This window comes from Streptomyces antioxidans (assembly GCF_000968685.2).
In the GTDB taxonomy this organism is placed as follows: Bacteria; Actinomycetota; Actinomycetes; order Streptomycetales; family Streptomycetaceae; genus Streptomyces; species Streptomyces antioxidans.
This window is the reverse complement of the sequence record NZ_LAKD02000043.1, coordinates 1-115,343: the sequence shown is the minus strand read 5'-3', so window position 1 is coordinate 115,343 and position 115,343 is coordinate 1. Positions and strand designations below refer to the sequence as shown.

Annotated in this window: 91 protein-coding genes and 1 pseudogene (1 of these 92 running past the window's edge); 53 read left to right on the top strand and 39 right to left on the bottom strand. The window is 72.4% G+C overall.

Translation table 11 applies throughout. The features are described from left to right. The 6 genes from VT50_RS17955 to VT50_RS17930 form a co-directional block, all read left to right on the top strand. Positions 1-582, top strand: partial view of an enoyl-CoA hydratase family protein gene (locus tag VT50_RS17955; RefSeq protein ID WP_046084833.1) — the 3' portion only. It extends 174 nt beyond the left edge of the window; only the last 582 of its 756 coding nucleotides appear in the window; its start codon lies off the left edge, out of view; its stop codon occupies positions 580-582. 6 nt (positions 583-588) lie between these two features. Further along, a complete protein-coding gene (locus VT50_RS17950; RefSeq protein ID WP_338058329.1) occupies positions 589-1,452 on the top strand; it encodes a CoA transferase subunit A in 864 nt (287 codons plus the stop codon). Beyond that, the gene (locus tag VT50_RS17945; RefSeq protein WP_046084834.1) at positions 1,449-2,189 is read left to right on the top strand and encodes a CoA-transferase subunit beta; all 741 of its coding nucleotides are present in this window, start codon (positions 1,449-1,451) and stop codon (positions 2,187-2,189) included. The genes VT50_RS17950 and VT50_RS17945 overlap by 4 nt, the downstream gene beginning before the upstream one ends. Then, complete coding sequence (locus VT50_RS17940; RefSeq protein WP_046084835.1) at positions 2,189-3,247, top strand: NAD(P)H-dependent flavin oxidoreductase; 1,059 nt, start codon at positions 2,189-2,191, stop codon at positions 3,245-3,247. Before VT50_RS17945 ends, VT50_RS17940 begins: the two co-directional genes overlap by 1 nt. 38 nt (positions 3,248-3,285) lie before the next feature. After that, complete coding sequence (locus VT50_RS17935; RefSeq protein WP_046084836.1) at positions 3,286-4,788, top strand: glutamate synthase subunit beta; 1,503 nt, start codon at positions 3,286-3,288, stop codon at positions 4,786-4,788. Positions 4,789-4,915: 127 nt separating this feature from the next. Beyond that, positions 4,916-5,914, top strand: a complete 999-nt coding sequence (locus VT50_RS17930; RefSeq protein ID WP_046084837.1) for an MBL fold metallo-hydrolase — start codon at positions 4,916-4,918, stop codon at positions 5,912-5,914. A gap of 8 nt (positions 5,915-5,922) precedes the next feature. On the opposite strand, the gene VT50_RS17925 is transcribed toward VT50_RS17930, so the two are convergent. After that, a complete protein-coding gene (locus VT50_RS17925; protein WP_338058328.1) occupies positions 5,923-8,580 on the bottom strand; it encodes a SpoIIE family protein phosphatase in 2,658 nt (885 codons plus the stop codon). Between the two features lie 66 nt (positions 8,581-8,646). After that, a complete protein-coding gene (gene lpdA, locus VT50_RS17920; protein WP_046084838.1) occupies positions 8,647-10,047 on the bottom strand; it encodes a dihydrolipoyl dehydrogenase in 1,401 nt (466 codons plus the stop codon). A gap of 30 nt (positions 10,048-10,077) precedes the next feature. Between lpdA and VT50_RS17915 the strand changes: the two genes are divergently transcribed. Then, positions 10,078-10,467, top strand: a complete 390-nt coding sequence (locus VT50_RS17915; protein WP_046084839.1) for an RNA-binding S4 domain-containing protein — start codon at positions 10,078-10,080, stop codon at positions 10,465-10,467. A 27-nt stretch (positions 10,468-10,494) separates the two neighbouring features. On the opposite strand, the gene VT50_RS17910 is transcribed toward VT50_RS17915, so the two are convergent. From VT50_RS17910 to VT50_RS17900, 3 genes are read right to left on the bottom strand one after another with little or no spacing between them, the layout of a single operon-like run. Beyond that, positions 10,495-11,748 carry an NAD(P)/FAD-dependent oxidoreductase gene (locus VT50_RS17910; protein ID WP_046084840.1) on the bottom strand — a complete coding sequence of 418 codons (1,254 nt, stop codon included), beginning with the start codon at positions 11,746-11,748 and terminating at the stop codon, positions 10,495-10,497. Further along, the gene (locus VT50_RS17905) at positions 11,745-13,217 is read right to left on the bottom strand and encodes an NAD(P)/FAD-dependent oxidoreductase (RefSeq protein ID WP_046084841.1); all 1,473 of its coding nucleotides are present in this window, start codon (positions 13,215-13,217) and stop codon (positions 11,745-11,747) included. The genes VT50_RS17910 and VT50_RS17905 overlap by 4 nt, the downstream gene beginning before the upstream one ends. Before the next feature lie 53 nt (positions 13,218-13,270). Further along, the gene (locus VT50_RS17900) at positions 13,271-14,767 is read right to left on the bottom strand and encodes an FGGY family carbohydrate kinase (protein WP_046084842.1); all 1,497 of its coding nucleotides are present in this window, start codon (positions 14,765-14,767) and stop codon (positions 13,271-13,273) included. A gap of 279 nt (positions 14,768-15,046) precedes the next feature. Between VT50_RS17900 and VT50_RS17895 the strand changes: the two genes are divergently transcribed. Together VT50_RS17895 and VT50_RS17890 are read left to right on the top strand one after the other, a co-directional pair. Further along, the gene (locus tag VT50_RS17895) at positions 15,047-16,054 is read left to right on the top strand and encodes a hypothetical protein (protein ID WP_046084843.1); all 1,008 of its coding nucleotides are present in this window, start codon (positions 15,047-15,049) and stop codon (positions 16,052-16,054) included. A 90-nt stretch (positions 16,055-16,144) separates the two neighbouring features. Beyond that, positions 16,145-17,665 carry an amino acid permease gene (locus tag VT50_RS17890; RefSeq protein WP_046084844.1) on the top strand — a complete coding sequence of 507 codons (1,521 nt, stop codon included), beginning with the start codon at positions 16,145-16,147 and terminating at the stop codon, positions 17,663-17,665. An 80-nt stretch (positions 17,666-17,745) separates the two neighbouring features. On the opposite strand, the gene VT50_RS17885 is transcribed toward VT50_RS17890, so the two are convergent. Then, positions 17,746-18,999 carry an FAD-dependent oxidoreductase gene (locus VT50_RS17885; protein ID WP_046084845.1) on the bottom strand — a complete coding sequence of 418 codons (1,254 nt, stop codon included), beginning with the start codon at positions 18,997-18,999 and terminating at the stop codon, positions 17,746-17,748. A 204-nt stretch (positions 19,000-19,203) separates the two neighbouring features. Here VT50_RS17885 and VT50_RS41000 point away from each other — a divergent pair, with 204 nt between their 5' ends. After that, entirely contained in the window at positions 19,204-19,947 is a 744-nt protein-coding gene (locus tag VT50_RS41000; RefSeq protein WP_276207312.1) for a peptidoglycan-binding domain-containing protein, read from the top strand. 35 nt (positions 19,948-19,982) lie between these two features. Here VT50_RS41000 and VT50_RS17875 read toward each other — a convergent pair whose 3' ends face one another. The 3 genes from VT50_RS17875 to VT50_RS17865 form a co-directional block, all read right to left on the bottom strand. Then, positions 19,983-21,290, bottom strand: a complete 1,308-nt coding sequence (locus VT50_RS17875) for a CAP domain-containing protein (RefSeq protein ID WP_046084846.1) — start codon at positions 21,288-21,290, stop codon at positions 19,983-19,985. A 100-nt stretch (positions 21,291-21,390) separates the two neighbouring features. Continuing rightward, positions 21,391-22,863, bottom strand: coding sequence for an NAD-dependent succinate-semialdehyde dehydrogenase (locus VT50_RS17870; protein ID WP_046084847.1), 1,473 nt, complete (start codon positions 22,861-22,863; stop codon positions 21,391-21,393). A 91-nt stretch (positions 22,864-22,954) separates the two neighbouring features. After that, complete coding sequence (locus VT50_RS17865) at positions 22,955-24,214, bottom strand: aspartate aminotransferase family protein (RefSeq protein WP_046084848.1); 1,260 nt, start codon at positions 24,212-24,214, stop codon at positions 22,955-22,957. Positions 24,215-24,416: 202 nt separating this feature from the next. On the opposite strand from VT50_RS17865, the gene VT50_RS17860 reads away from it, so the two are divergent. Further along, positions 24,417-26,102, top strand: coding sequence for a PucR family transcriptional regulator (locus VT50_RS17860; protein ID WP_078840586.1), 1,686 nt, complete (start codon positions 24,417-24,419; stop codon positions 26,100-26,102). A 78-nt stretch (positions 26,103-26,180) separates the two neighbouring features. On the opposite strand, the gene VT50_RS17855 is transcribed toward VT50_RS17860, so the two are convergent. The 6 genes from VT50_RS17855 to VT50_RS40460 form a co-directional block, all read right to left on the bottom strand. After that, complete coding sequence (locus VT50_RS17855) at positions 26,181-26,786, bottom strand: helix-turn-helix transcriptional regulator (RefSeq protein ID WP_046089136.1); 606 nt, start codon at positions 26,784-26,786, stop codon at positions 26,181-26,183. Positions 26,787-27,117: 331 nt separating this feature from the next. Next, entirely contained in the window at positions 27,118-29,928 is a 2,811-nt protein-coding gene (locus VT50_RS17850; protein WP_046089135.1) for an ATP-binding protein, read from the bottom strand. Beyond that, complete coding sequence (locus tag VT50_RS17845) at positions 29,918-32,674, bottom strand: AAA family ATPase (RefSeq protein WP_046089134.1); 2,757 nt, start codon at positions 32,672-32,674, stop codon at positions 29,918-29,920. The genes VT50_RS17850 and VT50_RS17845 overlap by 11 nt, the downstream gene beginning before the upstream one ends. A gap of 58 nt (positions 32,675-32,732) precedes the next feature. Further along, the gene (locus VT50_RS17840) at positions 32,733-35,633 is read right to left on the bottom strand and encodes a helix-turn-helix transcriptional regulator (protein WP_046089133.1); all 2,901 of its coding nucleotides are present in this window, start codon (positions 35,631-35,633) and stop codon (positions 32,733-32,735) included. Positions 35,634-35,927: 294 nt separating this feature from the next. Continuing rightward, positions 35,928-36,464, bottom strand: coding sequence for an ATP-binding protein (locus VT50_RS17835; protein WP_046089132.1), 537 nt, complete (start codon positions 36,462-36,464; stop codon positions 35,928-35,930). Continuing rightward, positions 36,461-36,655 carry a DUF5999 family protein gene (locus tag VT50_RS40460; protein WP_075200488.1) on the bottom strand — a complete coding sequence of 65 codons (195 nt, stop codon included), beginning with the start codon at positions 36,653-36,655 and terminating at the stop codon, positions 36,461-36,463. The genes VT50_RS17835 and VT50_RS40460 overlap by 4 nt, the downstream gene beginning before the upstream one ends. Positions 36,656-37,011: 356 nt before the next feature. Between VT50_RS40460 and VT50_RS17825 the strand changes: the two genes are divergently transcribed. Both VT50_RS17825 and VT50_RS17820 read left to right on the top strand, forming a co-directional pair. Next, on the top strand, positions 37,012-39,315 hold the full coding sequence (locus VT50_RS17825; RefSeq protein WP_240529198.1) for an ATP-binding protein: 2,304 nt from the start codon (positions 37,012-37,014) through the stop codon (positions 39,313-39,315). A 198-nt stretch (positions 39,316-39,513) separates the two neighbouring features. After that, positions 39,514-41,256, top strand: a complete 1,743-nt coding sequence (locus VT50_RS17820) for a pyridoxal phosphate-dependent aminotransferase (RefSeq protein ID WP_046089130.1) — start codon at positions 39,514-39,516, stop codon at positions 41,254-41,256. A gap of 19 nt (positions 41,257-41,275) precedes the next feature. Here the strand turns inward: VT50_RS17820 and VT50_RS17815 are convergent, their stop codons facing one another. After that, the gene (locus VT50_RS17815) at positions 41,276-41,746 is read right to left on the bottom strand and encodes a hypothetical protein (RefSeq protein WP_053048751.1); all 471 of its coding nucleotides are present in this window, start codon (positions 41,744-41,746) and stop codon (positions 41,276-41,278) included. Positions 41,747-41,958: 212 nt separating this feature from the next. Between VT50_RS17815 and VT50_RS17810 the strand changes: the two genes are divergently transcribed. Together VT50_RS17810 and VT50_RS17805 are read left to right on the top strand one after the other, a co-directional pair. After that, on the top strand, positions 41,959-42,819 hold the full coding sequence (locus tag VT50_RS17810) for a helix-turn-helix domain-containing protein (protein ID WP_046089129.1): 861 nt from the start codon (positions 41,959-41,961) through the stop codon (positions 42,817-42,819). Positions 42,820-42,824: 5 nt separating this feature from the next. Further along, positions 42,825-43,061, top strand: a complete 237-nt coding sequence (locus tag VT50_RS17805) for a DUF397 domain-containing protein (protein ID WP_046089128.1) — start codon at positions 42,825-42,827, stop codon at positions 43,059-43,061. Positions 43,062-43,167: 106 nt separating this feature from the next. Here the strand turns inward: VT50_RS17805 and VT50_RS17800 are convergent, their stop codons facing one another. Continuing rightward, complete coding sequence (locus tag VT50_RS17800) at positions 43,168-44,322, bottom strand: M20 family metallopeptidase (protein ID WP_046089127.1); 1,155 nt, start codon at positions 44,320-44,322, stop codon at positions 43,168-43,170. A 50-nt stretch (positions 44,323-44,372) separates the two neighbouring features. Beyond that, a complete protein-coding gene (locus VT50_RS17795; protein ID WP_206269426.1) occupies positions 44,373-46,034 on the bottom strand; it encodes an AbgT family transporter in 1,662 nt (553 codons plus the stop codon). A gap of 93 nt (positions 46,035-46,127) precedes the next feature. Here VT50_RS17795 and VT50_RS17790 point away from each other — a divergent pair, with 93 nt between their 5' ends. Beyond that, complete coding sequence (locus VT50_RS17790; RefSeq protein ID WP_046089126.1) at positions 46,128-47,141, top strand: Lrp/AsnC family transcriptional regulator; 1,014 nt, start codon at positions 46,128-46,130, stop codon at positions 47,139-47,141. A 24-nt stretch (positions 47,142-47,165) separates the two neighbouring features. Beyond that, positions 47,166-47,450 (top strand): annotated as a pseudogene (locus VT50_RS17785) (SRPBCC domain-containing protein); the annotation flags it as partial. 7 nt (positions 47,451-47,457) lie between these two features. Here VT50_RS17785 and VT50_RS17780 read toward each other — a convergent pair. Further along, complete coding sequence (locus VT50_RS17780; RefSeq protein WP_046089125.1) at positions 47,458-48,291, bottom strand: MOSC domain-containing protein; 834 nt, start codon at positions 48,289-48,291, stop codon at positions 47,458-47,460. Positions 48,292-49,848: 1,557 nt separating this feature from the next. Here VT50_RS17780 and VT50_RS17770 point away from each other — a divergent pair. Further along, the gene (locus VT50_RS17770; protein WP_046089124.1) at positions 49,849-51,021 is read left to right on the top strand and encodes a transglycosylase family protein; all 1,173 of its coding nucleotides are present in this window, start codon (positions 49,849-49,851) and stop codon (positions 51,019-51,021) included. 113 nt (positions 51,022-51,134) lie between these two features. On the opposite strand, the gene VT50_RS17765 is transcribed toward VT50_RS17770, so the two are convergent. Continuing rightward, a complete protein-coding gene (locus VT50_RS17765) occupies positions 51,135-51,869 on the bottom strand; it encodes a DUF429 domain-containing protein (protein WP_046089123.1) in 735 nt (244 codons plus the stop codon). 61 nt (positions 51,870-51,930) lie between these two features. On the opposite strand from VT50_RS17765, the gene fdh reads away from it, so the two are divergent. From fdh to nrfD, 3 genes are read left to right on the top strand one after another with little or no spacing between them, the layout of a single operon-like run. Further along, positions 51,931-55,191 carry a formate dehydrogenase gene (gene fdh, locus VT50_RS17760; RefSeq protein WP_046089122.1) on the top strand — a complete coding sequence of 1,087 codons (3,261 nt, stop codon included), beginning with the start codon at positions 51,931-51,933 and terminating at the stop codon, positions 55,189-55,191. Next, a complete protein-coding gene (locus VT50_RS17755) occupies positions 55,188-56,210 on the top strand; it encodes a 4Fe-4S dicluster domain-containing protein (protein WP_046089121.1) in 1,023 nt (340 codons plus the stop codon). Before fdh ends, VT50_RS17755 begins: the two co-directional genes overlap by 4 nt. Then, positions 56,207-57,256, top strand: a complete 1,050-nt coding sequence (nrfD, locus tag VT50_RS17750; RefSeq protein WP_046089120.1) for an NrfD/PsrC family molybdoenzyme membrane anchor subunit — start codon at positions 56,207-56,209, stop codon at positions 57,254-57,256. The genes VT50_RS17755 and nrfD overlap by 4 nt, the downstream gene beginning before the upstream one ends. Before the next feature lie 39 nt (positions 57,257-57,295). Here nrfD and VT50_RS17745 read toward each other — a convergent pair whose 3' ends face one another. Beyond that, positions 57,296-59,239, bottom strand: coding sequence for a sulfatase-like hydrolase/transferase (locus VT50_RS17745; protein WP_046089119.1), 1,944 nt, complete (start codon positions 59,237-59,239; stop codon positions 57,296-57,298). Between the two features lie 203 nt (positions 59,240-59,442). On the opposite strand from VT50_RS17745, the gene VT50_RS17740 reads away from it, so the two are divergent. The 6 genes from VT50_RS17740 (at position 59,443) to VT50_RS17715 (ending at position 66,675) form a co-directional block, all read left to right on the top strand. Next, positions 59,443-59,814, top strand: a complete 372-nt coding sequence (locus VT50_RS17740; RefSeq protein ID WP_046089118.1) for a MerR family transcriptional regulator — start codon at positions 59,443-59,445, stop codon at positions 59,812-59,814. An 18-nt stretch (positions 59,815-59,832) separates the two neighbouring features. Further along, positions 59,833-60,204, top strand: coding sequence for a VOC family protein (locus tag VT50_RS17735; RefSeq protein WP_046089117.1), 372 nt, complete (start codon positions 59,833-59,835; stop codon positions 60,202-60,204). Then, positions 60,201-60,962, top strand: a complete 762-nt coding sequence (locus tag VT50_RS17730; protein WP_046089116.1) for an aminotransferase class IV family protein — start codon at positions 60,201-60,203, stop codon at positions 60,960-60,962. Before VT50_RS17735 ends, VT50_RS17730 begins: the two co-directional genes overlap by 4 nt. 141 nt (positions 60,963-61,103) lie before the next feature. After that, on the top strand, positions 61,104-62,534 hold the full coding sequence (locus VT50_RS17725) for a mannitol dehydrogenase family protein (RefSeq protein ID WP_046089115.1): 1,431 nt from the start codon (positions 61,104-61,106) through the stop codon (positions 62,532-62,534). A gap of 55 nt (positions 62,535-62,589) precedes the next feature. Beyond that, positions 62,590-63,015, top strand: a complete 426-nt coding sequence (locus tag VT50_RS17720) for a YchJ family protein (protein ID WP_046089114.1) — start codon at positions 62,590-62,592, stop codon at positions 63,013-63,015. A gap of 153 nt (positions 63,016-63,168) precedes the next feature. Next, positions 63,169-66,675 (top strand): phosphodiester glycosidase family protein, encoded by a 3,507-nt coding sequence (locus VT50_RS17715; RefSeq protein ID WP_046089113.1) that lies wholly within the window; start codon positions 63,169-63,171, stop codon positions 66,673-66,675. 55 nt (positions 66,676-66,730) lie between these two features. On the opposite strand, the gene VT50_RS17710 is transcribed toward VT50_RS17715, so the two are convergent. After that, the gene (locus VT50_RS17710) at positions 66,731-67,285 is read right to left on the bottom strand and encodes a tyrosine-type recombinase/integrase (RefSeq protein ID WP_046089112.1); all 555 of its coding nucleotides are present in this window, start codon (positions 67,283-67,285) and stop codon (positions 66,731-66,733) included. A gap of 96 nt (positions 67,286-67,381) precedes the next feature. Here VT50_RS17710 and VT50_RS17705 point away from each other — a divergent pair, with 96 nt between their 5' ends. From VT50_RS17705 to VT50_RS17690, 4 genes are all read left to right on the top strand, one after another. Continuing rightward, positions 67,382-67,885, top strand: a complete 504-nt coding sequence (locus VT50_RS17705; protein WP_046089143.1) for a metallophosphoesterase family protein — start codon at positions 67,382-67,384, stop codon at positions 67,883-67,885. A 123-nt stretch (positions 67,886-68,008) separates the two neighbouring features. Further along, on the top strand, positions 68,009-69,421 hold the full coding sequence (locus tag VT50_RS17700; protein ID WP_046089111.1) for an MFS transporter: 1,413 nt from the start codon (positions 68,009-68,011) through the stop codon (positions 69,419-69,421). Positions 69,422-69,512: 91 nt separating this feature from the next. After that, on the top strand, positions 69,513-70,088 hold the full coding sequence (locus VT50_RS17695) for a DoxX family protein (RefSeq protein ID WP_078840908.1): 576 nt from the start codon (positions 69,513-69,515) through the stop codon (positions 70,086-70,088). Positions 70,089-70,235: 147 nt separating this feature from the next. Then, positions 70,236-70,727, top strand: coding sequence for a hypothetical protein (locus VT50_RS17690; RefSeq protein WP_046089110.1), 492 nt, complete (start codon positions 70,236-70,238; stop codon positions 70,725-70,727). Positions 70,728-70,887: 160 nt separating this feature from the next. Here the strand turns inward: VT50_RS17690 and VT50_RS17685 are convergent, their stop codons facing one another. Further along, positions 70,888-71,355, bottom strand: a complete 468-nt coding sequence (locus tag VT50_RS17685; RefSeq protein WP_046089109.1) for a winged helix-turn-helix transcriptional regulator — start codon at positions 71,353-71,355, stop codon at positions 70,888-70,890. 90 nt (positions 71,356-71,445) lie between these two features. Here VT50_RS17685 and VT50_RS17680 point away from each other — a divergent pair, with 90 nt between their 5' ends. Then, positions 71,446-71,955 carry a PaaI family thioesterase gene (locus VT50_RS17680; RefSeq protein WP_046089108.1) on the top strand — a complete coding sequence of 170 codons (510 nt, stop codon included), beginning with the start codon at positions 71,446-71,448 and terminating at the stop codon, positions 71,953-71,955. Between the two features lie 25 nt (positions 71,956-71,980). On the opposite strand, the gene VT50_RS17675 is transcribed toward VT50_RS17680, so the two are convergent. Then, a complete protein-coding gene (locus VT50_RS17675; RefSeq protein ID WP_053048750.1) occupies positions 71,981-72,364 on the bottom strand; it encodes a hypothetical protein in 384 nt (127 codons plus the stop codon). Positions 72,365-72,506: 142 nt separating this feature from the next. Between VT50_RS17675 and VT50_RS17670 the strand changes: the two genes are divergently transcribed. The 3 genes from VT50_RS17670 to VT50_RS17660 all read left to right on the top strand — a co-directional run bounded on the left by VT50_RS17670 (position 72,507) and on the right by VT50_RS17660 (position 74,542). Continuing rightward, complete coding sequence (locus VT50_RS17670; RefSeq protein WP_053048749.1) at positions 72,507-72,701, top strand: LmrA/YxaF family transcription factor; 195 nt, start codon at positions 72,507-72,509, stop codon at positions 72,699-72,701. Positions 72,702-72,803: 102 nt separating this feature from the next. Continuing rightward, entirely contained in the window at positions 72,804-73,709 is a 906-nt protein-coding gene (locus tag VT50_RS17665; protein ID WP_053048748.1) for an alpha/beta hydrolase, read from the top strand. A 23-nt stretch (positions 73,710-73,732) separates the two neighbouring features. Next, positions 73,733-74,542 (top strand): alpha/beta fold hydrolase, encoded by an 810-nt coding sequence (locus tag VT50_RS17660; RefSeq protein WP_046089107.1) that lies wholly within the window; start codon positions 73,733-73,735, stop codon positions 74,540-74,542. A gap of 102 nt (positions 74,543-74,644) precedes the next feature. Here VT50_RS17660 and VT50_RS17655 read toward each other — a convergent pair whose 3' ends face one another. Continuing rightward, positions 74,645-75,175 carry a winged helix-turn-helix transcriptional regulator gene (locus VT50_RS17655; protein ID WP_078840907.1) on the bottom strand — a complete coding sequence of 177 codons (531 nt, stop codon included), beginning with the start codon at positions 75,173-75,175 and terminating at the stop codon, positions 74,645-74,647. Positions 75,176-75,352: 177 nt separating this feature from the next. On the opposite strand from VT50_RS17655, the gene VT50_RS17650 reads away from it, so the two are divergent. From VT50_RS17650 to gndA, 4 genes are all read left to right on the top strand, one after another. Then, on the top strand, positions 75,353-76,501 hold the full coding sequence (locus VT50_RS17650) for an EstA family serine hydrolase (protein ID WP_046089106.1): 1,149 nt from the start codon (positions 75,353-75,355) through the stop codon (positions 76,499-76,501). 92 nt (positions 76,502-76,593) lie between these two features. Continuing rightward, entirely contained in the window at positions 76,594-77,589 is a 996-nt protein-coding gene (locus VT50_RS17645; protein WP_046089105.1) for a quinone oxidoreductase family protein, read from the top strand. Positions 77,590-77,736: 147 nt separating this feature from the next. Further along, a complete protein-coding gene (locus VT50_RS17640) occupies positions 77,737-78,582 on the top strand; it encodes an MBL fold metallo-hydrolase (RefSeq protein WP_046089104.1) in 846 nt (281 codons plus the stop codon). 255 nt (positions 78,583-78,837) lie between these two features. Next, complete coding sequence (gene gndA, locus VT50_RS17635) at positions 78,838-80,292, top strand: NADP-dependent phosphogluconate dehydrogenase (protein ID WP_046089103.1); 1,455 nt, start codon at positions 78,838-78,840, stop codon at positions 80,290-80,292. Positions 80,293-80,412: 120 nt separating this feature from the next. On the opposite strand, the gene VT50_RS17630 is transcribed toward gndA, so the two are convergent. Then, positions 80,413-81,756: an MFS transporter gene (locus VT50_RS17630; protein ID WP_046089102.1), complete on the bottom strand. Its 1,344-nt coding sequence runs from the start codon at positions 81,754-81,756 to the stop codon at positions 80,413-80,415. Between the two features lie 77 nt (positions 81,757-81,833). Further along, positions 81,834-82,985 (bottom strand): XdhC family protein, encoded by a 1,152-nt coding sequence (locus VT50_RS17625; RefSeq protein ID WP_046089138.1) that lies wholly within the window; start codon positions 82,983-82,985, stop codon positions 81,834-81,836. A 50-nt stretch (positions 82,986-83,035) separates the two neighbouring features. On the opposite strand from VT50_RS17625, the gene VT50_RS17620 reads away from it, so the two are divergent. The 5 genes from VT50_RS17620 (at position 83,036) to VT50_RS17600 (ending at position 88,455) form a co-directional block, all read left to right on the top strand. After that, positions 83,036-83,623 carry a (2Fe-2S)-binding protein gene (locus VT50_RS17620; RefSeq protein WP_046089101.1) on the top strand — a complete coding sequence of 196 codons (588 nt, stop codon included), beginning with the start codon at positions 83,036-83,038 and terminating at the stop codon, positions 83,621-83,623. Next, positions 83,620-84,621, top strand: coding sequence for an FAD binding domain-containing protein (locus VT50_RS17615; RefSeq protein ID WP_046089100.1), 1,002 nt, complete (start codon positions 83,620-83,622; stop codon positions 84,619-84,621). The genes VT50_RS17620 and VT50_RS17615 overlap by 4 nt, the downstream gene beginning before the upstream one ends. Next, positions 84,618-86,771, top strand: coding sequence for a xanthine dehydrogenase family protein molybdopterin-binding subunit (locus VT50_RS17610; protein WP_046089099.1), 2,154 nt, complete (start codon positions 84,618-84,620; stop codon positions 86,769-86,771). Before VT50_RS17615 ends, VT50_RS17610 begins: the two co-directional genes overlap by 4 nt. Positions 86,772-86,781: 10 nt before the next feature. After that, the gene (locus VT50_RS17605; RefSeq protein ID WP_046089098.1) at positions 86,782-87,429 is read left to right on the top strand and encodes a TetR/AcrR family transcriptional regulator; all 648 of its coding nucleotides are present in this window, start codon (positions 86,782-86,784) and stop codon (positions 87,427-87,429) included. A 105-nt stretch (positions 87,430-87,534) separates the two neighbouring features. Next, positions 87,535-88,455 (top strand): lysozyme, encoded by a 921-nt coding sequence (locus tag VT50_RS17600; RefSeq protein ID WP_046089097.1) that lies wholly within the window; start codon positions 87,535-87,537, stop codon positions 88,453-88,455. 8 nt (positions 88,456-88,463) lie between these two features. Here VT50_RS17600 and VT50_RS17595 read toward each other — a convergent pair whose 3' ends face one another. The 3 genes from VT50_RS17595 to VT50_RS17585 form a co-directional block, all read right to left on the bottom strand. After that, a complete protein-coding gene (locus VT50_RS17595) occupies positions 88,464-89,069 on the bottom strand; it encodes a hypothetical protein (RefSeq protein WP_046089096.1) in 606 nt (201 codons plus the stop codon). A 171-nt stretch (positions 89,070-89,240) separates the two neighbouring features. Beyond that, positions 89,241-90,491, bottom strand: coding sequence for an acyltransferase family protein (locus VT50_RS17590; RefSeq protein WP_046089095.1), 1,251 nt, complete (start codon positions 90,489-90,491; stop codon positions 89,241-89,243). After that, positions 90,488-92,761: a glycosyltransferase gene (locus VT50_RS17585; protein ID WP_240529196.1), complete on the bottom strand. Its 2,274-nt coding sequence runs from the start codon at positions 92,759-92,761 to the stop codon at positions 90,488-90,490. Before VT50_RS17585 ends, VT50_RS17590 begins: the two co-directional genes overlap by 4 nt. Before the next feature lie 846 nt (positions 92,762-93,607). On the opposite strand from VT50_RS17585, the gene VT50_RS17580 reads away from it, so the two are divergent. Further along, on the top strand, positions 93,608-94,789 hold the full coding sequence (locus VT50_RS17580; RefSeq protein WP_046089094.1) for an FAD-dependent monooxygenase: 1,182 nt from the start codon (positions 93,608-93,610) through the stop codon (positions 94,787-94,789). Between the two features lie 55 nt (positions 94,790-94,844). Here the strand turns inward: VT50_RS17580 and VT50_RS17575 are convergent, their stop codons facing one another. Then, positions 94,845-95,699, bottom strand: coding sequence for an ABC transporter permease (locus tag VT50_RS17575; protein ID WP_420822199.1), 855 nt, complete (start codon positions 95,697-95,699; stop codon positions 94,845-94,847). Between the two features lie 5 nt (positions 95,700-95,704). Then, the gene (locus VT50_RS17570; protein ID WP_079343846.1) at positions 95,705-98,509 is read right to left on the bottom strand and encodes an alpha/beta fold hydrolase; all 2,805 of its coding nucleotides are present in this window, start codon (positions 98,507-98,509) and stop codon (positions 95,705-95,707) included. 164 nt (positions 98,510-98,673) lie between these two features. Here VT50_RS17570 and VT50_RS17565 point away from each other — a divergent pair, with 164 nt between their 5' ends. Both VT50_RS17565 and VT50_RS17560 read left to right on the top strand, forming a co-directional pair. After that, a complete protein-coding gene (locus VT50_RS17565) occupies positions 98,674-99,942 on the top strand; it encodes a VWA domain-containing protein (RefSeq protein ID WP_075200516.1) in 1,269 nt (422 codons plus the stop codon). Continuing rightward, positions 99,942-100,796, top strand: a complete 855-nt coding sequence (locus tag VT50_RS17560) for a hypothetical protein (RefSeq protein WP_079343845.1) — start codon at positions 99,942-99,944, stop codon at positions 100,794-100,796. Before VT50_RS17565 ends, VT50_RS17560 begins: the two co-directional genes overlap by 1 nt. A gap of 147 nt (positions 100,797-100,943) precedes the next feature. Here VT50_RS17560 and VT50_RS17555 read toward each other — a convergent pair whose 3' ends face one another. Further along, positions 100,944-101,525, bottom strand: a complete 582-nt coding sequence (locus VT50_RS17555; protein WP_276207311.1) for a TerD family protein — start codon at positions 101,523-101,525, stop codon at positions 100,944-100,946. A 107-nt stretch (positions 101,526-101,632) separates the two neighbouring features. Between VT50_RS17555 and VT50_RS17550 the strand changes: the two genes are divergently transcribed. Together VT50_RS17550 and VT50_RS17545 are read left to right on the top strand one after the other, a co-directional pair. Further along, positions 101,633-102,001: a BlaI/MecI/CopY family transcriptional regulator gene (locus tag VT50_RS17550; protein WP_046089454.1), complete on the top strand. Its 369-nt coding sequence runs from the start codon at positions 101,633-101,635 to the stop codon at positions 101,999-102,001. Next, positions 101,998-102,915, top strand: coding sequence for a M56 family metallopeptidase (locus VT50_RS17545; protein ID WP_046089455.1), 918 nt, complete (start codon positions 101,998-102,000; stop codon positions 102,913-102,915). The genes VT50_RS17550 and VT50_RS17545 overlap by 4 nt, the downstream gene beginning before the upstream one ends. A gap of 119 nt (positions 102,916-103,034) precedes the next feature. Here VT50_RS17545 and VT50_RS17540 read toward each other — a convergent pair whose 3' ends face one another. The 4 genes from VT50_RS17540 to VT50_RS17525 form a co-directional block, all read right to left on the bottom strand. Next, entirely contained in the window at positions 103,035-103,709 is a 675-nt protein-coding gene (locus tag VT50_RS17540) for a DUF305 domain-containing protein (protein WP_046089456.1), read from the bottom strand. Between the two features lie 71 nt (positions 103,710-103,780). Further along, entirely contained in the window at positions 103,781-104,320 is a 540-nt protein-coding gene (locus VT50_RS17535) for a hypothetical protein (protein WP_053048768.1), read from the bottom strand. Positions 104,321-104,418: 98 nt separating this feature from the next. Then, positions 104,419-104,898, bottom strand: coding sequence for a YflT domain-containing protein (locus VT50_RS17530; RefSeq protein ID WP_046089457.1), 480 nt, complete (start codon positions 104,896-104,898; stop codon positions 104,419-104,421). A gap of 283 nt (positions 104,899-105,181) precedes the next feature. Then, positions 105,182-105,487, bottom strand: coding sequence for a hypothetical protein (locus VT50_RS17525; RefSeq protein ID WP_046089458.1), 306 nt, complete (start codon positions 105,485-105,487; stop codon positions 105,182-105,184). A 122-nt stretch (positions 105,488-105,609) separates the two neighbouring features. Here VT50_RS17525 and VT50_RS17520 point away from each other — a divergent pair, with 122 nt between their 5' ends. After that, complete coding sequence (locus tag VT50_RS17520) at positions 105,610-105,978, top strand: ArsC/Spx/MgsR family protein (RefSeq protein ID WP_046089459.1); 369 nt, start codon at positions 105,610-105,612, stop codon at positions 105,976-105,978. A gap of 154 nt (positions 105,979-106,132) precedes the next feature. On the opposite strand, the gene VT50_RS17515 is transcribed toward VT50_RS17520, so the two are convergent. Next, positions 106,133-107,767: an AMP-binding protein gene (locus VT50_RS17515; RefSeq protein WP_078840935.1), complete on the bottom strand. Its 1,635-nt coding sequence runs from the start codon at positions 107,765-107,767 to the stop codon at positions 106,133-106,135. 530 nt (positions 107,768-108,297) lie between these two features. Here VT50_RS17515 and VT50_RS17510 point away from each other — a divergent pair. After that, positions 108,298-110,334, top strand: coding sequence for a M6 family metalloprotease domain-containing protein (locus VT50_RS17510; protein WP_046089461.1), 2,037 nt, complete (start codon positions 108,298-108,300; stop codon positions 110,332-110,334). A gap of 57 nt (positions 110,335-110,391) precedes the next feature. On the opposite strand, the gene VT50_RS17505 is transcribed toward VT50_RS17510, so the two are convergent. Then, on the bottom strand, positions 110,392-111,774 hold the full coding sequence (locus VT50_RS17505; protein WP_046089462.1) for a M28 family metallopeptidase: 1,383 nt from the start codon (positions 111,772-111,774) through the stop codon (positions 110,392-110,394). Positions 111,775-112,171: 397 nt separating this feature from the next. On the opposite strand from VT50_RS17505, the gene VT50_RS17500 reads away from it, so the two are divergent. Beyond that, entirely contained in the window at positions 112,172-112,729 is a 558-nt protein-coding gene (locus VT50_RS17500) for a hypothetical protein (protein ID WP_240529195.1), read from the top strand. Between the two features lie 41 nt (positions 112,730-112,770). Next, positions 112,771-115,343 (top strand): type I polyketide synthase (locus VT50_RS17495; protein ID WP_143645234.1); only part of this gene is annotated, 2,573 nt, incomplete at its 3' end.

Genomic DNA, 115,343 nt, shown 5'->3' with positions numbered 1-115,343 from the left:
AACGCGGGGGTGGACATCAAGGAGATCCAGGCGGCCGAGGGCCATACGGCGCTCATCGGCGCCAACCGCGGATGTGCCGAGGCGTTCGCCGCCGTCTACGACTGCCCGGTCCCGGTCGTCGCCGCCGTCCACGGCTTCTGCCTGGGCGGTGGCATCGGTCTGGCCGGGAACGCCGACGCGATCGTGGCCAGCGAGGACGCCACGTTCGGCCTGCCCGAGCTGGACCGGGGCGCACTGGGCGCGGCCACCCATCTGGCGCGGCTGGTCCCGCTCCAGCTGATGCGCGCGCTGTACTTCACCGCGCGCACCGCGACCGCCGAGGAGCTGCACCGGCACGGTTCGGTGTGGCGGGTCGTGCCGCGCGCCGGGCTGCGGGCGGCGGCGCTGGAGCTGGCCGGGGAGATCGCCGCCAAGGACGGTGCGCTGCTGCGGCTGGCGAAGGCTGCCATCAACGGCATCGATCCGGTCGATGTGCGCCGGAGCTACCGCTTCGAGCAGGGCTTCACCTTCGAGGCCAATCTGGCGGGCCTGTCCGACGGGCACCGCGACGCGTTCGTCGCCAGGAGCACCGGGAAGGGGTGAGCGGCGTTGGCCGACAAGACGATGACGGCCGAGGAGGCCGTCGGCCGGATCCGCAGCGGTATGACGGTCGGGATCGGCGGCTGGGGGTCACGGCGCAAGCCCATGGCGCTGGTCCGCGCCCTGCTGCGGTCGGATGCCACCGATCTGACGGTGGTCTCCTTCGGCGGGCCCGATGTCGGGCTGCTGGCCGCCGCCGGGAAGATCCGCAAGCTGGTGACGGCGTTCGCCACGCTCGACTCGATCCCCCTGGAGCCGCACTTCAGGGCGGCGCGCGAGCGGGGGGACATCGAACTGACCGAGCTGGACGAGGCGATGATGATGTGGGGGCTGACCGCCGCGGTGCACCGGCTGCCGTTCCTGCCCGTCCGCGCGGCGCTCGGCTCGGACGTCATGACGGTCAACCCCGGGCTGCGGACGGTGACATCGCCGTACGAGGACGGTGAGGAGCTGGTGGCGGTGCCCGCGCTGCGGCTGGACGTGGCGCTGGTGCACCTCAACCGGGCGGACGCACAGGGCAACGGGCAGTACCTCGGGCCCGATCCGTACTTCGACGACCTGTTCTGCGAGGCGGCAGCCGAGGCGTATCTCTCCTGTGAACGCGTCGTCGCCACGGCCGGGTTCGCGGATGCGGGCGGTCCGCAGACGCTGCTGGTCAAGCGCCATGCGGTGACCGGTGTGATCGAGGCTCCGGGGGGCGCGCACTTCACCTCCTGCGCCCCCGACTACGGGCGGGACGAGGCGTTCCAGAGCGCGTACGCCAAGGCCGCCGCCGACCCGGCGGCATGGCGGGAGTTCGCGGGGCGGTTTCTGTCCGGGGACGAGGAACGGTACCGGGCCGCGGTGGCGGCGCTCGGGAGGGAGGGCATATGACCGGCGGGGTGACCCGGGCCGAGTGCTGCGTGGTGGCCTGCGCCGAGGCATGGCGGGGCGACGGGGAGATCCTGGCCGCCCCGATGGGCGCGGTGCCCAGGATCGGCGCCCGGCTTGCCAAGCTCACCTTCGCGCCCGGGCTGCTGCTGACGGACGGCGAGGCGATGATCGTGGACGGCGATCCGGAGGTGGTGGAGGGGTGGCTGCCGTACCGGGCGCATCTGGCGCTGGTCACCGGCGGACGGCGCCATGTGATGATGGGCGCGAGCCAGCTCGACCGCCACGGCAACCAGAACATCAGCTGTATCGGCGAGTGGAAGCGGCCCCGGCGGCAGTTGCTTGGCGTGCGCGGCGCACCGGTCAACACCCTGAACAACCCCACGAGTTACTGGGTTCCACGGCACTCGCGGCGGGTCTTCGTCGAAGAAGTCGACATGGTGTGCGGAGTGGGTTACGACCGGGTGGCGGCCGCGGGGCCGTCAGCGGCCCGCTTCCACCAGCTCCGGTGTGTGGTGACCGATCTGGCGGTCCTCGACTTCGGCACGCCCGACCGCACCCTGCGGGTGCGCTCCCTGCACCCGGGGGTGACCGCCGAGGCGGTGCGGGAGGCCACCGGCTTCCCCCTCGAGATCGCCGACGACGCCCCGTACACCCGGGAGCCGACCACCGCCGAGCTGCGGCTGATCCGGGAGGTCATCGACCCGGAGGGGGCCCGCGAGCGGGAGGTGCCGTCCTGATGGACACACCGCTGACCCGGCTCGTCGGGGTGCGCCATCCGCTCGTCCAGACCGGCATGGGGTGGGTGGCCGGGCCCCGGCTGGTGTCCGCCGTGGCGAACGCCGGGGCGCTGGGCATCCTGGGCTCCGCGACCATGTCGCCCGAGCGGCTGCGCTGGGCGGTGCGCGAGGTCGCCGCCCGCACCGACGCGCCCTTCGGCGTCAATCTGCGCGCCGACGCCGGGGACGCCGGGGAGCGGGTGCGGATCATCGTCGAGGAGGGGGTGCGGGTCGCCTCGTTCGCGCTGGCCCCCCGGCGTGAGCTGATCGACCGGCTGAAGGGCGCGGGCGTGGTGGTCATCCCGTCCGTGGGCGCCCGGCGCCACGCGGAGAAGGTGGCGGGCTGGGGCGCGGACGCGGTGGTGGTGCAGGGTGCCGAGGGTGGTGGCCACACCGGGCGGGTGGCCACCACCGTGCTGCTCCCCCAGGTCGTGGACGCGGTGGACATCCCGGTCGTGGCCGCGGGCGGCTTCCACGACGGCCGGGGTCTCGCGGCGGCGCTCGCCTACGGGGCGGCGGGGATCGCCATGGGCACCCGCTTCCTGCTCACCTCCGACAGCTCGGTCCCGGACGCGGTGAAGGCGCGCTATCTGGCGGCGGCGGTCACCGATGTCACCGTGACCACGGCGGTCGACGGGCTTCCGCACCGGATGCTCCGCAGCGAGCTGGTCGACTCCCTCGAGCGCTCCGGCCGCACCGCCGCGCTGCTGCGCGCCGTCCGCCACGCCGCCGCGTTCCGGCGGCTGGCCGGGCTGAGCTGGCCGCGGATGGTGCGCGACGGGCTGGCGATGCGGCACGGCAAGGACCTCAGCTGGAGCCAGGTGCTGCTGGCCGCCACCACCCCGATGCTGCTGAAGGCGTCGATGGTGGACGGCCGCACCGACACCGGGGTGATGGCCTCCGGCCAGGTGGCCGGGGTGATCGAGGACCTGCCCCGCTGCGCGGATCTGGTGGACCGGATCATGGCCGAGGCCGCGGCGACCCTGGACCGGCTGACCAGCGGTCGTACAGTGGGGTGAAAGCGGCCAGACCATGACACGGGTAATGGGAGGTGGTCATGGCCGACCCCAAGGGTTTCCTCACCACACCCCGTCGTCTTCCGCCCCGGCGTCCGGTGGACGAGCGGGTGCGGGACTGGGACGAGGTCCCCGCGCCCGGCGGACTGCTGCCGATCATCAACGCGCAGGCGGGCCGCTGCATGGACTGCGGCATCCCGTTCTGCCACGAGGGCTGCCCGCTGGGGAACCTCATCCCGGAGTGGAACGACCTGGTCTCCCGGGACGACTGGCTGCGCGCGAGCGAGCGGCTGCACGCCACCAACAACTTTCCCGAGTTCACCGGCCGGCTGTGTCCGGCCCCCTGTGAGAGCGCCTGTGTGCTGGCCATCAACCAGCCTGCGGTCACCATCAAGAACGTCGAGGTGGCCATCGCCGACCGGGCCTGGGAGAGCGGCCAGGTGACCCCCAAGCCACCGGACCGGCTCAGCGGCAGAACGGTCGCCGTCATCGGCTCGGGGCCCGCGGGCCTGGCCGCGGCCCAGCAGCTCACCCGCGCGGGGCACACCGTGGCGGTGTACGAGCGCGACGACCGGGCGGGCGGACTGCTCCGCTACGGCATCCCCGCGTTCAAGATGGAGAAGCACCATCTGGACCGGCGGCTGGAGCAGATGCGAGCGGAGGGCACCAAGTTCCGTACCGGCGTGGACGTCGGCACCGATATGGACGCCGCCGAGCTCCGGGCGCGCTACGACGCGGTCGTGATAGCCGTGGGCGCCCGGGCCTGGCGCGAACTCCCCGTTCCGGGAAGGGAGTTGGCGGGGATCCATCAGGCGATGGAGTACCTGCCGATGGCCAACCGGGTGCTGGAGGGCGACTACGCCCGGCCGCCGATCACCGCCGAGGGCAAGCATGTGGTCATCGTCGGGGGCGGGGACACCGGCGCGGACTGTCTGGGCACCGTGCTGCGGCAGGGCGCCGCCTCCGTGACCCAGCTGGACATCCATCCCCGACCCGGCGACGAGCGGACCGAGGGCGAGCCCTGGCCCACCTACCCCAAGACCTACCGGATGTCCGCCGCCCATGAGGAGGCGCGGGAGCTGGCGGCCTCTCCGGAGGCGGACGTGGACGCGCGGGTCTTCTCCGCGACCACGGTCCGCTTCGAGGGGACCGTACCGGACGCGGAACGGCCGCACGGCGGCGTCCGGGCGCTGCGCCTGGTCGGATCCCGTGCCGACGGAGAGTCCGGACCGGACACGGAGCGGGTGCTGCGGGCGGATCTGGTGCTGCTGGCCCTCGGCTTCCGCGGCCCGGAGCGGTACGGCGGGCCGATAGACCAACTCGGTCTGGAGCTCGACGAGCGCGGCACCGTCGCCCGAGACGCGTCCTTCGCCACCAGTGCGGACGGGGTGTTCGTGGCGGGCGACGCGGGCCGTGGCCAGTCGCTGATCGTCTGGGCGATCGCCGAGGGCCGCTCGGCCGCGGCCGCCGTGGACCACTATCTCGCGGGCTCCACGACGCTCCCGGCGCCGGTGGGGCCGACCGACCTGCCGATGACGGCCTGACGAACGGCCTGCCGATGACTGTCCGACGGCCTGACACGGCGGCGGCCCCGGGCCGAGTGGCCGGGAACCCCCAGTGATGGGGCGGGCCGCCCGCCACGGGTGTGCGGCGCGGGCATACTGTGCGTCCATGATCTCGCGAACCCCCCTCCTCACCGTGGCCGACGGTGTGCACATCTGGTCCCCGACCCCGAGCACCGGATGGGGTCTGGCCAACTGCGGTCTGATCGTCTCGCCCGACGGCCACGCCGCCTGGGTCGACAGCCCCTACGACCGCCGGATGGCAGATGAGTTCCTGGAACACAGCCGCGCCCTGCTGCCCGGCGGGGGCCGGATCGAGCGGGTGATCGTCACCCATGCCAACGGCGACCACCTGTGGGGCGCGGAGGTCGTACCGGACGCGGAGATCGTCGCCACCCGTGAGGCGCTCGGCCACATCGAGTACGAGCCCTCGCCGCGGCAGATGCACGCCCTGGTGCACGGCAGCGATCCGGCGACCCCGCTCGGCTGGTACCTGCGGCGGCACTTCGGACGGTTCGACTGGTCCGCCACCGAGGTGGTCGAGCCGACGCTCACCTTCGTGGGCGAACTCGACCTGCGCGTGGGCCAGGTGCCGGTGCGGCTGTTCAGCCTGGAGTCCGCGCACACCGAGGGCGATCTGATGGCGTATCTGCCGCGGCAGAAGGTGGCGTTCGCCGGCGATGTCATCTTCGCGTCCAGCCCGCGGGACCCCGGCGACCACGCGGTGCACTGGGCGGGCCCGCTGGACCATGTGATCGCCGCGTGCGAGGGGGTGCTCGCGACCGGGGCCGAGGTGATCGTCCCCGGACATGGCCCGGTCCTCGACCGGGCGGGGGTCCGCGGCCACATCGGCTATCTGGAGCAGCTGCGGGACCGCACCCGGGAACTGCACGCGGCCGGGGTACCGGCCCTGGAGGCCGCTCGCACCCTGATCGCCGAGAACGCCCATCCATCGCTGGGCCTGCCCGAGCGGCTGGTGATCACGGTGGGCTCGGAGTACCGGCATCTGAACGGTACGGAGGAGGCGGCGGACCTCATGGCCGCCATGGCCGATCTGGCCCAGGTGGCATGGGAGCGGCGCGAGGGCGCGCCAACCGCCTCGGCCTGACCGCCCGGTCACCGCGGGGCGCGCCCCGCGGCCGGGATGTCCTGCTCGGTCCAGATGATCTTGCCCTGGCTGGTGTAGCGGGTGCCCCAGCGCTGGACCATCTGGGCGACGAGGAACAGCCCGCGTCCCCCCTCGTCGGTGGTGGCCGCCCGGCGCAGATGGGGCGCGGTGGTGCTGCCGTCGGCGACCTCACAGATCAGCGCCCGGTTGCGCAGCAGCCGCAGCCGTACGGGGCCCACGGCGTGCCGGATGGCGTTGCCGAGCAGCTCGCTGACCACGAGCTCGGTGGTGAAGGCGGCCTCCTCCAGGTTCCACGCGGCCAGGGTGCGGGCGACGGCCGCCCGCATCCGGGCCACCACCTCGGGGTCCGCCGGGAGGTCCCACGAGGCCACCCGGCGCGCGTCCAGTGCGGTGGTGCGGGCGATGAGCAGGCAGACGTCGTCCGTGCGGCGCGGTGAGAGCAGGGCGGCCATCACGGTGTCGCAGGCCCGCTCCGGGTCGGGGTCGGCGTCGGTGAGGGCGTCCCGCAGCTGGTCGAGCCCGGTCTCGATGTCCCGTTCGCGGTCCTGGACCAGCCCATCGGTGTAGAGGACGAGGCGGCTGCCCTCGGGCAGCTCCGTCTCGACCGCCTCGTAGAGCCGTCCGCCGAGTCCCAGCGGCGGTCCTGCGGGCAGGTCGAGGAAGGTCACCGAGCCGTCGGGACGGACCAGGGCCGGGGGCGGATGACCGGCCCTGGCCAGGGTGCAGTGCCGGGAGACCGGGTCGTAGACCGCATACAGACAGGTGGCCCCGACGGCCCCGGCGCCGCCGTCCGTGGCGGTCACCTCCCGGTCGAGCTGGTCGACCACGTCGTCGAGCCGGGCCAGCAGCTCATCGGGGGGCAAGTCCACGACGGAGAAGTTGCGCACGGCGGTGCGCAGTCGGCCCATGGTCGCGGCGGCGTGCAGTCCGTGGCCGACGACATCGCCGACGACGAGGGCGACCCTGGCCCCGGACAGCGGGATGACGTCGAACCAGTCCCCCCGCACCCCGCCGGGGGCGGGCAGATAGCGCTGGGCGGCCACGACGGCCTGCTGCTCTGGGCGGCCGCGCGGCAGCAGGCTCTCCTGGAGGGCCAGGGTGGTGGCGTGCTCCCGCGCGTAGCGGCGGGCGTTGTCGATGGCGACGGCCGCCTGACCGGCCAGCTCCTCGGCGAAGGTCCGGTCCTCCTCGTCGAACGGCGGGGTGTCCCCCGAGCGCCAGAACGCCGCCTGGCCGAGCCGGACGCCGCGTCCGCTGAGCGGCACGGTCAGCAGCCAGTGGATGCCGTAGTCCCGCACCCACCCCAGCCGCTCCGGGTCCTGGGGCGTCCAGTCGGGGTAGGAGGGCAGCTCCCCGACGGCGAACACGCGCGCCTGACCGGTGCCGCCGGCCCGCTGGGTGACGGGGAAGGACGAGACGCGCTCGCCGATCCGGCGCAGCGGGGGGTCCTGCCGGACGCCGCTGAAGGCGGTCCGGCGCAGCGGTGAGTCCCGGTCGCCCGGCTCCTCGCCGCGCAGCACGGCCTCGTGCAGATCGACGGTGGCGTAGTCGGCGAAGCGCGGCACGGCGACCCGGGTCAGCTCCTGGGCGGTGCCTTCCATATCGAGGCTGCTGCCCACCCGGACACCGGCCTCGTACAGCAGCTGGAGGCGTGCGTACGCCCGGTCGGCCTTGTCCGTCAGGGCGCGCAGCTCGGTGGTGTCCCGCAGGGTGGCGACGCTGCCCCAGGGCTGTCCGCGCCGTTTCGCGGGGCGCTGGTTGACCGCCAGCAGCCGGTTCCCGACCTCGTACACCTCGTCGGTGGCCTCGCGGCCGGAGGCGAGCAGCCCGGCGATCCCCGGGGGCAGGCCGACGTCGGTGATCTGCCGTCCGTGGGCGTCGCGTACGAGGCCCAGCAGGAGCAGCGCCTCGTCGTTGGCGAGCAGCAGCCGCCCCCCGTGGTCGACGATCAGCACCCCCTCCCGGACCGAGCGCAGCACGGCGTCGTGGTGTTCGTACATCCTGGTGATCTCGGCGGGGCCGAGCCGGTGGGTCTGGCGACGCAGCCGCCGGGCCACGAGCGCCGCACCGCCCCCGCCCAGCAGGAGGGCGAAGGCCGTGGAGCCGTAGATCACCGGCAGTTGACGGCTGACCATGCGGGCCACGGAGGGGATGGAGACCCCGGCGTTGACGACGCCGATCACCTGGCCCCGGGCGTTCTTGACCGGGACGGCGGCTCGGATCGAGGGGGCCGGGCGGGTGACGCCCGGGGTCTTGTCGGTGAAGGACCGGCCCACCGTGGCCGGGTAGATGCGGTGGTCGACGCGCTTGCCGATCAGCTTCGGGTTCGGATGGCTGCAGCGGATGCCCTGGGCGGTGGTCACCACGATGTAGTCGACATCGGTCCGCTGCCGTACCTTCTCGGCGTAGGGCTGGAGGGTCCTGGCGGGGTCGCGGGACTCCAGCGCCTGCCGGACGCCGGGGGCGACGGCGACGGTCCGTGCGACGGTCAGCGCATGGACCCGGGCCTGGTTGTCCCGGCTGCCGCGTGCCTGGAGGGAGAGCGTGGCCCCCGCGGCGAGGACCAGGAGCGTCACGATGATCAGCATCAGGGCGAACACCTGCCCGCCGACACTGCGCGACCTCAGCGCCGAGCGCACCTTCACATGCTCTGTCTAACGCAGATCCGCGGGTCGCACACCCGGTGGCGGCCGGGGTGGCGGCATCCGCGGTCAGAAATTGATCATGTGTCCGGCGAGCCCGTGGACGGCCTCCTTCACCGCCTCGCTGAGGGTCGGATGGGCGTGCACGTTGCGGGCCACCTCGTGCACGGTGAGATCCCACTGCTGGGCGAGGGTGAGCTCGGGCAGCAGCTCGGTGACCTCGGGGCCGATGAGATGGCCACCCAGCAGCTCGCCGTGGCGGCCGTCGCCGATGAGCTTCACGAAGCCGACGGGGTCGCCGAGCCCCTGGGCCTTCCCGTTGGCGGTGAACGGGAACTTCGCCACCCGGACGTCGAAGCCGCGCTCGCGCGCCTGGGCCTCGGTCCAGCCGAAGCTGGCGATCTGCGGCTGGCAGAAGGTGGCGCGCGGGATCATCACATAGTCCAGCTCCATGCTCTCCGCCCCGGCGATGGTCTCCGCCGCGACGATGCCCATGGACTCGGCGGCGTGGGCCAGCATCAGCTTGGCGGTGACGTCGCCGATGGCGAAGATGTGCGGCACATTGGTGCGGCACCGGCCGTCGATGCCGATGGCGCCCCGCTCGGTCAGCCGCACACCGGTGTGCTCCAGCCCGTATCCCTCCACCCGCGGCCGGAACCCGATGGCCTGGAGCACCCTGGCGGCCTGCAGGGTCTGCCGCTGGCCGCCGGTGGTCACCATGACCTTGACCGCGGCTCCCCCGTCGTTGATCGCCTCCACCCGGGTGGAGGTCAGGATGTTCATGCCGAGCCTGCGGAAGCGCCGGGTGAGCTCGGCGGAGACCTCCTCGTCCTCCAGGGGCACGATCCGGTCCATGAACTCCACCAGCGTCACCTGCACCCCGTAGCTGTGCATGATGTACGCGAACTCCACGCCGATGGCTCCCGCGCCCGCGATCAGGACGCTGCCGGGCAGGGTGGGCGAGAGGATCTGCTCCTCGTAGGTCACCACCCGCTCGCTGAGGGAGGTGCCGGGCAGCAGATTGGTGAGCGAGCCCGTGGCGATGACGCAGTGGTCGAAGGTGAGCGTCTCCGTGCCGCCTCCGGAGCGGGTGACCAGCAGCTCGTGGGGTCCGGTGAAGCTGCCCCGCCCGTCGAACTGGGTGATCTTGTTCTTCTTCATCAGATAGTGGACGCCCTTGACCCGTCCGTCGGCCACCTTGCGGCTGCGCTCGAACGCGTCCCGGTAGTCCACGGTGACATCGCCGTTCACCCGGATGCCGAAGGCCGTGGCCTCGTGGATGAACAGATGGGCCAGCTCGGCGTTGCGCAGCAGGGCCTTGGACGGGATGCAGCCCACGTTCAGGCAGACGCCGCCCCAGTAGCGTTCCTCCACCACGGCCGTGGTCAGGCCCAGCTGGGCGGCGCGGATCGCGGCGACATAGCCGCCAGGACCGGCTCCCAGGACCACCACGTCGAAATGTGCGCTCATGCGTCGCACCTTAGACATTAGAGTCGGGGTATGGCTTCAGACGAGGGGTCCGTACGGGTGGACAGCTGGATCTGGTCCGTGCGGCTGACCAAGACGCGCTCCATGGCGTCCTCGGCCTGCCGCGCGGGGCACGTCCGGGTCAACGGGGAGCGCGTCAAGCCCGCACACACGGTGCGGCCCGGGGACGAGGTGCGGCTGCGCCACGCGGGGCGCGACCGGATCGTGGTCGTCTCGCGCATCGTGCGCAAGCGGGTCGGGGCGCCGGTGGCCGTCGAGTGCTACGTCGACAACAGCCCGCCTCCACCGCCGCGCGAGCACACCGTGCCGATCGGGCTGCGGGACCGCGGCACGGGCCGCCCCACCAAGCGCGACCGGCGCGAGATGGAGCGGCTGCGCGGTACGCCCGGGGGTCTCGGCTGAGGCCAGGTCAGTCCGCGGCGAGCCCGGTCAGTCCGCGGTGATGCGCACGGGGCCGCCGTGTGCGTCGGCCCCGGCGATCCAGCCCGCGGGCAGGTGGAACGGCCGGTTGGGCACCGCCGTGGACGAAAGGCGCCCGCGGTGCAGCGTCCGGCCGTCCTGGCTGACGGTGAGCACCGGCCGGGTCAGGAACCGCGTGGTGCGGAGGGTGAACCGGCCGCGCGGCGGACGGGGTCCGGCCGGGGTGAGCCGGTTGGGTGAGATCCACAGCAGCGGTGCCTCGACCCGCACCGGCAGTGGCCCCGGAGCCCATGGCACGCCCGCGAGATGGCGCAGTACGGGTCCGGCGGCGAACCGGCCGTCGAGGGCGGCGACATCGGCGGTCTCGACCGGGTGCAGCAGATTGCCCACGGCGAAGACCCCGGGCTCGGCGGTGCGGAACGCGGCGTCGGTGGCCGGTCCCCGGGTGCCGGGGTCGAGGGTGATCCCCGCGCTCCTGGCCAGTTCGTGGTCGGGGATCCAGTCGCCGGTGAACACCACGGTGTCGCAGCCGATGGCGGCGGTCCTGCCGTCCCGGTGGCGCAGCCGTACGCCCTCCAGCCGCGCCCGGCCGGTCAGTTCGGCCACGGTGGCGTCGGTGACCAGCGGAACGCCATGGCGCAGCCGGGTGCCGAGGTGGCGCGCCGGGTGGGTCTGGTGGCGGGGCTGGTCGGTGACCATGGCGACGGTCTCGGCCCCGGCCCGTCGCAGGGTGGCCACCGCGGAGTAGCTGACCCGTTCCGCGCCGACGATGACGGCGCGGCGGCCGACGCTCTGGTGGTGCACATGGACGGCCTGCTGCAACTGCCCGGTGGTGAAGACTCCGTCCGGCCGGGTGCCGGGCACCAGCCGGGCGCTGCGCGGGCGTTCCCGGGCGCCGGTGGCCAGGACGACGGCCGCCGCGGTGATCCGCTCCAGGCCGGTCGGCCCTGTGGTGTCCACGGTCCGCGGCGCCGCCCAGCCGGTGGCCGTGACGCCCGTGCGCAGCACGGCCCCGGCGCGGATGGCGGCGGCGATGTGGTGGCGGGCGTAGTCCGGTCCGGTCATCACCCGGCGCAGATCGCGCAGTCCGAATCCGGTGTGGTCGCAGTGGCGGGGGATGCCGCCCGCGCGCTGCTCGCGGTCAAGGACCTCGATCCGGCCCACCCCGGCGGCGGCCAGCCGGGCGGCGACGGCGAGTCCGGCCGGTCCGGCCCCGATCACCAGGACGTCCACGGTGCGGTGGACACGGTCGGTGGGGGTCATCGCCGGGCCCCCGTACGGTCCTGGGCGGCGGTGGCCCGGTCCGCGGTGGCTCCGGCCGTGGTGGTTCGGTCCGCGGTGGCCGCCTCGAACTGGGCGCGCACCGCGGCGCCACAGAAGAATCCCTGGCAGCGCCCGGCCAGGGCCCGGGTGCGGCGCCGCAGGCCGTCGAGCGAGACCGGTGGCACGGTGGCGGTCAGCGCGTCGCGGATCTCGCCCCGGGTGACGCGCTCGCAGTGGCAGACCACGGTGCCGTACGCGGGGTCGGCGGCGATGAGCTCGGCGCGCTGGTAGGGGCGCGGAAACGCCTCGCCGATGGTGGGCATCCGCACGGGCTCGATCTCCCGCTCGGGCCCGGGGTCAAGACCGCAGCCGACGAGGAGTTCCGCCACATGCGCGGCGATCGCCATGGACGCGGTGAGTCCGGTGGAGCGGATGCCGCCCACGGCGACATACCGCCGCCCGGGATCGGTGTGGATCTGGTAGTCGCCGTGCTCGGTGGCGGCGCGCAGTCCGGCGTAGACGGCGGTGACCTCCTCCTCCAGCAGCTCCGGCAGGATCCGCGCGCCCTTCTCGCGGAGCGCGTCCAGTCCGTCGGCCGACGATCCGGTGGCGGTCTTGTCGTCCAGGTCCTCGGCGGTCGGGCCGAGCAGCACATTGCCGTACACCGTCGGCGACACCAGCACGCCCTTGCCGAGCGCGGTGGGCACCGGCAGCAGGATGTGGTCGACCAGGCCGCGGGCGAACTTGTCGAAGACGATGAGCTGGCCGCGGCGCGGGGTCACGGTGAACTCCTCGTGGCCCAGCCGCCGGTTGATCTCGTCCGAGTAGAGCCCCGCGGCGTTGACCAGGTGACGGGTGCGCAGCACCCCGCGCGGGGTGGCGATCTCGTGGTGGTCCCCGCCGGTGGTGATGGCCCCGGCCGGGCAGTTCAGATGCAGGGCGACGCCCGCGCGGACCGCCTGGGTGGCGTAGGCGAGGGTGGCGGTCCAGGGACAGATGACGCTCTCGCCGGGGACTTCGAGCGCGCCGAGGGCTCCCGGCCCCAGGCGGGGTTCGCGGGCGTAGACGGCGTCCGCGCCGAGGATCGCCGTCTCGTCGTAGCCGTTGCGGGCGGCCTTCTCGGCGAGCGACGGCAGCGCGGCCAGCTGCTCCGCGTCCCAGGCGACGAGCAGCGCGCCGAGCGGTTCGAGCGGGATGCCGGTCTCGGCGGCGTAGGCGGTCAGCCGCCGGTAGCCCTCGCGCACCAGGCGGGCCTCCAGGGTGCCCGGGGTGGCGTCGAAACCGGTGTGCAGGATCGCGGTGTTGGCCTTGGAGGTGCCGTTGCCGACGTCGTTCGACGCCTCGACCAGGGCGATCCGCAGGGAGTAGCGGGCGAGTTCGCGGGCGATGGCGGCACCGACCACCCCGGCGCCGATGATGGCCACGTCGTAGACCTCGTCGGGGAGGTCACCCGCTGTCGTGACGGTCATGCTGGTCCCTCGCTCGGCGGTGGCGGACACGGCTCGTGGTACCCGGGTGGTCCTCAGTCGTGGGCGGCGGCCGTCGGCGCCTGGTCAAGCAGCGCGGCCACGGCCGAGCGGAAGGCGGCCAGCCGCTCGGCGGCCCGGTCCGCGCCGATCCGCGGCTCGTAGACGGCGGCGGGCTCCCACGCGGGGACCGCCTGCTCGACCGTCAGGCCCGGGTCGAGGCCCATCCGCGCGGCGGCGCCCACGCCCAGCGCCGTGACGTCCGGCAGCGCCGACACCTCCACGGGCCGCTGCAGCAGATCGGCCTGGGTCTGCATCAGCAGCGCCGAGCGGGTCAGTCCCCCGTCGACGCGCAGGACGGTCAGCGGCGCGCCCAGGTCGGACGCGGCCGCCTCGGCGATCTCCACGACCTGGGCCGCGATGCCCTCGCACAGGGCGCGCACCAGGTGTCCGGCGGTGGTGTCGAGGCCGAGTCCGGTCAGCGAACCCTTGAGGTCGCCGCGCCACCACGGCGCGGCGAGTCCGGCGAGCGCCGGTACGAACGTGACGCCCCCGGCGTCCGGCACGGTCCCCCCGACCGGGTCGAGGTCCTGGGGTCCTTGGATCACCCCCAGGTCGCCGAGCCAGCGCACCGCGGAGGCGGCGGTGTACACCTGCCCGTCCAGGCAGTAGCTGGTGCGCCCGCCGAACCGCCAGGCCACACAGGAGACCAGGCCGTGGGGACCGCGCAGGGGCCGGTCGCCGGTCTGGGCGAGGAGGAAGGCGCCGGTGCCGTAGGTGCACTTGGCGGTGCCCGGCTCGGTCACCCGCTGCGCCAGCAGGGCGGCCTGCTGGTCGACGAGGAGTCCGGTGAGCGGGACCTCGCCGCCGAAGGCCGTGGTGGTGCCGACCGGCCCGGCGGCGTCGACGACACGGGGCAGCCGTTCGACGGTCAGCCCGTAGAGGTCCAGCGCCTTCGGGGACCAGGCGACCCGGTCGAGGTCGAGCAGCCCGGTGCGCCCGGCGGTGGCGGCGTCGGTGACGAACGCTCCGGTGAGCCGGTGGACGAGCCAGACATCGCTGGTGGTGACCACGCCCTCGCCGGTCAACTGGCGCCGGATCCACGCCATCTTGGGCGCCGCGAAGTACGGGTCGAGGGGCAGGCCGGTGAGTTCGCGCAGCGTCTCGGCGTGCGGCGCGAGCTGTTCGCACACCGTGTGGGCCCGCCGGTCCTGCCAGACCAGCGCGTCCGTCAGCGGCTCTCCGGTGACGGGGTCCCAGGCCAGTACGGTCTCGCCCTGGTTGGCCAGCCCGACCGCCACCACCGGCTCCCCCGCGGCCGTGAGAGCCCGGCGTCCGGCCTCGATGACCGAGGTGAGCAGCGCGGCCGGATCGACCTCGACCAGTCCGCCGGGCAGATGGCGGGGCCGTACGGGCACTTCGGCGGAGCCGAGCACCCCGCGCTCCGGGCAGAGCACCAGCGCCTTGGTGCCCGACGTGCCCTGGTCGATGGCGAGGACCGGGCCGGTCGCGGGGTCGGCCGGGGGGCGGTGGCGACGCTCTGCAGGCAGCATGTCCGGTTCTTCGCTCGGGACGGGCGGATCGCTTCGGGCTCTGGAGGTACGGGCTCGGGGATGGCGCGCTCGCGGGGCGGCGCGCTCGGGGGACGGGCGCGGATCTTGCCCGAAAGCCTGGTGCAGGCGCGGGGCGGGCGTCAAGACGGCCCGTTCGGGCACTGACCGGAGTCCCCCGTTCCCGGATCGTTGCACCGGGACTATAGGATCCCTGCAATCATCCCCCAGGTCCCTCGTTTTCCCGCGTCCGGTACGTCAGCTCCGTACGAAAGTCATCCGATGCCCGAGGAAGAGTTCCGCCCCGTGTACCACCCCGCGGGCTATGACGGCGGACTGCGCGTCGCGCTGCAGGACCTGCGCACCGGACGCTGGATATCGATGCGCGATCTGCTCGCGGAGACTCCCACCTGGTCGCTGTGGACCCAGCGCACCCAGGTGCTGGCCACGGCCGCCGCCGGCTCCACCGTGGTGGACGCGTGGCGGGCCGAGGAGCCGAAGAGCGTGGCGGCGCTGGTGATGCACACCCGGGTCGGGGTGGAACGCGCGGTGCGCGCACACCGCGAGGGGCACCCCCGCACCCGGGAGTTGTGGCGGGAGGCGTGGCAGTCCTGCCAGTTGGCCGCGCACCACTCCCCGGCGGATCCGGTGCCCTGGGTCTGTCTGCTGGCCCTGGCCCAGCTGGACAAGAAGCAGCGGCAGGAGGAACACCGGGTGTCCCCGCCCGGTCCGCTGCTGTTCCACGGCCCCTGGGGGCTGCTGGCCGAGGCCGACCGGCGCGATCCGTACAACCGCGAGGCGTACCACCGGATGTTGCAGTTCGTGTACGCCCGGCGGGCCGGGGGTTCGCTGGCCGAGGCGGTCAACTTCGTGCAGTGGGTGGTCTCGGGCGCGCCCGAGGGGTCCGCACTGCAGGTGCTGCCGCTGTACGTCCATGTCGAGCGGTACCGCGAGGAGCGGGGCTACGAGAAGGCCCTCGATCTGCACTGGGCCACCGAGGACGCCATCCGGGACGCGAGGAAGGCGCTGCACGGCTGGTTCGACCACGCGGACGTCACGACGAGTTCCCCGCTCGATCTCAACCATCTGGCCCACGCCCTGTGGGGCGCGCTGCTGTTCTCCGACGCGGCCCGCGTCTTCGAGACGCTGGGGCCGTACTTCACCCCGCTCCCCTGGGCCTACCGCACCCGTGACGCCACCGACCGCTCGCTGGCCGAGGAGATGTTCCTCCGCGCCCGGGTCCGCTCGCTGGTCGGCGCCCGCGAACAAAGACCCGGGCTCAACGGCTGAGCCGACTTTCCCCCGTCATCCCGCCGACGTCCCCGAATTTCCCCCCGCCCGTACCACCATCGCCCGTCCCAGGATTCCGGAGGTACCCTCATGTCCACGGCATGGTCGAGTTCAAGTCCCGCCCCCCACCGGGACGATGAACAGCGGCTGCGTGAGCTCGGCTATCAACCCGTACTGGCCCGCCGCATGGGCGGCTTCGGCAATTTCGCCATCAGTTTCTCGGTCATCTCCATTCTCTCCGGATGCATGACGCTCTACGGCTTCGGGCTGGGTACCGGAGGCCCCGCGGTCATGATGTGGGGCTGGGCCGGAGTGGGGCTCTTCGTGCTGTGCGTGGGGCTCGCGCTGGCGGAGGTGACCAGCGCCTACCCCACCTCGGGAGCGCTGTACTACATGGCCGACCGGCTGGGCGGACGGACCTGGGGCTGGTACACCGGCTGGCTCAATCTGCTGGGGCTGCTCGGGGCCATCGCCGGAATCGACTACGGCGCCGCCCTGTTCACCGGCGCGTTCTTCAACCTCCAGTGGGGATTCGATCCCACACCGGAATCGACCATGCTCATCTTCGTCTGCATTCTGCTGCTGCACGCGGCGCTGAATCTGTTCGGGGTGCGGCTGGTGAGCGTCCTCAACTCGGTTAGTGTGTGGTGGCATTTGGCGGGTGTCGCCATCATCGTCGGCGCGCTGGCGATCGTGCCCTCCCACCACCAGTCGCCCGAATTCGTCTTCACCGAATTCGTCAACGACACCGGCTGGTCGAATCCGCTGTATGTGACCGCGATCGGACTGCTGCTCGCCCAGTACACCTTCTCCGGCTATGACGCCTCCGCGCATCTGTCCGAGGAGACCTCCAACGCCTCCGTCTACGCCGCCCGCGGAATCGTCCGCGCCATCTGGGTCTCCTGGGTGGCCGGGTTCGTGCTGCTGGCCGGGCTCACCTTCGCCATCCAGGACTACACCGGCACCCAGGGCAGCGCCACCGGAGTGCCCCCGGCGCAGATCCTGATCGACGCCCTGGGCACGGGCGGCGCCACCGCGATGCTGCTCATCGTCATCGTGGCGCAGCTGTTCTGCGGGAACGCCGAGGTGGCGGCGGCCAGCCGGATGGTGTTCGCCTTCAGCCGGGACGGCGCGCTGCCGGGCTCACGGCTGTGGCAGCGGGTCAGCTCCCGTACCCAGACGCCGGTGCTCGCGGTCTGGCTGTCGGTGGTGGTCGCGTGTCTGCTGGCGGTGCCGTCCCTGTACTCCGAGACGGCCTACGGCGCGGTGACCGCCATCAATGTCATCGGGATCACCCCCGCCTACGCCATCCCCGTCTTCCTGCGGCTGCGCGCCGGGGACCGCTTCCAGCCCGGTCCGTGGAACCTGGGCCGCTGGAGCAAGCCGGTGGGCTGGATCGCGGTCGTGTGGGTGGCGGTGGTGACGGTGCTGTTCTGTCTGCCGCAGTCCAGCCCGGTGACGGTGAACTCGATGAACTACGCCTCGGTGGCGCTGATCGTGGTGCTGCTGCTGGCCACGATCTGGTGGTTCGTGGCCCGCCGCTCGTACAACACGCCGTCCGCGTACGGCACGGCGCGTGAGCAGGCGGAGATCGCCGAGGGCATCGTCTGACGGTTCCTCGTGTGCGTGACGAGGTTCTGCGTCTGTGTGAAGCCGGGTGCGGAGGGTTTTCCGCACCCGGCTTCGTCGGCTCATCCGGAACGGCGCAGCGACTCGGCCGGGGGCCGCTCGCGGCCCGCGCCGTAGGCGAGGAAGTAGGCGGGAGCCCGCTTCAGCCAGGGCGCCTTGGTGAGCACCTCGGCCAGCCGCAGCGGCTCCCCTCCGGCGGCCGGTGAACGCCCTTGCAGCAGCGGTCCGATGACCCGTGCGTGGGCGATCCGCTGCAACCCCTGCGTCGCGACGGTGGTCGGCCACCGGCGGCGCTGGACGGCGCGTACGTCGGCGAGGCCCACGGTGCCCTCGCGCAGCGGCCCGGCCAGATGGCGGGCGGCGGCGACCGCGTCCTCGACGGCGAGGTTGATGCCGATCCCGAACACGGGCGACATCGCGTGGGCCGCGTCCCCGATGCACAGCAGTCCGGGGCGGTGCCAGCGGCGGAGCCGGTCCATCCGTACGTCCAGCACCTTCACCTCGTCCCAGGACCGCGGGCCCGGTGCGCGGTCGGCCGGGCCCCGCCGCATCCATGGGGTGGCCTCCGTGAACGAGGCGAGGAACCGGTCGAGTCCTTCGGCCCGGCGTTCGGCGTCGGCCCCCTTGGGGATCAGGGCGGCGCACTGCCAGTAGTCACCACGGTCGATCATCGCGGTGAGGAAGCGCTCACCGGCGTTGCCCACCAGCCCCTGGGGGTCGCTCTCCTCGCGCGGCAGCCGGAACCACCAGACGTCCATCGGGCAGGCGAACTCCCGCAGTCCGAGCTCCGGCAGTTCGCGGGCGAGCGATCCCCGGCCGTCACAGGCCACGGTGAGGGTGGCGCGCAGTTCACCGGTGGCGCCGGTCGTACGGTCGCGGTAGCGCACTCCGGTGACCCGTCCGCGCTCCATGAGGAAGGAGGTGGCCTCGGTGTTCGTCCGCAGTTGGAAGGTGGGCTCCCGCCCGGCCTCGTCCGCCAGCAGATCGAGCAGGTCCCACTGCGGCACCATCGCCACGTAGTTGTACTTCCCCGGCAGTGAGCCGATTTCGCCGACCGTGAACAGTTCGCCGCCCCGTCCTATGGGCAGCTGGACGGAGTGCACATGCCGCTGCGGCAGGGCGGCGAACCGGTCGGCGAGGCCCAGGTCGTCCAGGAGCCGCAGCGTACTGGGGTGCACCGTGTCGCCGCGGAAGTCGCGCAGGAAGTCCCCGTGCTTCTCCAGCACGGTGACCTCCACCCCGGCCCGGGCGAGCAGCAGGCCGAGGACCATCCCGGCCGGGCCGCCGCCCACCACACAGCATGTGGTCCGCTCCATCTCATGGCTCCCTTCGACGTCCCCGAGGCCATGGGCACCCTCTCAGGACGGGTTACCCCGCGGCACCACGCCACACCGGCACCGCGGGGGCCCGGGGCCTCCCCATCCCGATCGGCTTGAGTCTTCCCGCGCCCGCGTCCGTATCACCGCGTGACGGTGTGGGGCATCCCCGCGTGACGGTGTGGGACGCACAAGGAGGTCTGTATGGCAGCCGAACCCGATCCGGACCGGTCGGCCGGGCGTCAGGTGATCGAGCCGACCGCCGTCTTCCCCTCGGCTCCGGAGCACGGCGATGTCCCGGCGGGACCGGTCGAGGAGTGGATGGAGGAGCTGGCCCTCTTCCGGCCGCCGGGCACCGAGCTGCCGCCCGAAGCGCCGTCCACGGCGGATGACGACACCCAGGAGATGCCGGGCGCCCCCTCCGCCGCCGACGCCTGGCCCCCGCGGGAGGCACCGCCCGCGCCTCGGCAGCCGCCCGCGCGGACCTCCCCGGCCGGGCGGCGCCGTCCCAGCGCCGCCCTGCTGGTGCTGGCCGGGCTCGGCGCGGGGGTCGCCCTCTCGCTGGTGGTGATGGTGGACCGGGACGCGGCGTCCGGCGCGGCCGAGGGCGGCGCGTCGGCCACCCCGACCGCGTCCACCGCGCCCGCGGACCCCGGCGCGCCGGGAACGCCGAGCGCCCCCGCCTCGCAGGGCCCGGAGGACCCATTGCCACCGCCGGGCGACCCGGGTGATGTGCTGACCCTCGGAAGCACCGGCCCGGAGGTCACCGAGCTCCAGAAGCGGCTGCTGCGGATCCCGAACGTGTATCAGGACGGGCGGGTCAACGGCGAGTACGACCAGACACTGGCCCAGGCCGTCTCCCGGTTCCAGGTGTGGTACGGGATCCGGGGCGACGCGAACGGGGTGTACGGGAGCGCCACCCGGCGCGTTCTGGAGTCGCGCACCTGACGCCACGGCCGGCGCGGGATGGGGTGCGGGCGTGGTCAGGCGGCGCCGAAGACCTGGGTCCAGTACGTGCCCGCGCGGCTGCCGGTGGCATGGCCGACGCCGATATGGGTGAAGTCGGGCTTGAGGATGTTGGCGCGGTGGCCCGGGCTGTCCATCCAGCCGCGCACCACCTCCTCCGGGGAGCGCTGGCCGCAGGCGATGTTCTCGCCGATGCCGCGGTGGGTGGCCCCGGCGGCCCGGGCCCGGTCCCAGGGCTGATGCCCTTCGGGGCCGGTGTGGGAGTAGAAGTCGCGGGCCACCATGTCATCGCTGTGCGCCTGCGCCGCCGCCGTCAGCCGCGGGTCCGGGGCGAGGGGCGCGAGCCGGGCGGCGGCGCGGTGGGTGTTGGTGAGGGCGATGACCTCGGAGGCCAGCCGCAGCAGCCCGTCAGGGGTGAACGGCCGGGCCCATACCGCCGTCCAGTAGACGTCCCCGGTGGTGGGGCCGTCGGCCCGGCCGATCCCCAGGTGGACGACGGCCGGGTCGTGGAACGGGCCCCGGCGCTCCGCGCCTTCGAGGCAGTAGTCCACGAACTCCCGTGGGGTGCGCGGCCCGGAGACGATGTGCTCGGCGATGGTCAGCGGGCGGTAGCCGTGCGCGGCGATCCGGTGGAAGAGCGAGGTCCCGTCCGGGCTCTCCAGCGCCAGCGCGCCATGGGCGGCCATGGCCCGGGCATGCGCCTCGGCCGCCGCGGTCAGCCGTCCGTCCAGCGCCACGGACGGGGCCCCGGCCCGGCCCCGCGCCGCGTTCACCACGTCGAGGGCCTGCCGCGAGGCGCCGTCGGCGGACGCGGGGGCGGCGGACCCCGGCGCGGCGGGGGTTCCCTGGTCGGCGACGTCGACACCGAAGTCCCGGGCCACACCGGCCAGTCCGTCGGCGTACCCCTGGCCGATCGCCCGCACCTTCCAGCCGCCGCCACGGCGGTAGATCTCGGCGAGCAGCAGCACCGTCTCCCGCGAGGGGCGCGGCGGGGCGAACCGGGCCAGCGGCGAGCCCCGCTCGTCCAGGACGCTCAGCACGGGCGCCGGGAGCCGCCCCAGCGGGGTGCCCGGGTCGGCGGGGCTGATGACGAGGGTGACCCGGGCGGCGCCGGGCCGCAGCTCCCGTGGCCGGAGGGTGACGGTGTCGCCGTCCAGCCGGGCGCCGGGCGCGGTGGGCTGGTTGAAGAAGACGAAGTCGCCGTCGCCCGCGACCTTTCCGCCCTCGCCGGTGATCAGCGCGGACAGGTCGAACGGGCCCGGCACCCGGACGGTCAGCGCGCCGTCGGGCAGCGCCTGGTTCCCGCCGGGCACCAACTCGCCCATGTCCGCTCCTCACACCGCGCGTCTGGAGGCAACGCGTCATGAGGGCAACGCCCGGGCGCCCCCGGCGGTTCCGGCGGGCGCCCGGGCGGTGTGGCAGGGGTCAGACCGGCACCGCGACGTACTTGTACTCCAGGAACTCGTCGATGCCGACGCGGCCGCCCTCGCGTCCGAGCCCGGACTGTTTGACGCCGCCGAAGGGGGCGGCGGGGTTGGAGACCAGTCCGGTGTTGAGGCCCACCATGCCGACCTCGAGCCGCTCGCTCACCCGCAGCGAGCGGTTGAGGTCCCGGGTGAACAGATAGCCCACCAGGCCCCATTCGGTGCTGTTGGCGGTGGCGACGACCTCGTCCTCGTCCTCGAAGGTGAGCACGGCGGCCACCGGTCCGAAGATCTCGGTCTCCATCAGCCTGCTGGCCGGGGAGACCCCGGTGAGCACGGTCGGCGGGTAGAAGCAGCCGGGGCCCTCGGGGGTGCTGCCGCCGACCAGGACCTCGGCGCCGCGTGCCACGGCGTCCGCGACCAGCTCCTCGACCTTGGTACGGCCCGCCCGGTCGATGAGCGGCCCCACCTGGACGCCGGGGTGGCTGCCGGGGCCGACCTCCAGCGCGCCCATGCGGCGGGCCAGCCGCTCGGCGAACTCGGCCGCCACCGAGGAGTGGACGAAGAACCGGTTGGCCGCCGTGCACGCCTCGCCCATGTTGCGCATCTTGGCGGTCATGGCGCCCTCGACGGCGACGTCGAGGTCGGCGTCCTCGAAGACGATGAAGGGGGCGTTGCCGCCCAGCTCCATGGAGGTGCGGACCACCGCGGGCGCGCTCTGGGCCAGCAGGGTGCGGCCGACCTGGGTGGAGCCGGTGAAGGAGAGCTTGCGGACGTGCCCGCCGGTCAGCAGCGGCTCCACGACCTCTCCGGCGCGCGAGGTGGTGACCACGTTGAGCACCCCGGCCGGAAGCCCCGCCTCCGCCAGGATCCCGGCGAGCGCCAGGCTGGACAGCGGGGTCTGCGGGGCGGGCTTGAGCACCATGGTGCAGCCCGCGGCGATCGCCGGGCCGATCTTGCGGGTGCCCATGGCCAGCGGGAAGTTCCACGGCGTGATGAGCAGACAGGGGCCGACCGGGCGGCGCATCAGCAGCATGCGGTTCTTGCCGTCCGGAAGCGTGGAGAACCCGCCCTCGACGCGTACGGCCTCCTCGGAGAACCAGCGGAAGAACTCCGCGGCGTAGGCCGCCTCCCCGCGCGCCTCGGCCAGGGGCTTGCCCATCTCGGCCGTCATCAGCGCGGCGAGCGCGTCGGCCCGCTCCATGATCAGCTCATAGGCGCGGCGCAGGATCTCGCTGCGCGCGCGGGGCGCGGTGGCCGCCCACTTCTCCTGGGCCTCCTCGGCCGCGGCCAGGGCGCGCTGCCCGTCGGCGGGCGCGGCGTCGGCGACGTCACACAGCACCTCACCGGTGGCCGGGTCGTCGACCGGCATGGTCCGGCCGCCCGCCGCGTCGGTCCACGACCCGGCGATGTAGAGCTGCTTGGGCACTGCGGCGAGGACGTCGGCGGCCGGGGGGTACGAGGGGGTGGACATAGGGGCGATCTCCTTCGTGACCGCCGCCGGTCCGAGGGGTTCGGACCGGCGGGCGGATCGGACTCCCGTACGGGCGGATGTGCGGTGCGCGTCAGGAGTCCGCCGTTCCGGTGCTGACGGCGGCGGACCAGGCGCGCAGACCCTCGTCGATCGCCGCTTCGTCGACGACGAGCGCGGGGATCATCCGGACCACATGGTTCCAGGCGCCGCACAGGAGCAGCAACAGCCCTTCGTCCACGGCGGCGCGCTGCACCCGGGCCGCGGTCGCCGGGTCGGGCTCGCCGTCAGCGGTGACGAACTCGCTGGCCAGCATGAGGCCGAGGCCGCGCACATCGCCGATGGCGGGGGTCTTGGCGGCCACGTCCTCCAGACCGCTGCGCAGCCGCGCCCCCATGGCCTCGGCGTTGGCCACCAGGTTCTCCTCGCGGACCACGTCGAGGGTGGCGGCGGCCGCCGCGCAGGCCACGGCGTTGGCGCCGTAGGTGCCGCCCTGGGAGCCGGGCCATGCCTTGCTCATCAGCTCCTCGGAGGCGGCGATGCCGGACAGCGGGAAGCCGCTGGCCAGCCCCTTGGCGGTGACCAGGATGTCGGGACGGACGCCGAAGTGGTCATGGCCCCAGAACCGTCCGGTGCGGCCCACCCCGGTCTGCACCTCGTCCAGGATCAGCAGGAAGCCATGGCGGTCGGCCCGCTCCCGCAGGCCCTGGAGGAAGCCCTCGGTGGCGGGTACGTAGCCGCCCTCGCCGAGCACCGGTTCGACGATGATCGCGGCGGTGTCGTCGGGCGGGGAGATGGTCTGCAGGACGTAGTCCAGCTCCCGCAGGGCGAACCGGGTCGCGGTCTCCTCGTCCCAGCCGTACCGGTAGGCCGTGGGGAACGGGGTCACCACGACACCGCTCATCAGGGGCGAGAAGCCGGACCGGAAGCGGGTTCCCGAGGTGGTCATGGAGGCGGCGGCCACGGTGCGGCCGTGGAATCCGCCGTGGCAGACCAGGACGTTGGGCCGGCCGGTGGCCTGACGGGCCAGGCGCAGGGCCGACTCCACGGCCTCGCTGCCCGAGTTGCTGAAGAACAGACTGTCGAGGCCCGTGGGAAGCACCTCGCCCAGCTTCTCCACCAGCCGCCGCAGCGGCGGGTGCATCACGGTCGTGTACTGGCCGTGGATGAGGGTGCCCACCTGCTCCTGGGCGGCGGCGACGACCCGCGGGTGGCAGTGCCCGGTGCTGGTGACGCCGATGCCCGCGGTGAAGTCGAGGTATCGCCGCCCGTCCTCGCCGTCGATGTAGGCGCCCTCTCCCCGGACGGCGACCACCGGAGTGGCTTGACGGAGCTGCGGCGACAGATTGGTCATGTTCTCTCCCACACCCACGGTTCGGCGATGCGCTCGGACACTTCGAGGGTGAGGGGGCGGACCCGGTCAGGACAATGATCACTGTGTCGCGCGGTGGTGATCGCTATGGACGATCTGTCAACGAGTCCGGGGGCAGGTTCTGTCAAGAGGTCGGCCGGGATCGTGGTTGCGCTCGGCGTGCGGGCTTGTCAGAGTGAGCGGCATGAACGGCTTCGGCGGCACCGCGTACGACGCTGCCGGACGGCGGCTGACCCGCCCCTTCGAGCCCCCGCGCATCCCGGGACGTCCACCGCTCAGCCTCGCCGAGGTGCTGCGGCTCCCGGTGCTGGCGGCCGGGGCGCCGGAGGTGGTGTCCGGCCATGGGCAGCTGGCCCGGCCGGTCCGCTGGGTCCACATCACCGAGCTGCTTGACCCGGCGTCCTTCCTCAAGGGCGGGGAGCTGGTGCTGACCACCGGGATGCCGCTGCCCGAGGATCCGGCGCTGGTCCGCCGGTATGTCGACGAGCTCGCGGACATCGGCGCCGCCGGGCTGGTCATCGAGCTGGTGCGGCGCTACCACCGGCCGCCCTCTGAGCTGGTACGGGCCTGTCTGGCGCGGGACTTCCCGCTCGTCCTGCTCTCGCGGACGGTGAACTTCGTGGAGGTCACCCAGGTGCTCCACTCGCTGATCGTCGGCAGTCAGGTGGAGAGCCTGCGCCGGGCCCAGGACGTCCATGACACCTTCACCGCGCTGACCCTGCGCGGCGCCGGGCCCGAGGAGGTGGTGGACATGGCGGCCGAGATGAGCGGGCACCCCGTGGTGCTGGAGAACCTGGTGCACCAGGCCGTCATCTGCGGGTCACCGGGGCACGGGGTGGAGGGGGCGCTGACCGGCTGGGAGCGGCGCTCGCGCGCCACGCCCTCGCCCGACCGGACCGGGCTGAGCGGCCCGGAGGACTGGCTGGTGACCGCGGTGGAGTACCGCGGCGAGCGGTGGGGGCGGCTGCTGATGCTCCCGGACGGGACCCGGGACCCGGCGGTCGGCCCCGAGGACGCGATGGTCCTGGAGCGCACCGCCACGGCCCTGACCATCGCCCGGCTCACCCATCACACCCGCTGGGAGCGGCGGGCCCAGCGCACGCTGCTGCTCGACCTGGTGGAGCAGCGCTGCCGCTCCAGGGGCGAGGCCCGGGCCAGGGCCGAGGCGCTGGGCGTGCCGGTGGCGGGCCGCCGGCTGATGGTGGTGCTGGTCAGCCCCGGGCCGGGCGCCGGGGAGACGACCGAGCTGGAGGACCGGCTGACGGACGAGCTGGGGGCGGCCGGGGCCGCCGTGCTGGTCGGGGCGGTGCCCGGTGACCACATAGGGGTGCTGCTGGCCCTGCCCGCCGCCGCGCCGTGGCGGCCGCTGGTGGAGCGGCTGAGCCGGTCGGTGCGGGAGTCCCGGCCGGACGCCGTGATCAGCGTCGGCTCGGAGGTGTCGGATCTCTCGCAGACCGCCCGGTCGTTCCAGCAGGCGGCGCGGGTCGCGGACGCCGCCGTTCCGGGAACGCCGGACAAGGCGTTCCACGAGCTGTCCGACATCGGGCTGCGGCAGTTGCTGTACGCGCTGCGCGGCGATGTGCGGCTCCAGGAGTTCGTGGAGCGGCAGTTGGGGCGGCTGGTGGACTACGACGAGCGGCACGGCACCGATCTGCTGCCGGTACTCCACACCTTCCTGGACGCGGCGGGCAACAAGACGGTGGCGGCCAGGCGCGCGAATCTGTCCCGGCAGGCGTTCTACCAGCGGCTGCACTCGGTGGAGCGGGTGCTGGGCTGCGATCTGGAGTCGGGTGAGCAGCGCACCCAGCTCCATGTGGCGCTCACCGCCTTCCGGCTGCTGCGGCTGTCCCGGGGCCCGGCCCCGTCCTGAGACGGCGAACGCGCCACGGCCGGCCCGGATCGGATCCGGGCCGGCCGTGGCGCGTTCGTGACCTCCGCCGGGCGGGGGTCATTTGATGAAGTCGTCGACGACCTTCGGCGGCCAGCAGCCGACGTTGAGTACGCCGATGGAGTAGGCGCGGGAGACCAGGGCCGCCCGGTTGGGCACCCGCAGCTTCCGCAGCAGCCGCGTCACGTGGTACTCGACGCCCTGCCGGCTGAGGTAGAGCCGGGAGGCCAGGGGGATGGTGGAGAGCCCGGCCGCGATGCCCTCAAGGATGCGCGCCTCGGTCTCGGTGAGGAGCTTCTTACGGTTGGTGACCATCTCCACCTCCTCGCCACCCGCCGTGGGACGCATCACCACGAGGATCGAGGCCACATGGGCGGTGCCCTCACGCACCGCCACGGCGGTGAGCCCGCTGGTGAAGGCGGCCCCCTCGGCCCCGATGGCCACCACATGGGTGGTGAACCGGTGGCGGGAGCCGTCGAGGAGCCGGGTGAACTGCCGCTTCAGCGCCTGCTGGACGCTGGGGTGGACAAGGTCACAGAAGTCACGGCCGCATACGTCCGCGGAAGCGTCGTCGAACTGCCGGAAGAATTCCCGGTTCGCCTGCTGGACGGTGAGCGACGGGTCGAGACAGACGACACACGCCCCTGGCTGATCGAACTGGCGCAATAGATCCGTGTACTCGGTCTGCTCGTGTCCAAGCTCGTGGGGGGTTGGCCGAGCCGAATCTGATAGTAAAGGCAATGCCAAGGGACTGCCATCCCTTCCGAATTCTCAGTATTCGAAATTGAATACCTATATTCAATTTCAAATGTTCATTTCAGAATGGAGACTAGGGATCCGCAGGTATGGAAGTCAACGTCAACAGGGGTGTCGCCACCCAATCCCGTGGTGGGGTGCAGCGAAGGTTCGGTCCGCACCCCACCCCTTCGGTGGTCCGGTACGGTCGGTTCACGAATCCTCGTCAAACAGCGTCCAATTATCGCCGTTAACGCGCCGTTCACGAATGCATGCGAGGCAGCATCTCGATGAGCTCGCGCCGCCCGGAGACGCCCAGCTTGCGATAGGAACTCGTCAGGTGCTTCTCGATGGCCCGGGAGCTCACCCCCAGCTCGGCCGCGACCTCCTGGTTGGTCAGCCCGCGTCCGACGAGGGAGGTCACGGTGCGTTCGGTACGGGTGAGGGTCGCCTCCGGTGCGGCGGCCGCCGCACCGCTGCCGTCCGCCGCCCGGATCCGCTCGACCAGCCGTGGCACCCCGCACGCCGAGGCCAGGGCCGCGGCCTCCCGGAGTACCGCCGCCGCCTCGCCGCCGCCCGGCCTCAGCCGCTTACCCAGCTGCAGGAGGGTGCGGGCGAGTTCCAGTTCATTGGCCGAGGCGCGCAGGACGTCGACCGACTCGTGCAGCAGCCGCACCCCCTGGTCACCGTCGCTCAGCCGGGCCTTCACCCGCAGCGCGCGCCCCAGCGCCACCGGAGCGCCCCATTCCGTCGCCCGCAGCAGCTCCTCATCGGCCAGCGCCCCGGCCGCGCAGGGGTCGCCGACCCGCCGGTGGAGGTCGGCCGCCCAGGGCCGCCAGGAGAAGAGCACGGGATTGCGCCAGCCCGACGCCTCCAACTGCCGGCCGCAGGCCAGCAGCGTTTCCAGGGAGCTTGACCAGCGGCCCTGCTCGGCGTCCTGCGCCGCCTTGACGAACTGCAGCGCGGCGGTCAGGGCCAGGCTGGAGGAGCGGCGCCGCCCGGGGCCGTCCAGAATCCGCTCGATCAGCGCGGAGTCCTGGAGGTCCAGGGCGACCCGGGTGAGGGCGAGGGTGGCGACGATCCCGGTCTCCTGCCAGTGCACCTCGGCCAGCCGCACGGCACGCTCGGCGTACTCACGCGCCTGGGCCGCGCGGCCGCGGGCGCTGAGCACCATGGCCTGCTGGACGTTGACCAGCGCGTCCACGACCGTGCCGCCCTGCCGCCGGGTCTGCTGCTCCATCGCCAGCCAGGAGCTGATCCCGCGCACCGAATCGGCGGCCACCAGCCCGATCACCACCAGCGGCAGCGGGGTGTGGACCTGGTCGGAGGTGGCCGGTTCGCGCTCCAGGATGCGGTTGGCCAGCCGGGAGACCTCGGCCGCGGGCCATCGGGCGGTGAGCACCGCCGCGTTGAGCAGCACCGCCGTCAGCTCGCGCTCGGCGGAGGTGATCAGCGGTGACTCCTCCCCCAGCGCCGACAGCCGCTCGACCGACGTGGCCAGCTCCGCCGGGTCCTCGTGTCCGGCGTGCCGCAGCCGGGCCTCGAGCCGCAGCGCCACGTCGCGCGCCGTGCCCTCGAGCGAGGCGGCCGGTCCCAGGTCCTCGGCGACCTGGTGCAGCAGGTCGATGACCGACGGGGGCCCCAGGCCGACGATGGTGGGGGAGATCCGCAGGGCCGCGGCGGCCCGGAGCCTGGGCGTGGTCAGCAGGGGGATCGCCTGGGAGATATGGCGTTCACAGGCGGCCGGGTCGAAGCCGCGCTCCGCGGTGGCCAGATCGATCAGCAGCCGGGCCCGGCCCTCCCCGGTCAGCGAGCCGTCCAGGAGGGCGCGGCGCAGATAGCGGGCGGCGGTGCGGGGCGCACCGCGGCGCAGCGCGGTGTCCGCCGCGGCCCGCAGCACCTCCACCGCCCAGGGGTGGTCGGAGCTGGTGACGGCCAGCAGCTGGGCGGCGACGATCTCGGCGGGGCGCCCGTTGTGGTACATCAGGGCCGCCGCGGCGTCGTGCAGCCGCTCCCGTTCGGCCACGGTCATCGAGGACTCGACCGCGTCCCGCACCACCCGGTGGAGGAAGCGCGGCTCCTGCTCGGAGGCGACAAGACCCAGCTGGTGAAGGTCGCGCAGCGCGGCGAGGAAGCCGATCCGGTCCAGCCCGGCGAGCCGGCCCAGCAGGTCGGGCCCGGCCTGGGCGCCGAGGACCGCGATGGCCGCGGCCAGGTCGCGCGGGGGCCGGGGCTGGGCGCGCAGCGAGCTGGCCAGCCGCTCCCGCAGCTGGGCGGGGCGCAGCGAGCGGGCCGTCTCGGCGTGTTCCGCGGTGGGGCGGTGGCCGCGCACGGCCAGGTCCGCGAGCACCGACTTCAGGAACAGCGGATTGCCCGCGGAGCTCTCGTGGCAGGCGCGGGCGAACTCCTCGTCCCCCGGCACGCCGAACTGCTCGAGGATCACTTCCTTGGTGGCGCCCAGCGACAGCGGCGCGGGGCGCAGCACCCGCCGCGCCGCCTCGACGATCTCCCGCAGCAGGGGGTCCCCGGGGCGCCGGTAGCCGTCCCGCAGCGCGCAGACGACCACGGCGCGCAGCCCGTGCAGCCGCTTGACGAGGAAGGCGAGCCAGCGCAGCGAGGGGGTGTCGACCCATTGGAGATCGTCCACGAGGATGAGCAGCGGGCGTTCGGCACCGGCGGTGGCCAGCACCGAGCGCAGGCCGTACAGCGCCTCCTCGGGGATGGTGACGGCCCCGTTGTCGTCGAGCGGCGGGGCGTCGTCGGAGAAGACCGTCCGGCAGAGGTCGGCATCGGTCTCGATGCGCTGCCCCCGGAGCTCTTCCGGGGCGCCGGTGAGCAGGCTGTCGAAGAGCTGGCGGACCACGCCGAGGTCGAAGTCCTGCTCCATCGGCGCGGCGTTGGCGCGCAGGACCCTGACCTTCTCGCCCTCGGCGAGCATCGGCAGCTGGTGCAGCAGCGCGGTCCGGCCGGTGCCCAGGGGGCCGGTGAGCAACAGCAGTGCGGAGTCCCCCGCCGCCGCGTCCCGCAGGGCCTCGGCGACCCGCGCCAGCTCGGCCTCCCGTTCAAGCAACATCGATTCCGCCTCCCTGCGCCGCCCGCAGCAGCTCGATCAGCTCCGCGCGACCGCCGATCCCCAGCTTTCGGTACGCACCGCTGAGCCTCAGCTCCACGGTGCGTCTGCTAACGGAGAGGGTTTCGGCTATCTCCCGGTTGCCATGGCCGAGTCCGACCAGGGAGGCGGTGCGCTGCTCGGGCTCGGTCAGCGTCGCCCACGCCGGATGCGGGACGCGGCCGCGGACGGCGGAGGGCCCGGTCCGCTCGGCCAGTTCGCGCACCTTCTCGACCAGCTTGCTGGCGGGCCGGTGGGCGATGACGAAGGTGAACAGGTCGGCCACCAGGGGGGTCGCGGCACTCGGGTTCCCACTGTCGAGTTCTGCGGTGGCCAGCTCCAGCAAGGCCCCCGCGTAGGCGAGCCTGGCCGGGGTGGCGCGCAGGGTGGCCACCGCCTCGCGCAGCCGCTCGACCCGCCCCTCGCGGGCCACCCGGCCGGCGCCCAGCTGGGCCCAGCCGAGCGTGTTGGGGGCGCCCCACAGCCGGGCCAGCGCGAGCTCCTCGTCGGCGAGCCGCCTGGCCTCCTCGTGGTCGCCGAGGACGTCGTGGACCCGGGCGGCCATCGAACGCCACGGCATCAGGGCGGGGTTGATCCGCCCGCGGCCCAACTGCCATCTGCCGGTGGCCCGGAACAGCTCCACCGCCTCCGGCAGCCGGTCGTCCTTGACGGCCACCAGCGCCCTGGCGAAGAGCAGAAAGCCCCAGGAGGCGCCCTCGCGCGACTCGGCGGGGGCGGAGGCGGCCGCGAGCGCACCGGCCGGGCCGAGGTCGCCGTTCTCCAGGGCGATGAGGATCCGGACGGCCAGCAGATACGGGACGGTATGGCGGTGCCAGAGGGAGCGGGGCAGCGACCGCTCGGCGGCGGCCACGTCCCGTTCTGCCATGTCGAGCCGGCCGCGCCGCAGGTTCAGCTCGCCGTGGACGGCCAGGACCTGGGCGGCGGCGGCGCGGGCGTGCCGCCGGCGCAGATCGGTGTGGAGGACGTCCAGCCGGACCTCGGCCTCGTCCAGGTCGTCGGTCAGCAGCAGGGTACGGGCGGCGGTGAGCCGGGGCAGGATCAGGGCACCCGCGCCGCCGTCCAGGGTGAAGACCCGGTGGGCCAGTGCCCGGGCGGTGGGCAGGTCCGCCCCGCGCAGCGCCAGCCGCCAGGCGCGCGCCGCGGCCTGTACCGGGCAGCTGGGGTCGTCGGGCAGCGGCGGGATCGCCTCCGGGATCAGATCGGTGTCGTCCTGCCCGTCGGACTCGGTGAGCCAGAACAGCCCGGCCAGCGCCCCCCGTTCCGGGCCGTCGGTCGAGGGCAGCACCTCGACGATCGCACGGCGCAGCGCCTTGTCGTCACCGCGGGAGAGTCCGAGGTCGGCGGCGCGCACCCGGATCCGCCCCGACCCGCCGTCCCCGCTGCGGATGATCTCCGCCAGCCGGCGGCCGGCGGCCTCGGGGGCGGCCAGCACCTCGATGGCGGCGAGTTCGAGGCCCAGCCGCGCGTGCGGCTCCGGGTCCAGCGGCTCCTCCAGCGCCCGCGACAGACAGGCGATCGCCTGGGTGGTCCGGCCCGCGCGCAGTGCGGCGGCGCAGGTGCGGCGGAGCACGGGGATCACCCAGGGCTCGTCGACCGGGCGGGCGGCGAGCAGCAGCCGGGCGATGTCCTCGTCGGCCACGGCCGCCCGGTAGGCCAACTCGGCGGCTCGGGCGTGGAGTTCGGCCCGCTCCTCGCCGGGCATCTCGGCGAGGATCCAGCTGCGTGCCTCGGGCTGGCTCAGCCGGAGCCCGGTCCCGGAGGCGATGGCGAGCCCGCTCTCCTGGAGCACTTCCGGCAGTCCGGGTTCGCTCGCGGCGCGGGGCCCCGCGAGCGCGTACAGCAGGGCAAGGTCCAGCAGATCGCCGCAGACGGCGAGCGCGCGGACGAGCGCGACGGCCGTGTCGGACAGCCCTCCGAGCACCCGGACGGCGTGTTCACCGCCCACGGCCTCGCTGAGGGTGGACAGTTCCGGCACTCGCGCGGCGACCGGCGCATAGCCGTGCCTGGTGAAGCGGCGCAGTGTCTCGGACAGCACCTCGGGGTTGCCCGCGCTCGTCTCCAGGGCGGCGGAGATGAAGGCGTTGTCGCCGGGTCGGCCGCAGATCAGCGCGACCGTGGCGGCCACGTCGCGCGGGGCGAGCGGGGCCAGTTCGCATTCCCGGGTGATCACCTGCTGTGGCGCGGTGGACAGGGGGCACGCACCGGGGCGGAGCCGCCCGGTGCCGCTCGCCAGGAGGGCGATCCGGGCGTCCGACAGCCGCCGTATGAGCGCCCCGAACCAGCGCAGCGAGGCCGGGTCCAGCCAATCCACATCGTCGACGACCAGCAGTGTGGGCCGCTCCCGGGCGGTCCGCAGCAACTCGGTCAGGCCCGGTAAGCGCCGCTCGGGCCCCAGTCCGGTCAGGGCCTTGACCGAGCCGCCGGTGAGTCCGTCCATCGGGGCCAGCAGCTGTCCCACCACGCCGTAGCGCACATCGCGCTCACCGGGGGTCGCCTTGGCGCGCAGTACGCGGAAGCCCTTGTCCTCGGCCAGCCGGGCGGCGAGGTTCAGCAGGCGGCCCTGTCCGTAGCCGGGCCTGCCGACCAGTGTCACCACCGAGGAGCGGCCCCGGCCGAGTTCGGCGACGGTCTGGGCAAGCGTGGCCTGCTCTCGTTCACGGCCGGGGAACGGGAGCCCGTTGAGCTGCATGGTGTGACTATATGCCTGGGGCGGGTCGTCGATCTGGCACCGAACCGCCGTGCGCGCGTCAGCGCCGGCCGCGTGAGGCGAAGACCCACGCGGGGGCCTGTGGGTCGGGAAGGCTCGGGGTGTTCAGCACCGAGGACAGCTCTCCGCGCTGACCGACGCTCAGCTTCCGGTAAACGCTGGTGAGATGGGTCTCCACGGTGCGTACGGTGACGAACAGCGACTCGGCGATCTCACGGTTGCCCGCCCCGTGCGAGGCCATCTGGGCCACCTTGTGCTCGGTGCCGGTGAGCAGGTCGACGGGTGAGGCGGTGATCTCGCGCATCCGGCCGCCCGCGGCCACCAGCCGGTTCCGGGCGTCCCTCGCGAGCGCGAGCGCACCGCAGCCCTGCGCGAGGTCGACGGCCGAGCGCAGCCGCTCCCTGGCCTCGCGCGGCCGCCCCGCGTCCAGCAGCGCCCCGCCGAGCAGGAACTCGGCCCTGGCGTGCTCGGAGCGGGCGGGCGACCCGGAGAAGTGCTCGACCGCCCCGGTGAGTTGGGCGATGCCCTCCTCGCCGGGGGTGGTCACCCCGCGGGCGAGGGCGGCGAGTCCGAAGGCGCGCGGGGTGCTCCAGCGGCGGGCCAGTTCGGCGCCGTGCTCGACCAGGTCCCGCGCCTCGTCCGCCCGCTTCTCCGCCGCCAGCACACAGGCCGCCTCGGCCCACCAGGGCAGGAACACCGGGTTGGCGAAACCGGACTCCTCCAGGGAGGCGCCGCAGTCGAGCAGCAGCCGCAGCGCGGTGGCGCTGTCGCCGAGCGCCCAGCGGGCCCGGGCGCGGGCCATGAGATACGAGTGGTACTCCATGACGAACCCGTCCAGGTTCGGCCGGGTGACGGCGGCCAGCAGCTCCTCGGCCCGCTCCGGTTCGCCCCGGTCGATCAGGATCGTCGCGAGCGCGGTCTGCGGCATGGTCACATTGGCGCTCCAGCGCTCCTCACCGATGATCTCGACGGCGGTCTGGGCGTCGGCGAGGGCGTCGGGGATCGCACCGACGCCGTGCAGCAGCTGGGCGCGGTAGGACAGGGTGATCACATACGACCAGACCGCGGCGTTGTCCTGGCCGTGGCGCAGCGCGTGCTCCAGGGCCGCCATCGCCTCCTCGATCTCATCGGCCAGGCCGAGGGTGAACGCGGAGAAGAGCAGCGACCAGTTGTCGAGCCGGTCCGCGGAGCTCAGCGCGCGGCGGGCCTGCCCCACCGCCCGCCCCGCCGAGCGGCCCTCCATCGCGGACAGGACCGTCATCATGGCGAGCATCTGGCGCTGGGCGGGGGTGTCCCCGGCGGGTTCGGGGATGCGCGCGAAGCGCTCCCGGACCGTGTGGATCGTGGCCTTCTCGTCGGATCCGCTGATCAGCAGCGTCGATTGGACGAGGGTGCGCAGCTCGCGGTCGCGCGGATCGGGGTCAGGGCCCAGCTCGGCCTCGAGCTCGTCGAGCACCTCGCTGAGCACCCGTACGGCGGCCGGTGACTGCTGGACGGTGAGGCAGGTGAGTCCGAACTGCACGGCGATGGGCGCCTTGGTGCGGATGTCGGTGGCCAGCGAGAGCGCCCGCTTGAGCAGCCGGATGGCCTCGGCGGGGTTGATCTCCGCGAGCGCCTTGGCGAGCGGGACATGGGCCGACAGGCTGTCCGGCTCCGCCTCCAGAACCCGGTAGAGATAGCGGGCGGCGGCCTCGGGGGCGCCGCGGTGCTCGGCCTGGGCGGCGGCCTCCCGGAGCACCCAGCCCATCCACGGCTGGGGGGTGCCGGGCACCAGCAGCACCTGGTTGGCGACCTCCTCCGCGGGCCGCCCGGCATCGCTCAGCAGCAGGGCCGCCCTGGCACGCAGCTCGGCCAGCCGCTCCTCCCCGGCGGCCTCGAGCACCGCGGAGCGCACCACGTCATGGGCCAGGTCCGCCTGGTCGGGCGCCATCACCTCGGCCTCCCGCAGCTGCTGCACCGCCTCCGCGACGCGGGCCGCGGGCACTCCGGCCAGCGCGCCGATGTGCTCCGCGTCCTCCTCGCCGAGCACCGCGACGGCGGTGGCCACGTCACGGACCCAGCCGGGCCGGGCGTCGAAGAGGGCCCGCACGGACTGGGCGACCACACAGCTCCCGACCTCGTCGATCTCGTGGATGCCACTCTCGTCGGGCGCCACGCCCTTGGCCCGCAGCTCGCGCAGCAGCCGGGCGACGGTCAGCGGATTGCCGCCGCAGACGGCGGTGGCGCGCTCGGCGAATGAGGGTGCGACGGGGACGGTGAAGACCTGGTGGGCCATTTCGGCCACTTCGGCGTCGGTCAGCGGGTCGAGGCGGATCACCGCGGAGCGCGGCTGGGCGTGGATGTCCGCAAGAGCCGCGGGGGCGACCGGTTCCACCTCGCTGCGCTGGGCGAGCACCACCAGCAGCGGCAGTTGGTCGGCCCGGCGCAGCAGGAAGTCGACCCAGCGCAGGGAGCGCTCGTCGCACCAGTGCACATCGTCCAGGACCAGCACGAGGGGGCCCTGGGTCATCAGATTGGCGGTGAGCCAGTACAGGCCGTGCAGCACCGGGTAGACACTGGCGGCCGTGGGCGGCCCCTCCTCGCCGGGGCGGGGGCTGAGTGCGGGCAGGGCGCGGCGGGCGCTGCCGCGCAGCAGCGGGGAGTCCTGGGCGTCCTCGGCCGAGAGCCCGAGGCTTCCGAAGAGGGCACGTACGCCGCCGTATCCGGCACCGGCCTCCACTTCGCCGCAGACGCCGTGCAGCACGGTCATCTTCTGGCAGGCATGGCCGTCGAGGAAGGCCCGCAGCAGGCTGGTCTTGCCGATTCCGGCCGGACCGGACAGGACCACCAGACCGGAGCGGCCCCTGTGGGCGGCCTCCGCGTGGGCGGCCAGCGCGGCGAGTTCGGCGGCGCGGCCCACCAGTGCGCCGGGTAAACCGGAATCCGCTTTCCGGTCCACCACGCAGCCTCCTCGAGCCACAAAATGCGAAGAACTTCGGAAAAGTGTGCTAGTGCCGCGTTCCGCAGGCTACACGAGCGCGCCAACGACGATCAATCCCGATCAGACATTGGCAATTGCCAATTCGGATCGGTCGGACCCGGAACGCGATCGGCGAGGCCCGGAGGCGGAAGGCGTGGTGAGGGCGTTCACCATTCCGTCCCCGGGCCGTTCGGTATCACTGTGTGGGTACGAGGCGTGAAGTCGTCTATGGCATCTCCCTTCGTCGACAAACGATCATGGGTAGTCGGCAAACGGTCACGGGGGCATGCGGGCCTCTTCCAGGGCGGCCTCCAGGGCGACGGCCGGCGGGTGGAGCTCGAACCAGACGACCTTGCCCGCCGCCGTGCAGGTGGATCCCCAGCAGCGGGAGAGCAGGTCGAGCAGGTGGAGTCCGCGCCCGCCCTCGTCATCCCCGCACGCCCGGCGCACCCGGGGCCGCGCGGGGTCCTCGTCCGCCACCTCGCAGCGGAAGGCGCGGTCGACGGAGCACAGGGAGAGGGTCAGCCGGATCGGTCCGCACGCGTGCCGCACGGCATTGGTGACCACCTCGCTGACGAGCAGTTCGGCGTCGTCGGCGAAGTCGTGCAGCGTCCACGCGGAGAGCTGGGCGACCGCCAGCCGCCGGGCCATCGGCACCGAGGACGGCTCGGAGGGGAGCAGCCAGGAGGTCCCGCCGCTGGTGGCGGGAAGGGCCGTCCCGGGCCGGCGCTCGGTGCTCAGGGGGGAGCCGCGCGTGAGGGTCGCGGCGCTCAGCGGGAAGCCGTGCGTGAGGGTGAGGGTTGCGGCATTCATGCTGGTGGGTCGGGGCTGGTCCGGGGGGCGGGGATGGCCCGCCCGTCGGGAAGGATTTCACCCGTGTCCGCGAAGATCACCACTCCATTGCAGAGCAGGCTCCATCCCTGCTCTGGATGGGAGGCCACCGGACGCGCCGAATCATGGTCGGGTGCGTCGGCGGGAGGACATGGGGGTTGATGGAGGCACATGGTCCGAACCTTCGATCTTCCGCCAAAGGGGTCGGCGGAACTCACCGAGGCCACCATCCTGGCCGGGCGCGGCAGGATGCGGCGAGGGGAGATATCCCCGCATCGGTACCCGTTCCCGCTTCCCTCAGCCCCCTGGCGCGGTCACGGTCGGCGAACGCGGCTCACTCTGGGTAGGCCGCGCCCGGGCCGGGTGCGGCGGCTCCGGCCCGGGCATAGCCTGGAGGCAGGGCTCCGGGTCCGTACGGGCACAGGTTCCATCCACCCGGGGCAGGTACGAGGCATCGATGGGTGCGGTGGCGACAGGCACCCCGACCGGGCGGCAGACAGTGAGGCTGCCGGCCGAGGTGACGAGTTTCGTGGGACGTCGGCATGAGGCGGCCGAGGTCAAGCGGATGCTGTCCGCTTCCCGGCTGGTCACCCTGACCGGGGTCGGCGGGGTCGGGAAGACCCGGCTGGCGCTGCGGGTCGCGGACGAGGCGCGCCGGGCCTTCCCCGACGGGGTCTGGCTGGCCGAACTGGCCGAGCTGGACAACCCGACACTGCTCGCCCAGGGCGTCACCGAGGCGCTGCAGATACGCGACCACTCCTCCCGCCCGGCGATGGACATCCTCGTCGACCATCTGCGGGACCGCCAGGCCCTGATCGTCCTCGACAACTGCGAACACCTCCTGGAGGACTGCGCCCGGCTCGCCGACCGGCTGCTGCGCGCGGCCCCCCGGCTGCGGCTGCTGGCCACCAGCCGTCAGGCGCTGGGCACCGCCGGTGAGCAGAGCCTTGCCGTGCCCACCCTGGGGCTGCCGGACCCCGACGGGCCGCGGCCGTCCCTCGCGGCGCTCGCCCGGTGGGACGGGGTGCGGCTGTTCGTCGAGCGGGCGGCGGCCATCGTGCCCGGGTTCGAGCTCAGCGAGGACAACCGGGACGCGGTGGAGCTGATCTGCCGCCGGCTCGACGGCATCCCGCTGGGGATCGAGCTCGCGGTCGTCCGGCTGCGCGCCCTGTCCGTCCAGCAGCTGCTGGACCGGCTCGACGACCGGTTCCGGCTGCTCACCACCGGCTCCCGTACGGTCCTCCCCCGCCACCGGACGCTGCGGGCGCTGATCGACTGGAGCTATGAGCTGTGCACCGAGCGGGAGCGGCTGCTGTGGGCCCGGGCCTCGGTGTTCGCCGGAAGCCTGGACCTGGAGGCGGCCGAGGCGGTCTGCTCGGGCGAGGGCATCGACCGCGGGGAGATCCTGGACCTGGTGGCCGAGCTGGTGGACAAGTCGGTGCTGCTCAGGGAGGAGCACCCGACGGCGGTGCGCTACCGGATGCTGGACACGCTGCGCAGTTACGGCCGTGAGCGGCTGGCCGAATCCGGGGAGGAGACCGTACGCGTGCGGCGCCACCGCGACTACTACCGCGGGCTCGCGGCGGACGCGCGGGCGGCGCTCTTCGGACCGGCCCAGGTGCAGTGGTTCACCCGGCTCCACCTGGAGCACGCCAATCTGCGCACCGCCCTGGAGAACTGCCTGGCCGAGCCCGAGCAGACCGAATGCGGCCTCGACATGGCCGCCGATCTGCTCTACCACTGGATCACCAGCTACTACCTCGGCGAGGGCCGCCGCTGGCTGGACCAGGCCCTCGCGCTGTGCACGGAACCCGACGGGTCGCGGGCGCGGGCCCTGTGGACCAACAGCTGGCTGGCCGTCATCCAGTCCGACGTCGACGCCGCCACGGCCATGCTCGAGGAGAGCCGGTCCCTCGGCACCCGGCTGGGCCTTGAGCCGGTGCTCGCCTATGCCGCGCTCTACTCCGGCATGGTCGCCATGTACCGGGGCGAGACCCGGTCCGCGATCGCGCTCTACGAGGAGGCGGTGGCCCGCCACCGCGCGACCGGCGATCCGGTCGGGCTGGCGCTCGCGCTCATCCGGCTCTCGCTCGCCCACTCCTTCATCGGCGACTCACCGGGCGCCATCGCCCACGGCGAGGAGTCGCTTGAGGTGTGCGACGCGTACGGGGAGGGCTGGCACCGCGCCTACACGATGATGGCGCTCGGCGTGGACGTCTGGCGCCAGGGCGACACCGTCAGGGCGGCCGCCCTGGAGAAGGAGAGCCTCACGTTCAACCGCTCACTGGACGACCCGCTGGGCGTCGGGGTCAACCTCGAGGTGCTGGCCTGGATCGCGGCCACCGAACAGGACCACTCGCGGGCGGCCAGGCTGCTCGGCGTCCTGGCGACCCTCTGGCACGCCATCGGCGCCCCGCACTCCGGCTATGGGCACCTGGCCCGCTACCACGAGGAGTGCCAGGCCGCGGCGCGGGGCGCCCTGGGCAAACCGGCCTTCAACGCGGCGTACCGACAGGGCGCCCGGCTGTCCCTCGCCGAGGCGCTGGAGTACGCGCTGGAGGACGAACTGCCCAGCGGGGAGGCGGCGGTGGGCGAGCAGCCGTCGCCGCTGACCCCCCGGGAGTCCGAAATCGCGCAGCTGGTCGCGCAGGGGCTCAGCAACAAGGAGATCGCCTCGTCCCTGGTCATCGCCCAGCGCACGGCCGAGGGCCATATTGAGCACATTCTGAGCAAGCTGGGATTCACCTCGCGTGCGCAGGTGGCGGTCTGGGTAGCGGAACAGCACCGCGACACCGAGGCCGATGACGAACGCCCGCCGGAGGATACGGCCTGAAGGCCCCGCCGCCATTTTCAAGGGGCAAGGGGCGGAATTCTATTCGAGAGCGGCGCAGGTGTCCCAGAAGTTCTCACAACCCCCACGAAAATCCTCGCCCGCCCCACCTTCGAGAGATCATGCGTCAGGCTCGAGGGACGAGCCGCAACGGCCGTGTCAGCGCGTCGACGCGGCCCATGCGACCGAGGAGGTCCCGCCGTGACTGTTGCCGCAGTCGGCAATACCGGTGATGCCACGCAGCTTTTCCGTGGCACCGCCCACAGCCCGTCGTTCTCCGCGCTCAACCGCGCCGGGGTCACGGGCGGCGGACAGGAGCTCGTGGACTTCTGCATCCCCTGCAACCCGTACTTCCCCACCCCCGCGATGTTCGCCGTGATGGCGGTTAGGCTGCGGGACATCCTCACCTACTACCCGAGCTCCGCGGAGACCATCACCGCGGAACTGGCCGATGTGCTCGGGCTGCAGCCGCAGACCATGGCGATGGGCAACGGCTCGACCGAGCTCATCACCTGGATCGACCACCTGCTGGTGAAGGAGAGCCTGGCGGTGCCGATCCCCACCTTCGGCCGCTGGACCGACCAGCCGATGGAGACCGGCAAACGGGTCGACCTGTTCCAGCTCCCGGAAATGAGCGGATTCGCGCTCGACCCCAACGCCTTCGTCAACTTCGTGCGCTCCCGGGGCTCCCGGGTCGCCGTGATCTGCAATCCCAACAACCCCGACGGCGGGCTGGTGTCCCGCCAGGCCCTCATCGGCATCATGGACGCCCTGGCCGACCTCGACCTGATCGTGATCGACGAGTCCTTCCTGGAGTTCGCGGACGCCGAGGCGTATCCGAGCGTCGTGGACGAGGCCATCCTGCGCCCGAACGTGATCGTGCTGCGCAGCCTCGGCAAGAACTTCGGGCTGCACGGGGTCCGCTTCGGCTATCTGGTGGCCAATCCCTCGCTCGCCGTGCGGATCCGGTCCCGGCTGCCGAAGTGGAACCTCAACTCCTTCGCCGAGGTCATCGTCTTCATGTTGAAGCGGTACCGCCAGGAGTACGTGGAGAGCCTGCGCATGCTCAGCCACGACCGGCAGCAGATGACCACCCAGCTGGCCGGGCTGCCCGGGATGACGGTCTACCCCTCCCAGGGCAACTTCGTCTTCGTCAAGCTTCCGGCCGGGACGGACGGCGGCTGGGTCCGCGACCAACTGCTCTCCCAGCATGGGGTGCTGGTGCGCGAATGCGGCAACAAGCTGGGCAGCAGCAGCCAGTTCATGCGGCTGGTGGTGCGCTCCCAGCCGGATGTGCAGCGGCTGCTGACCGGGCTGAGCACGGTGCTGTACGGAACGTCCTTCTACGCTCCGCAGATCGGCTGGGACCAGCAGCCGCCGCTGCCCCCGGGGTACGCGGGGTCCATGGGGCCCCTGGGAGTCACCTCCCAGGCGCAGTCCCTGGACTACTCCTACCAGCAGCCGCCCCAGCTGCCCGCGGCGCCGGTGGCGCTGGAGCCCCAGCCGATGTACTCCGCACCCGCCCTCCCGGCCCCGCAGGGCGTCTCCGGCGACCCGTACGGGCAGGCGTCCTTCGCGGGCGCGGGCGCCCCGCCGGAGTACGTCCAGCAGCAGCCGCTCGCGGAGCTTTCGCCCGCGTATGTGGCCACTCCCCCGGTCCAGCCGCCCCTGTACCAGGCCCCGCAGCCGCGAACGGTGCAGGGCCAGGGGTCGTTGACGCAGATGGCGCCCCAGCCGCAGGGCGCGCAGTACCAGGGCGCTCCGACGCCGATGGAGCGGACGCAGACCATGACCTACGACCCCGCCGAGCTGAGGGCCGCGGCGGCGGCAGCGGCCCCGGTCGTTCCCCTCAGCGAGCAGGACGACGACCCGACCGGCCAGACCCCGGCGCTGCAGCGCTATCCGCGCCCCGCGGCATACCTCCAGGACGACTCGATGGCGTGACCGGGCTCCGGTGCCGGGGTCATGACCGGCGCGTCCGGTCCTCGCACGGCCAGGCCGGGGAGACCCCGGCCGCCGCGCAGACCGCGATGTGCAGCAGCAGGGGATGGGTGTACGGCTCCCCGTCGGCCGGCCAGTGCACCACACCGGGCACCGCGCTCCCCGTGGGGCCGGTCCGCCGCCCGGGCGGGCCGGTCACCATGGCGCCGACCGCGTAGACGGCCGGTGCGGGCCAGTCGACCCCGACGTCCGAATGGGGCGGCACGATCCACCACCAGCACCCGGCGCCGGTGAGCACGCATCCCGCCCGGGGCAGCAGGGCCATCACCCCGGGGCCGTGCCGCTCGGCGATCCCCACCGCGTCGTAGGCCCGGTCCGTACGCAGCGCCGCGGGCGGTCGAAGGCGATGGCGGCCGGACACCGCGGGGGATCCCCACCGGCCGAACGGGCCGGGGACGAGACCGGTCAGCGCACCGGCGAAGGCGTACGTCATCTAGGGGCACTTCACAGAGGTCGGGCCGATGGTGCCTGCGGTCGCCGCGGCGGGGCGCGGTAACGGGATCATGCCGCAACTATGCGCAGCGCCGGGGACACTTGGCAAGGCCCACTCTGAATTGTGCAGAGTCGTCAATGCAATGTGTCCGATCCGCACTGGCCATGGCACACTGCGGACATCAGCGTTGGGGAAGCCAGGGAGGGATTCGGGTGAGCGAACCGCGGTCGGCACCGACCGTGGGTCAGGTCGTCCTCGGCAAGAGGCTGCAGGATCTGCGGGAGAAGGCGGGGTTCAGGCGGGACGAGGCGGCCAGAGTGCTGCGGGTGGCCTCCGCCACCATCCGCCGCATGGAGACCGCCGAGGTCGCGCTGAAGGTCCCGTATGTCCAGCTGCTGCTGGACGCCTACGGGATCACCGGTGAGGAGCTCGACTCGTTCATCACCCTGACCGAAGAGGCCAACAAGCCCGGGTGGTGGCAGCGGTTCCACGACATACTGCCGGACTGGTTCAGCGTCCACGTCAGCCTGGAGGGCGCGGCCGAGATGATCCGGGCGTATGAGCCGCACTTCGTGCCCGGGCTGCTGCAGACCGAGGACTACGCCCGCGCGGTCATGCAGACGGGGGCCGTCGGCCAGGCCGGCCCCCGGCAGGCGGACCGCCATGTGGCGCTGCGCATGGAGCGGCAGGGCCTGCTCACCCGGCGGGATCCGCCCCGGCTGTGGGTGGTGATGGACGAGACGGTGCTGCGCCGGCGGGTGGGGTCGGCGGCGGTGATGCGCCACCAGATCGACCGGCTGCTGGACGCCGTGGAAATGCCGCACATCACGCTGCAGATCACGGAGTTCTCCTCGGGACACCATCCGGGCACCTACGGGCCCTTCGTCCTCTTCCGCTTCGCTGTACCCGAACTGCCGGACATGGTCTACGTCGAGTACCTGACCGGCGCCGTCTACCTGGATGAGCGCATCGAGGTGGCCTCCCATCTGGAGGCCATGGACCGCATGGCGGCCCAGGCGGCAACCGCACGACGCACAAAGGAAATCCTCCGGGATTTCCGCAAGGAGCTCTGATCGGAATGGATCGCATTCACAACGGCATGCGCGCGAGCGACCTCGGCAGCGAGGGCTGGCACAAGCCGTGGAGTGGTGGTAACGGCGGCAACTGTGTCGAGGCCATGAAGCTGGACGACGGCCGGGTGGCGATCCGTCAGTCGACCGATCCGGACGGTCCGGCGCTGATCTACACCCGCAGCGAGATCATCGCCTTCATCCAGGGGGCCAAGGCGGGCGAGGCGGACTTCCTCATCCGCTGAACCACCTGCCGTGCGCCGACGCCGACGGCCGGGCGGGCCGTCGGCGTCGGCGTCGGCGTCGGCGTTCGAGGCGGGGTGCGTCGGCGCTGAGCGTCGCGGTGTGCCGTTAGGCGGCGTCCGCCGCCAGCGCCCGCAGCAGGCCGACGGTCAGCGCGGTTCGGGCCGGGATCGGGGCGAGCACGGTGTGTTCATGGCGGGCGTGGGCACCGGAGCCGAGGGCGCCGAGCCCGTCGAGGACCGGACGGCCCAGCGCGGAGACGAAGTTGCCGTCGCTGGCACCGCCGACCGCGGTCTCCGCCAGCTCCCAGCCGTGTTCCGCGGCGATCGCCCGGGCCTGCTCGAACAACCGGCGGGACGCCGGGTTGGGAACCATCGGGGGACGGTTCCACTCGCCGGTGACGGTCAGCCGCACCCGCTGGTCGGAGGGGGCGAGGGCGTGCAGTGCGGTGTCGATCCGCTTCATCTCCTCCGGTTCGGCGATCCGTACGTCGATGCCGCAGCGCGCCTGTGCGGCGATCACATTGCGCCCCGTACCGCCGCTGATCAGCCCCACGTTCACCGTGGTCCCCCGCTCCGGGGCGCTGAGCGCGGCGATCCGCGGGACGACCTCCGCCAGTGCGTGAATGGCGCTCGCGCCCGCGAACGGGTCGAGACCCGCATGCGATTCGACGCCGTGGGCCGTCACATCGAACAGCCCGACGCCCTTGCGGGAGGTCTTGAGCGCCCCGTCCAGCGAGGCCTCGAAGACCAGGGTGGCCAGGACGTCCTCGCTCAGCCGCTCGATATGGCGGCGGGACGCGGGGCTGCCGATCTCCTCGTCGCCGTTGAGCAGCAGCCTCACCGAGGGGTGGGGCAGCCCCAGTTCGCGCAGCAGCCGCAGGGTCCAGACGGCCTGCACCAGGCCCGTCTTCATATCGAAGACACCGGGGCCGCTGGCCCGGCCGTCCTCGATCTCGAAGGGCCATTCGGCGAGCGTTCCGACCGGCCACACGGTGTCGTAGTGGCACAGCATCAGTACGGTGCCGGGGGCCGTGCCGCGATAGGTCAGGGCGAGCACATCGCCGTACGGTGCGCAGTCGTGGCGCTCGGTCCCGTCCGGCTCGCCGAGCCGTTCCACGACCCAGCCGCCGATCGTGGCCAGTCCCGCGTCCAGCAGCCGCTTGTCGTCGCTCGGCGTCTCCAGTTCCACCAGCGCCCGCAGGTCTTCGGTCATCTCGGGCAACGCCTGGGCGGTGGCGGCGGCGAGGTCGGATGGGGTCATGCGATGGGGGTCCTTCCCGGGGATGGCGGGGGTGGGGGAGCCGCTGGGGATCAGCGGACCGGTGCGCCGGGGCCGAGCGGTATGCCCAGCGCCCACCAGACGTAGAAGAGCAGGGTCCAGGCCACCAGCATGGCCAGGGACAGCGGCAGGGTCAGCGAGGCGAGGGTGCCGATTCCGGCGGAGCGCCGGTAGCGCTGGAGGAAGCCGAGCGCCATGACGAAGTAGGCGCTCATCGGGGTGATGGCGTTGGTGCAGGAGTCGGCGATGCGGTAGACGGCCTGGGTGGCCTCCGGGGGTATGTGCAGCAGCATCAGCATCGGCACGAAGACCGGGGCCACCAGCGCCCACATGGCCGAACCGCTGGTCATCGCCAGATTGATCACCGTGCACACCACCACGATGCCGAGGAAGGCGACCGGTCCCGTGACCCCGAGGTCCTTCAGCAGGTCGGCGCCGCGGATGGCGAGCACCTGGCCGACGCCGGTCCACTTGAAGTAGGCGAGGAACTGGGAGATGGCGAAGAACAGCACCAGGATGGGGGCCATGTCCCGCATGCCCTGCGCCATGAAGTCCGGGATGTCACGGCCGCCGCGCACCGTGCCGGCCGCCCGTCCGTAGACCGCGCCGAGGAGGGCGAAGAGCAGTCCGAGCACCACGGCGATGCCGGAGAGCACGGGTGACTCCACGATGCTGCCGCCCTCGCCGCGCAGCGGTGACCCAGTGGGAATCATCGCCACCACGATCACCGCGAGGAAGCCGACCAGGGCGACGGTGGCGCGGCGCAGCCCGCGGCGCTCCTCGGGCGCCAGGGCGAGCTCGACGCCCCCGGTGGCGGTCTCCCCCTCGGTGGCTTCCCCGTCCGCCTCCTCGGGCTCGGGCGGCAGTGCCGCCACCCGCTTCACCAGCACCTTCTCGGTGACGAACGTGATCACGGCGGCCAGCACCACCGAGGAGGCGAGGGAGAAGAAGTAGTTGGACAGCGGGGTGACGACATAGCCGGGGTCCACGGTGTGCGCGGCGGCCGTGGTCAGCCCGGACAGCACCGCGTCCATCGGGGTGATCAGCGGACTGGCGTCATAGCCCGCCGATACGCCTACGAAGGCCACCACGATCCCCAGCAGGGGACTGCGCCCGACGGCCCGGAAGGCCATCCCGCCCAGCGGGACCAGCGCCACATAGGCGGCGTCGGAGGCGATGTGGGCGACCATCGAGGTGAAGGCCAGGGCGAAGGTCATCCAGCCCGCCGGGACCTTGGCGACACCGGCCCGCAGCGTCGCCGCGAGCAGCCCCGACCGGTCGGCGACGGCGACACCGAGCATCACGACCAGAATGGTGCCGAGCGGTGGGAAGGTGGCGTAGTTGGTGATCGCGTCGCTGATCATCGACCGCACCCCGTCGACCGAGATCAGGCTGCGCACGGCCACGGTCTTGTCCGTCGATGGATCGACCGCGGAGACGTCCGCGGTGGCGAGCCCCCAGCTGATCAGGGCGAGGAAGGCGCTGAGGATGGCGAACAGGTAGAAGGGATGGGGAAGTTTGTTGCCCGCGCGCTCGACCGCGCCGAGCACCCGGAGCAGTGCGGACAGCGCCGCCGAGGAGTCCCCGGGCGCGTCGGGAGACGGTTTGCCGGGGGTGTTGTCGGGTGTGGTCGTGGTGTCGTTGGAACTCACCGTCCGCACTCCTTCATCGACGACGCCGTAGTGGTCGTCCATTAGAGAAGGCATGACGGAATGAGGCAAGTAAAAGACTCGTTACGCAAGAATGATTCACTCATGGAGCACCTATCGCACGATAGATTCGTATCCATGCCAGCCGTTCCGTCCATCCCACCGGTGCTCGACGACGCCGACCTCGATCTGGTGGCCGCCCTGCAGGTGGCGCCGAGGGCGCCGCTGAGCGCGCTGGCCGAGGTGCTCGGCAGCTCCGCAAGCACCGTCGGCCGCCGGCTGGCCCGGCTCGCGGAGGAGCGGCTGCTGCGGGTGATCGGGCAGGTGGAGTGGCCGATGCTGGCCGAGGGCAACCCCCTGCACATCTGGGTGGCCACGGCCCCGGGGCAGGCGTGGCAGGTGGCCCGGCAGCTGTCCGAGCTGCCCGAGATCCCGTTCGTCGCCACCACCACGGGCCGCACCGATGTCTACTGCTCGCTGCACGCCACCCGGCGCGACCGGGCGCGTGAGCTGCTGGTGACACGGATCCCGTCGGTCCCCGGTGTGCGGTCGGCCCACACCCAGCTGGTGCTGCGGGCGACGGCGAAGTCCGACTCCTGGCGGCTGCGGCGGCTGGACGACGCGCAGGTGCGGGCGCTGCGGGAGGTGGCCGATCCGGTGGAGGAGCCCGCGTCCTTCACCGGGTTCGGCGACGATGAACTGCGGGCCATGGAGCTGCTGCGCCGGGACGGCCGGGCGAGCGCCGCCGATGTGGCGCGCGGGCTCGGCATCAGCCGGTCCACCGCCTACCGGCTGACCCAGTCACTCCTCCAGCGCGGTCTTGTGCGACCGCGCGTGGAGGTCGAACCGGCGCTGCTCGGCCATCCGCTGGAGGCCGTCATAGAGCTGCATGCCGCGCCCGGGGCCATCCAGGAAGTGGCCGACGCGCTGGCCCGGCACCCCTCGGCGCGCTATGTCTCGATCGTGGCGGGCACCTCCTCGGTGATCCACCACGGAGTGTTCCGGAACGAGGACGGCCTGGCCGAGCTGCTCACCCGCGATCTGGCGACGCTCCCCGGCATCACCGCCTGCGAGGTGTCGGTGGTCCTGGACGTGCTGCGCCGGTACTGGATCGGCCGCGAGGACGGACGGCTGCTGTGCCAGGACCGATGAGTTCCGCCCGAGTCGGTCGACCTCGACGTCCGGCCGGGCGGCGCCTGGAAGGCGACCGTCACCACACTCGGGGGCGAGATGCCGATGCGCGGTGTCTACCGCGAGGTGGTTCGCCAGGAGCGGCTGGTGTGGATGCTGGACCTGCCGCAGGGTGCGATGGAGAGGTCCGCCACCCTGGCCGATCTGGACGGCGGCCGGACCCGGGCGGTGCTACGGCAGCCGACCCCGCCGCGGGAGCAGTGTGCCCAGGCCGAGGAGGGTGCCGGTCAGCTGCTGGACTCCTTCGCCGAGGTGCTCGCGTCGCTCTGAGCCCCGGTCACTCCTCCGGCGGCGGCCCGTCCCACTCGATGACGTCCACCTCGTCGCCCACGGCCAGCTTTCCGGCGCGGGTCACGGAGAACTGGCAGCCGAACAGGGTGGCGCCGCCGGGGCGGCGCCGGTAACCGGCCATGGTGCGCAGCGGCTCGGGGCCCGCCTTGACGCCCTCGCTCTGATCGACCGTCGTCACGACGCACCGGGTGGTGTGCTTGGCGAAGCCCAGCTCGGCGCCGCCGATGGCGATCCTGCGGACCCGGTCCTCCCGGTGGGGTTCGTCCCATCCGCCGATCACGATGCCGGGGCGGAAGCGGTTCATCGGCAGTGGAGCGCCACCGGCCCCGGCGATCCGCTCGTTCAGCCCGTCCAGGCTGGCCCGGGAGAGAAGGTGCACCGCCGCGCTGTCCGCGTAGCCACAGGTGCCGGGGATCCATCCCTCGGTCACCCGGTCGTGCTCCGGGGGCACCCGCACCAGCCTGCTCGGCGCGCCCAGGAACCGGGAGAGCCACATGGCGGCGTCCTCGCCCTGGTCGATGCCGAGGTAGGGCGTGTCGAACACGGTGACCTCGCGCCGGGCGGAGGTGGTGTCGATGTCGATGGCCACCTCGTCCTCACCGGGCGCGGACAGGGTGAGCCGGGTGCCGTGCGGGTCGATGGCGGGGCGGATGAGGGCGAGCTGGGGATCCCGCCGCTGAGTGCGGCACGCCGCGTCCTCGCCGATGACCATGAAGCCGCGGTCGTGTTCCAGACCCGCCTTCGTCAGCAGCGCCTCGGACCGGGAGACGCCCGCGCAGCCCTTGATGGGATAGCAGATCAGCTCGACGACGGTGGCCACGCGGGCACCTTACTCCAGGGGTGGCGGGGTCTCCGCGCGGCCGCTCGGGGCGCCCCTTCTCCCCCGCCCGGTGCCCGACCGGCGTTTCATGGCACGGCCCGGCGCCGCCATGCGCCCCCGGCCCGGTGTCCAGCGGGACGGCGTAGCTCCAGGTACGCCAAATGACCGACCACGTACGGCCGGTGACCACCGGCATGCGCCGTAGGCGCGCTGCGCCTCCCGTCGTCTGAACCCAAAACGAACCGTTTCCAGGAAGCGGCGGACGAGGCCGCGGGAAATGCACGGCCCCCGGCGCCGCCCGGGGTCCCGGGGCCGGCGGGGTGAAGAGCGATTATTCCGCGGCCGCTCCGGTGGGCGGCCGGAAGGGAGGAAGTCGATGTGAGGCAATGATATGCGCGGCCGCGCGGTTCCCGCTATACACGGGCGGTGTGATTCTCCGCCAGTTCCCCGCCGCCATGACGACCGGCCCTTTTCGGAGAACTGCCACGGTGCACCGGCGGTCGGCGCGACGACGCGCGACAGGAGATTCGGCAAACGCCAAGTCATGTACGTTCTGGGGCCCATGAGTTGACAGGAGTGCCGAGCGGCTGACCCGGTTCCGCGGGCCATACCAGAGGTAAGAGGGCTTACGGGTCGGGCCCGGGTTCCGCGTCCGATGCCCTCGGCCGCCTCGCCATCTCCGTGTCGTCCGCCCGCCGTATCGTCGACGTCTCCCGCCGTATCGCCGCCCGGGACCGCGTCCGCCCCCGGCCGGTCCCGGCCCCGAGTGCCAGGGTCCGGCGGCGGGCCCCGTCGATACGTTTCCGCCTCCCGCCGCGCACCGGGGAAACTCCGCCGGGCGCCTCCGGCACGTTCGCGCAGGTGTCCCCCGCTTCCCCGCCCCACCGCAAGGCCGTCCTATTTCCCGCCCCTCCCGACGTCTCCCGCTCTCCCCTTCCTCTCCTCCTCTCCCCGGCATTCCCCGGATGCCGGGGAGAGGTCCGGAGCGGCCGGTTCCAGCGCGGTGCCGCGCGGTTACGGCCGCCTCCCCGGGTCCGGCCGCCAAGTGGCCGATCTTGACCGGGCGGTGACGCAATAGCGCCGGGGAAGATCCCGTGCCGCGCGGACGGCCAGCACCAGCCGCCGTATTGAGCCGCCCGCCGCTCGTCCGCGCTTCAACTTCCCGTAGGCCAGCGGCAATTCGCCCCGACCGCCGTCCGAGACCGGTCACCGATCACCCGCAAACCAATCCGGCGGAATAGCGCCCGCCCCTCCCGGCGCCCCGGAGATTCATTTCCCGCCGTACGAGGACGTCCGGCCGCGGATGATCGCCCGCGCCCGCCCCCGGCCCACCGCTCCCGCCCCGGCCCCGGCCGTGCGCCCCCGGCCCTCCATGCGCCTCCCACCGCGCAGCTGAGGGCGCGTCAGTCGATACCGGGGGTGGCACCGGACGGCGCGCGGCCGCCCATGAGGCCCCCTGCGCCTTGTAACCGGCGGGGCCTGGCTGCGGTACTCGTACTGCCCGCCGGGTCCTCCGGAGGGCGACGTCGAGAGCCGTTGTGGAGAGGAACCAGCCTCATGGCCGTACGAGGAAGTCACCGACGCCCCGCATCGCCCAGCCGGGTCTCGCCGCTGTGCGCGGCGCTCACCGCGGGCGGTGTCGGCATCGTCCTGCCGTTCCTCGGCACCGGCGCCGCCCACGCGGCCCCGGTCGACACCTGGAACCGGGTCGCCAAGTGCGAGAGCGGGGGCAACTGGCACATCAACACCGGCAACGGCTACTACGGCGGACTGCAGTTCTCCCAGCACACCTGGGCGGCGTTCGGCGGCACCGGCTACGCACCGCGGGCCGATCTGGCCTCCAAGGCCCAGCAGATCACCGTGGCCGAGGCGGTGCTCCGCGCACAGGGCCCCGGCGCGTGGCCGGTGTGCTCCGTCCGCGGCCGGCTGACCCGGTCCGGTCCACCCGCCGGAGTGGCGGGCCAGAACGCCCACCCCCGCGCCCAGCACCCGGCCAAGCCCAAGAAGTCCGCCAAGTCCGCCGCGAAGTCCCGGGCCCGGCAGCACACCACCCGGCACGCCGCGGGATCCGGCTCCTACGCGGTCGTCCGTGGCGACACACTGTCCCGCATCGCCACGCGTGCGTCCGTCAGGGGTGGCTGGAAGGCGCTGTACCACGCCAACCGCGGGACCGTCGGCCCCAACCCGCATCTGATCCACCCCGGGCAGCGGCTGGCCCTGCCCGCGGGCTCCCGGCATCCGCGCAAGGCGGCGCCCCACAAGGCGGCGCCCCGCCACCGCGCCTCGACGGTCTCCAGCCACACGGTGGTCCGCAAGACGGCCGCCCGCCCGCATACGGCACCGGTCAGCGGGCCGGTCAGCGGGGCGTACGGCACCCGCGGCGCGCGGTGGGCCAGCGGACACCACACCGGCGTGGACTTCGCGGTGCCCGTCGGCACCTCCGTACGCGCGGCCGCCCCGGGCACCGTGGTGGCGGCCGGATGGGGCGGCGCCTTCGGCTACCAGGTCATCGTCCGCCACGCCGACGGGCTCCACACCCACTACGCGCATCTGTCGGCGCTGACGGTCCGCACCGGGCAGTCGGTCGGGGCGGGCGACCGGATCGCCAGGTCCGGCAGCACCGGCAACGCCACCGGACCCCATCTCCACTTCGAGGTCCGCACCGGGCCGCGCTACGGGTCCGACATCGACCCGTTGGCCTATCTGCGCTCCCACGGCGTCCGCCTCTGACGCCACACACCGGACGCGCCGCGTCCGCACGGTCCATCTCCGAGGGGTGGGGGAAGGGGAGGCCGCCCGGGGCACGGCCCGGGCGGCCTCCCGCCATCCGCGCGGGGACCGGTTCAGTACCAGATCGCCACGGGCAGCCCGGCCCCCGTCGTCTGGGGCGGATCGGGAAGGCTCCGGGCGGCCCGGAGCGCGATGCGCCGCGCGCTCCAGGCCGCCGCCGCGGCGTCCAGGACGTCGTCGGGCGGCACCCGTCCGGCCGGTCCGGGGTCATCGGGCAGGACGATGCCACCGCCCGCCAGCAGCCTGCGGCGCACGGCCTGCCCGCTCCAGCTCTTCTTGCTCCAGGACACCGGCCGCCCCTCGCCGAGGGCGGCGAAGGAGACCTCGGGATGGACCTCGTACAGCCGGTGGTCGCCCCCGTCGCGGCAGGCGTTGGCCTCGCGCAGCTTCGCCGCCAGCCCCCACGACTGACGGCTCAGCCCCTGACCGGTCAGCCGTCGGCACACCGCGTTGGCGCCGTCGTAGCCGTCCGCCTCCCAGACCTCGCGCGGCGGTACGGAGAAGACCCGGGAGCGGTGCGGTGCCACCATCGCGGTGGCCAGGGCGTCGGCCTCGCGCCAGCCCTCCGCCAGCAGCCCCAGCGGCATGTCGACCGCCACCACGGCGGCGTCCGGCACCCGGCCGAGCAGCGCGCTCAGCGCCTCGGCGGTGTCCGCCCCGGCGAAGCGGCCCTCCTCGTCCAGGGTCACGGCCACCCACCCGGTGCGGCAGGCGTCCACCCCCACGACGGGCGATTCGGCGCATCCGGGTGCGGGCGGAGTGTGAAAAGCATCGCGACGGGAACCCATGCGCCGTATCCGACCACGCGGATGCGCCGGTACGGGGCCGAACGGCAGGAAAGGGACGGCGATGGGCGTACGCACATGGATCCAGGACTGGCCTGTCTACCGCCAGCTCACCGGAAGCGACCCGCTCGGCCGCGGCGCCGCCACCACCTCGGCCACCACCCGTGAGCAGCGCCCCCGCACCGTCACGGCCGACAGGGTGGTCAAGTCGGTGTGCCCCTACTGCGCGGTGGGGTGCGCCCAGAACGTGTATGTGAAGGACGACCGGGTGGTGCAGATCGAGGGCGACCCCGACTCACCGGTCAGCCGCGGACGGTTGTGCCCCAAGGGCTCGGCGTCCCTCCAGCTGACCACCGGCGAGTCCCGGCGCCACGAAGTGCTCTACCGCCGCCCGTACGGCACCGACTGGGAGCGGCTGGACCTGGACACCGCACTGGACATGGTCGTCGAACGGGTGATCCGCACCCGCCGCGAGGGCTGGCAGTGGGAGAAGGACGGGGTCGGCGTCAACCGCAGCCTGGGGATCGCCAGCCTCGGCGGCGCCACCCTGGACAACGAGGAGAACTACCTCATCAAGAAGTTGTGGACCGGGCTCGGGGTGATCCAGGTGGAGAACCAGGCCCGGGTCTGCCACTCCTCGACCGTGGCCGGGCTCGGCACCTCCTTCGGCCGCGGCGGCGCCACCACCTTTCTGCAGGACCTGCAGAACGCGGACTGCATCGTGATCGAGGGATCCAACTTCGCCGAGGCCCATCCCGTCGGCTTCCAGTGGGTGATGGAGGCCAAGGCGCGCGGTGCGAAGGTCATCCATGTCGATCCGCGGTTCAGCCGCACCAGCGCGCTGGCCGATCTGTACGTACCGATCCGGGCGGGTACCGACATCGCCTTCCTCGGCGGCATCATCAACCACGTCCTGACCGGCGGCCACGACTTCCGCGACTACGTCCTGGAGTACACCAACGCGGCCACCCTCGTGGGCGAGGAGTTCGAGGACACCGAGGACCTGGCCGGGATCTTCTCCGGTCTCGACCCGGAGACCGGCCACTACGACATCTCCACGTGGGCTTACCGGGGCGCCGAGGTCCAGGCGCCGCAGGGCGCGCCCGACGAGCTGTACGAGGAACGCACCCGCGGCGCGTCCGTGTCGACCGCCGCCTACTCCGAGTCCCACGGCTCCGGCGGCGCGCCCGCCTCCGCACGGGTCCCCGCCGACCGGACCCTCCGCCATCCGCGCTGCGTCTATCAGATCCTCAAGCGCCACTTCTCCCGCTACACACCCGAGATGGTCGAGCGGACCTGCGGGATTCCCCGGGACACCTTCCTGGAGGTGTGCCGCGCGCTGGTGGAGAACTCCGGCCCGGACCGCACCTCGGAGTTCGTGTACGCCGTCGGCTGGACCCAGCACACCGTGGGCGCCCAGTACATCCGCACCGCGAGCATCCTCCAGCTGCTGCTCGGCAACATCGGCCGCCCCGGCGGCGGCATCCAGGCGCTGCGCGGCCACGCCAGCATCCAGGGCTCCAGCGACATCCCCACCCTGTTCAACGTGCTCCCCGGCTACATCCCGATGCCGCACGCCCACGCCCATGAGGACCTGGACACCTTCATCGAGGCCATAAAGACCGAGAAGGGCTTCTGGGGCGAGATGCGCTCCTATGTCGTCAGCCTGCTCAAGGCCTACTTCGGCGACGCCGCGCACGCCGGCAACGACTACTGCTTCGGCCATCTGCCCCGGCTGACCGGCTCCCACAGCACCTACCACACGGTGAAGGAAATGCTGGACGGAGTCTGCAAGGGATACTTCCTGATGGGCGAGAACCCCGCCGTGGGCTCGGCCAACACCAAGATGCAGCGCCTCGGCATGGCGAATCTGGACTGGCTGGTGGTACGGGACTTCTCCCTCATCGAGTCCGCCACCTGGTGGAGGGACGGCCCGGAGATCGAGACCGGCGAGCTGCGCATCGAGGACATCGCCACCGAGGTGTTCTTCTTCCCCGCCGCCGCCCACACCGAGAAGTCCGGCTCCTTCACCAACACCAACCGGATGCTGCAGTGGCACTTCGCCGCCAAGGAGCCGGACGGCGAGGCGCGCAGCGATCTGTGGTTCATGTACCACCTGGGGCGGCGGATCAAGGAGCGGCTGAAGGACTCCACCGACCCGATGGACCGGGCCGTCCAGGACCTGGCCTGGTCCTACCCCACCGAGGGGCCGCTGGACGAGCCCAGCGCCGAGGCGGTCCTGGCCGAGATCAACGGCCGTGACGCCAAGGGCGGGCCGCTCAGCGCGTACACCCAGCTCAAAGACGACGGCTCCACCTCCTGCGGCTGCTGGATCTACTGCGGGGTGTACGCCGACGGCGTCAACCAGGCCGCCCGACGCACACCGCACACCGAGCAGGACTGGATCGCCGCCGAATGGGCCTGGGCCTGGCCCGCCAACCGCCGCATCCTCTACAACCGCGCCTCGGCCGACCCCCACGGCAGGCCGTGGAGCGAGCGCAAGGCGCTGGTGTGGTGGGACGAGGAGCGGCAGCGGTGGACCGGCCATGACATCCCGGACTTCATCCCCGACCGGGCGCCCTCCTACCGGCCGCCCGAGGACGCCCAGGGCCCGGACGCGCTCAGCGGAGTGGATCCGTTCATCATGCAGGCCGACGGCAAGGGATGGCTGTACGCCCCGGCCGGGCTGGTGGACGGCCCGATGCCGACGCACTACGAACCGCAGGACTCGCCGGTGCGCAACCCCCTCTATCCGGAGCAGCAGCGCAACCCGGTCCGCGAGGTGATCCCCCACGAGCACAACGCCTTCCACCCCAGCGGGGGCGAGCCGGGCAGCGAGGTGTTCCCGTACATGATCACCACCTATCGGCTCACCGAGCACTTCACGGCGGGCGGGATGAGCCGCTGGACGCCGTACCTGGCCGAGCTGCAGCCGGAGTTCTTCTGCGAGGTCTCCCCCGAACTCGCTGGTGAGCGGCGTCTGGAGCACACCGGCTGGGCGACCCTGATCAGCGCACGCGGGGTGATCGAGGCCCGGGTGCTGGTCACCGAGCGGATGTCCCCGATCAGGGCCGGGGGCCGCACGGTGCATCAGATCGGGCTGCCGTACCACTGGGGCCCCAACGGCTACACCCGCGGGGACGCCGCCAATGAACTGTCCGCCATCGCCCTCGACCCGAATGTCCACATCCAGGAGGTGAAGGCGCTGAGCGCCGACATCCGTCCCGGCCGCCGCCCCCGCGGCCCGCAGCTGACGGCCCTGCTCGAGGACTACCGGCGGCGCGCCGGGATCACACCGCGGACCGGAACGGAGGTGCGGGGATGACCGGCACCTCGAAGCGCTCCTCGCTGATCGGCCGCAATCTGCTCGCCGGAGCCGAACCGGATGTCGCCGGGGACGCCGGACACGAGGACCACCCGCCCCGGGTCGGCTTCTTCACCGACACCTCGGTGTGCATCGGCTGCAAGGCGTGCGAGGTGGCGTGCAAGGAGTGGAACGCCGTCCCGGAGGACGGGCTGGACTTCACCGGAATGTCCTTCGACAACACCCAGGGCCTGGGCGCCTCCACCTGGCGCCATGTGGCCTTCATCGAGCAGAACAAGCCGCTGGGCCGGGCCGAGACGGGGATCGACCACGGCGATGTCGATGTGCTGGCCCTCGCGGCACAGGGCTCCGGGACCCCGGTCGGGGAGGCGGCGATCACCCCCACCTCCCCGGCGCCCCCGTCCGACGGCGGACAGCACGGGCTGCGGTGGCTGATGTCCTCGGACGTGTGCAAGCACTGCACCCACGCGGCGTGCCTGGACGTGTGTCCGACCGGTGCGCTGTTCCGCACCGAGTTCGGCACCGTGGTGGTCCAGGACGACGTCTGCAACGGCTGCGGCTACTGCGTGCCCGCCTGTCCGTACGGGGTCATCGACGTACGGCCCGAGGACGGCGGGGCCCATAAGTGCACCCTGTGCTACGACCGGCTGGGCGCCGGGCAGGAACCCGCGTGCGCCAAGGCGTGCCCCACCGAGTCCATCCAGTTCGGCCCCCTGGACGAGCTGCGCGAGCGCGCCGCCGCCCGGGTCGAGGAGCTGCACCGGATCGGGGTCGAGGACGCGCGGCTGTACGGACACGACCCGGAGGACGGCGTCGGCGGCGACGGCGCCTTCTTCCTGCTGCTGGACGAGCCTGAGGTGTACGGGCTGCCGCCGGACCCGGTCGTCACCACCCGGGACCTGCCCTCGATGTGGCGGCACGCGGGCGCCGCGGCCCTGACCCTGCTCGGCGGGGTGGCCGCCGTGTTCGCGGCCCAGGCCGGTGCGAGCGGGCGCCCCACCGGAAGGAGGCGCCGATGAGCGAGTCGGACGTCACCCGCGATGGCATCCGCGGCGCAAGGCCGGGCCGGGACGCGCAGGTCGGCAAGGGGATGGAGGCCGGCAGGCGGCGCGGCCGCAAGGGCGGGAAGGGCCGCAGGGGCGAGCCGTCGATGGTCCCCCGGGCGGAGTTCACCTCCTACTACGGGCGGCCGGTGCTCAATCCGCCCACCTGGCGCCCCCGGGACATCGCGGGATACTTCTTCCTCGGCGGGCTCGCGGGCGCCGGGTCGGTGCTCGCGGCGGGCGCCGAGCTGACCGGCCGTCCGGCCATGGCCCGTGCGCTCAAGGTGTCCTCGATCGCCGCCCTGACCGGCTCCACCGCGGCCCTGATCCACGACCTCGGACGCCCCGGGCGGTTCGCCAATATGCTGCGGGTCTTCAAGCCCACCTCGCCGATGAGCGTCGGCTCCTGGCTGCTGGCCGCCTACGGTCCGGCGGCCGGTGCGGCCGCCGCCTCTGACCTGGTAGGACGGCTGCCCCGCAGCGGCCGGGCGGCCACGGTGGGGGCGGCGCTGCTGGGGCCCGCGGTGGCCTCGTACACGGCGGTGCTGGCCGCCGACACGGCCGTCCCGGCATGGCACGACGGCTATCGCGAGCTGCCGTATCTCTTCGTCGGCTCGGCCGCCATGGCCGCGGGCGGCATGGCCCTGCTGGCCTCGCCGGTCGCCGAGAACGCCCCGGCGCGGGGCGTGGCGCTGCTCGGCACTGCGGTGGAGACCGCCGCGCTCAAGGCCATGGAACGGCGGCTCGGAGTGGTGGCCGAGACCTATCGCGAGGGCCGGGCGGGCACGCTGATGCGCACCGCCGAGGCGCTGTCGGTGGCGGGCGCACTCGGCGGCGCCCTCCTCGGCCGCCGCAGCCGCCCCGCCGCGGCCCTCAGCGGTGCCTCCCTGCTGGCGGCCTCCGCGTGCACCCGTTTCGGGGTGTTCCATGCCGGGATGCGGTCGGCGGAGGACCCGAAGTACACGGTCCTGCCGCAACGGGAACGGCTCGACGCGCGGCGGGAGCGGACGGAGGACGGCTGATCCGCCGCCAACCCGCCGCCAGGTGCGCCGGTCGACGGGCTATCGCCCCGCCGAAGGCGCCTTCGGCAGGGCCGAAGGGGAGACGGGGGCCGTGCCACCGCCGGGGTTCGGCCCGTAGGCGTCCAGGAAGCGGTCGCGGAAGGAACTCATCTTCCACACCGGGGCCTTCGCGCCCGGCATCAGACCGTCGTCCCAGCCCCAGTGGGAGATCCGGTCCAGCACCGCCTTGTCGTGCGCGACGATCGCCACCGGCACGTCCCGGCTGGCGTTGTCACCGCTGACCCGGGCGAGGGGCTGGTGGTCGCCCAGGAAGACCAGCACGGTGTTCTTGTCGCCGTACTTCAGCACATAGTCGATGAGGCTGTTGACCGAGTACTGGATGGACTTCCCGTACTCGGTCTTCACCTTCGTGGAATCGGTGAACACGTCCGCGGGCTTCTTGCCCGCCTTCTGGACGGCCTTGTAGACCGAGCCGTCGCCGACCTGGCTCCAGGGGACCGTCTTGGGGATGGGCGCCCACGGCTGGTGGCTGGAGGTCAGGATGATCTCCGACATCAGTGGCTTGTCATGCTTCTTGCCGTGCTCCAGGCGCTGGAACGCCTTCAGGGCGTACTGGTCGGGCATGGTCGACCAGCTGAACTTGGGGCCCTTGTAGCCGAGGTCGCGGGAGTCGTAGACGTGGTCGAGCCCGTAGAACTTGCCCTCCGGCCAGCCCTTGGTGACCCCCGGCATGATGCCGACGGTCCGCCAGGCACCGGTGCGCTGGAAGGCCCGGGTGATGGACATGTGGTCGCCCGCGGTGACGGTGCGATAGCGGTTCTGGTTGTCGATCCACAGCCCGGTGAGGAACGTCGAGTGGCCCAGCCAGCTGCTGCCGCCGTAGGTGGCCGAGGTGAGCCAGCCGCTCTTGGCGGCGAACCCGGCCCTGCCCAGCCGCTTGGTGGCGTCCCTGAGCGTCTTGTCCACACCGGGCGCGATCGCCGGGTCCTCGATGGCCGAGCGGCCGTAGCTCTCGATGAAGGTGATCATCATGTCCTTGCCGCGCAACCCGGTCAGCAGCTGGTCGCCCGGGGTGCCGCCATAGGTGTCCACGGCGGCCACCTTGGCGAACTCCCGCTCGTCCTTCAGGGTCTTGCGCACCCGCTCCGCCCGGTCCTGGAGCAGCGCCGTGGTGCTCCTGGACGCGAACGGCGCCCCGGCCACCTGCACCCCGAGCGCCGCGCACATCACCCAGACGGTGCCGAGCACCAGGGTGGTACGGGTGGCCACGGCCGTGTTCCGCGCCATGACGTTGCTGACCCGCAGAACGGCGAGCGCCATCAGCACGAGCACGGCGACGGCGAGCACCACGGCACCGATCACGGCGATGGCGGCGGCCGTCCCGCCGACCGAGTCCTTGAGGTACGACTCGGCGTCGTCCAGCAGTATCCAGTCGAGCACCACGTTGAACCCACGGCCGAGGAACTCGTTGAAGCCGATGTCGAGGAGGTTCAGGATGGTCAGCGCCCCGAGGGCCGCCCCGGAGACCACCGCCACCACCCGCCGCGCCACCCTCGGCAGCATCAGCAGCAGCGTGGCGCCGAAGATCCCCTCCACCGGGATGCGCACAAAGGCGCTGGGTTCGACGAGGGTGAGTTTGGTCGGCAGGAGGAGGGCGGTGAACACGAGGGCGAGGGACAGCCCCGTGACCGTCCACGCCACCGCCCGTGCCACGACGGGGTACTTGGCCCGCCATCCCTTGCGGGCGGGGCCCGCGCCGGGGGCGGCACCGGCCAACGGACCGGTCACGGTGGCGGTGTCCGCGTCCTGGGCGGTGTCCGCGTCCACGGCAGTATCCGCCGCCCGGGCGGTGTCCGCCGTCTGGGCCGGGGCATCCGGCGTGCGCTCAGGTGGACCCTCCGGTGACGGGCCCTCCGTCGGGCCCCCCTCCGTGGTTCCCTTGTCCGTTTCCGACCGCTGACGAGAGCTCGATTGGCGCGACAACCCGAAGGTCCTTCCCTGCGAGGCCCGGTGGTGGCACGGCGGGTCCGGCTCGGGTGGCCTGGCCCGTCGCTATCCGTACGGCGCGCCGGAGGTCCGCGTTCAATCACCTGGCACTTTTCCCGGCGCCTCCCGCCCCTCGCGAGCGGCCCGCCCCGACGTTACGCTGCATCCCTCACAGAGATGTGAAGGCAGGGGGCCCGCATATGCGCATAGGGGAGCTGTCGGAGCGCACCGGCACACCGCGCCGGCTGCTGCGCTACTACGAGGAGCAGGGGCTGATCCTGCCCGACCGCTGCGCGAACGGCTACCGCTCGTACGACGAACGGCTCGTGGACCGGGTGCTGCAGATCAGGGGCCTGCTCGACGCCGGGCTCCCCACCCGCATCATCAAGCAGATCCTGCCGTGCCTCGACAAGCCCCGGCTCATCCACTTCTCCGACGCCACACCGGAGATGATCGCCACGCTGGAGAACGAGCGGGACCGCATGACCCGGCGCATCGACTGCCTGACCCACAACCGGGACGCGATCTCCGAGTATCTTGACACTGTAATCGGCAACAACAGCACCAGCTGAACCACGGGGGAACCCACTATGACCGTGCGCCGCGTCGTACCCAACATCCAATCCGAAGCAATGCGAGAAAACCGCGAGTTCTACGGCCTCCTGGGCTTCGAGGAGGTGATGAACCAGGGCTGGATCATGACGCTCGCCTCCGACACCAACCCCACGGCCCAGATCAGCGTGCTGACCCACGACGAGACCGGACCGGTGGTCCCCGATGTGAGCGTCGAGGTGGACGACGTGGACGCGGCCCACGCGGCACTGCGCGACAGCGGCGCCGAGATCGTGCACCCCCTGCGGGACGAGGAGTGGGGCGTCCGCCGCTTCTTCGTCCGCGACCCCAACGGCCGGGTGGTCAATGTGCTGACCCACCGCGGGGAGACCGGGGACGCGGCGAAATGACCCATATCGAGATCAACGGATCGCCCGCCACCGCGGACACCCTGCGGCTGCCCGCGCTCACCAGCTACGGACACTTCACCGCCATGCAGATCAGGGACGCCCGGGTGCGCGGCCTCGGCCTCCACCTCGACCGGCTGCGCTCGGCGACCCGGGAACTGTTCGACGGCGACCTCGACGACGCGCGCGTACGGGCGGACATCCGGCACGCCCTGGAGGCCGCCGGGATCCGCGACGCCTCGCTCCGGGTGTACGTCTACTGGCCCGACGGCGACGAGCGGGCCACCCTGATGGTCACGGTGGGTCCCCCGCAGACGATGGCCACAGAGCCGAAGTCCGTGATGTCGGTCCCCTACGTCCGCGAAGTCCCCCACATCAAGCACCTGGGCGGCTTCGGGCAGAACCACTACCTCACCGCCGCATACCGCGCCGGACACGACGAGGCCCTGCTGGCCGACCCACAGGGCGTGGTGGCCGAGGGCGCCATCACCAATATCGCCTTCTGGGACGGCTCGTCCGTGGTCTGGCCGGACGCCCCCTCGCTGCTCGGCATCACCATGGCCCTGCTCGTCCCGCGCCTGCCCTCCGCCCACCGCCGCGTCACCCTCGCCGACCTCCCCTCCTACCGCTCCGCGTTCCTCACCAACTCGCAGGGATTCGCGCCGGTGCGGCGGATCGACGAGGTGGAGTACACGGTCGACACGGAACTGATGCGGCAGGTGACAGCGGCGTACGACGCGGTGGAGTGGGACACGATCTGAGGACGCCCGGGGACTGCCCCCAGCGGTCCCCGGGAGCCCACCCAGTGAGGAGCACACACGCATGGCCACGATCACGGAAGTCGAGGTCATCGTCACCTCGAGCTCGGTGAGCCGCCGTACCGACGGGTCGGTGCACGACTGGTGACCGCCGACTCCCCGCGCCGCCTGTCACTGGCCACCCTGCCCCGCGTCCCCACCCACAGCCGCCCGCGCACCGACCCACGGGCGCTGCGCCCCCGGATCGTCCACCTGGGCATCGGCGCCTTCCACCGCGCCCACCAGGCCCTCTACACCGAGGCCGCCGAAGCCGCACACGGCGGCGGCTGGGGCATCGCCGGTGTCACCCAGCGCAGCCGGTCCGTCGTGGACGCGCTGCGCCCACAGGACGGGCTCTACTCGTTCACCGAACGGCGCCCCGAAGGACCGGCCACCCGCGTGGTCGGCACCGTGACCGAGGTGCTGCACGCCACCGACCACGGCGCCCGGCTCGGCGCGCTCCTCGCCTCCCCCGAGGTCACCGTCGTCACCCTCACCGTCACCGAGAAGGGCTACCGGCGCGACGCCGCCACCGGCGGGCTCGCCCTGGACGACCCGCTGGTCCGGGGCGACCTGGCGGGACGGCCCGCGCCCGCCAGCGTGGCCGGGCAGCTCGCCGTGGGGCTGCGCGCCCGGCTGCGGGCCGGCGGCGCCCCGGTGTCGCTGGTCTCCTGCGACAACATGGCCGACAACGGCGCGGTACTGCGGCGCCTGGTACGGGAGTTCATCGCCGCCACCGCATGGGACGACCGCGACCGCCTGCTGGACTGGATCGCCGGCTCGGCCGCCTTCCCCGCCACCGTCGTCGACCGCATCGTCCCCGCCACCACCGACACCGACCTGCGGACCGCCGCCCGCGCCCTGACCGTGGACGACGCGGGCGCGGTCACCGGCGAACCGTTCACCCAGTGGGTGCTCCAGGACACCTTCGCCGCCGACCGCCCGCGCTGGGAGGCCGCGGGGGTGCGCTTCGTCCCCGATGTGAGCCCGTACCAGCTCGCCAAGCTCCGGCTGCTCAACGGCTCCCACTCGCTCATCGCCTACCTCGGCCTCGCCGACGGATGCGAGACCGTCGCCGACGTCCTGGCCACCCCCTGGGGCGAGCGGACCGTACGCGCCTACTGCGCCGAGGCCGCACAGAGCCTGCCGCCCACCGAGGGCCTTGACCTCCCCGACTACATCGACAGCCTGGTGGACCGCTTCGCCAACCCCGCGATGCACCATCGCGTCCAGCAGATCGCCATGGACGGATCCCAGAAGATCCCCGAACGGTGGCTCGCCCCGCTGCGCGAACTGCGCGCCGCCGGACGGGACACCCCGCTCCTGGCCACCGCCCTCGCCGCCTGGGCCCGCCTCATCCGCGACCACTCCCTGGACGATCCCCGGGCCGGGGAGCTGCGCCGCGCCTGGGACGGCCCCCACACCGACGCCCCGGCCCGGCTGCTGCGGCTGCTCGGCGCCGAGGACCTCGCGGACGACACCGCCCTCATCGCCTCCGTACGGGCGGAACTGGCCCGCCCCCGGCCACCGCGCTGACCCCGCACCGCCCCGTCACCACCTGGTTCCCGCCCCGCCCGCCACAATGAGGATCATGTCCCGACGTACCCGACGCCCGCGGCCGACCCGCCCCGCCACCCCGGCCACCTGCCCCTGCGGGCTGCCCGCCGCCTACGACGACTGCTGCGGACGGCTGCACCGCGGCCAGGCCCCCGCGGCCACCGCCGAGCAGCTGATGCGCTCGCGCTACAGCGCCTTCGCCGTCGGGGACGAGGCATATCTGCTGCGCAGCTGCCACCCCACCACCCGGGCGCCCGGCGCGGGCCCCGACCCGGGGCCGCGCTGGGTGCGCCTGGAGATCCTGGGCACCACCGGGGGCAGCGCGTTCCACACCACCGGCACCGTCGAGTTCCGCGCCCACTACACCCAGGGCGGCCGTACCGGATCGCTCCACGAGAACAGCCGCTTCGTGCGCCACGAGGGCACCTGGGTCTATCTCGACGGTGTGACCGAAGACTGACCTCACCCCGCGTCAGCGATCACCGTCCGCACGGACTTGGTCATTTGTTTCCCATGTCGTCGCCGCCGCCTTCTGGTGCCCGGTCAACTCCGGGGCGATGCTGGGGCGCTGTGCGTGTGAACCACGCGTGTCCCCTGGCCCCCTGGAGTTGCCGTGCCTCCTGTCGCGTTCGCCAGACCACTGGCGGCCCTGGCCGCGGTGTCCGCCCTCGTACTGGGCGCCGCCGGGCAGGCCACCGCCGACAACACCCCCGCCCCGGCGCCCGAACCCGCCCCCAGGTCGCACTCGGAGATGCTGCGCCCTGTCGCGCCGCCGCCCGCCAGCGGTACGACCGGCACCCGGTCCGTGGCCGACGGCGACGGGGTGCAGACCGCCCGCTCCTCCCGGCCGGTCGCCCCGGGGGTGCGACTGACCTCGTACGACCGGCTGGAGTCGGACAAATGGCTGCGGGTCGACACGCTGTCGGTGGACCTGGCCGGGGGCACCAAGGTCGACTATCTCCACCCCGACAAGGTCGCCGAGCGCCGGACCGTCTCCCAACTGGCCGCCGAACACGACCCCGGGCCGGGCCGCCGCACCGTCGCGGCGATCAACGGTGACTTCTTCGACATCAACCAGACCGGCGCCCCCGAGGGCAACGGCATCGGCGGAGGACGCCTCGTCAACTCCGCCTCCGCGGCCGGGCCCGCACGGGCCGTCGGCATCGGCCCGGCCGACGCGGGCCGCGTCCTCCAGCTCTACTTCGACGGCACCCTGACCCTCCCCGACGGCCCCCACCCGCTCGCGGCGCTCAACGCCGCCAACGTCCCGGACACCGGGATCGGCGCGTACACCGCCCAGTGGGGCGAGGCCGACCGCGCCCAGACCGTGGACGGCGCACGGCGCACCGCCGAGGTCACGGTCGTGGACGGCAAGGTCACCCAGGCGGCCGCGGCGCCCGGCAAGGGCCCGATCCCGGCCGGCGCCACCGTGCTGGTCGGCCGCGACGCCGGGGCCGACACCCTGTCCGAACTGGCCGTCGGCGACGCGGTGTCGATGGAGTACCGGCCCCGCACCGACGGCGGCGAGCTGCCGCGCACCGCCGTCAGCGGCCGGGAGCTGCTGGTCGTGGACGGCAAGCCGGTCGGCCACGAGGGCGAGGGCAACAACGCCACGGCACCGCGCACCGCGGTCGGCTTCTCCCGCGACGGCCGCACCATGCGGATCCTCAGCGTGGACGGGCGGCAGGCCGACAGTGGCGGCGTCACCCTCACCGAACTGGGCCTGATGATGAAGGACGCGGGCGCGTACAGCGCGCTCAACCTCGACGGCGGCGGCTCCTCCACGCTCGTCGCCCGCGAACCCGGCAGCGACACCCCCCAGGTGGAGAACAGCCCGTCCGACGGGGCCGAGCGCACCGTCCCCAACGGCCTGGCCCTCACCACCCCCGACGGCAGCGGCCACCTCAAGGGCTTCTGGGTGGACACCACGATGGACCGCGCCTCCGCGCCCACCGCCGACCCGGTCCGGGGCGGCCACCCCGAGCGGGTCTTCCCCGGGCTCACCCGCCGCCTCACCGCCGCCGGTTACGACGAGACGTACGGCCCCGCCGAGGGTGCGCCGCAGTGGCGGACGGACGATCCCCACACCGGCCGGGTCAACGCCGACGGCACCTTCGCCGCCCGCCACGGCGGCGACACCACCGTCACCGCCCGGCACGGCGCCGCCCACGGCGACCTCGGCCTCACCGTCCTGGACCGGCTGGACCGGATCCGGCCGACCAGCCGGCTGGTGGGCCTGGCCGACGCCGAGGCCACGGGCCGGTTCGGCATCGTCGGCCAGGACGCGCACGGCACCAGCGCCCCCATCGAACCCTCCGACGTCCGGCTCTCCTACGACCACGCGCTCTTCGACATCGCCCCGGACCCCCGGACCGGCACCTTCACCGTCACGGCGCGCCACGGTCAGGCCGCGGGGCAGGTCAAGGTCGCCGTCGGCGCCACCACTACGGTGCTCGCGGTCACCGTCGGCCTGACCGAGCGGCCCGAGGCGTCCTTCGACGACGCCGACCGCTGGACCTTCAGCCAGGCCCGCGCCTCCGGTTCCGCCGGGCCCACACCCGACGGCCACACCGGCACCGGACTCACGCTGGACTACGACTTCACCCAGTCCACGGCCACCCGCGCCGCCTACGTCACCCCGCCCCAGCAGATCGAGGTGGACGGGCAGCCACAGTCCTTCGGCCTCTGGATCAAGGGCGACGGCAAGGGGGCCTGGCCCACCCTGCACCTCAAGGACGCGGCGGGCTCGGACCAGTTGCTGCGCGGACCCTATGTGACCTGGACCGGATGGCGGCATGTCGACTTCGACGTACCGGCCGGGGTCGCCCATCCGCTGAAGGTCAACCGCTTCTACCTCGCCGAGACCTCCGCCACCCGCCAGTACACCGGCGGCGTGGTCATCGACGACCTCACCGTACGGGTGCCGCCCTCCGTCGAACTGCCCACGGAGAACGTCCGCCCCGATCCGCTGATCTCCACCGCCGCCAAGACGCGGGGACGCGACTGGCGGTTCGCGGTGATGTCCGACGCACAGTTCGTGGCCCGCGATCCGGACAGCCCGATCGTCGCCCAGGCCCGCCGCACCCTCCGCGAGATCAAGGCGGCCGGGCCCGACTTCCTGGTGATCAACGGGGACTTGGTGGACGAGGGCTCCCCCGCCGATCTCTCCTTCGCCCGCACCGTGCTCAAGGAGGAGCTGGGCGAGGAGCTGCCCTGGATCTACGTCCCCGGCAACCACGAGGTGATGGGCGGCTCCATCGACAACTTCACCACCGAATTCGGGCCCGCCCACCGCACCTTCGACCACCGGGGCACCCGCTTCCTCACCCTGGACACCTCACGTCTGGGACTGCGCGCCGGTGGCTTCGACCAGATCAAGGAGTTGCGCAGCCAACTGGACGCCGCCGCCGAGGACCCGGACATCGGCTCGGTCATGGTGATCGAGCATGTGCCGCCCCGTGACCCCACCCCGCAGCAGGGCAGCCAGCTCGGCGACCGCAAGGAGGCGGCGCTGCTGGAGAACTGGCTGGCCGACTTCCGCCGCACCACGGGCAAGGGCGCGGGCCTCATCGGCGGCCACGTCGGCACCTTCCACGCATCCCGGGTGGACGGCGTCCCCTATCTGATCAACGGCAACTCGGGCAAGAACCCCGCCACCCCGCCCGGCCAGGGCGGCTTCACCGGCTGGTCGATGGTCGGCGTGGACCGTGTATCGGCACGGGACCAGGCCGCCGCGCGCCAGACACCGTGGAGGGGCGGCCCGGACTGGGTCTCGGTGCAGGCCCGCGCCCATGTGGACGGGCTGGCGGTCACCGCCCCGGCCGAACCGCACCCCGGGCAGGACGCCGAGGTGACCGCGACCGTCCTCCAGGGCGAGGGTGACGCCGCCCGCAGGGTGCCGGTCGGCTTCCCGCTCAGCGCGGACTGGACCGGCTCGCCCAACCTCCACATCGGCGATCCGGACGGCGCCGGGCGCCGCGATGTGGCGGCGTACGACCCGGCGACCGGCAGGCTGACCGCGCTGCGCCCGGGCGCGGCCACCCTCGCGGTGAGCGTGAACGGCGCCGTCGCACAGGCCCGGTTCACCGTCACCGCGGCGGCCGTGGCACCGGCGGCCTAGCCGGGCCGGTGGGGGCGGGGCGGCCTCGACGCCCCGCCCCTCCACCGCATCGCCCTCAGGTGTCCCAGACGCGGCGGACCTGCTCGAAGCGGGTGGGCAGCGGAGGACGCCGACCGGCGTACCTGGCGTTCGTCCGGTGGACGAACCGGCGCCAGGAGAGCACCAGACCCTGCCGGGTGATCGGCAGCCCGGCGACCACGGTGACCCCGTTGTCATGGGTGTGGTGCACCGTCAGCAGCAGCGCGTCCGGCACCGACCCCTCGAGTTCCGCGCAGAGCTCCTGCCGCACCCGCAGCCAGCGGCGCAGCACCAGCACGGTGCCACGGTCCAGGCCGTGCCGGCGCGGGACGCGGTGTTTGCCGTGCTCGATGGTCACCGATCCGGAGTCCAGGTCCAGCGCCGACAGGGTGCAGCGCAGCAGTCCGCCGTACCGCGCGCCGCTGGCCCGCGCCAGGCCCACCACCACGGCGAGCCGCACGGTCTCCGGCTTCGCGCCGTCCTCCATCGCCCGCACCGAGAGCTGGCGCCAGATCCACTCCGCCTCCGCCGCCGTGACCACCGGCCGTGGATAGCGCTCCCCCGCCGTCTCCTTCGCCGTCCGCGCTGCCACCTCTGCCCCCTGGAAGCCTCCCGATCGAGCCGCTTGGCACACTATTTCTCCCGTCGACGCCCTCGTCAAGGGATGCGCGGCGGTACGGTCGTCGGTGTGCGCCTTCTGCTGATGTCCGACACCCATCTCCCCCGGCGCGCCAAGGCGCTTCCCGGGGAGCTGCTGGAGCGGCTGCCGGACGCCGATGTGGTGATCCACGCGGGCGACTGGGTCGACCTCGCCACCCTCGATCTGCTCCAGGAGCGCTCGCGGCGGCTGATCGGGGTGTACGGCAACAACGACGGGCCCGGGCTGCGGGCGCGGCTGCCCGAGGTGGCCCGGACCGAGCTGGCGGGGGTGCGGCTGGGGGTGGTGCACGAGACCGGCCAGTCGAAGGGGCGGGAGCGGCGGTGTGCCGAGCGGTTCCCCGACCTCGATGTGCTGGTGTTCGGCCATAGCCACATCCCGTGGGACACCACGGCCGGGGGGCGGCTGCGGCTGCTCAACCCCGGCTCCCCCACCGATCGTCGGCGGCAGCCGTACTGTACGTTCATGACGGCCGCGATCGAGGCCGGGCGGCTGATGGATGTGGAGCTGCACCGGCTGCCGCCCCGCCGCTGACCGATCGCCGTTTCCCGGGCCGTACCGTCGTTTCCCGGCCGTGTCGCCGTTTGCGATTCCCACTCGTCTCACTCTTCAGCCCCGGTATCCGACCTGTCCTTTCGGGGTGCCGAGGAGTGAGTGATGACGACGGCGAGTGGTGGCTCCGCGTGGCGCTGGGCGCTGGCGGCGGTGGCCGCGACCGTGTTCTGCGTCCAGCTGGACGCCTTCGCGCTGAACATGGCCCTGCCCGGGATCGGGCGCGATCTGGGGGTGGCGGGGGACGGCCTCCGGTGGGTGGTGAGCGGGTATCTGCTCGCGGCGGGTTCGCTGATGGCGGGCGCGGGGCGGCTCGGCGATCTGTACGGCCGCCGCCGGTCGCTGATGGCGGGCCTGGCGGTGTTCGGCGGCTCGTCGCTGGTGTGTGCGCTGGCCCCGTCGCTTCCGGTGCTGGTGGCGGCGCGGGTGGCGCAGGGCGCGGGCGGGGCGGTGGTCATGCCGGTCGGGCTCGCCCTGCTGACCAACGCCTGCCCGCCCGGCTCGCGGGCGCGGGTGACGGGGCGGGCGCTGGGCATCGGGGGCGTGGCCACCGTTTGCGGGCCGTACGCGGGCGGGGTCCTCACCGAGGCGGCGTCCTGGCGCGCGGTGTTCTGGCTGAACGTACCGGTGGCGCTGGTCGCCGGGGTGTGGGCGGCACGGGCCGGGGAGTCGCGGGACACCACCGCGCCGCCGTCTCTGGATGGGGCGGGGCTGGTCACGGCCACCGGCGCGCTGGCCGCACTGGCGGTCCTGGTCGACCGGGGGCCGCTGTGGGGGTGGGCGTCGGGGCGCTCGGCGGCGGCGCTGGCGGCTGCCGTCGCGCTCGGGTCCGTCTTCGTACGGCATGAGCGGGCGGTGGCGCATCCGCTGGTGGACCTGGCCCTGTTCGGCAACCGGCCCTTTGTGGCCCTCACGGTGGCCGGGGCGGCGGCCAATGCCGCGACCGTGGTCGTCCTGTTCACCGTGCCGCTGGCGCTCCAGGGGCCGTGGGGGCTGTCCGCCGCCGGCTCGGGCGCGGCCTTCCTCGCCCCGGCCGCGGCGATGGCACTGGCCGGGCCGGTGGCGGGGCGGATCCGCACGGCGGACGCGGTGCGGGTGATGGCCGGGGCCCTGGCCCTCGGGGCGGCCTCACTCGGCGCCGCCGCCGCGGCGACGACCCTGCCGGTCTTCCTCCTGGCCACCACGGGGTGCGGGGCCGCGCTCGGGATCGCGGGCGCCCTGACGCTCATCGCCACCCAGGCGGTGGTGCGGCCCGAGCGCGCCGGGGAGGCGTCGGGGGTGACCAAGACGGTCATCACCACCGCGGCGGGGCTGGGGGTGGCCCTGTCAGGACCCGCCGCCGGGGCGGAAGGCGGCACCGCCGCCGACGCGGCCCTGACGGCGGCCCACACGGCCCTGATGGCGGCCGGGGGCTGCTGCCTGGCCGGGGCCGCGCTCCTGGCCTTCGCGCCGCTGACCCGGATACGGGCCGATGGCTCCCGCGGAGGCCGCTCCGCCGCCGACGGGCGTCCGGATTGAACCCCACACTCCGGTGGAATAAAGAGTACTTAAGGTGCAAATCGGATATCGGCTCGGTGATCCGCGCCGAGCCCGACCAGACGAGGGCGCCATGTCATATCCCCCCTACGAGAACGGTCCGGAGAACGCCCCGGGTCACGCCTCCGCACCCGCCCCGCGCTCGCCCAGGTCCGCGGCGCATGTGCTGCGCGCCCATGACGTCGGGCTGCTGGTCATCCGGCTCGGCGTCGGGCTGGTCGTCGCCGCGCGCGGCGCACAGCATCTCTTCGGCTGGTGGGGCGGCCTGGGCATCGACAAGACGGCGGTGCTGTTCGGGCAGTTCGGCTATCCGGCACCCAAGGCCATGGCGGTGATCGCCGGGATCGCCGAGACCTTCGGCGGGCTGGGCCTCGCCGTGGGGCTGCTCACCCCGCTCGCCGGTGCGGCCGTCGCGGGCACGATGGCCAACGCGGTGGCCGCCTCCACGGCGCTCGGCTATTTCGGCGGCTTCGAGTTTCCGCTACTCCTGGGCGTCGGCGCGGCCGGGCTCGCACTGACCGGCGCCGGACGGATCTCCCTCGACGCGTTCCTCCCGGTCCTGCGGTCGCAGCGGCTGATCTACGGCATCGCGCTGCTGGTGCTTGCGGCGATCCTGGCGACGGTGACGATCTTGCTCAGCAAGAACTGACAGCCCTTCGGCGGTCAGGTGAACGCGCGGAGCCGGTTCTCCGTATGGCTCTGTGTGCGTCCTGCCCTTCGGGACGCCGTGCGCGTCCTACCCCTCGGGACGCGCGCCGCCCGTACAGGCCGATACCGAGACCGGAGGCCCCGTTCCATGAATGACCGGTTCAACCCTCCCATCCAGGCGCTGCCGGATGGCGACGCCGAAGTGCGCCTGGTGCTCCATCTGCCCTGGGACGTGGTCGCCGCCCTGGGCCAGGAGGCCGGCCGACTGGCGGCCCAGACCCAGCAGCCGGTGAGCCTCGACGAGGCGGTGAGCCATCGGCTGCGCCACGGGACGGCCCAGACCATCGGCATCCATGCCACGCCGGAGCGGGAGCGCAACCAGCCCGTGCCCACCGCGCCCCACACCTCGCCCCCGCTGGCCGCCCGCTCCCCCGGCGAACAGGCCCGGCAGGCGATTGAGAAGATCAACGGCTCGACGCATCCGAACGGCGCCGCCGCGAACGGCTCCGCCGAGCCCACGCCCCCACAGCACACCACCAGCGCGCCGGATCCGGCACCGCCCGATGCCCGGGGCATCCTGGAGCGCCCGACGCGTGCCACCGGAACGGTGAACGGCACGGCGACCGAGAAGCCGAGATAGCACCGGGCCGGAAAGGGGAAACGGCCGGAAAGGCCGCGGATACGAGGGCGCCGTCCGGATGGAGTGCCGTCCGGATAGGGACGGCGTCCTCGTATCCGCGGCGCCCTCGCTTCGCGGCGCCCACGAAGGCGGGAGACCGGCCGCCCACCCCTGCGCGCGCTCAGCTCCGCGGCCGAGCCGAGGGGCCGGGTAGGACACTCACCTCAGCAGGGCCGAGCGTCACCCCGTCCTCGGGGCAGGTGACCACGGCGCGCACCGGCGCTCCGCACTCGGCGTGCCGGACGTCCAGGACCGGGCCTTCGGGATCGGCGGCGTACCGGTCACCCCACTGCCTCAGCGCCATCAGCACCGGCCATAGATCCCAGCCCTTGGGGGTGAGGCGGTACTCGTTGCGGGCTCGGCTCCCCGGCTCCTGGTACGGGACGGCCTTCAGGATCCCCGCCGTCACCAGTTTCCTGAGCCGGTCGGTCAGGACCGACTCCGAAAGCCCGACGTGGCGGTGGAAATCCTCGAAGCGCCGGATGCCATTGACGGCGTCGCGCAGGAGGAGAAGCGTCCACTTCTCCCCCACGATGTCGAGCGTCCGCTGGACCGGGCAGTTCTCCGTGCTGATGTTCAGCCAGTTCACCCCGCCATCATAGGCAGCTGACTGCGAGATTGACAGTCAGATGGCGCCGGGCTAGCGTTCGATCAAGGAACCAGCCGGGGAGGCAGCAGCATGGGACGCTCGCGGACGTACGAGTGGGAGGACCCGGCCGTGACGGCGTCGGCCGTCGGCAGGCTCACCGGCCTGGACATGCTGCGGAACATCCTCTCCGGTGACATTCCCGGGCCGCCGATCAGCGCCACTCTGGGCTTCACGCTCACGGAGGCCGAGCACGGCCGCGTGGTGTTCTCCCTGATCCCGGGCGAAGACCACTACAACCCCCTGGGCAGTGTGCACGGCGGTGTCTACGCCACTCTGCTCGACTCGGCGTCCGGATGTGCGGTGCACTCCACGCTGCCCGCCGGTGTCGGCTACACCTCGCTTGACCTGACGGTGAAGTTCCTGCGGCCGGTCACCGTCGACACCGGCGGGATCCGCGCCGTGGGTACCGTGCTCAGCAGTGGTCGCCGCACCGCGCTCGCCCAGGCCCAGCTGCTCGACGAGGCGGACCGGCTGCTCGCCCACGCCACCAGCAGCTGCATGCTCTTCCCGCTGCCGCCGAGCGACGCCGCGCACACCTGACCTCTCAGGCGGAGCACCGTCAGCGTCAGACCCGTTCGAGCCGCTGCCGACGGCGGAGTTCATGGATGACGGAGCAGACCACGGCGTAGAAGCCAGGCACCAGCAGGGGCAGCAGGCCAACGCGCCGCCCCGGCACCGCCTCCCCCATGGGCATGTCCCCCATGGACGGGTCCATGGGGTGCGGTGACGGCGTCGCGCCCATCGCGGCCCGCATGACGTCCGGATCGGTCAGGTAGCCGTACATCGCCGCGGAGACCCCGAACGTCAGCAGCGCGCCGCCCACCGTCGCCGCCAGCGCAGCGGGCTCGGGCGACAGACGCCGTCGCGCGGTCCGGATGGCGAGCGCGGTCAGGCAACCGGCGCCGAAGCCCCAGCCCAGCAGGAACCACACGGCCATGAGCCAGGTCATCAGCGCGCCGTGGGCCGCTCCCTCATCGACACCGACTAATCGACACCGCCTATCTGGCGGGCTGCCCCATCGTCGCGGTCGCCGTCGACGCCCAGCACGATCCGCCCGAGGCCGCCCTCCTGGTGCGGGAGGTCTTCGGCCAGTGGCACACCAGGATCCGGGAGCTCTGGAGGCCAACGGCTTCGCCTCCGAGCGCGCCGCCCGGCTGGCCACCCTCTCGGTCGCCGCCGTCGAGGGCGCGGTCTTCCTCTGCCGCACCCACCGGAGCACCGCCCCGCTCGACGATGTCCTCGCCGAGCTGCGGACGCTCCTCTCGGCCGAACGGGGACTGACTTGACACTTCCAAGTCAGAGCTGTTCCACTTGACCCTTCGCGCTGACTTGGACTGTCAAAGTCAGATGGCCCGGCCGCACGAGTCATCCACGAAGGAGGCCGAACCTTGGCCGAGAAGGTCTATCCACCGCTGGTCATGCCCGAGGGCGTCGGCCGCCGACAGGTCACCGTCTGGAGCAACGGCATCGCCCTCGACGCGGACCTGTACCGGCCGTCGGCCCTCGCCCCCGGCGCCGCGCTCCCCGCCGCCGTACTGGTCCACGGCTGGGGCGGCAACAAGCTCACCGCGGAGCGCTACGCCGCGCTGTTCGCGTCGGCGGGCATGATCACGCTGACGTTCTCCCAGCCGGGCTGGTTCGGCTCGGGCTCCCCCCTCCAGCTGGTCGGCGGCGCCCCCGCGCCCGACGGCCGCGGCGAGGCCCTTGCCCGGGTGCGGTTCATCCGCGAGCTGGTGGATCCCTTCGCGTGGACGGCGGGGCTGCGCGCTGCCCTCGACTACATCGAGGGTGAGCCCAACGTCGATCCGGCCCGGCTCGGCCTCTGGGCCACGAGCCTCGGCGGCGGGATCGCGGTCCATCAGGCCGCCGACGATCCGAGGGTCAAGGCGCTGTCGGTCCAGGTGCCCGCGCTCGCCCCGCTGAGCGGCCCGGCGGGCGAACTCGCCCGCAGGCGTGCGATCGAGACCGCGCGCGGCGACGCCCCCGCCATCCCCCAGGGCGTCGACCCATGGCCCGGCATGGACGGCACGCCCTACCTGGCGGCCATGGCACACTTCGACCCGCTCGGCCGGGTCGAGCGGCTACGGATCCCGACGCTCATCATCGACGCGGGCGACGACGAGCTCTTCCCCATCGCCGAGAACGGGGGCCGTGCGGCCGAGATCCTGCGCACCATCCCGGGCAGCGTCGTCGAGCGCCAGGTGATTCCCGGCATCGACCACTACGGCATCTACTTCGACGGCTACGAGCCGGGCAGCCGAGCCGCCCTGGCGTGGTTCGAGCGTCACCTGTGAGGACGTCGAACGAGGGCACCCTCATGGTGCCGACCACCCTGGGAGAACTCCACATACAGCGGGGCGGGCCGACCGGCGGCGACACGGCCCTGCTGTGGCCGAGCGTGCTGAGCGACGGCCGGACGAGTTGGGGCGCGCACCTGCCCGTACTGCATCAACTCGGGTGGCGGACCCTCCTGGTGGACCCTCCGGGCACCGGAGGCAGCGGCCCCGCCGCGCGCGCGTTCACGATGGAGGAGTGCGCCACGGCCGCCATCCGGATCCTGGACGCGTCCGCGGCCGACCGGGCCGCGATCCTGGGGCTGTCGTGGGGCGGGTTCGTCGGACTGCGCGTCGCGCTGGCCGCACCGGAGCGCGTCAGTGCGCTCGTGCTGTCCAACACCAGCACGCGCCGCCCGTCCCTCCTCCCGCGCCAGCGCGCCCGGCTCTCCTCGTACCTCGTCCGCGCCGGCGTTCCGCGCGGTCTCGGTCGGCGCACCGTGGCGGCGATGCTCAGCGAGAGCTCCCGCCGCGCCGACCCCGGGTTCACGGAGCGCCTGGCCGCCGGAGCCGACCGGCTCGCGCGGGCGCAACTCGCCCGGGTGGTGCGGTCGGTGCTCGCGAACCGCACCGACGTGGCCGACGCCCTGCCCCGGATCACCGCGCCGACCCTGGTCATCGCGGGCGAGGAGGACCAGGCGTTCGCGCGAGTGCACGCCGAGGAGCTGGCCGGGCGCATCCCCGGGGCACGGCTCGAAGTGCTGCCGCACGTCGGCCACATGGCCCCCCGCGAGGCGCCGGGCGCCGTGGCCCGCCTGCTCGATGGGTTCCTCGGCGGTCCTCGCGGCCACTGAGGCCGTCGAGCCGCCCGCTTCAGTCGAGCCACCCGCTTCAGGAGGCGGAGCACCCGCCTCAGGGGCTGCGCCCGCTTCGGGGGACCGGGGTGCGCCTTCGCGTCAAGACCGGTTCGCGTCAGGGCGCCGGGGCGCGTCAGGACCTGTCGCGCCCCCGTCGTTTCCCGCATGAGCGGACGCACCGGGTCCGGCGACGGTCACGACGTCTTCGAGCGCGACGGGACGGTCGTCGGCGTCCACGAGCGCCACCCTTACGCATTGCTCCGTCCGCCGGTGACGCAGGAGCGCCGGGGGCCCCGCCGCGTCGGCGAGGTGCTTGTCACCCCAGCTCATCAGCGCGGCGAGCACGGGGACGAGCTCCCATCCCGCCTCCGTCACGTGGTACGCCTGGCGCTCGCGGGCGCCGCGCTCCCGGTAGGGCCGCTTTTCGAGGACGCCCGCGTCGACCAGGCTCTCGAGGCGCTGCGTGAGCACGTCCGTCGAGACGCCCAGAGCCTCTTGGAACTCACTGAACTTCGTACGGCCGTTGAGCGCTTCACGGACGACCAGGAGGGTCCATCGCTGCCCCAGCACCGTGAGGCTGCGCGCGATCGAGCAGGCTCCCCCTGCTTCAAGTGAGGTTCGGTCCGCCATGAGCTCAGGCTATCACTTGACTCTGACTTTCCCAGCCAGCCCTCAAGCTGGCTTGACTTTACCAAGTCACCATGGAAGCGTACCGAGCATGATGACTTTGGAAAACCAAGTTAGACCCGTATCCACGTCGGACCCTCTTTCCCGCAACCGGACCCCTGTCCCGCAGAAGGAGGATTCATGATCACCGCTGAGATCACGGGCCACTGTGACGCCCGTTTCGCACCGGTACGCGACGCCCTGGCCGGGCAGCTCGAGAGCGGCGAGGAGCTAGGCGCCTCGATCGCCGTCGACCTCGACGGCGAGACCGTCGTCGACCTCTGGGGCGGCTGGCGGGACGCCGAGCGGCAGGTGCCGTGGACGAGCGACACGATCGTCAATGTGTGGTCGACGACCAAGACCGTCACCGCGCTCGCGGCACTCGTGCTGGTCGACCGCGGACTGCTGGATCCCTACGCGCCGGTCGCGCGCTACTGGCCGGAGTTCGCGGCCAACGGCAAGGAGGCGATCGAGGTCCGGCACCTGCTCTCACACACCTCCGGCGTGTCCGGCTGGGAGGCCCCGTTCACCGCTGAGCAGATGTACGACGTCGAGGCCGCGACGGCGGCGCTGGCCGCGCAGGCGCCGTGGTGGGAGCCGGGCACGGCGTCGGGCTACCACGCCCAGAACCAGGGCCACCTCGTCGGCGAGCTGGTGCGGCGGGTCAGCGGCCGTTCGCTGACGGAGTTCGTGGCGCAGGAGCTCGCCGGCCCGCTGGGGGCGGACTTCAGCATCGGCGCCGCCGGGGCCGACGTCGGCCGGATCGCGCCCGTGGTCCCCCCGCCGGCGCTGCCGATGGACCTGGCCTCGCTCGACCCCGAGAGCCCGATGTACAAGACGCTCACCGGCCCGCTGACCGATCCGAACCGCGCCAACACCGCGCCCTGGCGGGCGGCGGAGCTGGGCGCGATCAACGGCCACGGCAACGCGCGGTCCGTGGCGCGGCTGCTGCGCGTACTGGCGCTCGACGGGACCGCGGACGGCGTCCGGCTCCTCTCCCCCGACACCATCGACGTGATCTTCGACCAGCAGAGCCACGGTGTCGACCTGGTGCTCGGCGTCCCGTTGCGCTTCGGCATCGGCTTCGCACTGCCCGAGACGGAGACCGTCCCCTACGTCCCGCAGGGCAGGGCCTGCTACTGGGGCGGCTGGGGCGGTTCGCTGATCGTCGTCGACCTCGACCGCCGCCTGACCATCAGCTACATGATGAACAGGATGAGCCCGGGAATCATCGGTTCCGAACGCGCCGAGACCTATCTGCGCGCGGTGGACGCGTCGCTCCCCGCGTAGCACGGCGCCGGCCTTACGGAGTCGGCCATGAGTGCTGATACCGCGTCGGCCATGAGCGCTGACGCCGAGACGACACCAGATGGAAGGTCCCCATGAAAGCCATTCAGATCTCCGAGTTCGGCGGCTACGACAAGCTCGAACTCATCGAGGCCCCGGCTCCCGGCCCCGCGCCGGGCAAGGTCCTCGTCCGCGTACGGCTCGCGGGCGTCAACCCGCTGGACGACACCGTGCGCGCCGGTGTGCTCCCCTCCGCACGGCAGCTGCCCCTGGTTCCCGGTACGGGAGGTGTCGGGGAGATCGTCGACAACGGGGGCGTGGAAGCGCTGAAGCCGGGCACCCATGTGGTCGTGGCGGGCCGGGGCTACGGCATGTTCCGTGACGGCACCTGGCAGGAATACCTGCTCGCCGAACCGCGGGACCTCGTTCCCCTCCCGGGCGGGCCGAGCCTGGAGGACGTCGTCGCGTTCACCACCGGCGGCGGCTATCTGACCGCCTATCTGTCCCTGCTGGAACTGGCCTCGTTCAAGCCGGGGCAGACGGTCCTGGCACCCGGTATCGGCGGCGCCGTGGGGCTGGGAACCGTCGAGGTCGCCAACCGGCTCGGAGCGTCACTGGCGATCTCGACCGCCAGCCGGACCGACAAGGCCGAGCGTGCGCGCGCCGAGGGGCACGAGGTCATCGACCTGTCGCAGGAGTCCCTGCGGGACGGTGTGGCACGGCTGACCGGCGGCCGCGGGGTGGATGTCGTGGTCGACGGCGTCGGCGGTCCGTTCACGGGGGACGCCCTGGCCAGTCTGGCGGTCGGGGGCACGCTCGTCTCCGTCGGCTACTCGGGGGGCAAACAGGCCTCGGTCAACGTCACCGACGTCATCTGGCGTTCGGCACGGATACGGGGCTTCATGTTCACGCTCTTCGCCCCGGAGACCCTGGTGGAGACCAACACCAAGCTCTTCCAGTACCTGGCCGAGGGCGCGTTCCACCCCACCATCGCGCGTACCTTCCCGCTGAAGGACGCCGCGGAGGCGACCCGGTACCTCATCGAGGACCGGCCCTACGGCCGGGTCGTCCTGGACGTCCCGGGCGCGTGACCCGCTCTGGCAATTGGCTCAGCCAATTACTGTCCTGCCAATTCCTGTCCTGCCATCCGTCGTTCTGTCATCCCTCGTTCCGCCGATGCGCTGTTCTGCCGATGCGCTCTGTCATGCGTCCATTGCCACCTTTGAAGGGGTTCCGCCATGTCGGACTCAACCGTCCTGTCCTATGAGGTCCTGGTCCTCGACGGAGTGACCCGGGTCTCCGAGCAGCGCATGCCCAACGGTGACCCGTTCGTTTCGTCGCCGGTGGCCTGCACGCTGATCCACGGTGAGCGCGACGCCGTCCTCGTCGACCCGCCGTTCACCCACCAGCAGATCCAGGAGGTGGGCGACTGGATCGAGCGGTCCGGCAAGCGGCTCGCGCACATCTACATCACCCATGGCCACGGCGACCACTGGTTCGGCACCGGCGAGCTGGTCAAGCGCTTCCGCGGGGTCCGGGTCCACGCGACCCGGGGCACCATCGGGCTCATGCACGAGGCCGCCAAGGGACGCGCTCAGTGGGACGCCTTCTTCCCGGGCCAGATTCCCAAGACGCCGGTGCTCGCGGAGCCGGTGCCCGCCGAAGGGTTCCTGCTGGAAGGCCATGTGCTCCGGGCCGTCGAGGTGGGGCACACCGACACGGACGCGACCACGGTTCTGCACGTGCCGTCGATCGGCCTGGTGGTGGCCGGTGACGCCGTCTACAACGGCGTGCACCAGATGCTCCTGGAGAGCGCGAACGGCGGCCTGGAGAAGTGGCTCGAGGCGCTCGACACCATCGAGGCCCTGAACCCGCGCGCGGTCGTTGCGAGCCACAAGAACCGGGAGCTGCCCGACGACCCGGCCATCCTGGGCGAGACGCGTCAGTACCTGCTGGACGCCGCCCGGTTGCTCAAGACGAGCGCGAACGCCGGGGAGTACTACGACGCGATGCTGAGCCTGTACCCCGACCGCCTCAACAAGGGGCCGCTCTGGTACGGAGCGGTGGGCCTGCTGGGCCGGTGACCGCAGGCCGTCCGTGGACGGCCGAGCGGCCCCTCCGCTGTCCGCCTTGTGGGACGTCCACAAGGCGGCGTACCGCCCCGGCGGGAGAGAGATGACACACCCCGCTGGCTTTCTCCGGACACTCGTCCACCGTCGCGCACATCGTGCAACTATGGCCGGGCGATACCCGGCGGACCGAGGGGGAAGATCCCCGTGCCCCTCGGCGTTGCTGCCTCGCGGAAGCTTCCGATGCGCATGACAGGAGTGGAACACCGTATGCCCAGCCCTTCCACCGCCCAGCCCACCGCCCAGATCGGCGTCACCGGGCTCGCCGTCATGGGTAGCAACCTCGCCCGCAACTTCGCCCGGCACGGGCACACCGTCGCCCTCCACAACCGCACGTTCGCCAAGACCAAGGCGCTGATGGAGGAGCACGGCCACGAAGGGGACTTCGTGCCGACGGAGAGCGCCGAGGAGTTCGTCGCCGCGCTGCAGCGGCCCCGGCGGCTGATCATCATGGTCAAGGCGGGTGCGCCCACCGACGCCGTGATCGAGGAGTTCGCACCCCTCCTCGAAGAGGGCGACGTGATCATCGACGGGGGCAACGCCCACTTCGAGGACACCAGGCGCCGGGAGAAGTCGCTGCGCGAGCGCGGGCTGCACTTCGTGGGCACCGGCATCTCCGGCGGCGAGGAGGGCGCCCTCAACGGGCCCAGCATCATGCCCGGCGGATCGGTGGAATCCTACAAGTCCCTCGGCCCGCTGCTGGAGTCCATCTCCGCCAAGGTGGACGGCACCCCGTGCTGCACCCACATCGGCCCGGACGGCGCCGGTCACTTCGTGAAGATGGTGCACAACGGCATCGAGTACGCGGACATGCAGCTCATCGCGGAGTCGTACGACCTGCTGCGGCGGGCGCTGGGCATGTCGCCCGGTGAGATCGCGGAGGTGTTCCGCACCTGGAACGGCGGCCGCCTGGAGTCGTATCTGATCGAGATCACCGCCGAGGTGCTCGGGCACACCGACGCCGCCACCGGCAAGCCGTTCGTGGATGTGGTGCAGGACCAGGCCGAGCAGAAGGGCACCGGCCGCTGGACCGTGCAGACCGCGCTTGACCTGGGCGTGCCGGTGAGCGGGATCGCCGAGGCGGTGTTCGCCCGCTCGCTGTCCGGCCACGCGGATCTGCGGGACGCCTCGCAGGGGCTGCCGGGGCCGTCCGGCAAGGGGCTCACGGGGGCCGCGGCGGAGCGGTTCGCCGACGACGTCGAGCAGGCGCTGTACGCCTCGAAGATCGTGGCGTACGCGCAGGGCATCCACCAGATCGAGGCGGGCAGCCAGGAGTACGGCTGGGACATCGACCCCGGGGCGGTCGCGCGGATCTGGCGCGGCGGCTGCATCATCCGGGCGCGGTTCCTGAACCGGATCACCGAGGCGTACGCCAAGGACCGCAAGCCCGTCACGCTGCTGACCGACGACCACTTCGCCGAGGCGCTGGGCGCGGCGCAGGACGCCTGGCGGCGGGTGGTGGCCACCTCGGTCGAGCTGGGCGTACCGGCGCCGGGCTTCTCGGCGGCGCTGGCGTACTACGACGCGCTGCGCTCGGAGCGGCTGCCCGCGGCGCTGGTCCAGGGGCAGCGGGACTTCTTCGGCGCGCACACCTACCGGCGGGTGGACCGCGAGGGTTCGTTCCACACCCTGTGGGGCGGCGACCGGGACGAGCGTACGGCCTGAGGGCCGCGGCGGCCGTGCCCCGTGCGGACTTCTGGCGGGGCACGCCGTCGCGCCGGGTCCCGGCCGGGGCACGGCCATCGCACCGTTCGTTCTGGGCGCCCACGCGTGGCCGCCGCGTCGTCAGGGCGTGTAGCGGCGGAAGGCCGGCACCGCGACGGCGAGCCCGAGTGTGGTGACGGCCACCAGCAGCCCGCCCGCGGCGACCGCCGCACGGGCCCCGAGGAGGGAGCCCGCGGTGCCGTGCAGTAGATCGGCGACGCGCGGGCCGCCCGCCACCACCACGGTGAACACGCCCTGCATCCGGCCGCGCATGTCGTCGGTGGCGGCCGCCTGGAGGATCGTCCCGCGGAAGACCATCGAGACCATGTCGGCCACGCCCGCGAGGGCGAGGAAGGCCACCGCCCACCACAGGTTGGGGCTGAGCCCGAATCCGGTGATGGCCACGCCCCAGGCCACCACGGCGGCGATGAGCATCAGACCGTGGCGGCGGGCGCGGGAGAAGGTGCCGGACAGCAGACCGCCGGCCACCGCGCCGAGCGGGATGGCCGCGAAGAGCAGGCCCAGCGCGAACCCCTCGCCCCAGGGTGCGTAGGTGTGCGAGGCGAGCTGGGGGAAGAGCGCCCGGGGCATGCCGAAGACCATGGCGATGATGTCGGCGAGGAAGGACATCAGCAGGATGCGGCGGGCGGCGATGTACCGGAAGCCGTCGGCCACATCGCGCCATCCGCCCCGCCGCGCGCCACCCGTACCGCCCTCGGTGAGGGGCGGCAGGGCGGGCAGCCGCCAGACGGCCCACAGGGTGACGCACAGCGCCACGGCGTCGATGAGGTAGAGCGCGGGCAGGCCGAGTACGGGGATCAGGGCGCCCGCGAGCAGCGGGCCGAGGATCATGCCGGTCTGGGCGACGGTGGACTGGAGGGCGCCCGCGGCGGGCAGTTCCTCGGCGGGGACGAGACGGGCGACGGAGGCGCTGCGGGCCGGGGAGTTCATGCCGAAGAAGCCCTGCTGGGCGGCGAGCAGCACCATGAGCAGCGCCACCGAGTCCAGACCGGCGAAGGACTGGGCCCAGAACAGCACCGAGGTGACGGCGATGCCGACGTTGGTGACGAGCATCAGGGTGCGCCGGTCCATCCGGTCGGCGACCACCCCGCCCCACAGTGCGAAGACCACCAGCGGGAGGAGCCCGGCGAAGCTGGCGTAGCCGACCCACGCCGATGAGCCGGTGATGTCGTAGATCTGCTTGGGCACGGCGACGGCGGTCAGCTGGCTGCCGATGGCGGTGACGGTGGTGGAGCCCCACAGCCTGCGGAAGGGGCGGTGGCGCAGTGGCCGGGTGTCCATCACCCAGCGGCGCCAGCCGGGTTTCGGCGGCGGGGCGGGGGCGGCGTCCCCGGCGCCGAGGGGCGGGTCATCGTCGGCGGCGGTGGGTTCTACGGCGTCGTCGCTGCTTCGAGCGGTCTCCACGGCTGGTTCGATTCCTCCTGCATCCATTCGGGCCGGGCACCATTGTGGCGATCTCCGGCCCGGGCCGTGGACCCGTCTCAGCCTCCGGCCGCGGGCCGCATCGGCTCCTGACCGTGGATGCTGCCGCTGAGCGAGGTCAGCCGGGTGCCGCTGCCGCCCCAGCGGTCGGCGATGATCTCGGCCGCGATGCTGACGGCGGTCTCCTCCGGGGTACGGGCGCCGAGGTCCAGGCCGATCGGTGAGGCGAGCTTGGCCAGCGCCTCCTCCCCGAGACCGGTGGCGCGCAGCCGTCGGAGCCGGTCGTCGTGGGTGCGGCGGGAGCCCATGGCGCCCACGTAGGCCAGTGGCAGGCGCAGGGCGACGTCCAGCAGCGGCACATCGAACTTGGGGTCGTGGGTGAGCACACAGACCACCGTGCGTTCGTCGATCCGGCCCGCCTCCGCCTCGGTGCGCAGATAGCGGTGCGGCCAGTCGGTCACCACCTCGTGGGCCTCGGGGAAGCGGCGCGGGGTGGCGAAGACGGGCCGGGCGTCGCACACCGTGACGTGGTAGCCGAGGTAGGCGCCGATCCGGGCCATGGCCGCAGCGAAGTCCACGGCGCCGAAGACCAGCATCCGCGGCGGGGTGGCGTGGACCGAGACGAACAGGGTGAGTTCCTCGTCCATGCGGACGCCGTCGTAGCCGTACGCCAGGGTTTCTGTGCGCCCGCCTGCCAGCAGTCCGCGCGCGTCCTCGGCCACGGCCGCGTCCAGCCGTCCGGAGCCGAGGGATCCGGAGGTGCCATCGGGCCGTACGACCAGCCGGCGGCCCAGTCGCCCCTCGGGGTCGGGTCCGTCGACGGCCACGCAGATCACCTCGGCCACCGGCTCCCCGGCGGCCACCGCCCCGGCCACCTCGCCCAGTTCGGGGAAGCCCGCGGGGTCGATCCGCTCCACATAGACATCGATGATCCCGCCGCAGGTCAGCCCGACCGCGAAGGCGTCGTCGTCGCTGACGCCATAGCGCTCGAGCACGGGTGTGCCGCCGTCGGTCACCTCCTGGGCCAGCTCATAGACGGCGCCCTCGACACAGCCGCCTGAGACGCTGCCGATCGCCGCGCCATCGGGTCCGACCAGCATGGACGTCCCGGGCGGCAGCGGCGAGGAATGCCAGGTCGCCACGACCGTGGCACGGGCGAACGGCTCGCCCTCGCCCCACCATCGGTGCATCTGCGCTACGACGTCCCGCATGGAATCCATATCTCCTCGCCACGGATGTAAGAGGTTGATACATTCAATGTATGACCCTCTCACATCACTCACCCAGTAGCGACATCATCATGCGGATCAACGGCTTGTCCCACTCCCTGACCATCGACAACCGGACGACCCTGCTCGATGTACTGCGCGAGCGACTGGGGCTCACCGGCACCAAGAAGGGCTGTGACCACGGTCAGTGCGGGGCCTGCACGGTGCTGGTGGACGGTGAGCGGGTGAACAGCTGCCTGATGCTGGCGGTGACCGCCGAGGAGCGCGAGATCGTCTCCATCGAGGGCGTGGCGGCCCTGTCGGACGGCGGGGAGCTCCACCCGGTCCAGCGCGCCTTCCTCGACCACGACGGGCTCCAGTGCGGCTATTGCACCCCGGGCCAGATCTGCTCCGCCATCGGGGCGCTGGGCGAGGCCGGGCGCGGCTGGCCCAGCCATGTCACCGAGGACACCGCCACCGGGGTGGCCGAGGCGTCGGCGCTGGACGCGCGGGAGGTGCGCGAGCGCATGAGCGGCAACCTGTGCCGCTGCGGCGCGTACAACGGGATCGTCGAGGCCGTGCTGGAGGCCGCGGGCGCCCGAGGTGTCCAGGACCCGGCCACCGCCGGAGGCGCCCGATGAAGGAGTTCGGTTACGCCCGCGCAGGCGACGCCGCCGAGGCGGCCGCGCTGATCGCCGAGCGCCCCGATGCCAGCTATCTCGGCGGGGGCACCAATCTGGTGGACCTGATGAAGCTCGGCGTCACCGGTCCCGGGCTGCTCATCGACGTCTCCCGGCTGCCGTACGACCGGATCGAGCACCGAGAGGACGGCTCGGTGCTCATCGGCGCCACCGTGCGCAACGGCGCGCTGGCGGGCGATCCCGGTATCCGCGAGCGCTTCCCGCTGCTGTCCCAGGCGCTGCTGGCGGGGGCCTCCGGACAGCTGCGCACGGTCGCCACGGTGGGCGGCAATCTGCTGCAGCGCACCCGCTGCGGGTACTTCCAGGACGTGACCAAGCCGTGCAACAAGCGCGAGCCGGGCACCGGGTGTCCGGCGGTCCTGGGCACGCACCGCGAGCTGGCGGTGCTGGGCACCTCCGACCACTGCGTGGCCTCCCACCCCTCCGACATGGCGGTGGCGCTGGTGGCGCTCGACGCGGTGGCGCATGTGCGCTCGGTGGACGGCGGCTCGCGCGCCGTTCCGGTGGCGGAGCTGTATCTGCTGCCCGGCGACACTCCGCACCGGGAGACCGTCCTGGACCACGGCGACCTCATCACCGCGGTCGAGCTGCCCCCGCCGCCGCCCGGTGCCCGGATGCGCTATCGCAAGGTGCGCGACCGGTGGTCGTACGCCTTCGCGCTGGTGAGCGTCGCCACCGCGGTGTCGGTGGCCGAGGACGGCTCGCTGCGGGAGGTGCGGATCGCGCTCGGCGGGGTGGCGCCGCGGCCGTGGCGGGCCCGCATCGCCGAGGAGCGGCTGCGCGGGGTCCGACCGGACGAGGAGGCGGTGCGGGATGCGGCGCGGGCCGAGCTGGCCGGGGCACGGCCGCTGCCCGACAACGCCTTCAAGGTCGACCTGGCCACTGATCTGATCGTCGCGGGCGTCCGCGACCTCGTCGCGAGGAGGGATCGCGCATGACCACAATCGAGCAGAGTGTCGGCGCCCCGATGACCCGGGTCGACGGCCTGGCCAAGGTGACCGGCGCGGCGCGCTACGCCTATGAGTTCCCCACCCGGGACGTCAGTTACGTCTGGCCGGTGCAGGCCACCGTCGCCCACGGCCGGGTGACGGAGGTGGACCCGGCCCCGGCGCTCGCCCTGCCCGGTGTGCTTGCGGTGCTCGACCACACCAACGCCCCGCGGCTCAATGCCGAGGCGGAGGCGAGCGCGGACCTCTTCGTGCTGCAGTCCCCTCAGGTGGCGTACCACGGCCAGATGGTGGCCGCCGTGGTGGCCACTTCGCTGGAGGCGGCGCGCGAGGGCGCGGCGGCGGTCGGGGTGGGCTATGAGCGGGAGCCGCACGATGTGGTGCTGCGCGCCGACGACGAGCGGCTGGAGATCCCCGAGACGGTGACGGACGGCAGCCCGGGCCTGGTGGAGCGCGGGGACGCCGATGGGGCCTGGGCCGCTGCCCCGGTGCGGGTGGACGCCACGTACACCACTCCGGTGGAGCATCCGAGCCCGATGGAGCCGCATGCCACCATCGCGGTGTGGGACGGGGACCGGCTGACGCTGTTCAACTCCGACCAGGGTCCCTATATGAGCGCACAGCTGATGTCCGCGCTGTTCGGGATCGAGCCTGGCGCGGTGGAGGTCGTGGCCGAGTACGTCGGCGGGGGCTTCGGCGCCAAGGGCATTCCGCGCTCGCCGACGGTGCTGGCGGCGCTCGCCGCGCGGGCCGTCGAACGGCCGGTGAAGATCGCCCTGACCCGACAGCAGATGTTCCAGCTGATCCCCTACCGCTCCCCCACGATCCAGCGGGTGCGGCTGGGCGCCGAGCGCGACGGCCGGCTGACGGTGATCCAGCACGAGTCGGTGCAGCAGCGTTCGGCCCAGGTGCCGTTCGCCGACCAGACGGTGTCCTCCACGCGGATGATGTACGCGGCGCCCCACGCCCGTACGACGGTGAAGGTGGCGCCGCTTGATGTGATGACGCCCGCCTGGTTCCGCGCCCCCGGCCACACCCCGGGGATGTTCGCGCTGGAGTCGGCCGTCGACGAGCTGGCCGGGGCGCTGGGCATGGACCCGGTCGAGCTGCGGATCCGCAACGAGCCGGAGGCCGACCCGGAGAGCGGCAAGCCGTTCAGCAGCCGCAACCTGGTCGCCTGTCTGCGCGAGGGCGCGGCCCGCTTCGGCTGGGAGCGCCGCGATCCGGCGCCGGGGATCCGGCGCGAGGGCCGCTGGCTGCTGGGCACCGGAGTGGCCGCCTCGCACCACCCGGACTACACCTTCCCCTCCTCCGCGATGGCGCGCGCCGAGGAGGACGGGACGTTCCGGGTGCGCGTCGGCGCGGCCGACCTCGGCACGGGCGCGCGTACCGCACTGACCCAGGTGGCGGCGGACGCGCTCGGCGTTCCGCTGTCGCGGCTGCGGCTGGAGATCGGCCGTGCGTCGCTGGGCATGGCGCCGTTCGCGGGCGGTTCGCTCGGCACCGCCTCCTGGGGCTGGGCGGTGGACAAGGCGTGCCGTGCGCTGATGAAGGAACTGGACACCTTCGGGGGTGTGGTCCCGGACGGCGGTCTGGAGGTGGTGGCCGACACCGCCGAGGATCTGGAGCAGCGGGCGGATCTGTCGCGGCACACCTTCGGGGCGCAGTTCGCCCAGGTGCGGGTGGACGGCGACACCGGTGAGATCCGGGTGGACCGGATGCTGGGCGTGTTCGCGGCCGGGCGGATCGTCAATCCGCACACCGCGCGCTCCCAGTTCCTCGGGGCCATGACGATGGGTCTGTCGATGGCGCTGCTGGAGGTCGGCGAGGTCGATCCGGTCTTCGGGGACTTCGCCAACCATGACTTCGCGGGCTATCACATCGCCGCCCACGCCGACGTTCCGCGACTGGACGTGGTGCTGCTGGAGGAGTACGACAACACCAGCAACCCGGTGGGCGCCAAGGGCATCGGCGAACTGGGCATCGTGGGCGCGGCGGCGGCCATCGGCAACGCCTTCCACCATGCCACCGGGGAGCGGGTGCGGGATCTGCCGATCCGTGTCGAGCGCTCGCGGGACGCGTTGCGGGCCGCCGGAAGGCGCAGGCCAGGGGCGGGTGAGCCGGAATCACGGGTCGGGTAGGGTCACCCGAATGGCACTCACCCCGAAGGGACGCGCCACCTACCACCACGGCGATCTGGCCGCCGCGCTGGTGCAGACGACCCTGGAGATCATCGACGAGGTCGGAGTGCGCGGCTTCTCCGTGGCGGAGGCCGCGCGCCGCACCTGTGTGAGCCCCGGTGCGCCGTACCGCCACTTCGCCGACCGTGACGCGCTGCTCGCCGCCGCCGCCCTCGAGGTCTCGCGGCGGCTGCGGGCCATCTACCTGGACACCGCGGCCGACATCGGGTCCGCCCAGGAGCGGCTGGCCATGGTGGCGGGCACCTATGTGCGGGCGGCGGCCCGCTACCGCGGCGGGCTGGACATCCTCTTCGCGCCGGGGCTGCGGGCCACCCATCCGGAGCTACGGGACAGCTCCAGGGAGTTCGTGGATCTGCTGCTGCCGAGCGCCTTCGAGGTGGTCGCCCCGGGCGAGGCCGCGGTGACGGCCGTGGCGCTGCTCGACGCCCTGCACGCACTCGCCCGCGGCTATGTCGCCCAATTGCTGGAAGGGAAGTTCGGCGATCCGGATGATGTGGTCGAGGACGTGGCCATCCGGGCTACCCGGGCCGCGAGGGCGCTGGTGGCGGGCCATGGCATGCCGTCCGGGCCGTTCGGCGAGGAGGGCCGGGACCGCTGACGGAGGACGGCCGGGACCGCTGACGGAGGGACAGAATCTCCCGTTCCGATTCACGTTCTTCGTTCCGCGCGCATACCGTCGATGCGGAACGGATCGGAGGAACAGATGTCCCTGAAATCCGGTAAGAGCCTGCGTCATGTCCCCGGCCGGGCGCCTTCGCGTCTGCGCTCGCCCCACGCCATCGGCGGTCTCGGAGTGGCGGTCAGCGCCGCCGTCCTCGCCACCCTCGCACCGGCCACGGCCACGGCCTCGGCCTCGGCAACCGACCCCGACCACGACGCCGGCACCGGCCCGGCCCCCGCATCAGCCGTCCCGCACCCCGAGCGGGACTGGATGGGCTCGACCGTCACCCGCCACGAGGAGACCGACCCCGGTGCCACGCCCCGGGCCCCCAGAGCGGCCTCGGTGGAGGGCGTAGACGTCAGCGACCACCAGGGTTCGGTCGACTGGGCGGCCCTGTGGGACGACAACGTCAGGTTCGCCTATGTGAAGGCCACCGAGTCCACCACCTACAAGAACCCCTCGTTCGCCTCGCAGTACAACGGCTCCTTCCAGCAGGGCATGATCCGCGGTGCCTACCACTTCGCCCTGCCGGACCGCTCCAGCGGCACCCGTCAGGCGGACTTCTTCGTCGCGAACGGTGGCGGCTGGTCGAACGACGGCAAGACGCTGCCGCCCGTCCTGGACCTCGAGTACAACCCGTACGGAGCAACCTGCTACGGCCTGACCGCCTCCCAGATCGTGAATTGGGTCGGCGACTTCACCGCGCGGGTCAAGAAGCGCACGGGTCGCCAGCCGGTGATCTACACGACCACCGGCTGGTGGCAGACCTGCACCGGCGACAGTGCCGCCTTCGCCGCCCGGAACCCGCTGTGGCTGGCACGGTACGCCGCCACTCCCGGGCCGCTGCCGTCCGGCTGGAAGACCCACACCCTGTGGCAGTACACCTCGACCGGGTCGCTGGTGGGTGACCACAACCGGTTCAACGGAAGCCTGTCGCGCCTCAAGGCGCTGGCCACGGGGTGAGGCGGCACTCAGCCGCCGAGCACGCCGCCGACCCCGCCGAGCACCCCGTCCAGGGTGTCGCCGACACCGTCCACCAGTCCGCCGACCACGCCCTTGCCGTGGTCGCCGCCCTGGCCGGGGCTCTGCGACGGCTGGCTGGGCTGCTGCGACGGGGTGGTCGGGTCGGGGCTCGGGGTCGTCTCGCTCGGCGCGGAGGGCGACGGGGGCACCTGGTCGTCCCGCTGCGCGGGGGCGGTGTGCGCCTCGGTGGGCGCGGCCTTGGAGGGGGCCGCGTCCGGGGTGGCCGGGGCGGCGTGCCGCGGTGTGCTCGCGCTCCGGTCCGCACGGGCGCCGCCGGGGGTGGTGGCGTCGGTGTGGTCGGAGATCAGCTTCGGCTTCGCGGACTGGCTGGGCGAGACATGGCTCTGCGAGGGCGTGTCATCCGCGGTGGGGTCGAGCTCGGGCGCCTGCGCCTGCTGTGCGTTCACATCGGAGCGGGCCTGTACGGACTTGTCACTGCCGAGCGTCGAGTGGAGGCCGATGGCTATGGTTCCGGCCACGCCGAGGGCGGTGGCCGCCTTGAGCGTCGTGGTGCGCGCCTGCTGTGCGGCGGTCGGTCGGCTGTGTCGACCCATTTCGCTGGTCTCCCCGTTATGGCATGAGTTGGGTGGGGGTGCCCCGGAAGCCCGGTTCCCAGCGGAACTGATGTCCGACGCACACGCGTTACAGAGTAAAGAACGAGCCAGATGATAGCCACCGCCCCCCGGTGTACGGCCACCCGTACACCGGGGAACGTGTGTTCCTGGCTAGCGCGCGGCCTCCGGATAGAAGTCACGCGAACGGCCCTGGCCGTCCTTGAGCTTCCCGAGCAGGCTCGCCGGGTACTCGATGACCCAGTAGCTCACCGCGGCGCCGGCCACGGCCACCACCAGCACGATGACCACGGCCAGCGGGAAGCCCGACTGCCCGTCGGGCGGCAGCAGGCCCGCGTTGTACAGGGCCAGCATGATCGGCTCGTGCCAGACGAAGAGGCTGTAGCTGGCCAGGCCGACGCCGGTGAGCCAGCGGGCGGTGAGCCATGAGTGCCACCGCCCCTGCCGCCGGACATGGATGGTGCTGTAGAGCAGCAGCATCCACAGCAGGGCGGACAGCGGGTGGTAGAAGGTGGTGGGGAAGTCCTCCGCCTCCGTACCGGAGTAGGACAGCAGGTACAGCCCCGCGAGGGCGGCCGCCCGCAGCGGGATCGCCACCTTCGCGTCCAGCCGTCCGCGGTCGCCGAGGGCGATCATCGCCACGGCGAGGCCCATGCCCGCGGCGAACCCGCCGAAGCGGGCCTGCGGTCCGAAGTACACCGGCCATTCGGTGTGCGGGATGTCCAGCCCGTAGCGGGCGACCGCGATCCAGATGAACGGACCGATGTAGAGCAGGGCGCAGCCCACCGCGCACACCGCCACCCGGGAGGCCCTTCGGCGCAGCGGGCGGCAGGCGCGGACGGCCAGCGGGCCGAGTCCCACCAGCGCCACATAGAACATGATTTCCAGTGACAACGACCAGGTGGGGCCGATGGTGTAGAAGATCTGCTCCTGGTCGAAGACCTGGGTGAAGGTGAGGTGGTGCAGCAGATCGGACCACTCACCGGGCAGGGTGGGGTTGCGGGTGGCCCAGACGAACGTCACCGCCAGGAAGTACAGCGGGACGATCCGGATGGCGCGCCGGAAGAGGAACACCCGGCCGGGCCGGGTCGAGCCCCCCTCGATCGCCGCCCGTGCGTAGGACAGCGTCAGCAGATACGCGGACAGCACGAAGAAGAGGTCGATGACCTCCAGCGACACCAGAGCGTTCGCGTACCGGTTGGGCACCGGTGAGTGGGCGCCGTCCCGGTCGTAGACGAAGTACTGCTGCCAGACGTGGAAGACGACGGTGAGGAGCGCCGCCATGCCCCGCAGGCCCTGGATCTCCTGGCTCATCCGGTTCCGCGGGCGCGCGGACTTGGCGGGTGTGCCGTTGACCGCCCGGGGGGCGGTGGTGGCCGGAATGGTGGTGGACACCGTGCTCATGTCCGCTTCACCGCCTTGTCGCCGGGGCGCGGGGTGACCCGCCACTGGCGGTCCCGCAGCACCTCCTTGAGGAGCGACTGACGGGCCACGATGTTCTTGAAGTGGCTGTAGAAGACGGTGGACACCACCAGGTACCGCCAGAACCACGCCCTGCGGCGGCGCAGTTCGGGCACCGCGAGCCGCCATGCGAACAGCGCCTGCACCAGCCCGGCGGACAGGGTGAACAGGGTGGCCAGCAGGCAGACCGGCACCGCCCAGTCGAGATGGTCCACTCCCCCGGCCCGCCACGCCGAGTACAGCAGCACGGGCAGGATCTGCAGGGTCAGCCACGGCTGGATCTCCCGCCACCCCAGCAGCACCAGCAGCCCCGCCTTCTGACGGGGGGTGAAGGCCGGCGAACGCAGGCCCCGCCACAGGTACTTCAGCGACACCTGGAGCCAGCCCTGGGCCCAGCGCGACCGCTGGTTCCACAGCGCCTTGAGGGTGGTGGGCGCCAGTTCGCGCGAGATGAGCGTGCGGTCGGTGGCGATCCGGGCGCCCTCGTGCAGGGCGCGCATCGTGGAGTCGATGTCCTCGGTGAGCATCGTGCCGTGCATCCGCGTCCTGGCGAGCAGATCGGTGCGCCAGAAGCCGTTGGAGCCACCGAAGACGCCGAAGGTGTAGAGCCGGGTCCGGCCGGGGTGGCTGACGGCGTAGATGGCCTCGAACTCCACTCCCACCAGCTTGGACACCCAGGAGCTCTCGCCGTTGCGGATCACGCAGTGGCCCTGGACCACGTCATAGCCGTTCGACAGCCAGTGCCAGGCGTGCTGGAAGGCGTCGGGCACCGGGTGGTGGTCCGCGTCGAAGATGCCGACGAACTCACCGCGCACCCGGGTGACCGCGGCGTTGACGTTCTGCGCCTTGGAGGTGCTGCCCGCCACCGGCAGCAGCACCAGCCGCGGATCGCGGCGGGCCATCTCGCGCAGGGTCTCCTCGACGGGCATGGGGTGCGGGGTGTTGTACGCGAGCACGATCTCCAGCTCGTTGGGATACTCCAGGCGCAGGAAGGACTCGATGGTGTCGACGATGGTCGCGGCCTCATTGGGCAGATACGCGGCGATGACGGCGCTGGCCGTTGGATACGGCTGCGCGGGCCGTTCGGGCCGGGGCTTGGCGTCGAGCGAGAAGAGGCACTCCAGCACGATCAGCGCGGCCGAGAGCACCAGACCGGACACCACGACCCAGTACGCGGCCGAGCCGACGTCCCAGCCCAGTTCGTACATCTGCTGGTAGAAGACGAACGGGATGCCCACTCCGAAGAGGAGCACCAGGACGGGCGAGAGCGCCGACAGCAGAGCGCGGAGCGCGGTGGCGAGGGTACGGCGGCTGCGCCGGTGGGTGCCGCGCATCCACGCCGCGTACTTGACCGGCCGCAGATCCCGGTGGCGGATCGACTCCTCGACCGCGTTCCGGGCGTTGGCCACGGTCTGGGCGCGGTCCGCGCAGTCGGCCAGCGGGGTCCAGCCGATCGCCGGGGTCAGCCGTACGTTCTCATCGGCGACCACGAAGCGGGTCCCGGCCACGGCGTTGGCGAAGTTCTGCAGTTCGCGGCGCGCGGTGTCCTCGTCCACACCGGGCATCAGCATCAGCAGATGGCCTTCGTCGTCCCAGCCGAGCCGGTCGCAGACGCCGCCCAGCTTCTCGGCCACTCCGGCGAGGCGTTCGGCGACCTCACGGCGCACCCGCGGCCCCAACCGGGCTTCGAGGGCGGCGATTTCGGCCACACCCACCATGGCGACGACGCCACCGGTGCGGCTGTCGTCGACCCGCTTGAGCTCCCGGTCGAGCTCGCCCAGGAAGTGGGGCTGGGAGTACAGGCCGGTGCGCGGGTCGAGCAGCAGGTTCTCGACGGGGACCGGGACCCGGCGCAGCTTGGCCTCGATCCGGGCGGAGAGCTCCACGGGGTCGGAGGTCTCCGCCACGCAGTCGTCGGCGCCGCCGCGCAGCATGTCGGCGACGCCGGCGGGGCCGGGGGCCGAGGTGACCATCAGCAGGGGGAGCGCCCGTCCCGCGGGGACGGCGCGGACCTCGCGTATCAGGTCGAGTCCGTCCTCGGCGTCGTCCAGGGCGACGATCGCGTCCGGCGGGGAGTGGCGCATCTGTCGGCTGACGTCGCCGGGCTCCGCATGGCTCACCTGGTGCCCGGTGGAGACGAGAGTCCGTGTCAGCCGGTCGAGCCTGGGGCCCGGTTCGCCAACCGCCAGCACATGCCCGCTCGGTCCCGCCACGCCGCCACGAGCGGCGGGCACGGGTTGCTGGGATTCGCGTGATCGTGGGTGGTGCGAAGTAAGCACCTGAGGGGTTCCTTTCGTGGGGGGTGCGTCACCGAACGGGCCGTGGGCACGCCGACGTTCCAGCCGTGGTCATGACAGATCAGTGGTCATGCCAGACCCCGGCCATCGCAGACCCCGGCCATCGCAGACCCGGTCATGGCAGACCCAGGTCACGACGGGCCGCGTGGCATGGCAGACCGCGTGGTCATGGCAGACCACCTGGCCCGCAGGCATATGCGCAGGGGCAGGCGCCTACGGGCAGGCCGGAGGACGGCGTCGCCGGGAAGGCCGGGGCGATCCGCCGTTCGGTGAGTGGTGAGAGGCGGCTACGCCGCTACCGTGGCCGATCCGCGCGGGGAGAGGTGAGATCTCCGGCGGGGTCTCGGACAGACGGGCACGACGGCGGCGGGGATCACGCGGACGTGCTCCAGTGAATTGCGCATAAGGTCCCATCCTGTTCGGATCGTGGGGGGCGGACCGAACGTCACCAGTGCGGCGACCGATCTTTTGGGCTGACCGGTCGGAATCCCCAGTCTGATCGATCAGTGCGGAACCACACAACACATCTGAGTAACACTCTCATTAACCGATGAGAGAGTTCCGCCCGCCCGCCGATCGACCCCGGCCATGCCCAACTCCCCCGCGACACCGGGGTGTCGGAGCCCCGTCGGTACCGCGTCGGCGGCTCGTCGGCGCGTCATCGGCCCGGCGTCGGTGCCGCGTCGGCGCGGTGTCGGTGGCTCCGGCCAGTCTCTTTCGAGGCACCACATTCGGTGGTTGACATTCGGAAGGGACAACACCATGGGGAATGCACGGGTTCTGATTTCGGGGGCCAGTATCGCCGGGCCCGCGCTCGCCTACTGGCTGGATCGTTATGGCTTTCAGGTCACCGTCGTGGAGCGCGCCGCGCGGCCGCGGCCGGGCGGACAGGCGATCGACGTGCGGGGCCCGGCGCTCGAGGTGTGCGAACGGATGGGCGTGCTGGAGGAGATCCGGGCGCGCCGCACCGGGCTGCGCGGCATGTCGATCGTCGACGACGATGGGAAGGAGCTGTTCAGCACCACCGAGCGGACCGCGAGTGGCGGGGATCTCAACAGCTCCGACATCGAGATCCTGCGGGACGACCTGTCCTCGGTGCTGATGGCCGCGGGCGGCGAAGGGATCGAGTATCTCTACGACGATTCCATCGCCTCGCTCGTCCAGGAGCCCGACGAGGTGGCGGTCACCTTCCACCGGGGCGGTGCGCGCGCCTTCGACATCGTGGTGGCGGCCGACGGGGTGCACTCCTCCACCCGGGCGCTGGTCTTCGGCCCGGAGGAGAGCTTCCTGCGCCATCTGGGGGGCTATCTGGGCGTGTGGACGGTGCCGAACTATCTGGGCCTGGACCGCTGGGAGGTCGTCTACCAGATGGCCGGGGCCGCCTGGGGCGGCATGCTGATGAGTGTCCGCGACAACGCCGAGGCCCGGGTCTACATCGGCATCGAATCCGAGGAACCGCCCGCCACGTTCCTCGGCTCCCGGTCCGTCTCGGAGCAGAAGCAGCTGGTCGCCGAGCGGTACCGGCACGCCCGCTGGGAGATGCCGCGGCTGCTGGAGTACATGTGGGGGGCGCCGGACTTCCACTTCGACGCGACGGCCCAGATCCATATGGACTCCTGGTCCCGCGGCCGGATGGCCCTGGTCGGCGACGCAGGATACTGCGGCTCACCGGCGTCCGGACAGTCCACCAGCGTGGCGGTGGTCGGCGCCTATGTCCTGGCGGGCGAGCTCAGGGCCGCCGGCGGCGACCACACCGCGGCCTTCGCCGCCTACGAGCGCGAGCTGCGGGGCTATGTGGCGGCCAACCAGCAGCTCGCGCTGGACAACATCGCCCGGAAGGAGGCGCGGGACGCATCGGCCGGGCCGGAGCCCGACGCCAACCCGACCAATATCGGCGATGACTTCTACCAGGTGGTCAACTCCTACACCGTCAAGGACTACTGACCCGGCCCGGCGGCCGAGGCCCGCACAGGGGGCTGTGGCTGTGGCCGTGGCCGGGCTAGGACACCACGTCCTTGCGGCCGAAGCCGCGGAAGGCGAGCGCGATGAGCACCAGCGCGTAGGCGACGGACACCGAGACGCCCTTCACCATTCCGCCCCATTCCATATGGGGCTGGAGTGCGTCCGCCCACGCGAACTGCCAGTGTGCGGGCAGGAATTCGCGCCACGAGCCGAGCGCGGTGACCGCGTCCAGCACATTGCCCACGATGGTGAGCCCCACCGCGCCGCCCACCGCGCCCAGCGGCGCGTCCGTGACGGTCGAGAGCCAGAACGCCAGGGCGGCCGTGACCAGCTGGGACAGGAAGATGTACAACACCACCAGGGCCAGCCGGACGAGGGCGTCGCCGACCGGCAGCTCACCGCCCGTGGGCATCCGCAGCGGCCCCCAGCCGTACGCCACGGTGCCCACCGCGAGCGCGACCAGCGGCAGCAGCACCATGGCGGCCGCGCTGAACACCAGGGCCACCACCAGCTTGCTCACCAGCAGCCTGGCCCGGGGCACGGGCGCGGCCAGCAGATAGCGCAGCGAGGACCAGCTGGCCTCCGAGGCCACAGTGTCCCCGCAGAACAGCGCGACCGGCACCACCAGCAGAAAGGCGGCCGAGACAAAGAGCGCGGTGGCGGCGAGGTTGGCGCCGGAGGCGGTGGCCGTGGTCATCAGGGTGACCCGGTTCTCCCGCCCCTCGGGGGCGCCGCCGATGGCGAACGCGATCACGAGGACGAACGGCAGCAGGGCCAGCACCAGGCCCATCACCAGGGTACGGCGACGGCGCAGCTGCCGTACGGCCTCGACCCGCAGCGGCAGGGTGTGACCGGCCCGGTAGCCGGGCGCGACCTCGGTGACCTGGGACAGGGAGCTCACGCGGATCCTCCTCCGATCAACGTCAAGAAGGCGTCTTCCAGGCGCCGGTTGGGCCCGAAGCTGGTCACCGGGATCTCCAGCCGCACCAGTTCGGCGAGCAGCCGCGCCGGGGTGGTCCCGTCGAGCTGGACGAGCAGTCCGTCGGCGGTGCGGCGGGCGGAGGCGACCCCGGGCAGCGCGCCCACCTTGCCCGTCAGGGCCTCGCTCAACTCGCCGTCATGGCCCACCAGCACACTGCCGCCGTTACCGGTGATCGCGCCGACCTCGCCCGCCTGGATGAGCCGGCCGCGGTCCATCACGACCAGATGGGTGCAGGACTGCTCGACCTCCGCCAGGAGATGGCTGGATACGATCACCGTGCGCCCCGCGGCGGCGTACCGGATCATCACCTCGCGCATCTCGCGGATCTGCGGCGGGTCGAGACCGTTGGTCGGTTCATCGAGGATCAGCAGATCGGGGAGGCCCAGCATGGCCTGGGCGATGGCCAGCCGCTGCCGCATGCCCTGGGAGTAGGTGCGTACGGCACGCTCCAGCGCGCCGCCCAGGCCCGCGATCTCCAGGGCCTCCTCGATATGGGCGTCGACGGCGGGGCGGCCGGTGGCCCGCCAGTACAGCTCGAGGTTGGCGCTGCCGGTCAGATGCGGCAGGAAGCCCGCCCCCTCGACGAAGGCGCCGACGCGGGAGAGCACGGGCGCGCCGGGCCTGATGGCCTGGCCGAAGACCCGGATCTCGCCGTCGTCGGGGGCGATGAGCCCCATCAGCATCCGCAGAGTGGTGGTCTTGCCCGCGCCGTTGGGCCCGAGGAGCCCGAGCACCTGCCCCTTCTCGACGCGGAAGGACAGATCGCGCACCGCGTAGCGGTCGGCGGACTTGGCGTAGCGCTTGCTCAGACCGGTGATCTGCAGGGGCACCTCGGCCAGTTCGGGGTCGGGCGGCGGAGTGGCCGTACGCCGCCTGCCGGTCAACAGCAGTGCGAGCGCCACCACGGCCGCGCCGAGCGGCAGCCCCCACACCCATGCGGGCAGCGGGGCGGGCTGGGTGTGCACCCCGGGTGCGGTGGGCACCGTAAGGCCGCCGTCCGCGAGCCCGACCGTGTAGGTGGCGGGCTCGTCCGGGGAGGCGTAGCCGAGGTCGGTGGAGGCGAGGACGAGCCGCAGCCGGTGGCCGGCGATGAGCTCGTGGTCCACGGCGGGCAGCCGCACGGTGACGGTACGGCCCTGCTTCGCGCCGGTGACGCGCAGCGGCGCGACCAGTTGCTCGGGCAGCACCTGCTGTCCGTCCGGCCCCACGTCGTAGACCTTGGCGAAGAGCACCGCGTCGTCCGTGTCGGCCTTGACCCGCACCTTCGCCTCGGGCGATCCGGTGATCCGCAGGGGCCGGTCGAGCGGCGCCGAGTCGAACCGGGCGAACTGGCCGGGGACGTCGAGGGAGAGGCCGACGCCGAGCGAGGACGCCCGGGACAGTCCGGCGACGCCCGGCACGGTGGAGATGGAGGGCGGCCCCGCCCCGGGCGGATTGGTGAACGACTGCTCGCGTCCGCGCAGCGCCACCGTTCGGCCGCCGTCGCCGAGGCCGGGGTAGTGGTCGCCGGTGGCGCCCCGCAGCTGGACGGCGCCGTTGGTGGTGTCGACGCCGCCGGTGCGGCTGACCCGGAAGGCGGGACCGGTGTCGGTGTCCTTGTCGCCCTTGAGGTAGCGGTCGAACCAGGCGTGGGTGCGGGCCAGCACCCGCGAGGTCTCGCGGTCGCCGCCGTCATGTCCGCCGGCCGTCCAGTCGACGGCGACCGGTGCCCCGGTGGCCCGGATCGCCTTCGCCATGGTGTCGGCGTGGCCGAGCGGGAAGAGGGAGTCCGCCTGTCCCTGGAGGATCAGTGTGGGGACCCTGATCCGGTCGGCGACGGCGGACGGGCTGCGGGCCTCGAGCATCCGGCGGGCGGCGGCGTCGGGCTTTCCGGCGACCGCGACCCGCTCGTGCATCTCGCACAGCTGCTTCTCGAAGCGCCCGCAGCCCTGGCCCCGGTCCGTCCTGGCCTCTCCCCCACTGTTCGGGTCTCCCGGGTCCGCCTGGGCTCCCTGGCCCGCCCCGCCGTTCGCGTCCGGCTGGCCGCCCTGGCTTCCCGGGCCCATCCCCCCGTCGGCGCCTCCCGCGCCGCTCATGTCGCCCGGGCCGCCCTGGCCGCCGCTGAGGTCGGCCGAGCCGGTGGTGAAGAACAGCCCGGCCCAGAGCTTCTTGTAGACGCCGTTCGGGAAGAGCGCGTCGGCGAGGTTCCAGTAGGTCATCTCGGGCGCGATGGCGTCCACCCGGCGGTCGTATCCGGCGGCGAGCAGGGAGATCGCCCCGCCGTAGGAAGCGCCGGCGACCCCCACCCGGGGGTCACCCTGGCGGTCGAGCCGCACCTCGGGACGTTTCGCCAGCCAGTCGATCAGCCGCCGGACATCGGCCACCTCGTGGTGGGGGTCATTGAGCCCGATCTTCCCGGTGGACCTGCCGAAGCCACGCGCCGACCAGGTCAGCACGGCGTATCCATCGCGGGCCAGTTTCTCGGCGTGGTCGCGTACGTCGTCCTTACTGCCGCCGAAGCCGTGGCCGAGCAGGACCGCGGGCCTGCGGCCGGTGCCCGCCGTGAAGTACGAGGTGTCGATGCGCGCGCCCGGCATGTCCAGCACGCGGTCCTGGCGGTGCACGGCCTGCCGGTCGCCGGAGGAGGCGACCGCCCAGGTGCCCCCGCCCGCGAGGAGGGCCACGGCGGCCACGACGGCGGCCAGGCGTCGGCCCCTCGGCCGGGTCTTTCGGAGATCCATGGGGAAACCCTAAGAGGCGGAGGCAAACGCCGCGGCTGACACCAGTGGGATTCTCGTCCACTCCCCGGGGAGTACCCGGACACCCTCCGTACACCCTGCGCGGTATGTCCCACCGTGACGGCGAGCTTTTGGATCACTCGGACGATGCTCCATAGGATGCGCCGGTGATCACAAAGAAACGTCTGGCGACAGGCGCGTTGGGGCTGCTCGCGGCCCTCGCCTTCGGCCTGATATCCCCTTCCGCCGCCATGGGCGGCGAGCCGGCGCCCGATTCCCCCAAGGTCGAGCTCGTGCTCGATGTCAGCGGCTCCATGCGGGCCCGCGACGTCGACGGCGACACCCGGATGGCGGCGGCGAAGCAGGCGTTCAACGAAGTGCTGGACGTCACACCGGAAGAGGTGCGGCTGGGCATCCGCACCCTCGGTGCGAATTACCCCGGTAAGGACCGTAAAGCCGGGTGTCAGGACAGCGAGCGGCTCTACCCGGTGGGCCAGGTGGACCGCACCGAGGCCAAGGCGGCGGTCGCCACCCTGCGCCCCACCGGCTGGACGCCCATCGGACTGGCGTTGCGCGGCGCGGCCAAGGACCTCTCCGGGGGCGAGGGAACCCGCCGGATCGTGCTGATCACGGACGGCGAGGACTCCTGCGGTCTGCCGGACCCGTGTGATGTGGCCCGTGAACTGGCCGCCCAGGGGACCCACCTGGTCGTCGACACCCTCGGCCTGACCTTGGACCGCAAGGTCCGCGAACAGCTCAGCTGTATCGCCGAGGCCACCGGTGGCACGTACACGGCGATCCAGCACCGGGACCAGCTCTCCGGCCGCATCAAGCAGCTGGTCCGGCGCTCGGCCGATACGCCGGTGGAGACGCCCACGCCGGTGCGGGGCGCCGCGGAGTGCGCCAAGGCCCCGTACCTGGGCTCCGGCCTCTACAGCGACCGGGAGAGCTTCGGGGAACACCGCTGGTACCGGATGCGGGTGGCGCCCGGTCAGGAGCTGCGGGCGTCGGCGAGCGTGGCGGTGGACCGCGCCGTGGACCCGGACTACGGCGTGCTGTTGCGGGCGGTGACCCCGGGCGGCCGGGAGCTGGTGCGCGGCAGCGAGGCGGGCAGCGGCCGTACGGACGTCATCTCCAGCGGGCTGCGCTATCCGGTCGCGGATGCGGATGACGACGAGGACGAGACGGCGCGGACGGTCTGCGTGGAGCTGAGCCAGTCGTTCTCCGCGCCCGCCTCCGTCAAGCGCGCTCCGGGCCTTCCGGTGGAGTTCGCCGTCGATGTGGTGGACAACGACGATCCGCCCGCCGATGTGGCCGCCTTCGGCCTGGGCCGCGGCTGGGTGCTGCTGGGCGTGCTCACCGCGGGCGGGCTGCTCGTGGGGTTGCTGTGGGGCTGGCTGGCCCGCTGGCGTGTCACCGTCTGGAGGTCCAACTGATGCGTGCCCTGCGTATTCTCGGCGCCGCGCTCACCCTGTGCGCCGCCGCCTGGCTGACCGCCGCCGCACCGGCCGCCGCGGACGGTGAGGACGGCACCGACGGCAAGAGCGGCAAGGAAGCACCCACCGAGGCGGGGACGAACTTCCGTACCGCCACGGAGGTCGAGCCCGGGCGGCGGGCCACCGCGGCGGCCTCCACCGGCGACTATCTGTACTGGGTGTTCCCGGCCGCCGCCGGGCAGGTCCCCGGGGTGAAGGCGGAGCTGAAGCTGCCCGACGCCTCGAGCCGGCACGGCGGCGCCACCTGGCAGCTGGATGTCTACGACGGTCTGCGCCGCCACCAGCCGTGCGCCTCGGGCACCCCGGCGCGCCGGGCGGCCCAGCAGGACCGGACGGTCACCGTGAGCTGCACCCTGCGCCGGGTGCGGTCCTGGTCCGAGCGCTGGGCCAACGACCCTCTGCAGGGCGCGTATTACGTGCGGCTCACCGTCGTCGATCTGCCCGCCCAGGACCTCGGGCTGCCGATCGACGCCGAGGTCGAGGCGTCCGTACGGGACGCGGGCGGGGCACACGCCGACGGCGGGGACGTCAGCCCGCTCAATCCAGTGCTGCGGGCGGGAACGGCACCGGACACGGATTCCGAGCCGCCGGACGACGACGGCAAGGGCGGGGACATTCCGCACGCGGTCGCCGAGCCGGGGGACGGCTGGGGCTCCGGCTGGTGGTCGGACCGCTGGGTGTGGACCGTGATCGGCGCGGCGCTGGCAGCGCTCGCCGGGGTGGGCGGCTACACCCTCACCCGGGGGCCGCGCTCTCCGGGCCGCCCGCCGGCCGGGACCGGATCCGACATCTAACTCGATGTCCGGAATCGGCGCGGGGCCCGCACGACGACCGTGCGGGCCCCGCGCCACATCGGGCCCGGGGTGATCCGGTCCGTCGGGGGCTTCTCGAGAAGCCCTAGCGGAAGCTCCCTGGAAGCTCTCCGGGGGCGACCCGGACGCTCAGGAATAGTCCTTGCCCATGAGCTGCCCAAAGACCTCGGGATCCGCGTCGAATCCACGAATAGCGCTCTGAATTCCCCATTCCCCCGCATCGTCCCTGGCGAATACCGCGACGGTGGCAGAAGTGGCTTCTGCGACACCGGTGAAGTCACTTGCCAGGAGTTCGGTGTATCCGTCGAGAATCCGGACACCGGTGTTCGCCACATCCCCGAACACCTTCCGCCCCGAACCCTGCTGGATGGTTATCCCGATGACCACCCGAACGTATTCGGACGACAGCCGCTCGAGCTCGAGGGTCATGGATTCGTCGGTGCCGAGGCCCTGACCGGTGCGGCTGTCCCGGTTGAGATTGATGGTGCCGTCCGGTGAGCGGCTGTCGAAGTGCACGAGGTACGCGGGCGCACCATACGGATCGGCGGCGCGGTACGTCCCGGCCACGATGTCGAGATCGTGGGGCGGCTCACCGAGGGGGCTCGGATCCCACTTGAGCGCCACCTCGACTTTCTGAAGCCCCTTGTTGAGACCAGTCACCCGGACTTCCCTTCCCTCGAACCAAACGGATTTGAATGCGCGTGCCGTCAAGCCTATCGCGGGCAGGGCGAGTTGAGGGTTTTCCCACGGCCGCGTGCGGCGCCCCGCCGAGGGGTCTCTACTATGGGCCTCCGTACTAACGGCGGAAGGAAGCGTCCATGCGACGGTTGGGGGACCTCGAGGCGGAGATCATGGACCGCCTCTGGGCTTGGCAGCGCCCCACGACGGTGCGGGAGATCGTGGACGACATCAACGAGCACCGCCCGGTCGCCTATACCACGGTGATGACCGTCGCTTCCATCCTCTACAACAAGGGCTGGCTGCTGCGCGCCAAGGAGGGCCGCGCATGGGTCTACTCACCGGTCCGCAGCCGCGAGGAGTACACCGCGGCACTGATGGAGGACGCCCTCGGCACCAGTGACGACCGCTCCGCCGCCCTGACCCACTTCGTCGAGCAGATGGGCCCCGAGGAGGTCAGCGCGCTGCGCAAGGCCCTGCGGGCCGCGGGGCGGCGGACCGAGGCGTGACGGCCGCCCTCGCCCTGGCCTGCTATGCCGCCGCCGTCGGCGTGGTGGCCCCGAAGGCGCTGGCGGGCAGCGCCTGGCCGCATCGCACACCCGCCCTGGCGGTTGCCGTTTGGCATGGGTTGGTCCTGTCGTTCACCATCGCGCTCGCTCTGACCACTTATCACCTCGTCACCCCAACTTGGCATCTTCACAGTGGAATGTCGGGCTTGCTCCGTTTTTGCGGGCTGACCCTGGACGCCCGGATGCCAGCCACCGGCCCGATCGGCGTTCCGGCCATCGCCGCACCCGCCTCGGTGGCACTGATTCCGCTCGTCCGCTTCGGCCATGAGGTGTTGCGGGCCCGCCGTGTCCGCGCCCGCCACCGGGGTGTTCTGGATCTGGTCGGCCGACGCTCGGCGCGGCTGCGCGCCACCGTGCTGGACCATGACACGCCCGCGGCCTACTGCCTGCCCGGCCGCAGGCCGCGGATCGTGGTGAGCGCGGGCGCGCTGCGGCTGCTCTCCCCTACGCAGCTGGAGTCCGTACTGGAGCATGAGCGGGCGCATATCGCGGGCCGCCACCATCTGGCGCTGGCGGCCACGGAGACGTTCGCCCGGGTGTTCCGGTGGCTGCCGCTGGCGCGTGAGGCCAGGGCGCAGACGGCGCTCCTGCTGGAGATGGCCGCGGACGACCGCGCACTGCGCCGCCATCCGCGCCAGGCGCTCGCCTCCGCCCTCTGCACGATGGCGGCGGGCAAGGCCGCCCACGCCCCCGGTGGGGCCTTCGCGGTGGGCGGGCCGGGCGCCGTGGTCCGGCTGCGGCGGATGCTGGATGTCCGGCGGCGTCCGCATCCCGCGCTGTGCGGCGTGCTGGCGGCGGTCGTGGCGGGCTTACCGCTACTGCCTCCCCTGCTGGGCTGCGCCCCCGGGATGTAGCGCTCCCAGCACACCACCCCCAGCACGCCCCAGGCCCGCCCCTGGCGTTACGGCCCGCCAAGGGCCCGCCCAGGGCCGTGCGGAGGGGCCGCGAGGCCCAGGGCGGGATGTGACGCGACTCAGAGCCGGTGGAGCAGGGTCCGCAGGGTGGCGACCTCGCTCGACTGGTTCTTCACGACGTCGTCGGCGAGCTTCTTGGCCTTGGCGTTACGGCCGTTCTTCTTCTCGTCCTTCGCCATGGCGATCGCGCCCTTGTGATGGTCGATCATCATGCTCGCGAAGGCCCGGTCAAAGGCGGGCCCCTTGGCGGCCTTGAGCTTCCGCATGTCCTCCTCGGACATCATTCCCTCCATGGTGCCCTTACCGCCCGCATCGTGATGCATTCCGGGCATCTCGCTCGAGGGCGCCTTCTCCGGCCTGCCCCAGCCCTTGAGCCAGGACTTCAAGGTGACGATCTCCGGATCCTGAGCCTTCTCGATCCGCCCCGCCAGACTCTTGATCCGCGCGTTCGACGCCTGGCCGTCGGCCAGCCTGGCCATCTCCAGGGCCTGCTGATGATGCGGGATCATCATCTGCGCGAACGTGACGTCCGCGGCGTTGAACGCGCCCGTGCCCGCCGTCGAGCTCGCTGTCGCTCCGGAGGTGGCGGACTCCTTCGCTCCCGTGTGGTCCGCGCCCTTCGTGTCGCCATCGCCGCCACACCCGGCGAGCAGCAGCCCTCCCGCGGTGACGGCGCCCACGAACGCGAGACGGCGATGGATCGACCCTCGCGGGGCACGCATGAATGCGGTCATGTCGATATACCTCTTTTTGCCAAGTGTTGACTGTTCTTTGGGGCGTACCGGCGCTTTACGCGCGGTGCGGCCTATATCCGCAGAACAGACAGGGCGGTGAGGTCGGGGCCGGGCGAGGGATGGTCGGGCCGCGCGACGACGGCCCCCACCACGGGAAGCCCCAGCGGCGGACCGCCCCGGCGGGCGAACACGGCGCCCAGGAGCGCTCCGAGGACCCATACGCCGAGTACCGCGACACACAGCGAGGCCATGTCCATAGCGGTCATGGGTTCGCGTGGCTCTGTCTCGGGCGCGGCCGGGGCATGCCCGGCTTCGGCGGACGGCGCGGCGGCGGTCCGCTGCGTTCCGGTGTCGGTGGCACCACCGTGGCCGGTGCCATCGGGCGCAGGATCTCCGTCGTACAGCACACTGCCGTCGTACGGCCCACCGCCGCCATGCGACACGGGGCGCGCCCCACCGGACGCATGGTGCGCCGAATGGGTCATACCCGGGCCGGAGCCACCCTCGGGATGGCCCAGGGTGTGCATCACCAGGACCCCGAGCGCGAGCACCACGACGAGCAGAAGCCGCGGAAGGACTCCGTCCGTGCGCATGCTCCTGGCGGTGGTCACCGTCGCTCCTCGGGGTCGGCGCGATCTCTCTCGGAGCCCCACCCTACTCCTAACGCGGTTAGTACGCGCACCAACCCCCGGAGACTTCCCGGGGCCGCTTAGACCTCCCGCATCGCCAGCCTGGCCAGCATGTTCTTCGCGTCATCGGCGACCTGGGCGTCCGCGACCACCTCATAGCGCGCGGCCACGATCTGGCTGCGGGACGAGAAATCGCGCCGCCCTCCGGTCATGGCGTGCCCCACGAAACCGAAGATCGCGCCGAAGATCGCGCCATAGACCAGACCGCTCAGCAGCAGCACGATCACGTTGTGGGCCCCCGCCGCGAACACGGACAGCAGCAGCCCGATCAGCAGTCCGAACCACGCCCCCGTACCGGCGCCCGCGAGCGCCGCACGGCCCCTGGTCAGCCGCCCGAGCACGGTCTCGACCATCCGGAGGTCCGAGCCGATGATCGCGGTGTGCTCCACCGGGAACTTGTTGTCGGCCAGGAAATCCACTGCGCGCTGAGCCCCGGCGTAGGTCGGGTACGAGCCGACGACCGGGCGGTCGACCACCTCCGACGGCGGTTGCTGGGTCATCGCTGACTCCCTCCGTCAAGGAGAGCGTGCGCCCGCGCCTGCCCCCTCGCAACGGGAGAGAAGCGGGAGGAGCGGAGAAGAGCGGAGAAAACCCCAGCGGAGAGTGCGCGCCGCCGCCGCGCCGCCGGTTATCCGGAACACCGCCGCGGCTCTCCGTGGAACATTTCCCCGGCACTCTTCGCCCCTCAATTCCCACCCGTCCGAGACCACGCGATTCCCGGAGGTCTCCGGTTCCTTTCCGCCGAGCGGAAAGGAACCGGAGACCCGAAGGGGCTTACCGGTATCAGCGGCGGGCGAGGTGGTCAGTTCGGTCGGTGTGATCGGTGCGGATGAGGGAGCGCACCATCCGGCAGGTGGTGTCGGACGGCGGATGCACCCCGATCCGGGCGGCCGTGGTGCGTATCTTGCGGTTGGACGCCTGCTCGGGGCGGTAGACACCGGAGTTGAGCAGCGCGATGGCCAGGCGCATGGCCTTCAGACGGCGGTTGTGGGACTCGTACCACTCACGCGGGCGCCCGGCGGGCATCCGCTTCTTCGGCAGGGTCGGAAAGGTCGGCAGATCCTGAAGAGGGGGTCCGGCAACGGCCATCGGCAGCCTCCTGCGTCGGTCGGGAAAGCTTCCCTTCAACTCCCTCCATTCTACCGCCGGGTACTGACAAAGGCCCCTGGTCAGACCCCGTTCCAGGGCGGTCTCGCGGTACCGTGTGCGGCATGGAGATCTGGATCAATCCGGCATGCACGAAGTGCCGTAGCGCGCTCACCCTGCTCGACGCGGAGGGCGCCGGTTACACCGTGCGCCGCTATCTCGAGGACGTACCGAGCCAGGACGAGATCCGCGCGGTGCTCGACCGGCTCGGGCTGGATCCGTGGGACATCACCCGGACCCAGGAGACGGCCGCGAAGGAGCTGGGCCTGAAGGACTGGCCGCGCGAGGAGAGCGCACGGGACCGCTGGATCGCGGCGCTCGCCGAGCACCCCAAGCTCATCCAGCGGCCCCTCATCACGGCGGACGACGGTTCGGCGCTGGTGGGGCGCACCGAGGAGGCGGTACGGGAGGCGCTGTCCCGGTCCCGCCGCTGACCCCGGGCCCAGCCCACGGGAGTACGGAAAGCGCGCACCAGATACGCCCCGGCGCCCCGTGCCGTACACGGGGCCCCGGGGCGTATGTGGCGGCGCGCGGTACCTCGGTGTCCCGGCGGCGCTCGGTACCTCAGTGCCCCAAGGCCGCGCCGGCTCAGCGGCTCCGCGGTGTGGTCTGCTGCGGGCGCAGCAGGAACCGCTGTGTCTTACCGCTGGAGGTCTTCGGCAGCTCGGTCACGAAGTGCACCTGCCGCGGATAGGCGTGCTTGGCGTACCGCTCCTTGACCAGTTGCTGCAGCTCGGCCCCGAGCGCGTCGCCCGCCTCGATCCCGGCGCGCGGCACCACGAACGCCTCCACGATCTCGCCGTACTCCTCGTCCGGTACGCCGACCACGGCGGCCTCCGCCACCGCGGCGTGCTCCAGCAGCACGGTCTCCACCTCGAAGGGGCCGATGCGGTAACCCGCCATCAGGATGATGTCGTCACCGCGCCCCGAGAAGAACAGGTGACCCTCCTCGTCGCGGGAGGCGGTGTCACCGGTGTAGAACCAGCGCCCGTCGGGGCTGAACTTCTCGGCGGTCTGCTCGGGGGCGTCGCGGTAGCCCCTGAACCACATCAGCGGGCTGTCGGGGATGTCCACCACGACCCGGCCGGGGATGTCCACGCGGGCCAGCGCGGAGTTGGTGTCCTCGCGCAGCACCTTGACCCCCCAGCCGGGCAGCGGACGGCCCATGGAGCCGGGCTTGATCTCGTCCCGCAGCGCCGGGTGCCACGCGTGGGCGATCACCATGCCCAGCTCGGTCGAACCGTAGTGGTCGCGCACCGGCACGCCGAGCGTCTCGAGCGCCCAGTCGACGACGTCCGGGGGGAGCGGTTCGCCCGCCGCGGAGCAGCAGCGCAGCCGCAGATCGGCCGGGGCGGGGATGCCGGAGGAGCGCAGCTTGCGGTAGACGGTGGGCCCGGCGGCGAAGTTGGTGACCCCGAAGCGGGACAGCACCTCCCAGGTGGACTCCGCGGAGAACAGGCCGTTCAGCAGCAGTGCGCGCTGCCCGAGGGCGAGGGGCCCGATGAGCGCGTAGTACAGGCCGTACGCCCAGCCCGGGTCGGCGGCGTTCCAGAAGACATCGGTGGGCCGCTGGTCCAGGCCGAACTGCTGGTACATGGCGAAGCCCGCGACGGCCCGCAGTGGGATCGGGACGGCCTTCGGCGTGCCCGCGGTGCCCGAGGTGAACAGCTCCACGATGAGCCCGTCGCCGCCCACGGCCACCGGCTCGGGCAGCGGGGCGTTCCCCTCGGCCAGCTCGGCGAAGGACAGATCGGCCCCGGTGGCCGGGCCGGTGGTGACGATCCGCCAGGGGCGCTCACCGGGGAAGCCGGACTCCGGGTCCAGCTTGGGGCGTTGATCGGCGTCGGCGATCACGACCTTGGTGTCATTGCCCGTGATCCGCAGCGCGATGGCGGGCGGGGCGAACGCGGTGAACAGCGGCACCTGGACGGCCCCGAGCCGCCAGATCGCAAGGCTCGCGACCAGCAGTTCGGTGGATTTGCCCATCAAGGTGGCGACGCGGTCGCCCACTCCGACCCCCAGGGCGGCCAGGGCACCGGCCATGCGCGAGGAACGGTCACGGAGCTCCCCGTACGTCAGGTCATAGCCGGTCAAGTCCTTGCCCACCACCGTGAACGCGACGGCGTCGTCCGGGTGCCTGTCGCACAGCAGGTACGCGGTATTCGCCGCAGGCTCACCGAAGGTCTTGAGCAGGTCAGCCATGCGCTGTTCTGGGCTGGTCAAGAGGTCTCCTAGTGCTGGTATCCACAAGTGGCTGGTATCCACGGGTGTGCTGGTATCCACGAATCGCGCCGGACGGAAGGAGGGCCGGTGCCCGGCTTCGGGCGAGCGCGGACGCACCTCGGGGGCGCGGGCGCACCTCGCCTTCCGGGGTGGGCTGTTCCCGGGCTGTGCTGGCGAAGTCCCAGGCGGCGGCAGCTCCCGTTGGCCGGTACACGCTATCGCGCTTTCCGACCGGTCCGTCAGCCGTCCTCCGACTTCGGCATTCCCGGGACACTTCGGCATCTCTTGAGCGCTTCGGCATTCCCCAGGCACGTCCGCGGCCCCTAGGCACTTCGGCATTCCCGGGGCACATCCGCGGCCCCTAAGCACTTCGGCATCCCCGGGGCACTTCGGAGGTCCCCAGGCGCACTGGCGCCCCGACGCACTCTGGCGCCTCTCCCTTCCCCGTCCTACCTTTTGGGCAGCCGTAGGCATACCGCTCGCACGGCTTGTCATGTCTGAGCTCCGAGACGCCCGACACGAGGTGAGCCTTGATCCTCCCCCGAAGACCCGTCGGCCGGTTGACCGTCGTCGCCGCCGTCCTCGCCACCGCGGCGGCCATCGCCGCCGGGCCCGCCCGGGCCACCCCCGACGGCACACCGTCGGCCGCCCCCGCCCGGCCGTCGCCGGTGCGGCCGATCGATCCGCAGCACTGGCGCAACCCCGACGACATGACCTGGGCCGACTACCGCGCGGTCCCCGGTACCGACTGGGCGGACCCCGCCGTCAAGCCCACCCAGCGCACCTTCAAGGGTGCGCTGGTGCTCCTGGACTATCCGGACGAGGAGTTCACGGTCGGCCAACCGCCCGGGTCCACGCTGTTCGGCAATCCGCAGCCCAGCGCCTCCGATGTCCCTCGCGCCCGGCTTCCGCGCTTCTACCAGGACTTCCTCAACACACCTGGGCCGCTGAACAACGGTCACACCATCAACGAGTACTGGATGGAGGACTCCGGCGGCCGCATCGGTGTCGATCTGACCGCCTTCGGTGTGTACCGCATGCCGGGCCGGTCCCATCAGTACGGCGTCGAGGACTCGATGAACCCGGGCGCCTGCCCGCCCGGAGACACCTGTGGCAAGAACATCCGGGAGGACGGCAGGGCCGCCTGGGTGGCCGATGTCGGCGCAGGCAAGGCGGACTCCTTCGACTTCGTCTTCTACCTCACCGCCGGACAGGACGAGTCGTCCACCTGGCAGGAGTTCGGCCCGATGAAGTTCCCGGGCGCACCGGACATACCCGCCGCCTGGGGACCACCGGCCCCCACGGGCGACAACTCCGCCCGGACCCGCTACGTGCCGTGGACGTCCTGGCAGGCCGCGGCCCGTATCTGGCCCAACGCCGCCGACGGGTCATCGGTGCAGGCCGAGAGCTCCGGCATGGCCGTGTACGCCCATGAGCTCAGCCACATCCTGGGCATCGGGGACAACTACAACAACCCGTACGGCACCCCGCTCAGCCGTGCGTACACCGGCATCTGGAGCATGCTCTCCCGCGGCTCCTTCAACGGCCCCGGCGGTCCCCACACCCGGTGGCGGATCCCCGCCACGGCCGGGGGCTCGATGGGCTCCCAGCATGTGCTGCGCGACAAGCTGAAGCTCGGCATCGTGGACGAGAAGAACGTGCTGCGGCTGGACCGCGCCGCGCTGAAGAGCTCCGGCCTGGTCGTGGCCCGGGTGACCGCACGCTCGGCGCCACCGGGCGAGCAGGGGCTCTCCGGGGTCAACATCGCCATGGGCGGCGGCGATCTGTCGGGGCCCTGCGACAACGCCACGGACCCGCTGTGTGACGGCGGCGGCTACGACAACTACACCGTCGAGGTCGTCGACCGCATGGGCATGGACTCGTTCACCCCGGACCACGGGGTGCTGCTGGCCAAGACCAAGGACCAGGACCGGGCACCGTTCGCCTGGGTGGTCGACGCCCACCCCGAGGACATCGACATGGTGGACTTCGAGCGCCCCGACGGCACCACCCAGAAGATCACCATGGGTGACTACCGGCAGCTCAGCGATGCGCTCTTCCACGCCGGGGCCGACTCAGGCAGCCAGTACGAGTACACCGACCGGGCCAACCGGCTGCACTTCTATGTGCTCGACCTCAAGCGCGACAGGTCCGGAGTGCTCTCGTACACCATCGCCGTGAAGTCCCTGGACGGCGCCGGACCGCAGCGCCGCGGAGTGGCCCTGCACCGCGGTACGGCCAAGGGGGACCCCTCCCGCTCCCGGGCCGTGTGCACCTTCGGCCTCACCAACACCGGGCGCGCCACCGGGGACCGGGCGAAGACTCCGGCCACATCGGTGGACTCGGATGTCTACCGGCTGTCGGCGAAGGCCGTCGGCCGCGGCTGGTCCGCCTGGCTGCCCAACCGCCTCGCCACCGCCAGGGCCGGTGGCTCGGTGGACGTGGAGGTGGCCGTGGCCGCGCGGAAGGGTGCCGAGCGGCGGGGCGCGGTCGTCCTCACCGCCCGCTCCGAGAGCGATCCGCACCGAACGGCCACGGCGCTGTGCCGGGTGTCGGGCCGCCGGTAGGGCAACGGGGGACGGCCCGCCGGGAATACGGCGGGCCGTCCCCGTTCAGCGGGACTGCTACGCCCCGTCGATCGGCACCCTGAGGGTGTCGGGCTCACAGCCCGCCGTACCGGCGATGATCCGCGCCGCCCCCCTGGTGAGCGGCACCAGGCTCCGCTCGTCCACCTTGTCCGGGGTGTCCCGCGGATCGAAGATGTACATGGGCGTGGTGATCAGCTGCACCAGTGGCACACCCGTGTAGTAGAAGTAGGCGCCGTCGGTGGCCGGGTTCGGCGCGAAGGCGGTCGGCGACAGGATCCACGAGCGGCGCAGGTCCTCCGCCGCGAGGGAGTCGGCCACCAGCTGCTCCAACTGGGGCGCCTGGGTGGTGAACCACCAGCGGACCTCGGGATGGTCGGTGGGCACGACCTCGCCGTCGACCACCTCCGCCTGGCGGGCGGCGTGTTCCAGATGCATTTCGAGGACGACCCGGGGGAAGAGCTCCGGGTGCGCCGCGATGAACGCCTGGGTGCCCGCGGCGCCCGCCATATGGCCGGACGTCAGCACGAACAGCATGTTGTGCGGCCGCAGTTCCTGTGGCACCGACGCCCAGAACGTGGCCTGCGCCAGGACGAGCGCGACCCCGGAGGCGTCCTCCACCGCCGATGCCCAGGGGCCGTCGTGGTGTGAGCCGACGATCACCCAGTGATCGGAGGCGCCGGGCAGGGTGCCCACCACATTGTGGGTGGTCTCCTCGGTGATGGTGGCATCGGAGACGATCCGGCCCTCGCACTCCCCCGACGTCATCAGCTCGCGGACCCGCTGCCCGTCCGCGCCGCTCAGCCAGATGCCGGGGATGGGGCGCCGTTCGGCGTCATACGGCCAGTAGAAGTCGCTGGTCTCCCAGGGCAGTCCGGTGAGCAGGCCGACATAGGCCGTGGCGCCGTCCTTGATGGCGATGTCGAAGTCCAGCACATGGGGGAGGTCGAAGGGCACGGTCTGGACGAGGTCGGGGAACACGCCCTCGGGGTCGTAGGAGCCCGTGGCCCGGGCCTCCACCTCGGTCTGCGGCAGCTGAGTAAAGCCGATCTCCTGGACCGCGATGGAGCCCCGCACCTCCCCGTTCTCCATCCGCGCCAACGGGCCCTCGGTGCCCTCGGTCGGGGTGGTGTACGGCAGGGCGAGTCCCTGGAAGCGGATGGCCTCATCGGGTCGCCCGGTGGGCCAGATCTCGAAGGTGGCGGACCGCGGCCGCCAGATGGGCGTGTCCAGCGGCTCCAGCCGTACGTCCGCCAGGCCGGTCTCCCGGAATTGTTCGGCGGCCCACTCCTCGGTCCAGCCGTCGGCCGGATAGCCCGCCCGGCGAATGCCCTGGCTGACGATCAGCTCGATCCAGGCCATCATCTCCTTCGAGGTGGGGGCCCGATCGATGTACTTCTCCAGCTCCGGCCAGCCGCCCATCGTCATCCTCCTCATCGCCCTCATCGCCACGGTCGGCATTCATGGTCGGCGGGCGGGCTAAAGCTGGGCTAACGCGAGGCCAGTACGCCGCTTTTCGCCGCACCCCATTTGGTATCGGTTCGCCATCGACGAGCAGGCCAAGCCGGGCGTTAGGCCCACTTTGGTGACGGCACAAATGATGGTCGCCATATGCCGGACAGGCCGCCGCTCAAGCGGCTCAGCCGCAGGTCAACGCCCGATTGACGGTTGGGAGTCGAGTGTGCGTACCGAAAGCTCGGAGGAACGGGAACGGGAACGGGAACGGGAACGGGAACGGGAACGGGAACGGGAACGGGAAGCGCGGGGCGCGGCCCGGCGGAGAAGGTGGACCCGGCAGATCCCCGCCGGTGTCGTGGGTATGGCCGCCCTGAGCCTGATCGCGCTCACCGTCTCCCCCGTGAACGCCGAGCCCGATACCAGAGCCGAACCGCCGCGCGGCAGAAATCCGCTCCCCGCTCCCCCGCAGATCCGCGATCTGGACTTTCTGCTCGGCTCCCACACCTGTGACTACACCCCACCGCCCGGCGGAAAGCCCGCGGTGCTGAAGCTGAACACCAAGCGGGCGCTGGGCGGGCATTACCTCTACACGGACGCCACGCTCGAACCCGGGGGCGTGGTGGGCCGTTCGTCCTTCGGCTGGAATCCCGTGGACCGGACATTCATCACCCAGTACCACGACAACTGGGGTTCCTCGGGGAACTACACCTCGCCCGGCTGGAAGGACGGCCATCTGATATTCAAGGGCCCCCTCACCCAAGTGATCAACCCGAACGCATCGGGGGAGACAACGGGCGTGAAGCTGGACCTTAGGGATGACTATCAGGTGCTCGGGCCAGGGCATTTCAAGGACACCACGAGCTTCACCTTCCCCGACGGAAGTACCTTGCAAGGCAGTTACGACTGCCGCCGCCAATAGCGTTCAGCATTCCGGACCGAGGGAAGTGGGGGTGGCCGACCATGGTGAGCGATGAAGAGAAGCTGCTCGACTATCTGAAGCGGGTGACGGCGGATCTCCGGCAGACACAGCGCCGTCTGAAGGATGTCGAGTCCGCGGGGCATGAACCGGTCGCCATCGTGGGAATGTCCTGCCGCTTCCCCGGAGCCGTACGGTCCCCAGAAGAGCTGTGGGAACTCGTCGCCGCGGAGCGGGACGCCATTTCGGAACTCCCCACCGACCGCAATTGGGATCTGGAGAATCTCCTCCACCCAGACCCGGACCATCCTGGGACGAGTTATGCGCGCGAGGGCGGCTTCATCGACGACCCCGCGGGATTCGACGCCGCATTCTTCGGCATCAGCCCCCGCGAGGCCCTGGGGATGGCGCCGCAGCAGCGGCTGGCCCTCGAGGCGTCCTGGGAGGCCATCGAGCACGCCGGGGTCGATCCTGAGTCGCTGCGGGGCAGCCGGACCGGCACCTTCATCGGCTGCGATCACCTCGACTACTGCTCCGACGCCTCCCAGGTGCCCGAGGGCTCGGCGGGCTACTTCACCATCGGCAACTCCGCCAGTGTGGTGTCCGGCCGGGTGGCGTACACCCTCGGTCTGGAGGGCGCCGCGATGACGGTGGACACCGCGTGCTCCTCCTCCCTGGTCGCCATGCATCTGGCCTGCCAGGCGATCCGGCAGGGCGAATGCGAAATGGCGCTCGCCGGGGGCGTGGCCGTGATGTCCTCGACGGCACCGTTCATCGGCTTCAGCGAGCTGCGGGGGCTCGCGCCGGACGGCAGGTCCAAGGCGTTCTCGGCCAACAGCGACGGCATGACCCTGGCCGAGGGCGTGGGCGTCCTGCTACTGGAACGGTTGTCGGACGCGCGCCGCAACGGCCACCGGGTGCTGGCCGTGATCCGGGGCACGGCGGTCAACCAGGACGGCGCGAGCAACGGCCTGACGGCGCCCAACGGGCCCTCCCAGCAGCGGGTGATCCGGCAGGCGCTCGCCAACTCCCGGCTGTCCGCGTCCGATGTGGACGCGGTAGAGGCACACGGTACGGGTACGCCGCTGGGCGACCCGATCGAGGCCCAGGCGCTGCTGGCCACGTATGGGCAGGAGCGGCCCGAGGGGCATCCGCTGTGGCTGGGGTCCATCAAGTCCAACATCGGGCACGCACAGATGGCCGCGGGCGCGGCCGGGGTCATCAAGATGGTGATGGCCATGCGCCATGGGGTGCTGCCCGCCTCACTGCACATCGACGAACCGACCCCCCATGTCGACTGGAGCACGGGCGATGTCCATCTGCTGACCGAGGCGCGGGAGTGGCCCCGGGGCGAGCATCCGCGGCGGGCGGGGGTCTCGTCGTTCGGCATCAGCGGGACCAACGCCCATCTGATCCTGGAGCAGGCCCCCGAGGGGGTCGCAATGGCACAGGGGGGCACTGAGGCGCAGCCGGGGGCGGCGGTCGGTTCGGGGGAACTGGTGGAGTCGGTGGGTGGGCCGGTGCCGTGGGTGGTGTCGGCGCGCGGTACGGAGGCGCTACGGGGCCAGGCGCGGGCGCTGACCCAACGGGTGCACGCCGACCCCGGCGTGAGTGTCACCGATGTGGGATGGTCCCTGCTGCGCTCCAGGACGCTCTTCGACCACCGGGCCGTGGTCATCGGCCAGGACCGCGAGGAGCTGGTCGCGGGGCTGGAGGCACTGGCCGCCGGGGAACCACATCCGGGCCTGGTGCACCCCGGCACGGCCGCCGAGGCCACCGGCCAAACCGTGTTCCTCTTCAGCGGACAGGGCAGCCAACGCCCCGGCATGGGCGCCGAACTCTACGACCACTTCCCCGTCTTCACCGAAACCTTCGACGAGGTGTGCGCCCTCCTCGACCCGCATCTCCAACACCCGCTACGGCAGGTGGTCTTCGAAACCGACCCCGAGCAGGCGGCGCTGCTGGACCACACCACCTACGCCCAAGCCGGACTGTTCGCCCTACACATCGCCCTGGCACGACTCCTCGACTCGCTCGGCGTACGCCCCGGCGCCGTCATCGGCCACTCCATCGGCGAAATCGCCGCCGCCCACATCGCCGGAGTCTTCGACCTCCCCGACGCCTGCCACCTCGTCGCCACCCGCGCCACCCTCATGGGAAGACTCCCCGACGGCGGAGGCATGGCCACCATCACCGCCACGGCTGAGGAACTTGCCGAAGATCTTGCCGCACACGACAACCAAGTGAGCATCGCCGCCCTCAACACCCCCACCAACACCGTCATCTCCGGCCCTCTTGAACTCGTCACCGACATCAGCACCACCTGGGCCTCGAAGGGCCGCAAGACCCGCACACTGACCGTCAGCCACGCCTTCCACTCCCCCCTGATGGACCCCATCCTGGAACCCTTCGCGCAGGCCATCGATGGCCTGACCTTCCACTCACCCACCATCCCAATCCTCAGCAACCTCACCGGCCAACCAGCCGACGAGGAAATCACCACACCCCGCTACTGGGCGCAACACATCCGCCAGCCCGTCCACTTCCACCCCGCCATCACCCACATCGCACCCGAAACCGGCGTCTTCCTCGAACTCGGCCCCGACCCCACCCTGGC

Bases quoted from the DNA above. Each gene is read 5' to 3' on its own strand.
- VT50_RS17720 (WP_046089114.1), top strand. From the start codon at position 62,590: ATGTCCCGACGTACCCGACGCCCGCGGCCGACCCGCCCCGCCACCCCG.
- VT50_RS17500 (WP_240529195.1), top strand. From the start codon at position 112,172: ATGGCCGCCCTGAGCCTGATCGCGCTCACCGTCTCCCCCGTGAACGCC.
- VT50_RS17615 (WP_046089100.1), top strand. From the start codon at position 83,620: ATGAAGGAGTTCGGTTACGCCCGCGCAGGCGACGCCGCCGAGGCGGCC.
- fdh (WP_046089122.1), top strand. From the start codon at position 51,931: ATGGGCGTACGCACATGGATCCAGGACTGGCCTGTCTACCGCCAGCTC.
- VT50_RS17860 (WP_078840586.1), top strand. From the start codon at position 24,417: ATGAACGGCTTCGGCGGCACCGCGTACGACGCTGCCGGACGGCGGCTG.
- VT50_RS17940 (WP_046084835.1), top strand. From the start codon at position 2,189: ATGGACACACCGCTGACCCGGCTCGTCGGGGTGCGCCATCCGCTCGTC.
- VT50_RS17850 (WP_046089135.1), bottom strand. From the start codon at position 29,928: ATGTTGCTTGAACGGGAGGCCGAGCTGGCGCGGGTCGCCGAGGCCCTG.
- VT50_RS17680 (WP_046089108.1), top strand. From the start codon at position 71,446: ATGGGACGCTCGCGGACGTACGAGTGGGAGGACCCGGCCGTGACGGCG.
- VT50_RS17660 (WP_046089107.1), top strand. From the start codon at position 73,733: ATGGTGCCGACCACCCTGGGAGAACTCCACATACAGCGGGGCGGGCCG.
- VT50_RS17505 (WP_046089462.1), bottom strand. From the start codon at position 111,774: ATGGGCGGCTGGCCGGAGCTGGAGAAGTACATCGATCGGGCCCCCACC.
- VT50_RS17895 (WP_046084843.1), top strand. From the start codon at position 15,047: ATGCCCGAGGAAGAGTTCCGCCCCGTGTACCACCCCGCGGGCTATGAC.
- VT50_RS17580 (WP_046089094.1), top strand. From the start codon at position 93,608: ATGGGGAATGCACGGGTTCTGATTTCGGGGGCCAGTATCGCCGGGCCC.
- VT50_RS17695 (WP_078840908.1), top strand. From the start codon at position 69,513: ATGTCATATCCCCCCTACGAGAACGGTCCGGAGAACGCCCCGGGTCAC.
- VT50_RS17915 (WP_046084839.1), top strand. From the start codon at position 10,078: ATGGCTTCAGACGAGGGGTCCGTACGGGTGGACAGCTGGATCTGGTCC.
- VT50_RS17605 (WP_046089098.1), top strand. From the start codon at position 86,782: ATGGCACTCACCCCGAAGGGACGCGCCACCTACCACCACGGCGATCTG.
- VT50_RS17640 (WP_046089104.1), top strand. From the start codon at position 77,737: ATGTCGGACTCAACCGTCCTGTCCTATGAGGTCCTGGTCCTCGACGGA.
- VT50_RS40460 (WP_075200488.1), bottom strand. From the start codon at position 36,655: ATGTGCCTCCATCAACCCCCATGTCCTCCCGCCGACGCACCCGACCAT.
- gndA (WP_046089103.1), top strand. From the start codon at position 78,838: ATGCCCAGCCCTTCCACCGCCCAGCCCACCGCCCAGATCGGCGTCACC.
- VT50_RS17550 (WP_046089454.1), top strand. From the start codon at position 101,633: ATGCGACGGTTGGGGGACCTCGAGGCGGAGATCATGGACCGCCTCTGG.
- VT50_RS17540 (WP_046089456.1), bottom strand. From the start codon at position 103,709: ATGACCGCATTCATGCGTGCCCCGCGAGGGTCGATCCATCGCCGTCTC.
- VT50_RS17525 (WP_046089458.1), bottom strand. From the start codon at position 105,487: ATGGCCGTTGCCGGACCCCCTCTTCAGGATCTGCCGACCTTTCCGACC.
- VT50_RS17625 (WP_046089138.1), bottom strand. From the start codon at position 82,985: ATGCGGGACGTCGTAGCGCAGATGCACCGATGGTGGGGCGAGGGCGAG.
- VT50_RS17570 (WP_079343846.1), bottom strand. From the start codon at position 98,509: ATGGATCTCCGAAAGACCCGGCCGAGGGGCCGACGCCTGGCCGCCGTC.
- VT50_RS17815 (WP_053048751.1), bottom strand. From the start codon at position 41,746: ATGACGTACGCCTTCGCCGGTGCGCTGACCGGTCTCGTCCCCGGCCCG.
- VT50_RS17530 (WP_046089457.1), bottom strand. From the start codon at position 104,898: ATGACCCAGCAACCGCCGTCGGAGGTGGTCGACCGCCCGGTCGTCGGC.
- VT50_RS41000 (WP_276207312.1), top strand. From the start codon at position 19,204: ATGGCAGCCGAACCCGATCCGGACCGGTCGGCCGGGCGTCAGGTGATC.
- VT50_RS17865 (WP_046084848.1), bottom strand. From the start codon at position 24,214: ATGACCAATCTGTCGCCGCAGCTCCGTCAAGCCACTCCGGTGGTCGCC.
- VT50_RS17835 (WP_046089132.1), bottom strand. From the start codon at position 36,464: ATGAATGCCGCAACCCTCACCCTCACGCACGGCTTCCCGCTGAGCGCC.
- VT50_RS17935 (WP_046084836.1), top strand. From the start codon at position 3,286: ATGGCCGACCCCAAGGGTTTCCTCACCACACCCCGTCGTCTTCCGCCC.
- VT50_RS17930 (WP_046084837.1), top strand. From the start codon at position 4,916: ATGATCTCGCGAACCCCCCTCCTCACCGTGGCCGACGGTGTGCACATC.
- VT50_RS17905 (WP_046084841.1), bottom strand. From the start codon at position 13,217: ATGACCGTCACGACAGCGGGTGACCTCCCCGACGAGGTCTACGACGTG.
- VT50_RS17770 (WP_046089124.1), top strand. From the start codon at position 49,849: ATGGCCGTACGAGGAAGTCACCGACGCCCCGCATCGCCCAGCCGGGTC.
- VT50_RS17600 (WP_046089097.1), top strand. From the start codon at position 87,535: ATGTCCCTGAAATCCGGTAAGAGCCTGCGTCATGTCCCCGGCCGGGCG.
- nrfD (WP_046089120.1), top strand. From the start codon at position 56,207: ATGAGCGAGTCGGACGTCACCCGCGATGGCATCCGCGGCGCAAGGCCG.
- VT50_RS17620 (WP_046089101.1), top strand. From the start codon at position 83,036: ATGACCCTCTCACATCACTCACCCAGTAGCGACATCATCATGCGGATC.
- VT50_RS17875 (WP_046084846.1), bottom strand. From the start codon at position 21,290: ATGGGCGAGTTGGTGCCCGGCGGGAACCAGGCGCTGCCCGACGGCGCG.
- VT50_RS17520 (WP_046089459.1), top strand. From the start codon at position 105,610: ATGGAGATCTGGATCAATCCGGCATGCACGAAGTGCCGTAGCGCGCTC.
- VT50_RS17700 (WP_046089111.1), top strand. From the start codon at position 68,009: ATGACGACGGCGAGTGGTGGCTCCGCGTGGCGCTGGGCGCTGGCGGCG.
- VT50_RS17595 (WP_046089096.1), bottom strand. From the start codon at position 89,069: ATGGGTCGACACAGCCGACCGACCGCCGCACAGCAGGCGCGCACCACG.
- VT50_RS17610 (WP_046089099.1), top strand. From the start codon at position 84,618: ATGACCACAATCGAGCAGAGTGTCGGCGCCCCGATGACCCGGGTCGAC.
- VT50_RS17805 (WP_046089128.1), top strand. From the start codon at position 42,825: ATGGATCGCATTCACAACGGCATGCGCGCGAGCGACCTCGGCAGCGAG.
- VT50_RS17730 (WP_046089116.1), top strand. From the start codon at position 60,201: ATGACCCATATCGAGATCAACGGATCGCCCGCCACCGCGGACACCCTG.
- VT50_RS17755 (WP_046089121.1), top strand. From the start codon at position 55,188: ATGACCGGCACCTCGAAGCGCTCCTCGCTGATCGGCCGCAATCTGCTC.
- VT50_RS17790 (WP_046089126.1), top strand. From the start codon at position 46,128: ATGCCAGCCGTTCCGTCCATCCCACCGGTGCTCGACGACGCCGACCTC.
- VT50_RS17910 (WP_046084840.1), bottom strand. From the start codon at position 11,748: ATGACCCCCACCGACCGTGTCCACCGCACCGTGGACGTCCTGGTGATC.
- VT50_RS17795 (WP_206269426.1), bottom strand. From the start codon at position 46,034: ATGGACGACCACTACGGCGTCGTCGATGAAGGAGTGCGGACGGTGAGT.
- VT50_RS17765 (WP_046089123.1), bottom strand. From the start codon at position 51,869: ATGGGTTCCCGTCGCGATGCTTTTCACACTCCGCCCGCACCCGGATGC.
- VT50_RS17900 (WP_046084842.1), bottom strand. From the start codon at position 14,767: ATGCTGCCTGCAGAGCGTCGCCACCGCCCCCCGGCCGACCCCGCGACC.
- VT50_RS17650 (WP_046089106.1), top strand. From the start codon at position 75,353: ATGATCACCGCTGAGATCACGGGCCACTGTGACGCCCGTTTCGCACCG.
- VT50_RS17560 (WP_079343845.1), top strand. From the start codon at position 99,942: ATGCGTGCCCTGCGTATTCTCGGCGCCGCGCTCACCCTGTGCGCCGCC.
- VT50_RS17945 (WP_046084834.1), top strand. From the start codon at position 1,449: ATGACCGGCGGGGTGACCCGGGCCGAGTGCTGCGTGGTGGCCTGCGCC.
- VT50_RS17655 (WP_078840907.1), bottom strand. From the start codon at position 75,175: ATGGCGGACCGAACCTCACTTGAAGCAGGGGGAGCCTGCTCGATCGCG.
- VT50_RS17890 (WP_046084844.1), top strand. From the start codon at position 16,145: ATGTCCACGGCATGGTCGAGTTCAAGTCCCGCCCCCCACCGGGACGAT.
- VT50_RS17870 (WP_046084847.1), bottom strand. From the start codon at position 22,863: ATGTCCACCCCCTCGTACCCCCCGGCCGCCGACGTCCTCGCCGCAGTG.
- VT50_RS17590 (WP_046089095.1), bottom strand. From the start codon at position 90,491: ATGAGCACGGTGTCCACCACCATTCCGGCCACCACCGCCCCCCGGGCG.
- VT50_RS17675 (WP_053048750.1), bottom strand. From the start codon at position 72,364: ATGACCTGGCTCATGGCCGTGTGGTTCCTGCTGGGCTGGGGCTTCGGC.
- VT50_RS17800 (WP_046089127.1), bottom strand. From the start codon at position 44,322: ATGACCCCATCCGACCTCGCCGCCGCCACCGCCCAGGCGTTGCCCGAG.
- VT50_RS17885 (WP_046084845.1), bottom strand. From the start codon at position 18,999: ATGGAGCGGACCACATGCTGTGTGGTGGGCGGCGGCCCGGCCGGGATG.
- VT50_RS17735 (WP_046089117.1), top strand. From the start codon at position 59,833: ATGACCGTGCGCCGCGTCGTACCCAACATCCAATCCGAAGCAATGCGA.
- lpdA (WP_046084838.1), bottom strand. From the start codon at position 10,047: ATGAGCGCACATTTCGACGTGGTGGTCCTGGGAGCCGGTCCTGGCGGC.
- VT50_RS17740 (WP_046089118.1), top strand. From the start codon at position 59,443: ATGCGCATAGGGGAGCTGTCGGAGCGCACCGGCACACCGCGCCGGCTG.
- VT50_RS17690 (WP_046089110.1), top strand. From the start codon at position 70,236: ATGAATGACCGGTTCAACCCTCCCATCCAGGCGCTGCCGGATGGCGAC.
- VT50_RS17645 (WP_046089105.1), top strand. From the start codon at position 76,594: ATGAAAGCCATTCAGATCTCCGAGTTCGGCGGCTACGACAAGCTCGAA.
- VT50_RS17845 (WP_046089134.1), bottom strand. From the start codon at position 32,674: ATGCAGCTCAACGGGCTCCCGTTCCCCGGCCGTGAACGAGAGCAGGCC.